The sequence below is a fragment of the Allobosea sp. P1_B10 genome (genome assembly GCF_056406735.1).
Map to the genome: position 1 here is coordinate 1 of NZ_JBFTZP010000016.1, position 86,382 is coordinate 86,382.

Genomic DNA, 86,382 nt, shown 5'->3' on the forward strand with positions numbered 1-86,382 from the left:
CCAAGGAGGAGGGCGGTCGCCACACCCCGTTCTTCACCAACTACCGCCCGCAGTTCTACTTCCGCACGACGGACGTGACCGGCGTGGTGCACCTGCCCGAGGGTACCGAGATGGTCATGCCTGGCGACAACATCGCCATGGAAGTGCACCTGATCGTGCCGATCGCGATGGAAGAGAAGCTGCGCTTCGCCATCCGTGAAGGCGGCCGCACCGTCGGTGCCGGCGTCGTCGCAAGCATCATCGCGTAACGCGTTTTCGTGAGGGCGATGGCCCCTCCGGGCACATCGCCTTTTCACGTCACGGAGAACACAAGACCATGAACGGTCAGAATATCCGGATCCGCCTCAAGGCGTTCGACCACCGCATCCTCGACGCTTCGACGCGCGAGATCGTGTCGACCGCAAAGAGGACGGGCGCTCAGGTTCGCGGCCCCATCCCGCTGCCTACACTCATCGAGAAGTTCACGGTCAACCGCTCGCCGCACATCGACAAGAAGTCGCGCGAGCAGTTCGAAATGCGGACCCACAAGCGGGTTCTCGACATCGTCGACCCGACCCCGCAGACGGTCGACGCCCTGATGAAGCTTGATCTCGCCGCCGGCGTCGACGTCGAAATCAAGCTCTGAGTTGACCATCGTCTCGGGAAGGGGCAAAGACGCCCCTTCGACAGACAATGTTCGAATCTTAAATTTAGCCGGGTCCTCTGCCTCCTGCATTTCGGCAGGATGAGTACGACCCCAATGGAAGGTATGCACCGATGCGTTCCGGTGTGATTGCACAGAAAGTCGGGATGACCCGCATCTTCACGGATGCCGGCGAACATATCCCGGTCACCGTGCTGAAGCTCGATAACTGTCAGGTTGTCGCGCATCGCACGATCGAGAAAAACGGCTACGTCGCCGTGCAGCTCGGGTCGGGCTTGGCCAAGGTCAAGAACGTCTCGAAGGCTGAGCGCGGCCACTTCGCCGTCGCCAAGGTCGAGCCCAAGCGTAAGATCGTCGAGTTCCGCGTCAGCGACGACGCGTTGATCCCGGTCGGCGCCGAACTGACGGCCGACCACTTCGTCGTCGGCCAGTACGTCGATGTCAGCGGCAACACGCTCGGCAAGGGTTTTGCCGGCGGTATGAAGCGCTGGAACTTCGGCGGCCTGCGCGCCACGCACGGCGTGTCGGTCTCGCATCGTTCGATCGGTTCGACCGGTGGCCGTCAGGACCCGGGCAAGACCTTCAAGAACAAGAAGATGCCTGGTCACCTCGGCACCGAGCGCGTCACCACGCAGAACCTGCGTGTCGTCCAGACGGACGCCGAGCGCGGCCTGATCCTGGTCGAAGGCGCCGTCCCCGGCCATGCCGGCGGCTGGATCCACATCCGCGACGCCGTCAAGCGCGCTCTGCCCAAGGATGCGCCGCTTCCGGGCAAGTTCAAGGTGGCTGGCGACAGCACGCAGGCTCCCGCAACCGAGACTGCCGAGGAGAACGCGTGATGAAACTCGATATCACCACTCTCGAAGGCGGTAACGCCGGTTCCGTCGAGCTGTCGGATGCGATCTTCGGCCTCGAGCCGCGCGCCGACATCCTGGCCCGCATGGTGCGCTACCAGCTCGCCAAGCGTCGCGCCGGAACGCACAAGTCCAAGGGCCGGTCGGAAGTCGACCGCACCCGCAAGAAGATCTACAAGCAGAAGGGCACCGGCGGCGCCCGTCACGGCGCAGCGTCTGCTCCGCAGTTCCGCGGCGGCGGCAAGGCCTTCGGTCCGATCGTGCGCGACCATGCGCATGACCTGCCCAAGAAGGTCCGCGCTTTGGCTCTGCGCCATGCGCTCTCGGCGAAGGCCAAGGGTTCGGAAATCATCATCATCGATGATGCCAAGCTCTCCGAGCCGAAGACCAAGCTGCTGCTCGGCCATTTCAGCAAGCTGGACCTGTCCAGCGCGCTGGTGATCGGCGGCGCCGAGATCGATACGAACTTCGGCCTGGCCGCGCGTTCGATCCCGAACGTCGACGTCCTGCCGGTCCAGGGCATCAACGTCTATGACATCCTGCGTCGCACCAAGCTTGTGCTGACGCGCTCGGCTGTCGATGCGCTGGAGGCGCGCTTCAAATGAGCCAGGTTGAAAAGAACTTGGATCCCCGGCACTACGACGTCATTCGTAGCCCGGTGATCACCGAGAAGGCGACGATGCTCTCCGAGCACAACAAGGTCGTCTTCGAGGTTGCCAAGACTGCGACGAAGCCGCAGATCAAGGCAGCGATCGAGAAGCTGTTCGACGTCAAGGTGAAGAGCGTGAACACGCTCGTCACCGAAGGCAAAATGAAGGTCTTCCGTGGTCGTCTCGGACAGCGTTCGGACGTCAAGAAGGCAATCGTGACTCTCGAAGATGGTCATTCCATCGACGTGACCACGGGTCTGTGAAGGGAGGATCTGCATCATGGCTTTGAAGAGTTTCAAGCCGACCACGCCGAGCCTTCGCCAGCTCGTGATCGTCGACCGCAGCGAGCTCTATAAGGGCAAGCCGCTCAAGGCGCTGACCGAGGGACTTTCGTCCTCGGGCGGCCGCAACAACACCGGCCGCATCACCGTCCGCTTCCGCGGCGGTGGACACAAGCGCACGCTGCGCCTGATCGACTTCAAGCGTCGCGGCAAGGATGGCATCCCGGCCGTCGTGGAGCGGATCGAGTACGATCCCAACCGCACCGCCTTCATCGCCCTGATCAAGTATCAGGACGGCGAGCAGTCCTACATCCTGGCTCCGCAGCGTCTTGCTGTCGGTGACAGCGTGATCTCGGGTCCGTCGGTCGACGTGAAGCCCGGCAACGCCGCCCCCATGGGCTCGCTGCCGATCGGCACGATCGTCCACAATCTGGAGCTGAAGATCGGCAAGGGCGGGCAGCTCGCTCGTTCCGCCGGCAACTACGCCCAGATCGTCGGTCGCGACCAGGGCTACGTCATCATCCGTCTGAACTCGGGCGAACAGCGCCTGATCAGCGGCCTCTGCTATGCGACTGTGGGCGCGGTCTCGAACCCCGACCACATGAACCGGAATGACGGCAAGGCAGGGCGCTCGCGCTGGCTCGGTCGTCGTCCGCATAACCGCGGCGTCTCGATGAACCCTGTCGACCATCCCCACGGCGGCGGCGAAGGCCGTACCTCTGGCGGTCGTCACCCGGTCACCCCCTGGGGCAAGCCGACGAAGGGTAAGAAGACCCGCTCGAACAAGCGGACCGATACGTTCATCGTGTCGAGCCGTCACGCCCGCAAGAAGAAGAACTGAGGTCCGTCATGGCGCGTTCGCTTTGGAAAGGTCCGTTTGTCGACGGATACCTTCTGAAAAAGGCCGAGGTTGCCCGTTCGGCGGCCCGGCAAGAAGTCATCAAGATCTGGAGCCGTCGCTCCACGATCCTTCCGCAGTTCGTCGGTCTGACGTTCGGCGTCTACAACGGCCACAAGCATGTGCCGGTGAATGTGTCCGAGGAAATGGTGGGCCACAAGTTCGGCGAGTTCTCGCCGACGCGCACCTTCCACGGCCACGCCGCCGACAAGAAGGCGAAGAGGAAGTAAGCCATGGGAAAGCCATCCGCCCCCCGTGCGCTGCCTGACAATGAAGCCGTCGCGGTTGCCCGCAACCTTCGTGTCAGCCCGCAAAAGCTGAACCTCCTCGCCCAGATGATCCGTGGCAAGAAGGTCTCCACCGCACTGGCCGACCTCGAGTTCTCGCGCAAGCGGATCTCGCTGGACGTCCGCAAGTGCCTGCAGAGCGCCATCGCAAACGCCGAGAACAATCATGATCTCGACGTCGACGACCTGGTCGTTGCGCAGGCCTTCGTCGGCAAGGCCCTGGTCATGAAGCGTTTCCACGCTCGTGCCCGTGGCCGTGGCGCCCGCATCCTGAAGCCCTTCGCGAACATCACGATCATCGTGCGCGAAGTCGCTGCGGCCAAGGCCTGAGGAGAGAACGATGGGTCAGAAAATCAATCCGATCGGGCTTCGCCTCGGCATCAACCGCACCTGGGATTCGCGCTGGTTCGCGCAGAAGGGTGAGTACGGCAAGCTTCTTCATGAGGACATGGCCATCCGCGCCGCCCTCATGAAGCTGCTGAAGCAGGCTGCTGTCTCGAAGATCATCATCGAGCGCCCCCACAAGAAGTGCCGCGTCACCATCCACTCGGCTCGTCCGGGCGTGGTGATCGGCAAGAAGGGCGCCGACATCGAGAAGCTGCGCAAGTCGGTGATGAAGCTCACCAAGGCCGATGTGACGATCAACATCGTCGAGGTGCGCAAGCCTGAGATCGACGCCACGCTGGTCGCCGACTCGATCGCCCAGCAGCTCGAGCGCCGCGTTGCGTTCCGTCGCGCCATGAAGCGGGCCGTTCAGTCGGCCATGCGTCTCGGTGCCGAAGGCATCCGCATCAACTGCTCGGGCCGTCTCGGCGGTGCTGAAATCGCGCGTCTGGAGTGGTATCGCGAAGGTCGCGTTCCGCTGCACACGCTGCGCGCAGACGTCGATTACGGCGTCGGCACCGCTTTCACGACCTATGGGACGTGCGGCATCAAGGTCTGGATCTTCAAGGGCGAGATCCTCGAACACGACCCGATGGCCCAGGACAAGCGCATGTCGGACGAAGGTGGCCGCTCCGGCGGTCGCGAACGTCGCGACCATGCCGCGTAAGGCTGATCGAGAAGAGCCATGTTGCAACCAAAGAAGACGAAGTTCCGCAAGCAGTTCAAGGGGCGCATTTCGGGCGTCGCCAAGGGCGGTACGGAGCTGAATTTCGGCCAGTTCGGCCTCAAGGCCCTGATGCCGGAGCGCGTTACGGCGCGTCAGATCGAAGCGGCTCGCCGCGCGATCACTCGTGCGATGAAGCGCGCCGGCCGCGTCTGGATCCGTATTTTCCCAGACGTTCCGGTGTCGAAGAAGCCGACCGAAGTCCGCATGGGCAAGGGCAAGGGCGCGCCTGAATTCTGGGCAGCCAAGGTCAAGCCGGGTCGGATCATGTTCGAGATCGACGGCGTGCCCGAGGATACCGCGCGCGAGGCCATGCGCCTCGGCGCAGCCAAGCTGCCGATCAAGACCCGCTTCATCCAGCGCATCGCTGAGTAAGGGAGGACGACATGAAGACTTCAAAACGCCTGTCCGACCTGAACGCCATGAGCGTGGATCTGCTCCAGGACGAACTCCTGAAGCTCAAGAAGGAGCAGTTCAACCTGCGTTTCCAGCGCGCCACCGGCCAGCTCGAGAACACTGCTCGAGTGACCGAGGTCCGCAAGGATATCGCCCGCATCAAGACGCTGCAGCGGTCGAAGACCGTCGCCGCGACCGCCTGAGGAGTTTCAACCATGCCGAAGCGCGTGCTGCAGGGCGTCGTCGTCAGCGACAAGCAAAATAAAACTGTTGTGGTTAAGGTCGAGCGGCGGTATACGCACCCGCTCCTCAAGAAGACGGTTCGCCGCACCAAGAACTACCACGCCCACGACGAGGCGCAGGTGTCCAAGGTCGGCGATCAGGTCTGGATCGAGGAGTCGAAGCCGATTTCCAAGCTGAAAAGCTGGGTTGTGCTCGAMAACGCTCCAAAAGCGTAAGACACACGTGCTCCCGACGTTCGGCTCCGGCCGAACGAATCGGGGCAGGTGTGAAGTGAATTTGGTAAGGCATGTCACCCGCAGAAGTGCGCGTCACTTTTGCGGATCATGCTTTGTTTGAGGCCAGGGGGCGATCGACCCCCGTCAGCCGTAGTCCGATCGGCGCTAATGCCGATCCGGAAACCGCGCTGATACGCATATGGAAGGATCAAGGCCATGATCCAGGTGCAGACGAATCTCGAGGTCGCGGATAATTCCGGCGCCCGTCGCGTGATGTGCATCAAGGTTCTCGGCGGGTCGAAGCGGCGCTATGCCCGCATTGGCGACATCATTGTCGTTTCGATCAAGGAAGCAATTCCCCGTGGCCGCGTGAAGAAGGGCGACGTCATGAAGGCGGTCGTCGTTCGCACCGCCAAGGACGTCAAGCGCGCCGATGGTTCGGTGATCCGTTTCGACCGCAATGCGGCCGTGCTGATCAACAACCAGAAGGAGCCTGTCGGCACCCGTATCTTCGGACCGGTTCCGCGCGAACTCCGCGCCAAGAACCACATGAAGATCATCTCGCTTGCGCCAGAGGTGCTTTGATGGCTGCGAAAATCAAGAAGGGCGACAAGGTCGTCGTGCTGGCTGGCCGCGATAAGGGCAAGTCCGGCGAAGTGCTCCAGGTCATCCCGAAGGATGCCCGCGCCATCGTGCGTGGCGTCATGATGGTCAAGAAGCACACCAAGGCTTCGGCACAGTCCGAGGGCGGCATCATCTCCAAGGAGGCCACCATCGACCTGTCGAACCTGGCAGTTGCCGATCCGAAGGACGGCAAGCCGACCCGCGTTGGCTTCAAGGTTCTGGATGACGGCCGCAAGGTCCGTTTCGCCAAGCGTTCGGGGGATCTGATCGATGGCTGATAATCAGCAGCAGGCGGCCCTTACGCCGCGCATGAAGAAGCATTACGAGGACGTCGTCCGTCCCGCGATGATCGCCGAGTTCGGCTACAAGAACGTCATGGAAGTGCCGACGATCGAGAAGATCGTCATCAACATGGGCGTTGGCGAAGCTACGGCGGACCGCAAGAAGGTCGACAACGCCGCTGGCGACCTCGCACTGATTGCCGGCCAGAAGCCGGTCATCACCAAGTCCCGCCTCGCGATCGCCGGCTTCAAGCTGCGCGAAAACATGGCGGTGGGCTGCAAGGTCACGCTGCGCAAGACGAAGATGTTCGAGTTCGTTGATCGGCTCGTCACCATTGCTCTGCCGCGTGTTCGCGACTTCCGCGGCCTCAATCCGAAGTCGTTTGACGGGCGTGGCAATTTTGCGCTCGGCATCAAGGAGCACATCGTGTTCCCTGAGATCAACTACGACAAGGTCGACGCCGTGTGGGGTATGGACGTGATCGTCTGCACGACTGCAAAGTCGGACGACGAGGCACGCGCCTTGCTGAAGCACTTCAACTTCCCGTTCCGGCAGTGAGCTTAACCGCTCATACGCGGAAACCAGGAGATATCGATGGCTAAGAAAAGCTCCGTCGAGAACAACAACCACCGCAAGGCCCTTGTGAAGAAATTCGCCGGCAAGCGTGCACGTCTTCTCGCGATCGCCAATGACAACACCCAGTCCATGGACGAGCGTTTCCTCGCTCGCCTGAAGCTGGCCGAACTGCCGCGCAACTCGGCTCCTAACCGGGTGCGCAACCGCTGCGAAGTGACGGGTCGTCCCCGCGCTGTTTATCGCAAGCTGAAGATGTCGCGCATTGCTCTGCGCGAGCTCGGCAACAAGGGGCTGGTTCCCGGCCTCGTCAAGTCGAGCTGGTAAGGAGTAAGCAACATGGCGATCATTGATCCGCTTGGAGATATGCTGACCCGCATCCGCAATGCGCAGATGCGGCGTAAGTCGCGCGTTTCGACGCCCGGTTCGAAGCTGAGGGCTCGCGTCCTCGACGTGCTTCAGTCCGAGGGTTACATCCGCGGCTACACCCAGACCGAGTTCGGCAACGGCCGGACCGAGTTCGACATCGAGCTGAAGTACCATGAGGGACAGCCGGTCATCCGGTCGATCTCGCGTGTGTCGAAGCCCGGCCGCCGCGTCTATTCTTCGGTGGAAACGATGCCCCGCGTGGCCGACGGCCTTGGCGTGACCATCATTTCTACGCCGAGGGGTGTGATGCCCGATCATCTTGCCCGCGAGCAGAACGTGGGCGGCGAAGTGCTTTGCAAGGTCTTCTGACCTTCCGCGCCGCTCATTTTCAGGAGAAATCCAATGTCTCGTATCGGTAAAAAGCCTGTTCCGGTTCCCGCTGGCGTCACCGCCAACGTCGCCGGCCAGGTGGTTAAGATCAAGGGTGCCAAGGGCGAGTTGTCCTTCGTGGTTCCCGACGACGTCTCAGTTTCGATGGAAGAGGGTTCCATCGCCGTGCAGCCGCGCTCGCAGAGCAAGGTGGCCCGGTCGCTCTGGGGCACGTCGCGCGCTCGCATCGCCAACCTGGTGATCGGCACGACTGCGGGCTTCGAGAAGAAGCTCGAGATCAACGGCGTCGGCTACAAGGCCGCCGTCAACGGCAAGGTGCTCAAGCTGTCGCTCGGCTTCAGCCATGACATCGACTATGCGATCCCGGAAGGGGTCGCGATCGTCACGCCGAAGCCGACGGAAATCGTGATCACCGGCATCGACAAGCAGGTTGTGGGTCAAACCGCAGCCGAGATCCGCGGCTACCGCGGTCCCGAGCCCTACAAGGGCAAGGGTGTCAAGTACGCCGGCGAATTCATCTTCCGCAAGGAAGGGAAGAAGAAGTAATCGCCATGAGCAGCAAGCAGACAAAAAACACTGCGCGCCGTCGGTTCCGCGTCCGCCGCGCCATCAAGGCGGTCGCCAATGGCCGCGCTCGCCTGTCGGTGCATCGCACCGGCAAGCAGATCTACGCCCAGGTCATCGACGACGTGAAGGGGGTCACCCTCGCTTCGGCTTCGTCGCTGGACAAGGACATCCGTGGCGACATCAAGTCGGGCGCGAATGTCGAGGCGGCGACTGCGATCGGCAAGCTCGTCGCCGAGCGCGCCATCAAGGCAGGCGTGAAGGACGTGGTCTTCGATCGCGGTTCCTACATGTATCATGGCCGCGTCAAGGCGCTGGCCGAGGCGGCCCGCGAGGGCGGCCTCAACTTCTAAGGCCTATCCAGGCGTCGCATGGCGGACCCGAGTGGTCCGCCATGCGACGCATTTAACGTCGTCCCATTCGGGACGCTCGAGCGAGCGGCGGCGCCTTTGAGCGACCGGCTGCGCAAGTAAGAGGGACTACAATGGCGAGAGAGCCTCGTGATCGCGATCGGGAAGAGCGCGATTCAGAATTCGTGGACCGGCTGGTCCACATCAACCGCGTCGCCAAGGTGGTGAAGGGTGGGCGTCGCTTCGGCTTCGCTGCGCTCGTCGTCGTCGGCGACCAGAAGGGCCGCGTCGGCTTCGGCCACGGCAAGGCCCGTGAAGTGCCGGAAGCGATCCGCAAGGCGACTGAAGCCGCCAAGCGCGGTCTCGTCCGCATTCCGCTGCGCGAAGGCCGTACGCTTCATCATGACGTCCAGGGCCGTCACGGCGCTGGCAAGGTCGTGCTGCGCGCGGCTCCGGCTGGTACCGGCATCATCGCCGGCGGCCCGATGCGCGCGGTCTTCGAGGCAGTCGGCATGCAGGACGTCGTGTCCAAGTCGCTCGGTTCCTCGAACCCCTACAACCTCGTTCGCGCGACGTTTGACGCGTTGAAGAACGAGGACAGCCCGCGCGGCGTCGCTGCGCGCCGGTCCCTGAAGGTTTCGGCCCTGCAGACGCGTCGCCGCGATGCAGGCACCGATGCCGTGGCCGAAGCGTGAGGGTGGCATCATGGCAAAAGCTGAAACCACCGTCGTCGTCGAGCAGATCGGAAGCCCGATCCGCCGCGAGGCATCGCAGCGCCAGACCCTGATCGGTCTCGGCCTCAACAAGATCCGCCGGCAGTCGACCCTGGTCGATACGCCTGCCGTACGGGGCATGATCGATAAGGTCAGGCACCTCGTGCGCGTCGTCGACGCGAAGTGAGGAGAATCGTCCGATGAAACTCACTGAAATTCGTGACAACGAAGGCGCCCACAAGTCGCGCATCCGTGTCGGCCGCGGTATCGGTTCCGGCAAGGGCAAGACCGGTGGTCGTGGCGTCAAGGGTCAGAAGGCCCGCTCTGGCGTCGCGGTCAAGGGCTTCGAAGGCGGCCAGATGCCGCTGTATCGTCGCCTGCCCAAGCGCGGCTTCCACAACCTCTTCGCCAAGGATCTGAACGAGGTAAACCTCGGTCGCATCCAGCAGGCGGTTGAGGCCGGCAAGCTCGATGCCAAGGGCACCGTGACCATCGAGGCGCTCGTCGCCGCCGGTGTGATCACCCGCCAGGCCAAGGACGGCGTCAAGATTCTGGGCGTCGGCGAACTGACCTCGAAGCTTGCCTTCGAGGTGTACGGTGCTTCGAAGTCGGCCGTCGAGGCCATCGAAAAGGCCGGCGGTTCGATCAAGATTCTTGCGACCGCTTCACAGGCGTGAATCTAGCGCTTACATGAGCGCTTGCGAACGGCGGCCGGGCCAGAAGCCCAGGCCGCCGTTCGACTGTTTGACTGAGCCCGATGCCGGATGGCGCGACGCGCATTCCGGAGGATTGCGGGCTTCAATGAGCGACTTTCGACCCAGGGACCGGACGCATGGCATCGGCGGCTGAACAGCTTGCGGCAAACCTCAATTTTGGCGCCTTCGCCAAGGCCGACGAGCTCAAGAAGCGGATCTGGTTTACGCTAGGCGCGCTGATCATCTATCGGCTTGGCACCTATATCCCACTGCCGGGCATGAACCCCGACGCAGTCGCGGATCTGTTCAAGCAGACGCAGTCGGGCGTGCTGGGCCTTTTCAACATGTTCTCGGGCGGCGCTGTCGGCCGTCTTGCGATCTTCGCGCTGGCGATCATGCCGTACATCTCGGCCTCGATCATCGTCCAGCTGCTCTCCAGCGTGGTCCCGACCTTCGAGGCGCTGAAGAAGGAAGGCGAGCAGGGCCGCAAGATCCTGAACCAGTACACCCGCTACCTGACGCTCGTCCTGGCCATCTTCCAGGCCTACGGCATCGGCGTCGGTCTGCAGGGTTCCGGCAATCTCGTCATGGATCCGGGTCCGTTCTTCTTGCTCTCGACCACGATCACGCTCGTCGGCGGCACCATGTTCCTGCTTTGGCTCGGTGAACAGATCACCAGCCGCGGCATCGGTAACGGCACCTCGATGATCATCTTCTCGGGCATCATCGCCGAATTCCCGTCGCAGCTCGCGCAGACCCTCGAACTCGGCCGTCAGGGCGCGATCTCGACCGGCCTGCTGCTGCTGATCCTGGTCATGGCGATCTGCGTCATCGCCTTCTGCGTGTTCATGGAGCGCGCCCAGCGCCGGTTGCTGATCAACTATCCCAAGCGCCAGGTCGGCAACCGCATGTATGAGGGTCAGACCTCTTTCCTGCCGCTCAAGCTGAATACCGCCGGCGTTATCCCGCCGATCTTTGCCTCGTCGCTGCTGCTGCTGCCGACCACCATCGCCAGCTTCTCGCAGGCCTCGGGCGGCACGGGCTTCCTGTCGACGATGGCCACCTATCTGGCCCATGGCCGGCCGCTGTTCATGTTCCTCTATGCGGCGCTGATCATCTTCTTCTGCTTCTTCTACACCGCGATCGTCTTCAACCCGGTCGAGACGGCAGACAACCTCAAGAAGCATGGCGGCTTCATGCCGGGCATCCGCCCCGGCGAGCGCACCGCCGAGCACATCGACCGGATCCTGACCCGCATCACGGTGCTGGGTGCGGGCTACCTGACGATCGTCTGCCTTATCCCTGAGTTCATGATCACCTATGCTCAGATTCCGATTATCCTGCTCGGCGGCACCTCGCTGCTGATCGTGGTGACGACGACGATGGATACCGTGGCGCAAGTCCATGGCCATCTGCTGGCCCATCAGTACGAAGGGCTGGTCAAGAAATCGAAGTTGAGGGGGTCGAAGCGCTGATGCGACTGATATTCTTGGGGCCGCCCGGGGCGGGGAAGGGCACTCAGGCCGCGCGCATCGTCGCGAAGCACGGCATCCCGCAGCTCTCGACCGGTGACATGCTGCGCGCCGCGGTTGCCGCCGGCACCCCGGTGGGCGTCAAGGCGAAGGCCGTGATGGATGCGGGGGGATTGGTCTCCGACGAGATCGTCATCGGCATCGTTGCCGACCGCATCGAGGAGCCGGACGCGAAGAAGGGCTTCATCCTGGACGGTTTCCCGCGGACGCTGGCGCAGGCCGAGGCGCTCGACGCGATGCTCGCCTCCAAGAAGATGAACCTGGATGCCGTGCTCGAGCTCAAGGTCGACCAGGGCAAGCTCGTCGACCGGATCGTCAGGCGCGCTGAGGAGGCCAAAGCCGCCGGCCAGCCCGTTCGCAAGGACGACGACCCGGAGGTCTTCAAGGTACGCCTGGAGGCCTACAATCGCGATACCGCGGTGGTCGCGCCCTATTACGAGAAGCGGGGCCAGCTGACCCCGATCGACGGCATGCAGCCGATCGACGCTGTCAGCACTGCCATCGAGAAGGCGCTCTCGGGCGCCTGATCGCGGCGGCTTGTTCCGCCGGTTTTCGAACTGAACTTTATCGAGGCCCCGCATCTCAACCAGATGCGGGGCCTCGTGCGTTTTTGGGCGGTCGCATAAGCGGTTTCTTCCCCACAGGCCGCGTTGACATGGCAGGCCCCAGGCGATGTCCTCTCCTTAATCCGCCACAAGGCGGCAATGGCGGTGCGCGGAGCGAAGCACGAGCTTTCCCCGCAGCGCGGCTACGCAAGGGAGAGACGCGCATGAGGGTACTGTCATCGATGCTGATGGCCATGTCGCTGGCGGTGCTGCCGTCGGCGGTGGCGCGCGCGCAGGACGCGGTCAAGATCGGCGTCCTGAACGACCAGTCGGGCAACTACGCCGAATTCGGCGGGCTGGGCTCGGTTGAAGCCGCGCGCATGGCGATCGAGGATTTCGGCGGCACGGTTCTGGGCAAGCCGATCGAGCTCGTCGCCGCCGACCACCAGAACAAGCCCGATATAGCAGCCGGCCTGGCGCGGCGCTGGTATGATGCCGACGGGGTCACTGCCATCGCGGACCTGACGAATTCGGCGGTCGCGCTCGCCGTGGCCGGCATCGCAAACGAGCGCAAGAAGGTTGCGCTGTTCAACGGTCCCGCGACGACGCGCCTGTTCAACGAGGATTGCTCGGCGACGGGCTTCATGTGGACCTTCGACACCGCGACCTCGGCCAAGGGAACGGCACTCTCCGTCCTGCGGGAAGGCGGCGACAGCTGGTACATCATCGCGGCCGATTATGCCTTCGGCCACCAGCTCTCGGCCGACATCCAGACGATCGTCGGCCAGAACGGCGGCAAGACGCTGGGCTCCGTTCGGCATCCGCTGGGCTCTGCGGATTTCGCGTCCTATCTACTGCAGGCGCAGGCCTCCAAAGCCAAGATCGTCGCCTTCGCCAATGCCGGCACCGACACGATCAACTCGGTCAAGCAGGCCGGCGAGTTCGGGATCGTCGATGGCGGGCAGAAGCTCGCCGCGATGGTCATTGTGCTCAGCGACGTGAAGGGGCTCGGACTCGACAAGGCCAAGGGCCTGATTACCACCACCGCCTATTACCACGACCGGGACAAGGCGAGCCGCGACTGGGCCGACCGCTATCTGGCGCGGACGAAGTCGATGCCGGGGATGATCCACGCCAGCGTCTACTCCTCGGTGCTGCATTATCTGCGCGCCGTGAAGGCCGCAGGCAGCGCAGCGGGCCCTGCGGTCGCCGCCAAGATGAGGGAGACTGCGGTCGATGACTTCTTCGCGCCGGGTGCCAAGATCCGCGCCGACGGCCGCCTGATGAACGACATGTACCTTGCCGAGGTGAAGTCGCCCGCCGAATCGAAGAATGCGTGGGACTTCTTCAAGATCGTCCGCAGCATTCCCGCTGCCGAGATCATCGCTCCCTTGTCCGAGAGCAAATGCAGCCTGGTCAGCAAGTGACAGGCGGCTAGAGCTGCTATAACTGCGCAGGCGGCCGCTTTCCGGTCCGCCTGCGCAAACCGCGGTTGACTCGTGGCGCTCAAGCGATTAACGAGCCCCATCCGGTTCCATGTGGCGATGCCGACGCCTTCGCGAGAAGGCATGGCGTCGTATTCCCGCTTGGACCCGTTCAACGCCTCGCAGAGGCCGGCCTCCACCGGCGCGAGGTTATTTTCACCCGCCGCCGCGCCATCGGGCGCCTCGGCTAACATGGAGAAGAGACCATGGCTCGTATCGCGGGCGTTAACATTCCGACCGGCAAGCGCGTCGTCATCGGCCTTCAGTACATCCACGGCATTGGCTTGGCCAAGGCCAAGGAGATTTGCGCCAAGGTCGGTATCGCCGATGAGCGCCGCGTCAACCAGCTCTCGGACGCCGAGGTGCTCCAGATCCGCGAAGCCATCGATCGCGACTATCTCGTCGAGGGCGACCTGCGTCGCGAAGTCTCGATGAACATCAAGCGCCTGATGGATCTGGGCTGCTATCGCGGCCTGCGTCATCGTCGCTCGCTTCCTGTCCGCGGCCAGCGCACGCATACCAATGCGCGTACCCGCAAGGGCAAGGCGAAGCCGATCGCCGGCAAGAAGAAGTAATTCGGCGGGCCCTTGCGGCCCGCTTTCTCTCGCCGTCCTGTCCGCCCAGCGGGCAGGCGGCATCCCCAGCGCCTGGCATAACGGGCGCGCCTGAAGGATCACCTTACTATGGCAAAAGAAGCCCAACGCGTCCGTCGTCGCGAACGCAAGAACATCGTCTCCGGCGTCGCCCATGTGAACGCCTCGTTCAACAACACCATGATCACCATCACCGACGCCCAGGGCAACACGATCTCGTGGTCCTCCGCCGGCACGATGGGCTTCAAGGGTTCGCGTAAGTCGACTCCCTATGCCGCGCAGGTTGCCGCCGAAGACGCCGCCCGCAAGGCTGCCGAGCACGGCATGCGCACGCTGGAAGTCGAAGTGACCGGTCCCGGTTCGGGTCGTGAGTCCGCCCTGCGCGCACTGCAGGCCGCCGGCTTCACTGTGACCTCGATCCGCGACGTGACGCCGATCCCGCACAACGGCTGCCGCCCGCGCAAGCGCCGTCGCGTCTGACGTCTGATCTCAAGACATGACGCCGCCAGCCGGCATCATGTCTTAGCTCCCGATTCTCGGGCTTCCGCACCGGCGGGAGCCTGTCCGGGGCGGCCCGCCGCCGCCATTGAATTCAAGCACCAGGAGTGCGGTCGTGATCAGCAAGAACTGGCAGGATCTGTCAAAGCCGAACAAGCTCGAGATCAAGGTCGGAGACGACCCGAAGCGTCTGGCCACCGTCATTGCGCGTCCGCTCGAGCGCGGTTTCGGCATGACGCTCGGCAATGCGCTGCGTCGCGTGCTGCTGTCGTCGCTCCAGGGCGCGGCTGTCACCGCCGTCCAGATCGACGGCGTGCTGCATGAATTCTCCTCGATCCCGGGCGTCCGCGAGGACGTCACCGACATCGTGCTCAACATCAAGGCGATCGCCGTCAAGATGCAGGGCGAGGGTCCCAAGCGCATGACCCTTCGCAAGTCGGGTCCGGGCACCGTCACCGCCGGCGACATCAACACCATCGGCGACGTGTCGATCCTGAACCCCGACCTCGTGCTCTGCACGCTGGACGACGGTGCCGAGATCCGCATGGAGTTCACGGTCAACACCGGCAAGGGCTACGTTCCTTCCGAGCAGAACCGTCCGGAAGATGCGCCGATCGGCCTGATCCCGGTCGACAGCCTGTATTCGCCGGTCAAGAAGGTCTCCTATCGCGTCGAGAACACCCGTGAGGGCCAGAACCTCGATCGCGACCAGTTGACCCTCAACATCGAGACCAACGGCTCGGTGACCCCTGAGGACGCTCTGGCGCTGGCCGCCCGCATCCTTCAGGACCAGCTGGCCGTCTTCATCACCTTCGAAGAGCCGCGCAAGGAAGAGACCGTCTCGACCGCGCCGCAGCTGCCCTTCAACCCGGCACTGCTCAAGAAGGTCGACGAGCTCGAGCTTTCGGTACGTTCGGCGAACTGCCTGAAGAACGACAACATCGTCTATATCGGCGACCTCATCCAGAAGTCGGAGGGCGAGATGCTGCGCACCCCGAACTTCGGCCGCAAGTCGCTGAACGAGATCAAGGAAGTGCTCGCCACCATGGGCCTCCACCTCGGCATGGACGTGACCGGCTGGCCGCCGGAGAACATCGAAGAGCTGGCAAAGCGCTTCGAAGAACATTATTGATCGCGCCGGCGCGGACCCGTTCCGCGCCAGCCTATCCCGCCCGGCGCATGAGCGCCGGAGCATAAAGGACGGCCGTACCGTGGCACGGCGGCCGTAAGCAACTTAAGGAGCCACTCCCATGCGTCACGGTTTTCGCGGTCGTCGTTTCAACCGCTCGGTCGAGCATCGTAAGGCGATGTTCGCCAACATGTCCCAGGCCCTGATCAAGCACGAGCAGATCACCACCACGCTTCCGAAGGCCAAGGACCTGCGTCCGGTCGTCGAGAAGCTGATCACGCTCGCCAAGCGCGGCGACCTGCATGCCCGCCGTCAGGCGATCGCGCAGATCAAGGACGTCGCCCTGGTCGGCAAGCTCTTCGCGGTCCTCGGCCCGCGCTACAAGGAGCGCAACGGCGGCTACCTCCGCATCATGAAGGCCGGCTTCCGCTTCGGCGACAACGCCCCGCTCGCCGTGATCGAGTTCGTCGATCGCGACGTCGACGCCAAGGGCAAGGATTCGGGCCCGGTGCAGTTCACAGCGGAAGACGAAGCGGCCTGAGGCTGTTTCGCCTGACAGCGATATTCTCAAGGGCGGCCCTCGGGTCGCCCTTTTGCGTTTCCGGGGTCATGCGGGGAAGGGGTGTGTCGGAGACGATGATCGATGACACGACGCGGAGATGTCTGGAAAAGGCCGTGTGATCGGCCTATCTCTCGACGCAGTTCGTAGCCGCAGAGGAGATTCCGCATGCCCGGCGCAAAACGCCGTATCGTCGCTTACGCCGTCCTGGCACTTGCGACCTTGCCATTCCCCTCGACAGCCTTCGCCCAGACAAAGCAGGTGCCGGAGACGCGTCAGCAGATGTCGCTGTCCTTCGCGCCAATCGTGCGCCAGAGCGCGGCGGCCGTCGTCAATGTTTATGGCGCCCGGGTCGAGCGCCGGCCGCAGAACCCCTTCATGGATGACCCGTTCTTCAAGCGCTTCTTCGGCGATGGCGGGTTCGGCGTGCCGCGTGAGCGCGTGCAGCGCTCGCTCGGCTCCGGAGTGGTCGTCGATGCCGGCGGGCTCGTGGTCACCAACAACCACGTTATCGAGGGCATGAGCGAGGTCAAGGTCGCTTTCGCCGACAAGCGCGAGGTCGAGGCGACGATCCTGCTGCGTGACCCGCGCACCGATCTCGCGGTGCTGAAGCTCAAGGGTGCCAAGGACCTGATGGCGATCGAGCTCGCGGATTCCGACAAGGTCGAGATCGGCGATATCGTGCTCGCGATCGGCAACCCGTTCGGCGTCGGCCAGACCGTCACCCAGGGCATCGTCTCGGCTCTGGCCAGGACGCAGATCGGCGTCGGCGATTCCCAATCCTTCATCCAGACCGATGCCGCGATCAATCCCGGCAATTCCGGCGGTGCGCTGGTCGACATGCAGGGCCGCGTCGTGGGCATCAACACCGCGATCTTCTCGCGCTCCGGCGGCAGCGTCGGCATCGGCTTTGCGATTCCCTCTGCCATGGTCCGCGTCGTCGTCGAAAGCGCCAAGGCCGGTGCGACGACGGTCCGTCGTCCCTGGTTCGGCGCCAAGCTGCAATCCCTGACCACGGAGGTTGCGGAAGGGCTCGGGCTCGACCGGCCGGCAGGCTCCGTTGTCGCCAGCACGGTCGACAAGGGACCGGCAGCCGAGGCAGGGCTGAAGCGCTCCGACGTGATCCTCGCGGTCGATGGCGTCAACGTCGATGACCCCGAGGCGTTCGGCTATCGCTTCGCGACGCGTCCGCTTGGCGGCGTGACCTCGATCACCGTGCTGCGCGGGGGCCGCAAGGTCGTGCTGCCGGTCAAGTTGATCCCGGCGCCGGAAACCCGGCCGCGCGAGGCTGTGGCGCTGGCTGGACGCTCGCCCCTGACGGGATTGACCGTGATGAACCTCTCGCCGGCCGTTGCCGAGGAACTGGCGATCGACACCGCCAATGAGGGCGTCGTCGTCAGCGAGGTCGAGCCCGACAGCATGGCCGCCCGCGTGGGCTTCCAGAAGGGCGACCTCGTGCAAGCGTTGAATGGCGAGCGCATGGAACGCTCACGCGATATCGAGACCGCCGTGAAGGAGCGCAAGCGCGCCTGGGAGGTCACGATCTCGCGGGGCGGGCAGGTCATCACCTCGGTATTCCCGGGGTGAGCGATCTGTTCGCTGGATCGGGCCTGGACAAATCGGGCCCGCGTCCGCTTGCCGACCGGCTGCGGCCCAAGACCCTGGGCGAGGTTGCCGGCCAGGAGCATCTGACGGGGCCCGAGGGTGCATTGACGCGGCTCGTCGCCTCGGGCTCGCTCGGCAGCCTGATCTTCTGGGGTCCGCCCGGGACGGGCAAGACCACCGTCGCTCGCCTGCTGGCAGGGCAGGTCGATCTTGGCTTCGAGCAGATCAGCGCGATCTTCTCCGGTATCGCCGATCTCAAGAAGGTCTTCGAGTCGGCGCGCGGGCGGCGGCTTGGCGGCAAGGGCACGCTGCTCTTCGTCGACGAGATCCATCGGTTCAACCGCGCCCAGCTCGACGCCTTCCTGCCCGTGATGGAGGACGGCACGATCACGCTCGTCGGCGCGACGACCGAGAACCCGTCCTTCGCGCTCAACGCGGCGCTCTTGTCGCGCGCCCGTGTGCTGACCTTCAAGTCGCTCGACGAGGGCTCGCTGCTGTTCCTGCTTGGGCGAGCCGAGTTGCTGGAAAACCGCCAGTTGCCGCTGACGCCTGAGGCGAGGGAGGCGCTGGCGCGCTTTGCCGATGGCGACGGTCGCGCCGTGCTGACGCTTGCGGAAGAGCTCTGGCGTGCCGCCAAGCCCGACGAGGTTTTCGACGAGGCAGGCCTTGCCGAAGTGATCCAGCGCCGCGCGCCGATCTACGACAAGGCGCAGGATGGCCACTATAATCTGATCTCTGCCCTGCACAAGACGATCCGTGGCTCTGACCCGGACGCGGCGCTGTATTATTTCGCCCGCATGCTGGATGCCGGGGAGGATCCGCGCTTCCTGGCGCGGAGGCTCGTCAGGATGGCCGTGGAGGATATTGGGCTCGCCGATCCGCAGGCGCTCGTTCATGCCCGGGCGGCCGCCGAGACCTTCGAGCAACTGGGCTCGCCCGAAGGCGAGCTCGCGCTCGCCAACACCGTGATCTATCTCGCTACCGCGCCCAAATCGAATGCGGCCTACATGGCCTACAAGAGCGCGCGCCGGGTTGCCGCCGAGCGAGGCTCGCTGATGCCGCCCAAGACCATCCTCAATGCGCCGACCAAGCTGATGAAGCAGGAAGGCTACGGCGCCGACTATGCCTATGATCACGATGCGCCCGACGCCTTCTCGGGGCAGAATTACTGGCCCGATGCGCTCGGACGCCAGCTCTTCTACGATCCTCCGGAGCGCGGCTTCGAACGCGAGATCAGGAAGAGGCTGGAATACTGGGAGAAGCTCAGGCAGGAGCGGGGCGGCTAGCGCCGACACGGCCTTGCCTTTGGCCGGCATCTGTTGCCAATCGGTGCACCGGCCATTCATAGCCTGACGACCAACGGATACCCGACATGCAACTGCTCGCACGCCTTGTCCTCATCGTTCCATCGCTGGTCGCGGGCTGGTTCGTGTCCAAGGACGATGCCGCCTACTGGGTTATCGCCTTTGCGGTAGCCCTGGTATTCGTCGTGCTGACGATCGCATTCGAGCTCTACGTCGTTCCCTGGCTGCGCGGCCGTCGCCAGCCGTGATCCGGTCCACGACGCGCCTCGCTCGGCTGCGCAGTCGATTCAGGGTCTTCTGGCAAGCTACTGTTAAATATACGGTTTCCCTACGAATTGCCTGTCGGCTGAGCGGTCTATGGCAGCACTGTCCGGCAGACGGGCTGCCGGGTGCCTTGATATCCGTGATCCCGCTGGGACGTATTCACAAGGCGGCGCCACAGCCTGCGCCCGCGACGCTGCGTAATAGCCATGGCCGCGCTCGCGGGCAGTGGATTTCGTTTGTGCGCAGCAACAACGCACTCTATTCCACTGGGATGATCTCCTCCGCACTCGTCTTTCTCGGCGCTGGCATCGGCGGCGTGCTGCGGCACGGCGTCAATCTTGCTACGCCGAAATGGCTGGGTATGGGATTTCCCGTCGGTACGCTGGTGATCAACATCGTCGGCTCCGGGTTGATGGGGCTGGTCGCCGGCTGGTTCGCCTTCAAGGCGGGCGAAGGCGTGCCACAGGATCTCAGGCTCTTCCTGACGACGGGCGTGCTGGGTGGGTTCACGACGTTTTCGGCCTTTTCGCTCGATGCGGTCCTGCTCTGGCAGCGGGGCGAAGCCGTGTTGGCGTTGGCTTATGTTTTTGGTTCGGTCGCAGTGTCGATCGCCGCGCTGATCGGCGGGCTCGCGATCATCAGGGGACTGGCATGAGGACTGGTAGCAGGGGGCCAGGCGGCCCCAAGAGTAGCGCACCGAGGGGCGGCAACGGCTCCAAGCGCGGCGGACGTCCGCCGGCGTCGGGCGCGCCACGCGGCAAGCGCCCCGAGGGTGCGCGAGGACCTGCGCGCGCTGCCGGCCGCTCCAGGCCGGCGCGCGAGGAGGAGGTCGTTCGCACCGAGCCGACGCGCAATCCGGCGCCGCATCATCCGGTCCCGAAGGCTGCGGGGCCGCGCAGACCCGTCCCGCGCAAGCCTCCCGTGACAGACGCGCCGACGCGTGCCGAGATCAAGGCCGAGACGGCGCAGGTTCTGGCGACCGGCGTGCAGCAACTCGTTGTGACGGCCGACGAGAACGAGATGCGGATCGACCGCTTCCTCGAGAACCGCTTTCCGCAGCTGTCCTTCAGTCATATCCAGCGCATTGTCCGGAAGGGCGAACTGCGCGTGAATGGCAAGCGTGCCGACAGCAAGGACCGGCTCGAAGAGGGCCAGACCGTGCGCATCCCGCCGCTCAAGCTGGACCCGCAGGAGCAGCGGCCGCGCTCGGCGAAGGCCGATGGCGACACGCTCGAATTCCTGCGCTCGATCACGCTCTACGAGGATGACGACGTTATCGTCCTCAACAAGCCGGCCGGCCTCGCCGTGCAGGGCGGTTCGGGCACCACGCGCCATGTCGACCAGATGCTCGATTCGATGATGAGCAAGGACGGCCAGAAGCCCAGGCTCGTCCACCGGCTCGACAAGGACACCGCAGGCTGCCTGGTCATCGCCAAGTCGCGCTTTGCGGCCGCAACGCTGGCCAAGACCTTTCGCTCGCGCTCGGCCCGCAAGGTTTACTGGGCGCTGGTGGCGGGCGTGCCGCGCGTGCGCCAGGGCCGGATCTCGACCTATCTCGCCCGCGAGGAGGCCTATGACGGCGACCAGCGGATGGCTGTCGCCAAGCACGGCGACGACGGCGCGATGCATGCGGTGACCTATTACGCCGTGGTTGAGACCGCGGCGCAGAAGCTCGCCTGGCTTTCGCTGAAGCCGGTCACGGGCCGCACCCACCAGTTGCGCGCGCACGCCGCCCATATCGGGCACCCGATTGTCGGTGACCCAAAATACTTCAACATCGCCAATTGGGAGCTGCCCGGCGGCATCCAGAACAAGCTGCACCTGCTGGCGCGCCGCATCGTGCTGCCGCATCCGCGCGGCAAGGGCACTATCGACGTCAGCGCGCCGCTGCCGCCACATATGCGCCAGTCCTGGAACCTGGTGGGCTTCGAGGATGAGCGCTACGACCCGATCGTGGACGCGCCTGACGAATAGGGAGTGACCCTGCGTAAGAGAACAGTTGCGGAACAGAATTGACTGTGTTCTAATTTTGTTCCCAACACTCCGACGCAGGTGCTCCGATGACGCGTTTTGCCGTTCTGCTCGCTGGCCTGTCTTTATCACTGTGCCTTGGCGCTTCCGCCATGGCACAGACGCCCAATGTCTTGCCGGCCGCCGCCGCTGCGTCGAACGCTGATGAACCCGTGCCGCGCGCCGTGCGTGCGAAGGCGCGTCAGGACTGCCTAGCCGACAATGTCGCGCTTTCCGGCACCGATCTGCGCGCGGCGATGCGGGAGTGCATCCAGGGCAAGTTTCCAGGCGTGCAGCTCTATGCGCGCGACGGGCTGACGCGCGATGGAAAGCCCACCGCCGTCGCGGCGCGCAGCGCCTGCAAAGATGAAAGCGATGGCAAGTCCTTGAGCGGATCGGCCAGGACGACGGCGCTGGTCGCGTGCTTCAACGTCAAGCGGCCCGATCTTGCAGCGCGCGGGGAATGCCGCAAGGAGGCGCGCGACAAGGGGCTCGAAGGGGCGGAGCTCCGCAAGGCGATAGAGACCTGCACCCGCGAGGCAAAGTCCTGATAAGTCCGCTCCGGCGCGCTTCCGGCGTTTGCCGTGCATGTCCGGTGTGTGGTGGCTGGTCGCCGCGATCTGGGTTACAGCGCCGTCATGAATCTAGTGATCTTCGACCTCGACGGCACTCTGATCGACTCCGAGGCGATCATTCTCGGCGCCCAGTATGAAGCGTTTCGTCGCTGCGGGCTCGTGCATCCCGGGCGCGATGCGGGGCTCGGCATTGTCGGGCTGACGCTGGGCATCGCTCTGATGCAACTGGCCGGTCTGGATACGCCCGATGAGGTGCTGACGCAGACCTACAAAGACGTGTTCGGGGCGATGCGGCGGCAGGCCGAGACCGATCCTGCGCTCGACGAGCCGCTGTACCCCGGCGTCGCCGATATGTTGGCTGAACTGTCCCGCCGACCCGACATGAAGCTCGGGATTGCGACGGGCAAGTCGCGTCGCGGCGTCGAATACCTTGTCGACCGCCATGGCTGGGGGAAGCTGTTCGCCACGGTCCAGACTGCCGACGACGCGCCTTCGAAGCCGCATCCAGGCATGATCCTGCGCGCCATGAGCGAGGCGGGCGTGCGGCCAGAACGTGCGGTGATGGTCGGGGATTCGTCCTTCGACGTGGAGATGGCGGTGGCTGCCGGCGTCGTTCCCGTCGCCGTATCCTGGGGGTTCCAGCCGGTCTCGCGCCTGGTCGCGCTGGGCGCTCAGCACGTCCTGGGTTCTGCCGCCGAGCTTCCGGCGGTCATCGACAAGATCGTTGCCGCGCGGTCGGTGTGACCGCGCATTAGCTCGTCTCGTCGTCACTGCGAGCGCAGCAAAGCACTCCAGCACGATGTAGAGCGCTGGCGCTCGCTGGAGTGCCTTGTCGCGCCTAATAACGAAGAAGCCCACAGCGCTGGGGGCGGCCTCTCCCCGGGAGGCGGTTACGTCTCTGGCGACCGGCGCAGCAGCCGGAAGCCGATCGCAGTAACATCCTCGCAACCACGTCGCGTCAGACCCGGTTTACCTGAATAACCGTTCAGATTTGCGAATTAACCACCTGATGGCAGGTCGGGTCCCATGGTGTTCCTGCAACAGGGACATGCCGGCACATAACAAAGCCGGCCAGGGGTTAAGCCATGATTGGTCATGAACTTCGTGAATTCGTAGATCGCGTGATGGATTGCCAGGTGATCAGCGATGAAGACGTCAAGATGCTTCAGCGCGAGATCTTGGTCGACGAGCTGATGACGCGCGAGATCGTCGATGTTCTGGTCGCGCTCGATCGGGCCCTGCCTGAGAGCTGCGCCGCCTTCGCTGATTATCTCGTCGCACTGACCGTCGATCATGCGGTCTGGGAGTGCCGTCCGACCGGCATTGTCGATCGCGACAAGGCGCATTGGCTGCTGTCGACCCTGAGCGCCGGCGAGGGCCCGACCACGACCGCCAAGCGCATCGCATTCGAGATCGTGCGCGAGGCTGAACGCTGCGACGAAACCCTGCTGGGCTTTGCCCTCCAGCGCGGTTCGCAGAAGCAGCACAGCTTTCGCCAGGAGCGCATGCTGCTCGCGAGCTGAGGCGAGGGGCGAAAGCCGCTTGCAAGAGGGCGAAGTTTTGCCTCAATGGATGCCGGCTGCGGCGTCCACCAGAACCCCGGCTACGACATTGGTCTGAAATTGCCGGGAGACGCGACGCATGTTCACGAAGATCCTGATCGCGAACCGTGGCGAGATCGCCTGCCGCGTCATCAAGACGGCCCGCCGCATGGGTATCGCGACGGTCGCGGTGTATTCGGACGCCGATCGTGACGCGCTCCATGTGGAGATGGCCGACGAGGCCGTGCATATCGGCCCTGCCGCCGCCGCGCAGTCCTATCTGCTGATCGACAAAATCGTCGAGGCCTGCAAGGCGACCGGCGCGCAGGCCGTGCATCCCGGTTACGGATTCCTGTCCGAGCGCGAGGCTTTTGCGCAGGCGCTCAAAGACAACGGCATCGTCTTCATCGGTCCCAATCCGGGCGCCATCGCCGCGATGGGCGACAAGATCGAATCGAAGAAGGCGGCGGCGGCCGCCAATGTCTCGACCGTGCCTGGGCATCTGGGCATCATCGAAAGTCCAGAGCATGCCGTCGAGATTGCCGACGGCATCGGCTATCCCGTGATGATCAAGGCCTCGGCCGGCGGCGGCGGCAAGGGCATGCGCATCGCACATTCCTCGGCCGAGGTGGCTGAAGGCTTTGCCCGCGCCAAGTCGGAAGCGGCGTCCTCCTTCGGTGATGACCGCGTCTTCGTAGAAAAATTCATCGTCGACCCCCGCCACATCGAAATCCAGGTGCTTGGCGACAAGCACGGCAACGTTATCTATCTTGGCGAGCGCGAATGCTCGATCCAGCGCCGCAACCAAAAGGTCGTGGAGGAGGCGCCGTCGCCCCTGCTCGACGAGGCGACGCGCCGGAAGATGGGCGAGCAGGCGGTCGCGCTGGCCAAGGCCGTGAACTACGATTCGGCCGGTACCGTCGAATTCGTCGCCGGCCAGGACAAGTCGTTCTACTTCCTGGAGATGAATACGCGCCTCCAGGTCGAGCATCCCGTCACCGAGATGATCACCGGCGTCGATCTCGTCGAGGAGATGATCCGGGTCGCCTATGGCGAGAAGCTGCGTCTCACCCAAGCCGACGTGAAGCTGAACGGGTGGGCGGTCGAATCCCGCGTCTATGCCGAGGACCCGACGCGTAACTTCCTGCCGTCGACCGGCAGGCTCGTGACCTATCGCCCTCCGGCGGAGGGACCCGACGGCGAGGCCACGGTTCGCAACGACACCGGCGTGTTCGAAGGCGGCGAGATCTCGATCTATTACGACCCGATGATCGCCAAGCTCGTCACGCATGCACCGACGCGCGCCGCGGCGATCGAGGCGCAGGGCCGGGCCCTGGACGCCTTCGCGATCGACGGCATCCGCCACAACATTCCGTTCGTCTCGGCACTGATGCACCATCCACGCTGGATCGCAGGCGACCTGTCGACCGGCTTCATCGCCGAGGAGTTCCCGGAAGGTTTTGCGCTGCCGCAGCCCAACGGTGAGATCGCGCTGCGCATGGCGGCGATCGCAATCGCCTGCGACCACCGCATGAACCAGCGCAAGCGTCACGTCTCGGCGCAGATGCAGGGCTGGCGCAAGGTCGCCTTTGACCGCACGCGCATCGTCGCGCTCGGCGGCGAGCGCTTCGAGGGTGAGGTCACGGAGCAGGGCGGGGCGGTGATCATCGCCTTCGGCGCGCGGAGCATCATGGTGGCAAGCGAATGGATGCCGGGCGAGCCGGTCTGGCGCGGTACGCTGGACGGGGTCACAGTCGCGGCGCAAGTGCGGTCGATCCTTAATGGCGTCTCGCTCGGCCATGCCGGCGCCTATGCGAACGCTCACGTCTACACGGTGCGCGAGGCCGAACTCGCGGCGCTGATGCCGGAGAAGGTCGCGGCCGATACCGGAAAATTTCTGCTCTGCCCGATGCCGGGGCTGGTGAAGGCGATCTCCGTCACTGTTGGCCAGGAGGTCAAGGCCGGCGAGGCGCTCTGCATGGTCGAGGCCATGAAGATGGAAAACGTACTTCGCGCCGAGAAGGACGCTACCGTCGCCAAGATCCTGGCGAAGGAAGGCGATTCGCTCGCCGTCGATGCGGTGATCATGGAATTCAAATGATCGCGACGCCGGCTGGTGGTCTTGCCATCGCCGGCGTGCGGTTCGAAACTTGCTCCTGCGACGACAAGTGATGGGACTTTCATGCTGACGATCTGGGGGCGGATAAGCTCCGTCAATGTGCAGAAGGCGGTCTGGGCTGCCGGCGAGGTCGGCCAAGTTTTCGAGCGGATCGACCTGGGCGGCGCGTTCGGCGGCAATCGCGAGCCGGGCTATCTCGCCAAGAACCCGAACGGCCAGGTTCCCGTGCTCGAGGATGGCGAGACCTGCATCTGGGAATCCAACAGCATCGTGCGCTATCTCGCGGCGCGCTATGGCGCCGGCTGGATCTGGGAAGAGGATCCCGCGCTGCGCGCCGAGGCGGACCGCTGGATGGACTGGATGATCTCGGAGTTGCAGCCGGCGATGACGCCTGCCTTCTGGGGGTTGGTCCGGACGGCCCCCGAGCAACGCGACACCGCTGTGATCGAAGCTTCGATCGCCAGGGCCGAGGCGAAGATGGATATTCTCGAGTCGCATCTGGCGCACCGCAGTTTTCTTGCGGGCGAGCGCTTCGGCATGGCCGACATCACCGTGGGGCCCGGCGCCCATCGTTGGCTGCACATGCCCGTCACACGCGCGCGGCGGCCCAATCTCGAGCGCTGGTACGCCACGATTTCCGCGCGGCCGGCCGCTGGGCCGGCCCTGCCTCTGCCGATCGCGTGACGCGATGACACGTCGCCTTGCTCCGGCCGCGATGGCGATCATGATGAGGGCGATGAGCATGATCCGCCGCGCCTTTGCCGTCTCTGCCATCACTGTCGCGCTGGGCGGGCCGCTTGCCGCGCAGACCCTGCCGGCGCCGGCGCCGAGCCCGACGATCACTGCCGATCGTGCGCAAATGGACGAATGCCTGCGCCAGAGCGGTGCGGCCCTGACCTCCTGCATCGGCGCGGTTGCGGTGGCCTGCGTACGCGCCGCCGGCGTCAATCGCAGCGATGCCGAGCAGGGCTGTGCGAGGCGGGAGGAGGCCGTCTGGCGCGAGCGGCTGAACCAGGCCCTGCAGGTCACGGGGCGACCGCTCGACGCCGGGCAACGTAGCCGGCTGGCCTCGCTGCACCTGGCTTGGGAAGGCTATATCGCCCAGAAATGCGCGTTCTATCGGTCGACGCAGCCGTCGGCCGTCCAGATGGGGCGACAGGCCGGCTGCGAGTTGCGCGAGGTTGCCCAGCGCGCGCTCGAACTGCAACGCGCCATGCCGAGGCCGACACAGCGCCGCCCGCAGTCGCCGCCGCAGATCATACGATGACGAAGGCGCCGAGCGGCGTTAGCATCCTGTCAGCTTTGGCAGGTTATGCCGGTCTTCTGTCTGGAGCCCGGCGATGTTCTTTGTTCTGTCGAAACTCGTCTGGTTCGTCGTCTCGCCGGTCAATCTGGCGATCCTGCTCGCGCTGCTTGCCGCAGTCTTGTCCTTCACCCGGTTTGCGCGTGCAGCGCGCTGGCTTGGTGTCATAGCCCTTGGCGCTCTCGCCCTGATGGCGTTCAGTCCGCTGCCTCGCCTTGTGATGTGGCCGCTGGAAAACCGCTTTCCGCAGCAGGACGCCGCGCAGCAGCCGGTCGACGGCATCATCGTGCTGGGCGGTGCCATCGGCGTTGCACGGGGCGACGTGGTCATGACCACGGCGGCCGCACGCATGACCAAGGCTGTCGAACTGGCGCGGTTGCACCCACAGGCGAAGCTGGTTTTCACGGGCGGCGCTGCGAACCTGATCTCGCCGGTGACGAAGACGGAGGCCGATGGCGCGAGGTTGCTGTTCGAAGGGCTCGGCCTGCCGCAGCAGCGCATCATCCTGGAAGACAAGTCACGCAACACCCGCGAGAACGCGACTTTCACGCGTGATCTCGTCGCGCCCAAGCCGGGCGAGCGCTGGCTCCTGGTGACGTCGGCCTGGCACATGCCGCGCGCAATGGGTGTCTTCCGCAAGGCCGGCTTTGCCGTCGAGGCGTTTCCGGTCGACTTCCTGACCGAGCGCGAGCTCTCGAAATTCATCCGGGTTTCGGGACGCGCGCCGCGCGGGCTTTCGATTGCCGATGACGGCTTCAAGGAATGGGCCGGCCTCGCCGCCTATTGGCTCGCAGGCTATACCGACGCGCTGTTTCCGGGGCCTTGAGGGCGATCATGGCCTGAAGGCCGCTTCGTGAGGGCTCCGTAACGCTGCACCGTGATTCTCTCAGCATCTGCGGCCAAGCCATTCGCAACAAAGGACTTCTCGGAATGACTGCTGGTCACGCTCCAGGGGCGTCATTGTCAGCACCCTGTTCTTCGTCGGGCAGGGCTAGCCGGTAGACGCCGCGGAAATCGTCGGGGTCGACCGGGTGGCCCTTTCGCAGGATGACCAGCCGGCCTTCCTTCATCATGCGTACCGCAACGCGGCGCAGCGGCTGCATCAGCGGACCCCAGCCATCGGGATGGTCGCCCCCGACAACGCGCGCCGCATCCGCGGGCGAGATGGTCTTGCCGGGCCCGCGCGCGGTCACCAGCGCCAGGATTGCGGATTCGAGTGCCTCAGTCTGATCTGTCATCGCGACGAAAGAGGCCCGCCAGCGGGATTCGTCAAGGCGTTCCTGGATGGCTGAAGACGCGCGACGCGTCGGAGGCGAACTGACGGCGATACATCGCGACCAGGACTGCTGCCGTGAAGATCATGAAGGTCGCGGGGCCCAGGAACCAACCCATATAGGCAAGGGCGAAGAAGAAGGCGCGCTGGCCGCGGTTGAAATGCCGGCCTGCGGCGATGTTCATCTCGGTCATCTCGTGAACGGCCCGCGAGGCGTCCTGCGCATCCTGACCGCGGGCGGGAGGCATCGCGCCGATGAGAATGACGCAGTAGTTGAACAGCCGATAGCTCCAGGCAAACTTGAAGAAGGCGTAGCCGAAGATCACCGCGAGCCCGATGACCTTCATCTCCCAGGCCGAGCGCGCCGTCACTGTGCCGAAGGGCAGGTCGGCGAAGATCGCGACGACGCGATCGGTCGATTGCAGGAGCGACAGGGAGCCGCCGATCGCGATCAGCGAGGTGGAGGCGAAGAAGGCGGTGCCATTCTGCAGCCCGGTCATCACCTGGGTGTCGACGATGCGGTTGTCGCGGTTCATCGCCTCGCGGACCCAGCGGGCCCGTCGCAGATTCATCCGCATGTTCAGGCTTTTGCCGGCGTGGGGACCCATCTCGACCGCAAAATGGTACCCGATCCAGGAACCGGTGAAGAATATGAAGCCGACGATGTCGAACGTAGCGAATCCGATCATGCCGGAACTCCTTTGCACGCGACTCTGCTTTGCCGCGATGAATGCGGCAAGCGCTGGATTGACGCGGTGCAGGCGCGCCGCCACGGTGCCGACTCGCTAAGGAGCCGCGCGCCATGCCGCAGACGATCACCAAGGGCTACAAGGCGCTGGTCGCCGAGGCCGAGGCCAAGGTCACCACGCTTTCCGTCGCGGAGGCGAGCGCGCTGCAAGGCCGCGACGATGTGGTCTTCGTCGACCTGCGCGACCCCCGCGAACTCGAGCGGGACGGGCGCATGGCCGGCGCCTTCCACTGCCCTCGCGGCATGCTAGAGTTCTGGATCGACCCCGAGAGCCCCTATGCCAAGCCAATTTTCCAGGACGACAAGCAATTCGTCTTCTTCTGTGGCGGTGGCTGGCGCTCGGCGCTGGCTGCCGAAGTAGCGCAGGAGATGGGGCTGAAGCCCGTCGCTCACATTGCCGGCGGCTTTGCTGCCTGGAAGAAGGCCGGCGCGCCCTTCGAGGCGGCGGCGCCGCGCGAAGGCGGCAAAAGCGGCCACAAGGGCTGAGTTGGCATATTGTCCCACATACTGATCGTCGCGCTCGTCATAGCGTTCCTGTTCCGCAAGCCGCTGGGGCGCCTGCTCGCGAGGCAATTTCCTGATCGCGCAAGGCGCCATCAGATCGTCGGAACCGTCATCCTCGCCTTCGCGCTGGTAATCGGGGTGCGGTTGCTCGCGCTCTTCTGGTGAGCGCTGCAGCGATACTTGTGTGACGTCGCTGCCGCACTCCGCGAACTTCGCATCGACATGCTCTTGCCAGAGACATTCCGATGCGGCAGTTTGGGTGCCCTGATCCAGGAATCAGGGCCGGCTCCAACTCGAGAAAGGGAGGGCTGAATGGAATTCATGATCATCGCCACTCCCCCGCGAATGTCCCGCCGCTAGGTCGGGTTCGCGCGCGGCCCGCCTGAAGGTGCGGCCGGAGCCCCTTTCCATCGCGTTATGTTCTTCGCGGATGACAGGCCGATAGGCCGTCTTCGCCGTTCTGGAGTCGACTCCGTCACGGGTCGGAAGATTCTATGTCCGAACAGTCAAAGACCGGTCGGCCCGAGCCGTTCCGGGCCGTTCTCGGCTTCACTTTCCGTCACTGGGCCCGCCAGCCCCGCGCCGTCGGCATCGTCGCGGGCTCGATGATGGCGGCCACTGTCGCCGACCTGTTCATGCCGCTCTATGCCGGGCGGCTCGTCGATGCCGTCGCGGGGCAGGGGGCTGCCGCGCTGGAGGCGGCGCTATGGGCGCTGGCCGCGATGCTCGCCCTTGGCGTCTGCGCCGTGCTGTTCCGCCATCTCGGCTTCATCGGCATCACCGGGATGACGCTGCGCACGATGAGCGACACGGCGCAGGAGGCGTTTTCACGCCTGCAGCGGTTCTCGACCGACTGGCACGCCAACAACTTCGCCGGTTCCACCGTGCGCAAGATCACGCGTGGCATGTGGGCGCTAGACCTGCTGACCGACACGATCCTGATCGCGCTCCTGCCCTCGCTGGTGGTGTTGCTTGGTACGACGGTCTTGCTTGCCTGGCACTGGCCGGTGATGGGGTTGGTCGTGATGACCGGAGCGCTGGCCTATGTCGGCATCACGGTGGTGCTGTCACTGAACTATGTCGCCCCCGCGGCTCGGCTCGCCAATAGCTGGGACACCCGCGTCGGCGGTGTGCTGGCCGATGCGATTTCGTGCAACCCGGTCGTGAAGGCCTATGGCGGCGAATTGCGAGAGGATGCCCGCATCGCTGGCGTGATGGCGAAATGGGCGCTGCGAACGCGTCGGACCTGGGTGCGCGGGACGATCTCGGGCACAGCGCAGCAGATCGTGCTGCTGTTCATGCGCGGTTCGGTGGTCGGGCTGGCGATCTGGCTGTGGGCCAGCGGGCAGGCCAGCCCCGGCGATATCGCCTTCGTGCTGACGTCCTATGCCGTCGTGCATGGCTATCTGCGCGATGTCGGCCAGCATGTGCACAACCTCCAGCGGTCCGTGAACGACATGGAGGAACTGGTCGCGATGCATGACCAGCCCTATGGCGTGCCGGACCGAAAGGGCGCGAGCGCCATGCGCGTCGCGGGCGGGGAAATCGCTTTCGAGGACGTGACCTTCCATTATGGCGGCCATGTCGAACCGCTCTATCGGCAGTTCTCGCTGACGATCGCGGCCGGCGAGAAGGTCGGTCTCGTGGGGCGGTCGGGTTCGGGCAAGACGACCTTCGTCAAGCTGGTGCAGCGGCTCTATGACGTCACCAGCGGGCGGATCGCGATCGATGGGCGCGATATCGCCACCGCGACGCAGGCTTCGCTGCGCGCGCAGATCGCGATCGTGCAGCAGGAGCCGGTGCTGTTCCACCGGTCGCTGGCGGAGAACATCGCCTATGGCCGCCCCGGCGCGTCCATGGCCGAAATCGAGCAGGCGGCGCGGCTGGCCAATGCGCATGAGTTCATCATGCGTCTGCCCAAGGGATACGCCACGCTGGTCGGAGAGCGCGGCGTAAAGCTTTCAGGCGGCGAACGGCAGCGGGTGGCGCTGGCCCGTGCCTTCCTGGCGGATGCGCCGATCCTGATCCTGGACGAGGCGACTTCCAGCCTGGATTCGGAATCAGAGGCGCTGATCCAGCAGGCGATCGAGCGGCTGATGCAAGGCCGCACCACGATCGTGATTGCGCACCGGCTTTCGACGGTGCGCGCAATGGACCGGATCCTGGTCTTCGATCGCGGCCGGGTGGTCGAGGAGGGGCCGCATGAGGCGCTGCTGCAGCGGGAGAACGGCGCCTATCGCGGGCTGTTCGAGAAGCAGGTCAACGAACTCGCAAAGGGGCTGGCGGCATGACGCGCCGCCGGCCTCTCACTTCGGCGCGAGTGCTCTCGGCCTCACGCCCGCCACCGGACCGGGCGGCAGATCGGCCTTGAGGTTTTGATTCAACGCTTTCGCATCGAGAGTCGGCTTGCTCAGAAAGCGATTCATCGCGGCGATGTAAGCGTCTGGCAACGCCCTGTGTTTTGCTGCCGCGATGACGTCCTCAAGATAGCCGGGCTTCGGCCGACCGACCGTGCCTGAGCGGCCAACATAGACCAGTGCCCGCTTGGCGCCGCCGGGCACGATCACCGGCTGGTTGATCTTGGCGTAGAGCCCGCTGGCGATTTCCTCGAACTTGTCGAGCGCCCGGACATCGCCCAGCGCGCAATCCCAGAGCACGCCATGCACCTCCTCACGCGGATCGCGGATCACCGAGGCATAGCCATCCGTGGTGACGATGAAGCGGTGGCGCGGCAGGCGCGCGAGGCCCAGCGGCTTCGAGTTCGGGCAGCGCTGCGCCATCGCAGCGACGTCCATGTTGGCGCCATAGGCGAAATAGAGTGGCATTGGGGCCTCACGTCATTCTCGGGCGGAGCGAGGCGGAGACCCGAGAATCTCTCGGGAGGTCCGGCGCATTGTTACAGGAGCCATCTCGTCGCGAGATGCTCGGGTCAAGCCCGGGCATGACGGCCCGCAGCCTTCACTTCGTCTTCTGGAACAGCTCCCGCCCGATCAGCATGCGGCGGATCTCGCTTGTGCCCGCCCCGATCTCGTAGAGCTTTGCATCGCGTAGCAGGCGCCCCGTGGGATAGTCGTTGATGTAGCCGTTGCCGCCGAGCAGCTGGATGGCGTCGAGCGCGATCTGCGTCGCCTTCTCGGCCGAGATCAGGATCGCGCCCGCTGCGTCCTCGCGGGTCGTCTCGCCGCGGTCGCAGGCCTTCGCGACGGCATAAACATAGGCCTTGCAGGCGTTCATCATCACATACATGTCGGCGAGCTTGCCCTGCACGAGCTGAAACTCGCCGATCGACTGGCCGAACTGCTTGCGCTCATGGACATAGGGCATGACGACGTCCAGCGCCGCCTGCATGATCCCTAGCGGCCCGGCAGAGAGCACGACGCGCTCATAGTCCAGCCCCGACATCAGCACGTTGACGCCGCGCCCGACCTGGCCGAGCACGTTCTCCTCGGGAACCTCGCAATCCTGGAAGACGAGCTCGCAGGTGTCGGAGCCGCGCATGCCGAGCTTGTCGAGCTTCTGATGCGTCGAAAAGCCCTTCGTGCCCTTTTCGATCAGGAAGGCGGTGATGCCCCTCGAGCCGGCAGCCGGGTTGGTCTTGGCGTAGACGACCAGCGTCTCGGCGATGGGGCCGTTCGTGATCCACATCTTGTTGCCGGTGAGGACGTAGCGGTCGCCCTTCTTCTCGGCGCGGGTCTTCATCGAGACGACGTCGGAACCGGCGCCAGGCTCCGACATGGCCAGCGCCCCGACATGCTCGCCCGAGAGCAGTTTCGGCAGGTATCTGGCCTTCTGGGCCGCGTTGCCGTTGCGGTTGATCTGGTTGATGCAAAGGTTGGAATGGGCGCCGTAGCTCAGGCCGACCGAGGCCGAGGCGCGCGAAACCTCCTCGATCGCCACGACATGCTCGAGATAGCCGAGCCCAGAACCGCCATCGGCCTCCGGCACAGTGATGCCGTGCAGGCCGAGCGCGCCCATCTGCGGCCAGAGATCGCGCGGGAACTGGTTCGTCCGGTCGATCTCCTCGGCGCGCGGGGCGATCTTTTCCTGCGCGAAGGCCTGGACGGTGTCGCGGATCGCGTCGGCGGTTTCGCCAAGGTCGAAGTTGAACGGGCGCGGCGCGTTGGCGAGCATGGGTCTGCCTCCCGGCTGATGGGCCTGCACTGCGGGCAGGCGTTTCCAGCTTTATAGCGCGCTTTGGGGCGCTGTCAGGCGCGTCGCTTGCCGATCCCGGATGTGTGTGAATGCCTCGGCTGGCCTGTCGGAGCTCGGGGAGATCGGGGCCGGCTCAGCCGTCGTCGCCGCGCGCCGCGAGCGAGCCCGTTACATTTGGATCGCGATTGGCCGTCGCGCGCCCCGGGATGCGGGCCGGTGGCAGCATCCTGAGTGCTGCAGCGCCCGCCGCCTTGGGCGCAGTCGTGCCCGCCGAGGTGGCTGGGCCTTTGCGGCTGGCGACCTTCGGCTCGCCGCCATGCCATTTCCGCGTTCCGATGTCGAAACGCCCCTCGCGCCACGCCGCGAATTCGCGCTCCGAGCCGAAAAAGGCGTTACGATCGACGTCGCCGGTGATCCCGGGCACGCGGCCCGTGGTCGTGAACTGCCAGAATTCCCACTTCTCGCGGTTATAGCGATGCTTCAGCGGCGCTGCCGTCGAGCGCAACCAGTAGGGGTGGTGGTTGAGTTCCCCTTCCAACACGTCCTCGTGGAAATTGATGTCGGTGTAGATGACCGGCTTCTTGCCGGTGTGCTGGTGCAGAGCAGCTAGCAACTCCTGGATCTTCGCCATCGCCTGATCCTTGGAGATCTTGCGGGTGCATTGCGAGCCGTTCTGCCATTCGACGTCGAGAACCGGCGGCAGCGCATCAGCCTCGCGCGGGATATGGCGCTTGATCCAGCGGGCCTGGTCCCTGGCCGAACGGCACCACCAGACAAAATGATAGGCGCCGCGCGGCACGCCGGCTTTCTTGGCCTCGGCCCAGTTGCGCTTGAAATTGGGATCGAGATGGTCGCCACCTTCGGTCGCCTTGATGAAGGCGAAGCGGGTGCCGGCATCCTTGACCTTGGCCCAGTCGATCTCGCCCTGCCAACGCGAGACGTCGATGCCCTGGATCACGCTGCGCCGGGCTTCACGCACGCCGGCGTGCGGATCGGCATCGCCCTTCTTTGGATAGAGTGCCAGCGCCGGCGAAAGAAACGCGGCATATCCAGCCGCTATCGCAAGCGCGCACATCATGCTGCGCCTGAAATGAGTTGCTGCTGTCGGCATTTGCGTCTCCATCACGAGATCCAGATGGAAGCCGCGTGGTTAAGGCCCGGTTAGATTTGGCGGGCTTTCGATCGGCTTGCTTCAGCGTTGGTTAACCGCGGGGCGTCGGCAGGTGCCAGGCGCGGTAACCAGTCGGACAGGCGCGCGCCGGCTGGCCGGGGCACGCGACGGGGGTTCGCACTGGAGGGTCGGAAGGCCTCGTGACCTTGGCTGCCGGTCAGCGCCTGGCGGGCTGGAACGGGCTCAGATGCAGCGAGGAGGGCACGGGATTGAGCGCGCCGGGAATAATCGCCACGGGCGCGTCGGGATCGACCGGCTCTGGCGGCGGGGCGGGGGGCTGGTTGACGATGCTCGGGCTCGGCTGTGCCGGAGACTGGCGGCGCTTGGTCCAGCCGCGCGTCCCGATATCGAACTCGCCGTTGATCCAGCCGATGAACTGCTCTTCGCTGCCGAAGAAGGCGTTGCGATCGACATCGCCCCTGATTCCGGGAACGCGGCCGGTGGTGGTGAACTGCCAGAATGCCCAGGGGCGGCTGTGATAGCGCGTCTCGGGTAGGGCGGCCGTCGAGCGGATCCAGTACGGGTAGTCGTTGAACTGGCCTTCCAGCACGTCCTTGTGGAAGGTGATGTCGGTGTAGATGACTGGCTTCTTGCCCGTGAGCTGCTCGAGCTCGGTCAGCATGAGCTGAATCTTCTCGAGCGCGAGCGCGCGGTCGATCTTCTTCGGGCAGGTCTTCGAGTGTCCGTTCCACTCGACGTCGAGGACCGGTGGCAAGGCTTCCGGGTCGTTGGGGATGTGCTGCTTGAACCATACCGCCTGCTCATGGGCAGGCCTGCACCAATAGACGAAATGATAGGCGCCGCGGCGGACGCCGGCGCGGCGCGCTGCGTCCCAGTTGCGCTGAAACGAGGGGTCGACGTGGTCGCCGCCTTCGGTGGCCTTCATGTAGGCGAAGCGCGTGCCTGCCGACTTCACCGAAGCCCAGTCGATCTCGCCCTGCCAGCGCGAGATGTCGATGCCCTGGATCGCGTAATTCTTCGCGGCCGCGACGCCCGGGTGAGGGCGGTTGTCGCCCTTGAGGGGATAGTTGCCCTCCATGGCGACGCAGCCGCCGAGCAGCGCGAAGGCGACTGCGGCGAGCAGGGCTGAGGAGCGGGGCCGGAAATTACGCAAGGCTTTCATCTCGCGCAGAATTGGGGAGAAAACTTGACGTCCGGTTTACGTTACCAAATTGGATCGCGATGTCGCGCGCTTTTGGTCTTCAGCCGAGCCCGAGCCACAGCGTCGCGATGCCGAGGAAGGAAAAGAAACCGACGACGTCGGTCACGGTCGTGACGAAGGTTCCAGAGGCGATAGCCGGGTCGATGCCGCATTTGTCGAGCGCGAGCGGAATCAGGACGCCGGCAGCCGCTGCCGAGATCAGCGTGACCACCATTGCGATTCCGATGACGACGCCCAGCCCCGTGCTCCCAAACCAGAGCGCTGCGACCACGCCGGTGATCACGGCGAAGCCGACGCCGTTCAACAGGCCGACGATCATCTCGCGATTGAAGAAGCGGCGCAGGTTCCAGGCGCCGAGCTCGCGCGTGGCGATCGCGCGCACGGCGACCGTCATGGTTTGGGTCGAGGCGTTGCCGCCTTGGCTGGCCACAATCGGCGCCAGGATAGCGAGCGCCACGAGCTTCTGCATCTGCTCCTCGAACAGGCTCATCACCGCGGCCGCGAGGAAGGACGTTACCAGGTTGACGAACAGCCAGCGGAACCGGCTTTTCGCGATCTCGGGCACGGGGTCGGACAATTCTTCGTCGGCGTTGACGCCGCCGAGTTGCTTGACGTCGTCGTCGACCGCGTCCTCGATGACATCGACGATGTCGTCGATGGTCAGGACGCCGACAAGCCGGCCGGCATTGTCGATGACCGGGCTCGCGATCAGATTATAGCGCTGGAAGAGCCGGGCGACGTCCTCGATATCGTCCGTGGCGTGAACGGCGCGGCTGTCTTCGTCCACCAGGGTCGCGATCGCAACGGGGCGCTGCGTGCGCAGCAGCCGGTCGAGCGGCACCGAGCCGACGAAATGATGCGCTGGGTCCGCGACCAGCACCTCGAAGAAGCGTTCGGGCAGGTTCTCTGTCTGGCGCAGGTGATCGATGGTCTGGCCGACGGTCCAGAAGGCCGGCACGGCGAGGATCTCGCTCTGCATGCGCCGGCCGGCGCTGTTCTCGGGATAATCCAGGCCCTGCTGCAGGACGATGCGCTCTGCCGGGGAGAGATGGTCGAGGATCTCCTGCTTGTCGGCCTCCTCCATGTCCTCGAGGATGTAGACGGCATCGTCGGTGTCGAGATCGCGCACGCCCTCTGCGACGGCCTTTGGCGACAGCTCCTCGAGAATCTCCTCGCGAATCGAATCGTCGACCTCGGTCAGCGCGGCGAAGTCGAAGTCGGCGCCAAGCAGCGAGATCAGGCGCGGGCGCTCCTCGGGGTCCAGCGCCTCGAGCAGCGCGCCGAGATCGGCCTCGTGCATGTCGGCAACGACACCGCGCAGCGTCGTCAGGTCCGACAGCAGCAGCGCCTGCGAAACCTGTTCGACGAAATCCGAATCGATCTCGCCATTCGCATCGCGAAGTCTGAGTTCGGCCGCCTCTGTGGCCGATTCCGGGGGAGCTGTTTCGGTTTCCGCCATCGGTCCGGCTCCGCGACTCTGAGGGAAAGGGGGTGAGGCCCTTGTGTCAGCCCGATGCCGACCTTGCAATGCAGCATGAGCGCAGGGCACGGGTTTCGCCGCCTGCGGCCGAAACACAAACGGCGGCCCGTATGGGCCGCCGTTTGCAGGGTTGTGCACCCAAAACTGGTGCGGTCAAGAGGACTCGAACCTCCACGGGTCTCCCCGCTACCACCTCAAGGTAGTGCGTCTACCAATTCCGCCATGACCGCAGCGGCTCCGTCCGTGCCGCGCTGTGCGGTTCCGTCCGGAGCGACGCCGATCTAACAAAACGATCCCGCCGCCACAAGGGCCTTTCTCGAAGAATGCGACATGGCTGTGAATTCATATGCGCGGCTCAGGCCGCCGCGGCGACGCTCTGCAGCGAATAGACGGTCGGGCGGACCAGCATCTGGGTGATCTCGACGGAAATCTTTGAGCCGCTCACGACCACGTTTCCCTTCGCGAAAGGGTGGTTATTGGCCAGAATTTGGACTTCTTCAGTCTCGGTGGCGTTCAGCTCGATCACGGCGCCACGGCCCATGCGCAGCAATTTGTAGATCGGCATCTGGGTCTGGCCCAAAACGACAGTGAGTTCGACGGAAACGAGATCGAGATCGGCCTTCAAGTCGTGCCTCCGAAGCCTTACTTGGAACTGGAACAACGAAACGTGCCTGGCGGCCGATTCCGGGCACAAGAGACGCCCGCCGCTTGCGGTGAATCAACGATGGCTAAACAGGGTTAATGCGTAGTGAAGATGCGCGAGGCGTTATCGGTTTCGTTTCTGCCCGAGCCCGGCTCTGCGCCGGTGGAATGGGTCGTGGCCGAGGGTTTGACCGACTATGAGGCCGCTGTTTCCGAGATGGAGGCGCGCGCAGGGCTGATCGCCGACGGGCTGGCGCCGGAACGCGTCTGGCTGGTCGAGCATCCGCCGCTCTATACCGCCGGCACATCGGCTAAGGACGAGGACCTGATTCTCCCCGAGCGATTCCCCGTGCATCGCAGCGGCCGGGGCGGGCAGTTCACCTATCACGGTCCCGGGCAGCGCGTGGCCTATGTCATGCTCGACCTGAAGCGGCGCGATCCGGACGTCCGGCGCTTCGTCGCGGCGCTTGAAGCTTGGCTGATCGGTGGGCTCGACGCGATGAATGTGCGTGGCGAGCGGCGCGAGGACCGGGTCGGCGTCTGGGTGCGGCGACCTGAGCGGGCCGGGCGCGGCGATAGCGGCGCCGAAGACAAGATCGCGGCGATCGGCATCCGGGTCCGCCGCTGGGTATCGTTCCACGGGATATCGCTGAATGTCGAGCCGGACCTGACGCATTTCGATGGGATCGTGCCCTGCGGCGTCAGCGAGTTCGGCGTGACCTCGCTCGTCGATCTCGGCCTGCCGGTGACGATGCTCGAGGTCGACCAGGTCCTGCGCGGTGAGTTCGAGCGCATTTTCGGGCCCACCGTCTTGGCATGAGCGCCGGTTGGCAGCTTCGGTTTAGCCGTCCATAACGCTCCGACAGGCGACAAGGTCTTGGGGGAGCGCGACGTGCCGGTCATCGAGAGCAAGGTCGATCTAAACTCCGCAGAGATGCGCGCAAATGCGCAGGCCTGGAACGCGCTGCGCAGCGAACTCGGAGAACGCCGCGGCACAGCAGCGCTCGGCGGGAATGCCAAGTCGCGCGAACGCCATGCATCGCGTGGCAAGCTGCTGCCGCGGGAGCGCGTGCTGCGCCTGCTCGACCCCGGCTCGCCCTTCCTCGAGATCGGCGCGCTCGCCGCCTTCGAGATGTACGACAAGGAAATTCACGGGGCGGGCATGATCGCCGGCATCGGTCGCGTCGCCGGGCGCGAGGTGATGGTCGTCTGCAACGACGCCACCATCAAGGGCGGCACCTACTACCCGATGACCGTGAAGAAGCATCTGCGGGCGCAAGAGATCGCGGCCGAGAACCGGCTGCCCTGCATCTATCTCGTCGATTCCGGCGGCGCCAATCTGCCCCACCAGACCGAGGTCTTTCCCGATCGCGAGCACTTCGGCCGGATCTTCTACAACCAGGCCAATCTTTCCGCCGCGGGCATCCCGCAGATTGCGGTGGTGATGGGCTCCTGCACCGCTGGCGGCGCCTATGTCCCCGCGATGTCGGACGAGACGATTATCGTCAAGAATCAGGGCACTATTTTTCTGGGCGGCCCGCCGCTGGTGAAGGCGGCGACGGGCGAGGTCGTCTCGGCTGAGGATCTCGGCGGCGCCGATGTCCATGCCCGCCTCTCGGGCGTCGCCGACCACTACGCCGGCGATGACACCCATGCGCTGGCGATCGCGCGCCGGATCGCCGCCAACCTCAACAGCGTCAAGCGGCCCGATATCGACATCGCCCAATCCGTCGAACCGCTCTATCCGCCCGAGGAACTCGAGGCCGTCGTCCCCACTGACCTCAAGAAGCAATACGATATCCGCGAGGTCATCGCCCGGTTGGTCGACGGCTCGGAGTTCGACGAGTTCAAGAAGCTCTACGGCACCACTCTGATCACCGGCTTTGCCCGTATCCACGGCATTCCCGTCGGCATCATCGCCAATAACGGCATCCTGTTTTCCGAGAGCGCGCTGAAGGGCGCGCATTTCATCGAGCTCTGCTGCCAACGCCGGATCCCGCTGCTGTTCCTGCAGAACATCACGGGCTTCATGGTGGGGCGCGATTTCGAGACGCGCGGCATCGCCAAGGACGGTGCCAAGCTGGTGACGGCGGTGGCCTCGGCCAAGGTGCCGAAGATCACGGTGTTGGTCGGCGGCTCGTTCGGGGCCGGCAATTACGGCATGTGCGGGCGTGCCTACGGCCCGCGCTTCCTGTTCACCTGGCCGAATTCGCGGATCTCGGTGATGGGCGGCGAGCAGGCGGCGAGCGTGCTGGCGACTGTCCGCCGCGACAATATCGAGGCCGACGGCAAGAGCTGGAGCGCCGAGGAGGAGGAGGGCTTCAAGGCGCCGATCCGCTCGAAATACGAGGAGGAGGGCTCCCCTTACCACGCCACGGCACGGCTCTGGGACGACGGCATTATCCTGCCATCCGAAACCCGCCGCGTGCTGGCGTTGGCCTTCTCGGCCTGCCTCAACGCCGAGATCCCGGAAACTAGGTTCGGCGTCTTCAGGATGTGAAGGGCGCGCCGGGCGGCCAAAGAATGTCTCGACGGTTGTCGAATTTCGGCCGCGCCGTTCGACGTGATTGCGAAGGGCCGCGAATCCCGCCGGCCGCGCGTCAAAGGAGGCGTCATGACCCGATATCTGGTCTCCGTTCACCACCCCGTCGACTATGACGCGTCTCGTGTGGAGGATGCGGCAATGTCGGACGACATCGCCGCGCTCAATCGGGAGATGATCGCGGCCGGCGTCCGGCTCTTCGTGGGCGGCCTGCAACCGCCGGGCAGCGCGAAATCACTGCGGGCCCAGCCCAGTGGTGAGGTCCTCGTCACCGACGGTCCGTATCTCGAGACCAAGGAACTCGTGGGCGGATTCTGGGTGCTGGAAGCAGCGACTATGGACGAGGCGTTGGCATGGGGACGCAAGGCCGCTGTGGCCTGTCGCGTTCCCATCGAGGTCCGACCGTTTCACTAGCGGAATGACGCCGGGCGTAGACCTCGGGGAGTTAGACCAGCGGGTGCCAAATGGTCACCCACCGAAAATGCCTTCGCCAAATCCGAACGCATCGCTGCCGACGCCCGCGAGCGTGACTGCAGCCGTGCCGGTGCTGTCAGGCGTGATATAGCCATAGCCGACGATCTGGCCCAGCACGGCGCCCCGTGCCTCCAGCGCTGCAGATGCCGGGTCGATGCCTGCGCCGAGATATAGCCCGTTGAAGTACTGGATCTGCTGGGCGAGTGCCGTGCGGGCTTCCGCACTTGGGGCCACGCCGAACACGGCGGTATAGCCCTTGTCGAGGAAGGAATCCTCGCTCAGCGAGCCGTATTGCGAAGCGAACAGGTCGCGCGTCGTCGGGTCCGACGCATAGGCCTTGCCGAAGGCCTCGAAGGGCCCCAGCGTCGGGTTCATCACCCCGGCCGCTGCATAGGCGCGATACTGCAACTCCGCGAACTCGCCGAGATCCGCCAGGCGACCGTCGGCCGGAGCCTGTCCCGTAAAGATGAGTGTGGTGTCGATGGCGGCGCGGGCAGCTATCGAGGAAACAAGCGTAGGATCGGCCTCCCAGCGCAACTGTCCGTTGTCGATATAGACGGCAAGGCCGTCGAAGGTGATGAGTTCGACGTATTTGGTGCTGAAGAGCAGGGTCGAACCGCTGCGGACGTCGAACCATTCGTCGCCTGCCGCTGCGACTGAAATCGCGATCTTGGGGTAGACCGTCGACTCGACTCGGTCAAAACCCTCGCCGCCATAGATCTTGTCGTATCCGGAGCCGTAGACATAAACGTCGTTGCCGGAGCCAAGATCGGCGTAATCGTTGCCGCCGCCATCGACGATCCGCTCGTCGACGCTGGACATGTAGAACTGGTCGTTCCTGATATCGACAGGCACCGTGCCGACCGGCACGAAGACGTCGACCACTGTCGCGACCTTCTCGTAACGCTCGTTGAAGATGTTGACGCTGTCGATCATCTTCAAGGATTGATTATAGGAGAAGTATCCGACGACCGTGTATGTGTGGCCGTCTATGACGGTGGCATATTCCTCGTAATAGACCGTCGGATTATCGGTGAAGCGCCAGTCCGTGACGAACATGGTTCCGCGCCCTGCGGCACTGCCCTGGTTGAAGCCGAGGCTCTTGAAATGCCGGTCGCCGTCCTGCGTGATCGAGACGATCATCAGCTGTCCTTCGAATCATGCGCGTGGATGACCGCTCTTAGACCCGATCGCGAGAGCGGCACCTAGGCACCCCAGGTGATGGCTGCAATGCGCTCCCGGTGTCCACGCTGCCTTCTTTGAACCCCGCCTTCGCGGTAGCGTTACGTGACCGGTCGCGCGGGAGACGCAACATGGATCGCTTCACGGGAGGCTGCCTTTGCGGGGATGTCCGCATCACGGCGTCGGGAAAGCCCTACCGGGTCGGCCTCTGTCACTGCCTCGACTGCCGCAAGCACCATGGCGCGCTGTTCTATGCCGCCGCGATGTTTCCGCAGGAGGCGGTGACGATCACCGGAGAAACGCGCGATTACGCCGGCCGGCACTTTTGCCCGCGCTGTGGCTCGTCCGTCTTCGCATGCAGCGGCGACGAGATCGAGGTGCATCTCGGCGCCTTGGATGAGCCCGACCAATTGCTACCGAGCTACGAGGTCTGGACGCTGCGTCGTGAGGCCTGGCTGCCCCCGTTCCCGTTGACGCATCGCTATGAGCGCAACCGCAATTCCGAGAGCCGCTCCGAAGATTAGGCGCGCTCCAAGGTTCGCCGGCAGGCGACAAAGCGGGGTTCGGCCGCGATGCGGCCGGAACTCATGCCTCCGGCAGCAGGAGGGGCGTCTCGCGCTTCTCAGGGACGTCCGAGATGCTGGAGCGAGAGCCTCAGGGGAGCGTCGGAGAGGCGGATCAGTCCGAGATAGGGGTGGTCCATGTCCACGATCAGCACCAGCGCCCCGGTGACGGAGAGCGCTGACACGAACAGCGTCGCCACGATTGTCGTGTTGCTCGGCGCCAGGATGCCGAAAGAGGCGAACAGGATCGCCAGCCACGACACGAGGAAGACGATGAAGATAGTCGGGAAGCCTTCGGCCTCGGTTTCCGGTCGCAGCCAGTTCATCTCGGAAATCTGACCGCTCAGGTGTAGCGCCCGCGCCTGAAGCCAGCGTTGATCGTCATGCTGCGGCGACAGCTCGCGCAATGCCTTCTGGACGGGTTCGATATCCGAGACCTTGTTCATCGCGTTGTGGCCTTCGCCCTGAAGTTCGTGCAGCCTGTGCTCGAGAAGCGCTCGAAGCGCGGGGCGCAGGCTTGCCGTCTCGGGGCCATATTGCGCCAGCACCCGGTCGAGCAGCACGACGCGCGCCGATGACGTCCTCAGTTCGGTGCTCGCATCGTCGAAGGAGCGCTTGGCGGAGGCGACCATAAGGCCTAGCGCCAGAGCCGAAAGGGTGCCGATTATTGCGGTCGCGAGCTTGATCGCGTCCCGGGATTCCGTCGTGAGGTGGTGGTCAGGCAAGCGCGACCGCAGGAACATGCCGAACATCGCAGCGCCGAAAACGACGATGAAGGCAGTGGCACCTATCGAGACGAAGGGACTCATGCGGTATCCGATCCTGGGCAGTAACGTTACGGCAATATGAAAATGCAATACGGGCTCGATATCGTCATGCACCTTGTCCCGCCGGCAGCAACCCAGCCCGCGCGGCGTCAGCTCAGGCTGAGTCTGCCGCGTCACTCGCGCGGCCGGATGCGGAGGTGGTCAACGCCACTCAGCCCAGCATGAAGGCCTCATGGACGGCGCTCTGGACGCCGCCGCCCATGACCGGGCCGCCGCCGGCAACATGGATGGCGTCACCGACCAGCGCCGCGCCAAGTCCGTGACGCGGCGTCGGCATCGGGGCGTATTGCTCCCAGGCATCGGTCGAGGGGTCGTAGGCCTCCATCTGGCCGAAGACGCGGTTGGTGCCTTCTCCGCCCATGACGAACACCTTGCCGCGATAGAGCACCGCGCCATGCCCCGAGCGAGCGGTCGGCAACGGGTTGCGCGCAGTCCAGCGATCCTCGGCGGGATTGTAGCTGTGGTGCAGGTTCGAGTTCGTGTGGAACGAGTCGACGCGCCCGCCGATAACATGGATCAGGCTGCCGATGGGCAGCGTCCCGGTGTGATCGCGGGCAGTGGGCAGCGGGCTGCGCTCGCTCCAGCGCTCCGCCTTGGGGTCGTAGACCAGATGCCAGTCAACCGAGCGCTTGCTCTCCGTGGTTTCGCCGATGGCGCCTCCGATGACATGCAGCACGCCCCCCAGTGCAACCACCGCGGTCGAGCCAACGGGGCGGGGCAGGGGCGGCAGCTCGCTCCAGCGGTCGGCCTGGGGATCCCAGGCGAAGCAGCGTGGATGCGGTTTGCGATTCTGCTCCAGGAAGCCGCCGATGGCGTAGAGCTTTCCATCGAGGAAGGCGACACCGACATGGTTGGCGCCGAGCGGCAGCGGCGCGGCGTCGATCCAGCGGTCGCTCGCGGCCTCGTAGACATGGTGATAGGGCCGGTCGACGCGTTGCTCGGCATAGCCGCCGACAATGTGCATGCGGCCGGCATGCGCCGTGGCCCAGGCCATCTCGGAACGCGGCATCGGCAGCGGCGCCTTGGCGGCCCAGCGACCGGGATTGGCGGCCTTGGGCACGGGCGAGTCGAAGACGTTCTGCGTGGTGGCGAGCGCGGGCTTTTCGATGCGACCGGGCTGGTTCAATCGCTCATACTGCGGGCCGTGATGCTCGTGCCCGGGCTGCTGGGCCAGGGCCGTGCCGCCGGCGAGCGCGGCCGCTCCGGCTGCGAGAAGGCTGCGGCGGCTGGGCTGCGTCATTGTCGTCTCCCCCGTACTGCGGAGAGATTAGGGCGGCGCGCGACGTTGGCAAGCGTCTGGTGACGCTGCGTCGCCGCGCTCAACGCGGTGGCATCGCGGCGTAATAGGCGGCGATGGCCGCGATCTCGGCTGTCGTCATGTCGCGTGCCAGGAAGCGCATCTCCTTGTGGGGGCGCTTGCCGGATCGGAAAGCCAGCATCTGGTTGTAGAGATAGCGCTCGTTCTGGCCGGCCAGATGAGGCACCTCGGTATCGCGCGCGATGCCATCGGCGCCGTGGCAATAGGCGCATTGCTCGATCGGCGAGCTGCGCGGCTCGGCAAAGGCCGGCTGCGCCGCGCCGATCATCGCCAGCGCCAGAAGCCGGCGCCCCTCCCTATGCCACCCTGCCAAGCCCGGATCCCCCCTTTGCCACAGCAGGGCAAGGTTCTGACTCAGAAGGGTTAAGGAATGGGGGCGCGACACCCCGGGCGATTGACGATTCAGCCGGCGCGGGGCCATGAGACCGGCAGCGAGCGAAGGAGTGCCCGCGCCATGAAAGCTGTCGTCTACGAGGCCTTCGGCCAGGCCCCCGAACTGCGCATCCTGCCGGACCCCACCCCGGAGAAGCACAGCGTCGTCATCAAGGTCGAGGCCACCGGCCTGTGCCGCAGCGACTGGCATGGCTGGGTCGGACACGATCCCGACATCCGCCTGCCGCATGTGCCCGGCCATGAGCTTGCCGGCGTCATCGCCGCTGTCGGCCGCAATGTCGTGCGGTTTCGCGAGGGCGACCGCGTCACCGTGCCCTTCGTCTCAGGTTGCGGCTGCTGCCCGCAATGCCATTCCGGCAACCAGCAGGTCTGCGACTCCCAGTTCCAGCCCGGCTTCACGCATTGGGGCTCGTTTGCGGAATATGTCCGCATCGACCGTGCCGACCTCAACCTCGTGCGCCTGCCCGAGGAGATCGACTTTGCCACCGCAGCCAGCCTCGGCTGCCGCTTCGTGACCTCGTTCCGCGCCGTCGTCGACCAGGGGAAAGTCTCGGCCGGGCAATGGGTTGCGGTGCATGGCTGCGGCGGCGTCGGGCTGTCGGCGATCATGATCGCCAATGCGCTGGGCGCCAATGTCGTGGCGGTCGACATCGCCGAGGGCAAGCTCGCGCTTGCCCGCCAGCTCGGCGCGACGGTTACCGTCAACGCCAAAACCCAGCCCGATGTCGTCGACGCCGTGCGCGATGCGACGGGGGGCGGCGCGCATGTCTCGCTCGACGCGCTGGGCTCGCCCCAGACCTGCTTCAACTCGGTCGCCAATTTGCGCAAGCGCGGAAAGCACATCCAGGTCGGGCTGCTGCTGGCCGAGCAGGCCACGCCTGCGATCCCGATGGCGCAGGTCATCGCGCATGAGCTCGAGATCCTGGGCAGCCACGGCATGCAGGCGCATCGCTATGGCGCGATGCTCGACATGATCAAGGCCGGCAAGCTGACCCCGCAGCAGTTGGTGGGCCGCCGCATCGACCTCGCGGAGTCCATCCCCGCGCTGATGGCGATGGACCGTTTCGAGGGCACCGGCGTCACGATTATCGACCGGTTCTGAGGGGGGCTGCCGTCCCCCCCCCTCGGCCCTCATCCTGAGGAGGCCCGCAGGGCCGTCTCGAAGGATGGTGGGTGAGACTCCCGAGCCCGCTGGAGCATCCTTCGAGACGCCGCTTCGCGGCTTCTCAGGATGAGGGCTCGGGTTATGTCGTTGCGCCCCGCCTCACGCCTCGGGCGCTGCGTCCTCCCTGGCCACGCGGGCCTGCGCCTCGGCGATGGCCGCATCCGGGTCGAGCCCGGCGCGGCGGTTCTCCAGCGCGGAACGCATCTCGCGGCGGTCGGTGTCGGGGATCGCGTTCATGAAGCGCTGGAGGCAGCTCGTATCCGCGCGCTGGCAGCTCCGGGCGCGCACGCAGGCGCGGTTCTCGCAGTCCTCCCAGACGCCGAGAATGTCGCCGAAGCGCTTCAGGATCAGCGGGCGCGCCCGCTGGCAGCTTTCGAAATCGGTGATCGGCGGGATGGTGGAGAGGGGTATCTTGCGTTTTGTCATGACGGGGCTCCGGTTGGGACAGGCGCGCGCAATCATCCGCCCGCGCGGATGCGCGGCGGGACGAGCGGGGCTGGCGGAGCGCCGCGAGGCGCGAGTGTCGTCCGCAACCGTTGAGCCAGGCTGCGGCGCGACGGGGTTGAGCCACCCGCCGCACGCCCCGTGGCGCTCCGCCTTCGGCGATTTCTGATCCTGGGCCGCGCTTATCGGGCGGGGCTGTCCGGAACCTCAGGGTTTCGACGCCAGTATCCCTTGCGGGGTCGCGTCGTCGCCATGTCTGTCCCTCGCCTGCCGGGCCCTCCAGCGAGCTCCTCGCACAGGGACCGTAGTGTCCCCAGGGCGGTGCCCCAAAACCTCCCGGGAGCGGGGCGTAACCCCCGCCCGCAGGCGCCGACCCTCACCCAACCTCCAGCATACCTCCGGACGGCCGCCCCGTTTGGGTGATGGGCGAGGAGATTATGGGCCGAGCGGCGAGGGCGGGGATAAGTTAGATGCGCTGACGCAAGCCGGCTCAAGACTTCAGAGCGGGCTTTCGCATCGCCAAGCTAGTACAAACGCCCTTTGAGAACTGGAGAATTTGAGGCTTCCCCTGCTACGGCAGAGCCATATGGCAAATTAGCTCGCACGAATTTCGATAGCTTAGCCGGCAGCCGGGACCAAATCGACGAACTTCGCCGTCTCACTTTTGGGCCGCAAATGCTCATCGAGCGGCTTTACTGCGAGTTTGAGCGGCATCTGCCCCGCCATGCCGCTGAATATACATGTGCCGGTGGGTAGCGTAGGGATTGATTCCTCAGTGAGTTTGTCGATGTACGACACTGCACTTGCAATTGACTGGAGGTCTTTCTGATTAATGAGGCGATGAATAAAGTAGTTGTGGGCCTGAGACGTGATAGTGTGCGAGATATCATTGGGTCTTTGGCTTGAAATCGTAACGAAAACTCCGAATTTGCGGCCCTCTTTGATAATTTCCTCGAACGTTTCTAGTCGGTAATCCTTCCAGCTCTCGGACTCTCGAAAAGATTCTCGCGAAAGAATATTATGGGCTTCGTCGATTACGATATTTAGTGATCGGTTGCCGCCGATCCGTTTATGATCCTCGTAAATTTTCTTGGCGACGAGCAGCGGAACTGTCTTCTTCATCTCTAGGTTTATCTCGCTCAGGGCGAACACGAGCACATTCGACGTGAAAAGCTCAGCCCCCGGCGTTGGATCAAAAATCTTCCGAATGTCGCTTTGCTTGCTTTTTAGCTTATTGATAGCTGGGGCAATATGCTCGTTCTGAGCTCGATTTGCCAGGACATCAGAGATCAACTGGACGTAGCAGAGCGTTATAAGATTTTTGATGTCGTCGTCTGATATTTCGAGTAAATCTACGGTCTTAAAAGCAACAGTTTCTGTTATTCGATCCGGGGTCGATCTTAGATAGACATGCTGACCTCGCAAGCGATATTCTGACTGCGTGTTATGCCACTCTAGATCCTCAGCGATCTCGATGACTTCTCCATCCGCCGTGGCCTCTGGTAAAACCTGCCTAAAATAGTCGAGTAGTAGATCAGCGCGGACCTTATCCGACATCTGCAAAACCTGAGCAACCTGCCGCCGCACGATGGCGCGTAGGTACTGGGTTGGAACAGCAGCTTCGTTTACCTGCTGCTGGAGCTTGAGAGCACGTTTTAAAAATGGCTTTTGGGTTTTCTCCGTTGCGTCGGCTAGAATGCTCACGATCTCTATGTCGTTAAATCCGCCGGCTCCGAGCGGGATTTTGTCTCCGTTGTCATTTCTGGTCGTCAGATTGAACACCCGCTTGTGCTGCGTGAGACAATTTTCTCGGGTGTACTCGTTGTTGAAATCAAACAGGATGACGCGGCAGTTAGCTTGGAACGCGGCAGTGTTGCGAGCACGCATCTTTGCGATGAACTCTTGATATATCATCGCGAGCGTATTTGATTTTCCGCTACCAGTGTTTCCAAAGATGGCAATGTGGCTGTTCATCAGCCCGTCGACGGGGAGGGATATGTCGTATCCTTCGTACTCGGAGCGCGCTAATTCCAGTGCCACTCCCCCATTTTTGAGGAGGTTATGGACTTGGTGGACCTTTTCTTTGGTCAGAAGGAACGCCTCATTGCCGACGAGTGGAAGCTCCTTCGTGCCTCCAAAAAACTCACCCTTTCGGTCGAGGAAGCCAACGAGTGAAACGGACAGGAACCGGCGGCCGTTCATGTACGCTAGTTGGCTAGGCCGCTTGTCATCTGTCTGAGCGTTCTCGCCTTCGACCTTCCCGATAAGACTAAGGAAGCCTTTCCGAATATCGACATAACTGCCGACGCCGATGTTTCGAATCACATCACCGTCGAAAAACAGCTCTGATAGGTTTTTGTCGCGGTCGACGGAGATGAAAACCTTCCGACCTGTTACGGCCGAGACTTCACCTACCCGAAGTACAGCCTCCTTCTGAAGGCGATCAGGCCGATTAGCCATTCTTAATCTCCGGCAGTACCGCTGAAAGGATGTTGTTCAACCGTAGGAAATTGACGTTTGTCCCAGCTGGCGGTCCGATGACGCTGACGTTCCGATGCCTGGCAAATTTAGCTTCATAAGAAGAAATCTCGTTGTGGCTGTAGGCGAAAATGATTAGCTGTGATGTTGGGTTTCTGAGAGTTCGTTTAGTAATGTCGAGTATATGTTCGTCGCTAAATGAAAACCCGAATGCGATCAGAACGGCGTTCTCCTGCTCCATAGACTTCGAAAAAAGCCGTAGGAGATCGTAGTAAACTCGCTCCATAAGTGTCTCGCGGAATTTTCTGAAGTTAGGCATAATCAGAAAATGTTTGTTGAGGTACTCAGAAACTTTCAGGGGATTAGCCGTTTCGGCCGCGGTGAGAGCCGGAACAGCTCCTGCGTTGCAGACGAGATTTGAACCGCTCTTTGTCCAGTTTAGCGATCCGTGAGGTTTGATGAGGTTGAGGGTTGGAATTTCAACCCGTCGAGCATAGAGGGAGCTCATCCTATAGGTTCTGTCGAAATATTTCTCTGGTGCGAATGCAAAATTCTCGGATTTCCCAGAAGATCGGTCAAATCCATCATTTATAATAATACTAGGGGATTTGCTCGCAGCAAATTCGATAAACATATCGTAGTTTGTCGAAAATATTGTAGCCTGCCTAGGCAGAATCTCGTTCTTTCTAAAAAATAAAACTTGATCTATAATCGATATGAAAGTGCTGTAATTATTGAATGTTTCATCGAGTTCCGGTGAATATACCGGGTCGTCTTGTAGGCTAGCGTAAGTTTTTCCAATTTCTTTAATGAAATTGACCATCTCTTGATCTGCTTCATGAGATTTGTTATCTTTGATAAGCTCGTCTAATTTCTGCTCGATGTTACCGGCCGTCTTGATCGCAGGAAGCGAGGCTCCGGAGCCAATAAGGAAATTCAGATTTCCGGATTGAATGTAAGGAGCGAGGATCTTTGCTGTTTCCTCATCATCATTACTGATTATAATGGATTGCGCCATAAAAACCGTCTCTCTAATCAGCAGAATCTGCGAAAAGAGAGATGTTAGCTGCGCCGCAGCCAAGGCGATAGGCCTTAGCTGTCTGTCAATTGTTGCGGTTGTGAGAGCCCCATATTAGCGTCCACCCCGCAGCTTGCAAATGTCGCTTTCCGAGCGGGTATTCGTAGTTGCCACACGCCGCTCACTCCGCCGCCTCCCTCTGCACCGCCTTCCCCTTCTTGATCGGCCGGCGCGCCAGCACCTCTTTCAGGAACCGCGCGGTGTGGCCCTTGCCGATGCGCACGACGTCCTCGGGCGTGCCTTCGGCCACCACGATGCCGCCGCCGTCGCCGCCTTCGGGGCCCATGTCGATGATCCAGTCGGCGGTCTTGATGACCTCGAGATTGTGCTCGATCACCACCACCGAATTGCCCTGGTCGACCAGCTCGTGCAGCACCTCCATCAGCTTGGCGACATCGTGGAAATGCAGGCCGGTGGTCGGCTCGTCCAGGATGTAGAGCGTGCGGCCGGTGGCGCGCTTTGAGAGCTCCTTCGACAGTTTGACGCGCTGGGCCTCGCCGCCCGAGAGGGTGGTGGCGGGCTGGCCGACCTTGACGTAGTCGAGCCCGACGCGATGCAGCGTCTCCATCTTGTCGCGGATCGAGGGCACCGCCTTGAACAGCAGTTTTGCCTCCTCGACCGACATGTCGAGGACATCCGCGATCGACTTTTCGCGGTACTTCACCTCCAGCGTCTCGCGGTCGTAGCGCTTGCCCTTGCAGACGTCGCAGGTGACGTAGACATCGGGCAAGAAGTGCATCTCGATCTTGATGACGCCGTCGCCCTGGCAGGCTTCGCAGCGGCCGCCCTTGACGTTGAAGGAGAAGCGCCCGGCCTGGTAGCCGCGCGCCTTGGCCTCGGGCAGGCCCGAAAACCATTCGCGGATCGGCGTGAAGGCGCCGGTATAGGTCGCGGGGTTGGAGCGCGGGGTCCGGCCGATCGGCGACTGGTCGATGTCGATGACCTTGTCGAGCTGCTCGATGCCCTCGATGCGGTCATGCCGGGCAGGGTGCTCGATGGCGCCGTTGAGCTTGCGCGCCACCGCCTTGTAGAGCGTGTCGATGACCAGCGTCGACTTGCCGCCGCCGGAGACGCCGGTGATGCAGGTGAACAGCCCCAGCGGGATCTCGACGCTGACATCCTTGAGGTTGTTGCCGCGCGCGCCGACGATTTTAAGGCTGCGGCCCTTCTGCGCCTTGCGGCGCTTGGCGGGGACGGCGACCGACATCTCGCCGGTGAGGTATTTGCCGGTGAGCGAGTTCGGGTTGTCCAGGATCTGCTGCGGCGTGCCTTTTGCGACGATCTCACCGCCATGGATGCCGGCGCCGGGGCCGACATCGACGACGTAATCGGCCGTCAGGATCGCATCCTCGTCATGCTCGACGACGATGACGGTGTTGCCGAGGTCGCGCAGGCGGCGAAGCGTGCCCAGCAGCCGCTCATTGTCGCGCTGGTGCAGGCCGATCGAGGGCTCGTCGAGCACATAGAGCACGCCGGTGAGGCCCGAGCCGATCTGGCTCGCCAGCCGGATGCGCTGGCTCTCGCCGCCCGACAGCGTGCCCGAGGCGCGGGCGAGCGTCAGGTATTCGAGGCCGACATCGAGCAGGAAGGTCAGCCGGTCGCGGATCTCCTTGAGGATGCGCGGGGCGATCTCGTTTTGCTTCTGGGTCAGTTTCGAGGGGAGTTCGCTGACCCAGATCAGCGCATCCTTGACCGACAGCCGCGAGATCTCGCCGATATGGCGCATGGCGATCTTCACCGCCAGGGATTCAGGCTTGAGGCGATAGCCGTCGCAGGCCTTGCAGGGCGTCTCGGACATGAAGCGCCCGATCTCCTCGCGGGCCCAGTCGCTCTCGGTCTCCTTCCAGCGCCGCTCCATATTGGTGATCACGCCCTCGAAGGGTTTTTTCACCTCATAGGCGCGCAGGCCGTCATTATAGGCCATGCGCACGGGCTCCGTGCCGGTGCCGAACAGGATCGCGTTTTTTGCGCTGTCTGGCAGCTCCGACCAGGGCTTCGTCATCGAGAAGCCAAAGTGCTTGGCGAGCGCCTCGAGCGTCTGGCCGTAATAGGGCGAGGTCGACTTGGCCCAGGGCGCGATGGCGCCCTTCTTCAGCGTCACGGAATCGTCGGGCACGATCATATCGGGGTCGATATGCATCTCGTGGCCGAGGCCGTCGCAGGCCGGGCAGGCGCCGAAGGGGTTGTTGAACGAGAACAGGCGCGGCTCGATCTCGGCGATGGTGAAGCCGGAGACCGGGCAGGCGAATTTCGAGGAGAAGGTGACACGGCGCGCCTCGCCGTTCTCCTCCTTCTCGTCGGCATATTCGAAGACGGCGATGCCGTCGGCCAGCTCCAGCGCCTGCTCCAGCGAATCCGCCAGGCGGGCGCCGAGATCGGGCCGGATCACGATGCGGTCGACCACCACGTCGATGTCGTGCTTGAACTTCTTGTCCAGGGTCGGCGCGTCGGGGATCTCGTAGAACTCGCCATTGACCTTTACGCGTTGAAAGCCGCGCTTGAGCCAGTCGGCCATCTCCTTGCGGAACTCGCCCTTGCGGCCGCGCACCACGGGCGCGAGCAGATAGCCGCGCGTCTTCTCTGGCAGTTCGGTCAAGCGGTCGACCATCTGCGAGACGGTCTGGCTCTCGATCGGCAGGCCGGTGGCCGGCGAATAGGGGATGCCGGTACGCGCCCAGAGCAGGCGCATGTAATCGTGGATCTCGGTGACGGTGCCGACCGTCGAGCGCGGGTTCTTGGAGGTCGTCTTCTGCTCGATCGAGATCGCCGGCGAGAGCCCGTCGATCTGGTCGACATCGGGCTTCTGCATCATCTCCAGGAACTGGCGGGCATAGGCCGAGAGGCTCTCGACATAGCGGCGCTGGCCTTCCGCATAGATCGTATCGAAGGCGAGCGAGGACTTCCCGGAACCCGACAGCCCGGTGAAGACCACGAGCTTGTCGCGCGGAATCGCGAGATCGACATTCTTGAGGTTGTGCTCGCGGGCGCCCCGCACGGAAATCACACGGGAATCCGTCTTGCGGCTGGCGTCGAACATGCCCTCCAGCGTAGCGGCCTGGTCGGCGAGCGAGTCTTTGCTGGCCGTTGAAATCTTGCGAGCCATCGGGGCATCCGGTTTTGGGGTCAGGCGTAGAGATAGGGCAAATGCCCGGCCATGCCAGTGTTGCGGTGGTGCTAAGATCTGGCGGCTGGCATGTCTATCACGCAGCGCGGGAGAGTTGGTTCCCCTGTCCTGACAGCTGATGGCAGGAGCGGGCGGTAGTCTCGCGCGAGGATGGGGCTGAGTTGACTGCTCCTCGTCCCCGGTCATCCCGGGTCTCCCTGCGGTCGCCCGGGATGACCGGCGGGTGAGCTATCAAAAGGTGATCGGCCCGGAGGGAGCCTGCGATGAACGAGACGCTGCCCTATCGATCGATGGCCTACAACAATGCCTGGGCGAACCAGCGCCTGCTGACGTCCTGCGCCGGGCTTTCGCAGGACGAGTTCGAGGCCAGGCGCACAGGCTTCTTTCCGAGCCTCAGAAAGACCCTGAACCATATCCTGGTGATCGACTGGTTCTATGTCGACGCGATGGAGGGCGGAAGGCTCGGACCCGATGCCTGGATCGACGATGAGCCATGCCTGACGGTCGCCAGCCTGCACGAGGCGCAAGCGGCGGTCGACCGGAGGCTCATCGCGGTAGCCGAAGGCCTGAGTGGGGCGGGGCTGAGCGGGATCGTCGCGGTGAACCGGCATACGCGCATCCAGCATGAGCGGATGGACCGGCTGCTGCTGCATCTCTTCCAGCACCAGACGCATCACCGCGGACAGGCCCACGCGATGCTGAGCGCAACATCGGTCGCGCCGCCGCAACTCGATGAGTTCTTTTCGGAAGGCGAGGCGCCGCTGCGGGCAGGGGAGTTCGCTACGCTCGGATTCAGCGAGGCTGCGATCTGGGAGCCCGGCCGATAGTCGGGCGACTGCCGCACCGGGAGTTCGCATATGCCGTCATCCGCGATTGGCGCGGCGTCGCCGCTTGTCCGGCATCAGGGCGAGTGTCGGCGAGGGGGGGCGCGGTGACGAGTGGGCCGCGAACAGAATTTTGCCGTGGTCGGGCGCTCTTGATCATCGCCGCGCCAGAACGCGGCGGCCGGAAATTGCGGGAACTCGAATGCGTCATTCAAAAGCGGGCATCGCCATGGCGGCAACGCTCACGCTGGCTATCTCAGGCAGCGCGAGCGCCCAGCAGGCTGCGCCGGAAGGCGACTGGCCCGCCATCAAATGCACGCGCTACAAGAAATCCTATGCCGAGGCGCTGGCAAAATTCGGCCCGCGAGGGCTTGGAAAGGCCTTCCTTGAGAGCCACGACGCTTTCCTCGCCTCGGGATGCACCGCGAAGACCGATGTCTGCCCGCGTTCGACGGAAGAGCTCAATCTCGCCAATGTCCTGGTCATCCTGAGCATGAACCAGGGCATGGCCAGCACCTTCGTACCGTTCAACTGCCGCAAGCCGCCCGCATGAGCGTGACTGAACGCCTTGCGGCAGACTCAGCTCCGATTGTCGCGAATTCGGTTGACAACATGTCGAACAAAAAGAGAACATGAATTGATGTGGCGCGGCCGGGCGAATAGGGTCCGGCTCCGGCTGGACGCCGATCTCGCAGTGCGCAGGAAATGGAGCCTCACATGGCTGGTAGCGTGAATAAAGTCATTCTGGTCGGCAATCTCGGGCGCGACCCCGAGGTGCGGCGTCTCGGCAGCGGCGAGCCGGTGGTCAACCTGCGCATCGCGACCTCTGAAACCTGGCGCGACAAGCAGTCGGGCGAGAAGAAGGAGCGCACCGAGTGGCACTCCGTCGTGATCTTCAACGAGAACCTTGCCAAGGTCGCCGAGCAATACCTGAAGAAGGGCTCGAAGATCTATATCGAGGGCCAGCTCCAGACCCGTAAGTGGCAGGATCAGTCGGGCGTCGAGAAGTACACGACCGAGATCGTGCTGCAGCGCTTCCGCGGCGAGCTGACCATCCTGGACAGCCGCGGGCAGGGCGGTTCGGACGAGTACGGCGAAGGCGGCGGCGCTATGGAGGATCGCTCCGGTGGCGGTGGCGGCTCCTTCGGCCGGCAGAGCCCAATGGGAAGCGGCGGATCGCGCCAGCCGGCGATGTCGGGCGGCGGCGGTGGCGGTGGTGGCGGGCGACCGTCCTCCTCGTCGAGCCATCTCGACGACGATATCCCGTTCTAGTCTGCCGATGGGGCGCAGGGCGTAACATGCCTGTGCTGACGGCATCGATATTCGAGAAAAGGCCGCCGAGTGCGGCCTTTTTTTGTAGTTTGCGATAGGTTGAAGAGCGGTCGAGAATACCGTCCCGGGCCGCCCTGCCTGCGAATTTGGATTGAGGCGCGGTCGTCGGGCTCGAACGCGTCGTCGCCGAGCAGCTTGCGCTCCGGACGCTGCGCTGTGCTGGCTTGCACGCGTCGATATCTCAGGCCCATTTCGCGACCAGCACTGCTATAGGTCGCGCGATAGCCGGGAATGCCCCGGCAGAGCAGGAGCAGACTGTGACCGAGCGATTTGAACGGCATCGCCAGCCTTGGACACATGAGGAACTCCAGAAGCTGAGGTTGCTCGCCAAGAAGGGGATGGCGCTGAAGGCCATTGCGAAAGCGATGACCCGCAGCGAGGAATCGATCAAGGACCGAGCAAAACTTGATGGCATCGGGATCGCAAAGCTCCGTTAGTCGGAGGTGCGGCAGGGCGCCTGCGACGCAGAGCTTGCGCCGTCGTTGCGAATGCGAGCCGGGCTGGAGATTGTCGGTCGCATCGCGGCTCGCGCATCAAAGCCAAGAACAAGCCAGCGTGTCTGCGCCCGAATACGGTTCCGGCGGCGGCGTGATGCGGTGTTGCATCGATTGACAACCTTCACGCGCAGGATGACAACATGTTGCATTGGGCCGGGAGCTTGAGTGTGCTTCGGTCTGACTGAGGGGTTGTCGGCGTCGGACGTGACGCATTTCCCTTGATGAGCCGAAGGTCGGCCATGATGAGCACGAAGCCGCATACGGGGTCGTCAGTTGCGCTTGTCGGCGCGCGCGCCCGTTGGCTGGCGTGCCCGCGCCCGGTTTCGGCTTGCGCCGCAGAGTGGTTTCACGGTCGAAGATGCATATGACTACCTAGCGCTGCGACGCAATCCCCGCGCCGCGGCGTTGCCTGGCTCCTGTTCATCGCCGCCCTCGGCAAGGATGGAAAGGGATGGGTATCGCGGTCGTCCTGGCTCTGGTCGTTGTCGGCTCGGTGGTGTTCCACTTCATGAGCCCGTGGTGGTGGACGCCTATCGCGTCCAACTGGGGCTATATCGACGACACGCTGATCGTCACCTTCTGGATCACCGGCGTCGTCTTCGCGGCCGTCGTGCTGTTCATGGCCTATTGCGTCCTGCGGTTTCGCCACCGCGAGGGCATTCGCGCGGCCTACGAGCCCGAGAACAAGCGTCTCGAATTATGGCTCGCGATCGGCACCGGCATTGGAGTCGCTGCCATGCTCGCGCCGGGCCTCGTCGTCTGGAAACAGTTCGTGACGGTGCCGGCCGACGCTACCTCCGTCGAGATCGTCGGGCAGCAATGGCAATGGAGCTACCGCCTGCCGGGTGCGGATGGCCGGCTGGGCGCGACCGACGTCTCGCATGTCACGCCGGAAAACCCGCTCGGCCTCGCCGCCAATGATCCCCATGGCCAGGATGACGTGATCATCCAGGGCGACGCGCTGCACCTGCCGCTCGGCAAGCCGGTCAAGCTGCTGCTGCGCTCGATCGACGTCCTGCATAATTTCTATGTGCCGGAATTCCGCGCCAAGATGGACATGATCCCGGGCTCGGTCACCTATTACTGGCTGACCCCGACGCGTACCGGAACGTTCGAGGCGCTCTGCGCCGAACTCTGCAGCACCGGCCACGCCTTCATGCGAGGCGGCGTCGTGGTCGAGGCCCAGACGGCCTACCAGGACTGGCTGCAGCAACAGAAAACCTTCGCCCAATTGCAAGCGCCGTCCAGGGCGCAGGCGAAGAACTAGGGAAGTGCGCGGAACGGAAAGGTGTCCCGATGGCTGACGTGACACATGGCGTTGCAGGCCCGGTGCCCACCGGGGAGGCCGAAGATCTCTCGCTTTACCATCCCCGGAGCTGGATCACGAAATACGTCTTCTCCCAGGACGCAAAGGTCATCGCGATTCAATATGCAGGGACGGCGCTGGCGATCGGGCTGGTGGCGCTCGTGCTGTCCTGGCTGATGCGGATGCAGCTCGCCTTCCCCGGCCTGCTCTCCTTCATCGACGCGAACTTCTACTACCAGCTCATCACCATGCACGGCATGATCATGGTGATCTACCTGCTGACAGCGCTCTTCCTGGGCGGCTTCGGCAACTACCTGATCCCGCTGATGATCGGCGCACGGGACATGATGTTCCCTTATGTGAACATGCTGAGCTTCTGGATCTATTTCCTCGCGGTCATGGTTCTCGTTTGCGGCTTCTTCGTCACGGGCGGCCCGACAGGGGCGGGCTGGACGCTGTACCCGCCTCAGGCGATCCTCGCCAACACGCCCGGCCAGCAATGGGGCATCATCATCATGCTGGTGTCGCTGATCCTGTTCATCATCGGCTTCACCATGGGCGGGCTGAACTATGTCGTGACCGTGCTGCAGGGCCGGACCCGCGGCATGACGCTGATGCGGATGCCGCTGACGATCTGGGGCATTTTCACAGCGACCGTGATGGCGCTGCTGGCGTTCCCCGCGCTCTTCGTCGGGGCCGTCATGATGCTGCTCGACCGGCTCATCGGCACGAGCTTCTTCATGCCCTCGATCATCGCGATGGGCGAGCAGCTCGCCTACAAGGGCGGCAGCCCGATCCTGTTCCAGCACCTGTTCTGGTTCTTCGGTCACCCTGAGGTCTACATCGTCGCGCTGCCGGCCTTCGGCATCGTCTCCGACCTGATCAGCACGCACGCGCGCAAGAACATCTTCGGCTATCGCATGATGGTCTGGGCGCTGGTCGCGATCGGCGCGTTGAGCTTCGTGGTCTGGGCCCACCACATGTATGTCAGCGGCATGCACCCCTCCTTCGGGTTCTTCTTCGCGACGACGACGCTGATCATCGCCATCCCCACCGCGATCAAGGTCTACAACTGGGTGCTGACGCTCTGGCGCGGCGACATCCACCTCAACGTGCCGATGCTGTTTGCGCTCGGGTTCATCGTGACCTTCGTGAATGGCGGGCTCACAGGGCTGTTCCTCGGCAACGTCGTCGTCGATGTGCCGCTCTCGGACACCATGTTCGTGGTTGCGCATTTCCACATGGTGATGGGTGTCGCGCCGATTCTCGTCGTCTTCGGCGCGATCTACCATTGGTATCCGAAGATGACCGGGCGCATGCTCGACTCGACGCTCGGCAAGCTGCATTTCTGGGTGACGTTCCTCGGCGCCTACCTGATCTTCTTCCCGATGCATTATATCGGGCTGATGGGCGTGCCGCGGCGCTATCCGGAATTGAGCGGTATGGCCTTCGTGCCGCCTTCGACGGTGACGCTCAACATCTTCATCACCGTGGTCGCCCTCGTCGTCGGCGCGGCTCAACTCGTGTTCCTGTCCAACCTGCTCTGGAGCCTGAGACGTGGCGAGCCCTCCGGCGGCAACCCCTGGCGCGCGACCACGCTGGAATGGCAGACCCCGCAGACACCGCCCGCCCATGGCAATTGGGGCAAGGACCTGCCGGTGGTCTATCGCTGGGCCTATGACTACAGCGTGCCGGGCGAAGCGCAGGATTTCCTGCCGCAGAACCAGCCGTCGAAGCCGCGAGCGGCATGAGGGAGCCCGGCCATGGTCGTGATCGTGCTCTTCATGGTCGTTCTGGCAGCGTTTGCGGGCTGGTGGCTGATGCAGCAGGGCCTGACGGCCAAGCCCTGGCTCGAGGTCGGCATAGCGGCCGAGGCTGACGGCTCGGGAGCAGAGCCCCGGCCGAGGGCCAAGATGGGGCTAGGCGCATTCCTCGTCGTCGCCGGCTCACTGTTTGCCCTGCTGATCAGCGCCTATTCGATGCGCATGGGCATGGCAGATTGGCGACCGCTGCCGATGCCCCTCGTGCTCTGGTTCAGCACGGGCCTGTTGATCCTGAGCAGCATCGCGCTTCAGGCCACGGTCGGCGCCGCCCGCCGCGCCGAACTCGACGGCATACGCTCGGGCCTGCTGGCTGCCGGCGTGTCGGCGCTCGCCTTTCTCGCCGGCCAGCTGCTGGCATGGCGCGAGCTTGCCGATGCCGGCTATTTCACTGCGGCGAACCCGGCGAGCGCGTTCTTCTATCTGGTGACCGCGATCCACGGCCTGCACATGCTGGGCGGGCTCGTCGCGCTCTGTCGCACGGCTGCAAGGGCGTTCGACATTCCCATGGCAAGCCCCGCGCCCGTCGTGGGCGAGTTGCGGCTGAGTGTCGAGCTCTGCGCCACCTATTGGCACTTCCTGCTGCTGGTCTGGCTGATCCTGTTCAGCATGCTGATGCGCTGGACCGACGATCTCATTGAAATCTGTCGGGGGTTACTGAGCTAACGAGGGTTTTCGCGATGAACGAGGTCTTGCCGTCGACTCTCCGGACCGATGCCGCCCCGCCCGGCGGCTGGTCCGGCATCGTGACCGACTGGTCGTCCGACCGGCGGGCCTTCAAGAACGTGTCCTGGGGCAAGGCCATGATGTGGGTCTTCCTGCTCAGCGACACCTTCGTCTTCAGCTGCTTCCTGATCGCCTACATGACAGCCAGGATGTCGACGACCGTGCCCTGGCCCAACCCCAGCGAGGTCTTTGCGCTGGAGATCGCCGGCCATCACCTCCCGCTGATCCTGATCGCGATCATGACCTTCGTCCTGATCAGCAGCAGCGGAACGATGGCGATGGCCGTCAATTTCGGCTACCGGCGCAACCGCCGGGCAACCGCCGCCCTGATGCTCGCGACCGCTGTACTCGGTGCGACCTTCGTCGGCATGCAGGCCTTCGAATGGACCAAGCTGATCTCGGAAGGGGTCCGTCCCTGGGGAAATCCCTGGGGCGCCGACCAGTTCGGCGCAAGCTTCTTCATGATCACCGGCTTCCACGGCACGCATGTCTCGATCGGCGTGATCTTCCTGATCATCGTGGCCCGCAAGGTCTGGCGCGGCGATTTCGAGGATGGCCGGCGCGGCTTTTTCACGAGCCGGCGCGGCAATTACGAGATCGTCGAGATCACCGGGCTGTACTGGCACTTCGTCGACCTCGTCTGGGTCTTCATCTTCGCGCTGTTCTATCTCTGGTGAGGAGCGTTCCATGTCGCACGAGACGAGTCATGCCGACGCGCTGCCGGCGACCAAGGGCGAGGGCCAGCACCATCCGATACGGTTGTACCTCGTGGTCTGGGCCTGGCTGTTCATCCTCAGCGCCTGTTCGTACATGGTCGACTACTTCCAGCTCGCCGGCCTGCTGCGCTGGTCGCTGATCCTGCTGTTCATGGCGCTGAAGGCCGGGCTGATCATCGCCATATTCATGCACATGGCCTGGGAGCGGCTGGCGCTCAGCTACGCGATCCTGCTGCCACCGCTGGTGCTGCTGGTCTTCGTCGGGATCATGATCGTGGAGTCGAACTATACGCTCTTCAGCAGGGTCGCGTTCTTCATGGCCGGTTGACTCCGAGAGGACGTCGTTTGTCGCTCGCGCCAGGCGTCGGTCGGTGGAAGCCACCGCGCACCGCGCGAGCGGCGCAGGAGCAAAGGGAGGCGCCGATGAGAACCTACTGCCTGTTCCAGGCCGCCAACTCCCCTGATCTGCGCGGCTTCACAGACGAGCCCGACGGCACGAACCTGCCGCCCGAGCTGGGTCCCTGGACGCTGGTGCAGGAGATCAATCCCGACGAGAGGTGGACGCCTGCGATCAGCAGGGCCGTCGTGGCAGCCGGCATCATAGAGAACGGTCATTATCTCTGGGGCCCCATCGAACGGCCGGCGGTGGCGCATCTGATGATCGAAAGTGATCGCGTCGAAGGGACGGCTGTCTACGACAGCAAGCACGAGCAGATCGGCACCATCAAGCGGCTGATGATCGAGAAGGTGAGCGGCCGGGTTCTCTTCGTCGACGTCACCTTCGGAGGCTTCCTTGGCATTGGCAGCCAGCATGTGACGATTCCGTGGGAGAAGCTCGCCTACGACAAGGAACTCGAAGGCTATCGAACCGACATCACCGAAGGCCAGGTCCGTGGGGCGGCTGCGCAGTACGGAGACGGCGGCACACCCCCGGACCAGAAGCGCCTCCAGTCCATGCGAGAGTACTGGGACAACCTCGCAGAGTGATCGATGGCGCCCGGCTGAGCCCGCCAGCGACGCGCCGGCTCAATCGCGGCGGAGGCGGGGTGGGGCGCGGGCCTCGATGGCTAGCTGCGCGGCCAATAGCGGCATGAGACGCCGTGGCCCGGCGCCACCTCGTGCCACTCTGCCGTGTCGGTGCTCGCATGGTCCTCGCCGCGGACGCAGCCGCCGCCGTCGCCGTCCAGAAAGCCCAGATCGGGAGGCGGGCGGCGCAGGCGTTCGCGTTGCAGCACGGGGTCGGGTACCGGCACGGCATCAAGCAGCAGGCGCGTGTAGGGATGGGCGGGGCCGTCATAGACCTGCGCAACGGCGCCCATCTCGAGGATTCGTCCGCGAAACATCACCGCGACGCGATGGGCGATCTCGCGCACGATCGCCAGGTCATGGGCGATGAACAGATAGGTCAGTCCGAGCTTCTGCTGCAGCGATTGCAGCAGCTCGACGATCTGCGCCTGGGTGCGGACGTCCAGCGCAGAGACCGGCTCGTCGCAGACCACGAAATCGGGATTGACCGCGAGCGCGCGGGCGATGACGACGCGCTGGCGCTGGCCGCCGGAAAACTCATGCGGATAGCGCTGCATCATCGCGGGCTCGAGGCTGACGAGTTCCAGCAGTTCGGCGACGCGCTCCTTGCGCCGGTTGGCGGGAACAGAGCGATGGACGATCAGCGGCTCGCTCAGGATCTGGCCGATAGTCATGCGCGGATGCAGGCTCGAATACGGGTTCTGCAGCACGAACTGCATGTGCCGCCGCATCTGCCGCAGCCGTGCCGAGGGCATGGTGGTCAGTTCCTCGCCAAGCAGCGCGACCGAGCCAGAATGCGCCTTCTGCAATTGCAGGATGGCCCGCCCGGTCGTGGTCTTGCCCGAGCCCGACTGGCCGACGAGGCCCAGCGTCTGGCCGCGCGCGATGTCGAAGGAGACGCGGTCGACCGCCTTCAGGGCCTTGCCGTCGCCGCGGCCGGGAAAGCGGACATTGAGGTCACGCACCGACAGCAGCGGCTCAAGCCCGGTGGGCGCTCTGAAATCCTGGATTGTCATCGCATCGACCCGGCGCTGTGCAGGCGCGGCGCTGCGTCGAGCAGGGCCCGCGTATAGCTGTGCTGCGGAGCGGCAAACACGCGCTCGATCGGCCCGGCTTCGACGATTTCGCCGCGGTACATCACATTGACCCTGTCGACCATGCCGGCGACCACGCCGAAATCATGCGTGATCAGCATCAGCGCCATGCCGCGCTCCTCCTTCAGCCGCAGCAGCAGCCGCAGGATCTGCGCCTGCACCGTGACGTCCAGCGCGGTGGTCGGCTCGTCGGCGATCAGCAGGTCGGGCTCGCAGGAAATCGCCATCGCGATCATCACGCGCTGGCGCATGCCGCCCGAGAACTGGTGGGGGAAATCGTCCAGCCGCCGCGCCGGATCAGGAATGCCGACCTGCGACAACAGCTCGATGCAGCGCTCGCGGGCGGCCTTGCCGGACAGCCCCGTGTGGTGGCGCAGCATGTCGCACATCTGGGCCGCTATGCTCATCACCGGGTTGAGCGAGGTCATCGGGTCCTGGAAGACCATGGCGATGCGGCGCCCGCGCAGGCTGCGCATCTCGGCCTCGGTCTTGGCGAGCAGGTCCTCACCCTTGAAGTGGATCGCGCCGCCGAGCCTCACCGAGGTGCCCTCCGGCGTGAGCCGCATCAGCGCCTTGGCGGTGACGCTCTTGCCGCAGCCGGATTCGCCGACGAAGCCGACGGAGTCGTTGGCGCCGATGTCGAAGGAGATGCCGCGTACGGCCTGGATCTCGCCGCGTCGCGTGGACATGCTGGCGGTGAGGTCGCGGACGCTCAGGAGCGGGTCGGTCGGGCTCATCGTGCGCCCCCGACATCGAGCACATCGCGCAGGCCATTGGCCAGGACGATGAAGGTGAGCGTGGCGAAAACGATTGCGACCGCGGGGCCGATCACCGTCAGCGGCGCGAGTTCCATGAACTGCCGGGCCTCCGACAGCATGCCGCCCCAGTTGGGATCGGGTGGCGGCGGACCCAGGCCCAGGAAGGAGAGGGCGGTGACCGTGAAGATCGTCTGCGACAGGGTCAGGCTGGTCGCGACCAGGACGGGCGAGATCACGATCGGCAGGATATGGCGCAGCACCAGCCGCATCTCGCTCATGCCGATGCTGCGCGCCGCCTCGACATGGTCCCATTGCTTGACGCTGAGCACCGGCGCGCGCACGACGCGCGCCATGGCGGGCGTATAGACGATCGCGATGGTGAGGATCAGGTTGGGCACGCTCGGGCCCAGCGCCGCGACGACCGCGATCGCCAGCAGCAGCACGGGGAACGCGAAGACAACGTCGAGAACGCGCATGATCACGTCGTCGACGACACCGCCGAGATAGCCCGAGACCAGGCCGAGCACGAGCCCGGCCACAAGCGCGATCATGACGGCCGTGATCGTGATCAGCAGCGTCGTCCGGCCGCCGACGATCAGCCTGCTCAGCACGTCGCGGCCGATCGAATCGGTGCCGAGCCAGTGCTTCGCGCTGGCTGCAGCCAGCGAATCCGGCGAGGTCAGCGAAGGATCGAAGGGCGCGATGAAGCGCGAGAAGATCGTCACGATCAGCATCGTGGCCAGCATGGCGAGGCCGATTCCGAGCAGCACGCCGCCCTTCGTGATCCGCAGTCGGCTGGCGGCCGGCGGCTGGGCGGCTTCCTGCGACAGCGCGTTCACAGCGTCACCCGCGCATCGACGCGCGCATAGGCGATGTCGATCATCGTATTGACGATCACCACGATGGCCGAGGCTGTCAGGACTACGGCCTGGATCACCGGATAGTCGCGGCTGTTGATGGAATCGAAGAGATACTGGCCCATGCCGGGGATCGCGAAAATGGTCTCGACCAGGATGCTGCCGCCGAGCAGCGCTGCGATCTTGAGGCCTGTCGCCGTAATCACCGGCGTGAGGGCGTTGCGAACGAGATAACTGCGCAGGATCGTGCCGGGCGGCAGTCCCTTGGCGCGGGCGACCATGACGAAATCCTGACTGGCGACCTCGAGCACGGCGGCCCGGGTGTTCTCGGCGATGGTGACCGACACCGCCAGCGCCAGCGAGAGCGCCGGCAGCAGGAGGCTGCCGATATTGGCGAGCGGGTCCTCGAGGAAGGGCGTGTAGCCGAAGATCGAAATCTGCGGGAAGTACAGGCCAAACAGCAGCACGATCAGCGTCGCCACGACATAGTTCGGCACGGCCAGGATGATGCCGTTGTAGAGCCGCAGCAGCCAGTCGACCATGCCGCGCATCCGCGCGGCGGCAAGTCCGGTCGCAACCCCCATCACCATGGAGATGATCGCGGCCAACAGCGTCAGCTGGAACGTCACGGCGAGCCGGTCGAGCAGTTCGCCGCGTACCGGCTGGCGCGTCACGAAGGATGTGCCGAGGTCGCCCTGCAGCGCATGGCCGAGCCAGACGAGATATTGCGCGAGCAGCGGCCGGTCGAGCCCCAGTTCCTGGCGGATCCGGGCCAGCACCTCGGGCGCGACGCTCTGGGTTCCCGCCGCGGCGATGGCGAAATCGCCGGGCAGGGCCCGCATCATCATGAAGGCGATGAAGGAAACGGCCAGCAGGATCGCCAGCATCCAGGCGAGCCGTCCAAGGACAAAGCGTCTCATAGGCCGATGCTCGATCCCCGCACTGTCGCGCGCACCACTATTTCTTCAGCCAGGAGGTGCGCACGAAGGAGCGGATGTTGGCGGCAATCGGGACATAGTCCTTGACGTAGTTCCACCAGATCTCCCAGCGCAGCGGATATTGATAGACCTGGATCACATAGGCGTTGTCGGCGACATGGCGCTGGAGCGCCATGTTCATCGCGGCCCGCTTGGTCAGATCGAGTTCGGCGCGCGCCTCCAGGATCATCGCGTCGAGGGCAGGGTCGTTGGTCCCCATCGCCTTGCCGGTATTGCTGGCCGATGTGATGTACTGGAGCGTCGCGTCGGCATCGGGCGTCCAGGACAGCGCGACCGAGAGCAGGGTCGGCCATGTGCCCGACGTCCACATGCTCAGCAGCGGAGCCGTTTCCATCGGTGTCAGCTTCACCGTGATCCCCGCCGCTGCCCATTGCTGCTGCAGGATCTGCGCGCAGGCGATATCGAGCGGGTTGGCCGCAACAAGCATGTAGTCGCCGAGGTCGATGCCGCCGGGATACCCGGCCTCCGCCAGCAGCGCCTTCGCAGCCGCCGGATCATGCTTGTAGTACGGCATCTCGGCGACGCCGTCATAGCCGCCGACCTGGCTTTCCGGGAGCATGGCCCCGACCTTGCCGGAGCCGCCCAGGATGGTGTCGACGCAGGCCTTGCGATCCGTCGCCAGGCTGAGCGCGCGGCGCACCCTGACATCGTTCAGCGGCTTGGCCTTCATGTTCAGCCAGATCGGGAAGGTGCGCGAGGTCTGGCCCGGCGCCGAGACCAGGTTGGGCGAGGTCCGCGCGATCGTGGCGGCGACCTTCGGATCCTTCAGCCAGGTCATGTCGATCGCGCGCGAACGCAGCGCCGAGGTCAGCGTGGCCTGGTCCTTGTAGAACTTGAACACCACGCGGGCGAGCCGCGGCAGGTCCTTCTCGTAATAGCCCTTATGGGCCGTCAGCGAGAATTGCAGGTTGGGCTGGTAGGATTCGAAGGCGAAGGGGCCGGTGCCGATAGGCTGGGTGTTGAGGTTCTCGACACCGACGGGGACGATCGCGCCATTGGGGCTGGTCGCGAGGTTGCTCAGGAACGCCGCATCGGTGGCTTTCAGCTGGAACTTGACCGTGAAGGGGTCGATCACGCTGACTGAATCGACGCTGGAATAGAAGGCGCGCAACCGGCTGCCCGATGCCGGGTTCAGGATGCGGTCGAAGGTGTGCTTGACGTCGGCGGCGGTAAAATCCTGGCCGTTGTGGAATTTTACGCCCTGACGGAGTTTGAAGACGTAGGTCTTGGGATCGGGCTGGTCATAGCTCAGCGCCAGATCAGGCTCGATCGTCATCTGCGCGGTCCAGCGCAGCAGGCCGGTATAGAGCAGGCTGGTGAAATCATAAGACGAGAACGCCGTGAGCGTGACCGGGTCGAGGCCGATCGGGTCAGCGTCGGCGCCGATCGTCTGTGTCCCGCCCTGAACGGGCGTTTCTGCCGCCGCAGCGCCGCCGACCAGCCCCGGCGCGAGCGCCATGACGCCGCTGGTCAGGGCGAGCCTCAGCAGGCTGCGCCGCGAGAGTTCGTCCGCCAGTGCGGGCTCGATCTCGATCATCGGGAGTGACGGTGTCTTCACGAGCGATCCCCCAGAATACGATGTGCTTGGCTGTGCAGTCCGCGCGAGGCCGCCTTGCCGTGACACGGTCCGGGCGCACGCCGCATGAGCGCCGAGCGAACACGCTTGCCTTGGCTCCCCTCGAGCGCAAGCAGGCATGTCCCCCTCAGCAACCGAGGCTATGAGCGGCCGGATTTTGCGTCAAGAATTCCAGGTTTCGCAGGAAGGAACATGCGGTCCGCGTACGGCGCGCAGCCACCCGTCAATCGCGCAGGTCCGCGGCGCGGCATTGGCATGACGCGCCGCGGATCGCTACCTGTCGCTGGCGATGGAAACGCATGCGGGACGGGATGAGGTCACCCGGCCGCCGCCGCCTTCTCCAGTGTCGCGATGTCGATCTTCCTCATCTGCATCATCGCCTGCATGACCCGCCCGGCCTTGGCGGGGTCCGGATCCATGTTGAGCTCCAGCAGACGGTCCGGCGTGACCTGCCAGGACAGGCCGTATTTGTCCTTGAGCCAGCCGCAGTCATTGTACTGGCCGCCGTCTCCCAGCTTCTCCCAGTAATAGTCGACCTCCTCCTGCGATCCGCAGTGGATCAGCAGCGAGATCGCCTCGGTGAACTTGAAATGCGGTCCACCATTCATCGCGATGATCTGCGTACCGTCGAGTTCGAAGGAGGCGCAGAGCACGCTGCCCTTCGGGCCGGGTCCCGCATCGCCACAGCGCATCACCGGCCCGGGCTTCGCGCCCTTGAAAATCGAGAGATAGAAGGCGACCGCCTCCTCAGCCTGGTTGTCGAACCACAGGAAGGGCGAGATCTTCTGAACCGGCATGGCTGTACTCCTGGTCTGGCACGGCCCGAATGCGGGCCTGCTTCGCATGCGCCACAATACATAACCATACGGTTATGTATTGTGGCCTGGCTGTCAAGCCAGGGTGCTGCCTGCCGTGCCATGCGGCCCGGGCAGCCCGCCCGCGCGCCGGGCGTCCTTGTTCCGGCCACGCTTCTTGGCGAAGTTCGCGGCCATCATGAGCACAACAGATCCCGCCGTCTCCGCCCTGTCCGTCTGGCTTGCGCTGGAAAGCCCCACCAACCACGCCGCCGGAGTCAACGGCATGATGGACCTCGTCGCGCGCGAGGTCGAAGGCCTGCCGATCGCGGTCGAACGCATTCCCGGCCGCGACGGGCTCGGCGATGCGCTGATCCTGCGCGCCGGGCTGAACAATGGCGAGTCGGGCGTCGCCGTGATGTCGCATCTCGACACCGTGCATCCGGTCGGCACCAGCGCTGGCGGCCTGCCGGTGCGCGTCGATGGCGACAGGCTCTACGGGCCCGGCGTCTACGACATGAAAGGCGGCGCCTGGCTTGCGCTCCAGGCCTTCAAGGATGTCGCGGTCGCGGGCTCGGCGAAGCGTCCGATCACCTTCCTGTTCACGCCCGACGAGGAAATCGGCTCGCCGACGACGCGTGGCGTGATCGAGGATATCGGCCGGCAATGCGCCGCCGTGCTGGTGACCGAGCCGGCGCGCGATGGCGGCAAGATCGTGACCGCGCGAAAGGGCGTCGGGCGCTTCGAGGTCAAGATCGAGGGCAGGCCAGCCCATTCGGGCTCGCGCCATGCCGATGGTCGCAGCGCGATACGCGAGGCGGCGCACCAGATCCTGGCGATCGAGGCCATGACCGATTACGGCCGGGGCATCACCACCTCGGTGGCGCTGGTCGGGGGCGGTACGGCCGCCAACGTCATCCCGCAGCATGCCTGGTTCAGCGTGGATTGCCGCGTCACCAGCCTCGCCGACGGCGCGCTGATGGAAGGCCGCATCCTCGGCCTGACGCCGCGCGATCCCGATGTGAAGGTCTCGGTGACGGGCGGCATGAACCGGCCGCCCTATGAGAAGACCGCCGAGGTTGCCGGGCTGTTCGAGACCGCGCGCAAGGTCGCGCTTGGTATAGGCTTCGAGCTGCAGGACTGCCCGATGACAGGGGGCGGTTCCGACGGCAATTTCACCGCCGCGCTGGGCATTCCGACGCTGGACGGGCTCGGCATCGACGGCGACGGCGCCCACACGCTGAGCGAATACGCGCTGATCTCGTCGATCGCGCCTCGCCGCGCGCTGATCAAGGGTTTGCTCGAGACGGTTTGAGTTTCGTCATCCCGGGCGCCCGCAGGGCGTCCGGGATCCATCGGAGGGCTCCGGAGCCTCTTGATGGATCCCGGATCTGCGCTGCTTCGCAGCTTGTCCAGGATGACGTCGTGGGTCCGTGCAAACTCATTGGGCACCATCCCCAAAACAAAAATGCCCGGCTGATTGCCGGGCATTTTTTATTCTGTCGGTGGGACGGCGATCACGCGCCGTCATTCTCTTCGGGGGCGGGCGCTTCGCCGGCTTCGGCTTCAGCATCGCCTTCGCCGTCGTCGCTGATGCACTCGACCGAGACCACCTTCTCGCTGGCATCGGTGTTGAACACCGTGACGCCCTGGGTGGAGCGGCCCGCGATGCGGATGCGGTTCCCGGGGCCGGCATCGACCGGCACGCGGATGAGCTGGCCGCCATCGGTGACGAGCATGAGCTGGTCGGTGTCCAGTGCCGGGAAGGAGGCGATCAGCTTGCCGTTGCGGTCGTTGACGACCATGGCGACGATGCCCTTGCCGCCGCGCCCGGTGACCCGGTACTCGAAGGACGAGGTGCGCTTGCCGTAGCCCTTTTCCGAGATCGTCAGGATGAACTGCTCGGCGAGCTGCATCTCGATGCGCTTGTCGCCGAGAACGACCTCGCCGGTGCTCTCGTCGCCATCGGTCGCGGTCGAGGCGGTCTCGGCCTCGTCGGCTTCGCCGCTGAGTGCGCGTCGGGCGGCGGCTGCATCCTTGAGGTAGGTGGCGCGCTCGTCGGGCGTGGCGTCGAGATGGTGCAGGATCGCCATCGAGATGACGATGTCGTCCTTGCCCAGCGAGATGCCGCGCACGCCGGTGGAATCGCGGCCCTTGAAGACGCGCACTTCAGGCACGGGGAAGCGGATGCACTGGCCCAGAGCCGTGGTCAGCAGCACGTCGTTGCCCTCGGTGCAGATCTGCACGTCGACGATGGCGTCGCCCTCGTCGAGCTTCATCGCGATCTTGCCGGCGCGGTTGACGTTGACGAAGTCCGACAGCTTGTTGCGTCGCACGCCGCCGGAGGCGGTGGCGAACATCACGTCGAGGTTCTCCCAGCTCGCCTCGTCCTCAGGCAGCGGCATGATCGTGGTGATGCGCTCGCCGGCATCCAGCGGGAGCATGTTGACCAGTGCCTTGCCGCGCGCATTCGGAGCAGCCAGCGGCAGGCGCCAGACCTTCTCCTTGTAGACCTGTCCCAGCGAGGAGAAGAACAGCACGGGGGTGTGCGTGTTGGCGACGAACAGCCGCGCGACGAAATCCTCGTCGCGGGTCGACATCCCGGAGCGTCCCTTGCCGCCGCGCTTCTGGGCGCGATAGGTCGAGAGCGGCACGCGCTTGATGTAGCCGGCATGGGACACGGTCACGACCATGTCCTCGCGGGCGATCAGGTCCTCGTCGTCGAGGTCGGAACCCCAATCCTGGATCACCGTGCGGCGCGGCGTGGCGAAGGCGGCCTTCACCTCGGAGAGCTCGGTCTTGATGATCGTCTGGATGCGCTCGCGCGAACGCAGAATGTCGAGATAGTCCGCGATCTCCTTGGCGAGCTTGGCCAATTCGTCGCCGATCTCGTCGCGACCCAGCGCTGTGAGGCGGGCGAGGCGCAGCTCGAGGATGGCGCGGGCCTGCGCGTCCGACAGCCGATAGGTGCCGTCGGCGTTCATCGGGTGGCGCGGATCGTCGACCAGCGCGATCAGCGGCGCGATGTCCTCGGCCGGCCAGTCGCGCGCCATCAGCGAGGCGTGGGCGGCGGCCGGGGTCGGCGCCGTGCGGATGAGGCGGATGACCTCGTCGATATTGGCGACCGCCGTGGCGAGACCGCACAGCACATGGGCGCGCTCGCGGGCCTTGTTGAGCAGGAAGCGCGTGCGCCGGGAGACGACCTCCTCGCGGAACTCGACGAAGGCCGAGATGAAGTCCTTGAGGTTGAGGACCTCGGGGCGGCCGCCGGTCAGCGCGACCATGTTTGCGCCAAACGAGGTCTGCAGCTGCGTGAAGCGGTAGAGCTGGTTCAGCACGACGTCGGCCAGCGCATCGCGCTTGATCTCGATGACGACGCGAACGCCCTCGCGGCTGGATTCGTCGCGCAGATCCGAGATGCCCTCGATGCGCTTCTCGCGCACCATGTCGGCGATCTTCTCGACCATCGAGGCCTTGTTCACCTGGTAGGGAACCTCGGTGACGATGATCGCCTCGCGCTCCTTGCGCAGCTCCTCGATATGCGTCTTCGAGCGCATCACGATCGAGCCGCGGCCGGTGTGATAGGCCGCGTGGATGCCGCTGCGACCCATGATCGAGGCGCCGGTCGGGAAGTCGGGGCCGGGGACGATCTCGATCAGCTCGTCGATCGTGATCTCGGGCTTGTCGATCAGCGCGATGCAGGCATCGATGACCTCGCCGAGGTTATGCGGCGGGATGTTCGTGGCCATGCCGACCGCGATGCCGCCGGCGCCGTTGACGAGCAGGTTCGGGAAGCGCGCCGGCAGGACGGTCGGCTCGTTTTCCTTGCCGTCATAGTTCGGCTGGAAGTTCACGGTGTCGAGGTCGAGGTCCTCGAGCAGGCTCATCGAGACCTTGTCGAGGCGGGCCTCGGTATAACGATCGGCCGCCGCGGAATCACCGTCCATCGAGCCGAAGTTGCCCTGGCCGTCGATCAGCGGCAGGCGCAGCGAGAAGTCCTGCGCCATGCGCACCAACGCGTCATAGACCGCGAGATTGCCGTGCGGATGGTATTTACCCATCGTGTCGCCGACGATACGGGCGCATTTGGTGTAGGGCCGGTCGGGCGTGTTCTTGTTCTCGTGCATGGAGAACAGGATGCGCCGGTGCACTGGCTTCAGGCCGTCGCGGACGTCGGGAAGCGCGCGGCTCACGATCACGCTCATGGCGTAATCGAGATAGCTCTTCTTCATCTCGTCGGTGATGGCGATCGGCTTGATGTCGCCGCCGTAATGCGGCTCGTCAGCGCGCTTGATGTCGTCGTCTTCGCTCAAGGGATTGGGTCCCGATTCCTGCTCTATTCCAACCCTCTGGCTACCCGATTCCGACGTTTTAAGCCAGCGAAAGCCCACTCTGTCCCATCAAAAAATAACTTATTGATTTCAACTGGTTACAGTCGATTTTCCGGTCGGTCGCCACGCTCTGCCGCATTCCCGCCTTGGTTGGCGGGTGACGAAGCCCGCGCGACATGGTCAAGTCGCTGAATGTTCATCGAATTTCTCAGCGCCGCGCTCGTCACCCTGCTCGTCACGCTCGACCCTCCGGGGCTGGCGCCCATCTTCCTGTCGCTGACGCGCGGCATGTCTCCCGGCGAACGAAAGCAGGTCGCGATCCGCGCCTGCATCATCGCGTTCTGCATCATGGCGTTCTTCGGGGTCGCGGGCGATGTCGTGCTCAAGGCGCTCGGCGTGTCGCTGCCGGCCTTCCGGATCGCGGGCGGATTGCTGCTGTTCTGGATCTCGTTCGAAATGGTCTTCGAGCGCCGCAACGAGCGCAAGCAGGCAACTGCCGAGACGGCCATCACGCAGGATCACATCCGCAACGTCGCGGCCTTTCCGCTTGCGATACCGCTGATGGCGGGGCCCGGCGCGCTGACGGCGATGATGCTGCTCGCAGGGCGGGCAGGGGGCGATGTCCTGATGCTGGTCTCGCTCGCGGTCATCTGCGGCCTGGTCGTCCTGGCATGCCTGATCGTCTTCCTCCTTGCGGTCCCGATCGCGCGGTTGCTCGGCGTCACCGGAAATGTCGTGCTGACGCGCTTGCTGGGCGTGATCCTGGCGGCGCTGGCCGTGCAGTTCGTGATCGACGGGATCACGGCCGTGGTGCGCGCGGGGTAGAGCGCTCCCGAGCTGCCCCTAGTGGCCAGCCGCGCACTTGCCGGCGGTGGAACTCGCGCAACAGGCTCACCGATGACACGCTCCGAAAAGCAAAAGATGCTGGCTGGCGAGCTCTACGACGCCAGCGACGCGGAATTGCAGGCCGATCTCGCAGCGGCGCAAGGCTGGATGGCCCGCTTCAACGGCGCGCTCGCGCAGCCTGTCGCGGACCGTCGCGCACTTTTGGCCGAACGGCTTGGGGCGGTCGGCGCCGGGGTCGATATCCGGCCGCCTTTCCATTGCGACTACGGATTTAACATCCGGCTCGGAGAGAACGTCTTCTTCAACTTCAACTGCGTCGTGCTCGACGTGGTGGCGGTCTCGATCGGAGACCGCACGCAGATCGGGCCGGGTGTCCAGATCCTGACGGCGGACCATCCCCGCGATGCCGCTGTCCGAAGGTCCGGCCTGGAATTCGGCCGGCCCGTCACCATCGGCAGCGATGTCTGGATCGGGGGCGCGGCCTTGATCCTGCCGGGCGTGACGATCGGCGATGGGGCGATCATCGGCGCGGGAAGCGTCGTCACCCGCGACGTCCCCGCAGGCGCGCGGGCCTTCGGGAACCCGGCCCGGGTCCAGCCGGGCTGAAGCTCCCGCGAGCCCGGGCCGGACCTGCGACGCGCTACTTCTCCAGGAAGGTCCGGATTGCGCCCTCGGCCTGCTTCATCGAGATCACGCCGTCGAGATGTCCGCGCGAGCCCTCGATGAAGACCTGGGTGAGGTTGCCTCCGGCACCTTTGAGGGCATCGGCGGTGGTCTTGATGGTGTCGCCGGTGAAGACGAGGTCCCTGGGCTGCGTGATCAGCAGGACCGGCGCCTTGATCTTGGCCATGCCGTCGGCCAGCGAGGTGCCCCCGGCGGCGAAGAGCTGGTTGGCCTTGACCAGATAGAGGAAGTGGTTGGCGTCGGAGACCTTTGCGCGGGCCTCGCCGGAGTTGTCCAGGATGCTCTGGACCTGGAACTTGCTCGAGAGCGATTTGGCCGGGGGCTCGCCGTCCTTGGCAGGCCGGCGCCCGAAGGTGGCGTTGGCCCAGTCGCCATGGTTGGCCTGCAGCGTCACCACCGCCAGCGACTTGGCGAGGCCGGCATTGGGCGGGGTCTTCCCGTAATAGTCGCCCTTGTTCCAGTTGGGGTCGACGAGGATTGGCGCGGCCCAGACGTCGAGCCAGGCGATCAGCATGGCGTCGGCCTCCCCGGCGCCGATCACGGGCATGGCCTTGGCGACCATCCCGGGATGGCTCGCTGCCCACTCATAGGTTTGCAGCGCGCCCATCGAGGGGCCCGTGACCAGCGCGAGCTTCGTGATGCCGAGGCTCTCGACCAGCGCCTTCTGGACGTTGACGAAGTCGCCGATGGTCACGACCGGAAAGTCGAGCGCATAGGGCTTGCCGGTGTCGGGATCGATGGAGGCAGGGCCGGTCGTCGTGGTGTTGGGGTCGCCGGTGTTCAGGTTGACCAAAGTGTCGGAGGACAGGACGAAATACTTGTTGGTGTCGATCGCCTTGCCCGGCCCGACGATGGCGTCCCAATAGCCGGGGGCGGCGTCCTTGGCGTCATATTTGCCGGCGGCGTGCGAATTGCCGGAGAAGAAGTGGCAGATCAGGATCGCATTGGACTTGTCGGCGTTGAGCGTGCCGTAGCTCTCCCAACCGACCTTGACGTTCTTCAGGGTCCGGCCGCTCTGCGTCGTGTAGCTCGGGAGCTCGAAGATCTTCTTGGCGACGATCAACTCCTGTGCCCCGGCGGTTCCTGCAGCGGTCATGCTCGTCATCATCAATCCCAGGACGCCCAATGCGCCCATGATCTGGTGCTTCATCGCCCGTTCCTCGTCCCTGAGCGACCGTCAAGCGGCCTTGAGGTGCATGAGAGCGGAATTTCACGGGCAATGAAAGCGGCAAGCGAAGCGCCGCGCCAGCGCTGGCCCGCTGCGCTGGGCTCAGCGGGTCAGCAGCGTCGGCAGCGGCGAAGCCTCGCCGCTTCGCAGGGCGGCGGCGTCGAGCTCGAAGGCGGGGTTGTCCAGCGGGCCCTGCAGCGTGAAGGGCACCTGGAGGGCGCCTCCGGTCGATGACAGCACCGCCGTCATGTCGACGCTGCGCGCGGGCAGGGACATGATGCCGGTCAGCCCGAGCCGATAGGTCTGCCCGCTCATCTGGGTCTCGGTTGCCGCCGCGATGCCATTGGCGATGCTGAGATTGAGGGTCGCGGTGTCGAATGGGGTCTTGCCCTGGCGCCAGTCGCGCAGCAGCAGCTTCGGGTTGCGCTCGAGCCGCCGCATCAGGTCGGCAAAGGCGAAGCCGCCCAGTTCGCCCTGGCGCAGCGTCGCGGTCGCCTTGCCGCTGAGCGAGCCGATGATCTGCTCCGGCGATTGGCCAAGGCCGTCCAGCGTCACCTGCAGCCCGCCGCTGCCGCTGATCCGGGCGAGTTCCGGCAGGTCGCTGGCGGCTCGCGCGAAGTTGACCTTGTCGAGCCCGGCCTGGAGCTTGACGTCGATGCCGCCGGGCGCGGCCTGAGCGAGCAAGCGGCCTCTGGCGCTGCCGCCATAGGCGGTGCTGCGCAGCAGCCCGGTCTCGAAGCGGCCCTTCTTGACGAGGAGATAGGTCGCGACATCGGTCAGCCTCGCGCCGCGCAGCCTTGCGGCATCGACCGAAATCCTGAGGTCGACGTCATGGGCGGTCCAGGCCTCGAAATCGAGCGGCGCGGCCCGCTCGGACGCGGTGTCGGCGTGCCACAGCTCCATGCGCTCGAGCAGGCGGCCAAGGTCGAGTTCAGTGCCGGCCAGCGTGCCCGAGAGCGAAAGCCGCGCTCCGGCCTCCCCGAGCTTGATCGCGCCCTCCAGCCTGTCGCCGTCGACCTTCACGACGGTGTTGCTGAGAGAGGCCTCGCGCGGCTTGATCTGGGCTTCCGCCGTCAAGGCGAGGCTGCCGATCGCGGCCGAGAGCCTCGGGCGCTCGCCGAACCAGTCGAGCAGCTCCGAGAGAGACGGCGTCGAAAGCGCGAGCTTGCCGTTGACGATGGGCTCGTCGAGGACGCTGCGGACGCCGTCGAACTGCAAGTCCAGCAGCGTCGAGGAGGCCGTCAGGGACAGCTTGCCGTTGGCCTTGGCCATCGGCCAGAGCAGGCTGATCTCGCTGGCGACGCCGCGCCAGCTCAGCGAACCCGACAGGGCGAGCGGCTCGTCGGCCTCGCGGCCTTCGACGACGAGGTTGACGTCCCGCAGGATGGTCTGGATCGCGCCCTGCGCGCGCATGAAGATCGAGCCGCCGGTCATCACGATCCGGCTCTGGACCTGGAGCTTTTCGAGATAGCCTAGGGGCGCGGAGAGCCAGTTGCCGATGCCGTCGCCGGTACCCGCGACCGCGACGTCGATCTGCGGCACGATGAGGTCGATGCGGTCGAAACTCAGCCTCCCGGCGAGCAGCGGCAGCAGGCGCACACGGGCCCGGATGCGCAGGGCGGTTCCGGAAAGCAGTCCGTCACGCTGCGCGAAGGACGGATTCGACAGGCTGATGCGCGGCAGCGGCAGCAGGGCAATCTCGGCGCGCTCGCGCGTCGTCACCACGAGGCCGGTGCGCTGCTCTATCGCGCTGACGACATGCTGCTCCAACCGCCCGACTGCGATGCTCCAGGATTGCAGTCCGAGCAGCACGAGAGCGATGACGATGCAGTAGGCGATGATAGAGGCGCGTCGTGTCATGGGCCTTTATGCGGGCGCGAGACCGGTCTGTCGCCGGCTTGTACCGCCGGCGCTGGTTTATGACGATGCCGGGAGCTTGTCGAGGTGGCTCCAGGCGGCAGGCAAACGGCTCAGCCCGGCTTTCCAGCCGCCCGCGCCAGGATGATCGCGGGGTAGAGGCCCGCCAGCACGATCAGCAGGGCGGCGAGCGCGCCATCCTCGAAGCTGCCGCGAGAGGCATGGCCGTAGACCACCGTCGCCAGCGTATCGAGATTCAGCGGCCGCAGCAGCAGGGTCGCCGGCAGCTCCTTGAGGCAATCGACAAAGACCAGCAGCGCAGCCGCAGCCATGGCGGGCCGCACCAGCGGCCAGTGGATCCGGCGCAGCAATTCGGGCTCGCCCGCCCCGAGCATCCGGGCGGCGTCGTCGATTCGCGGCGATACACGCGCCAGCCCGCTATCCATTCCGGAGATCGCGATGGCGAGGAAGCGCACGACATAGGCGATGACGAGCGCAGCACCGGAGCCGATCAGGACCAGCCCGGGATTGACGCCAAACCAGGCCGTCATCGCGTTGGCGAAGCTGTTGTCGAGTGCGGCCAGCGGCACGAGCAGGCCGAGAGCCAGCACGGTGCCGGGCACGGCGTAGCCGAGCGAGGCGACCCGCGCGAGCGGTGCCAGCCAGCGCTCGCGGCCCAGGCGGACGGCCGCGACGACGCAGAATCCGAGCGCGACCACGAGCCCCGCCGCCAGCCCGGCCATGAGCACGGCGTTGGCGAGATTACGCAGCAGCGCCGCATCGAACTGCGCCAGCAGTCCACGCGACAGAACCTCGACGACAAGGAATCCGATCGGCAGCACGGCGCCAAACAGCACGGGCAGGGCGCAGACAGAGCCCGCGACCAGGGCGGGCCTTCCCCGCAGGACCACGCGCCCGACCGGGCGTGGCTGGCGCACCGACAGGGCAAAGCGGCGCTGGCCGCGCAGTCTCGCTTCGACGAGGATCAGCCCCACCACGACCAGCAGCATGACGCAGGCGATCTGCGCCGCGCCGGGCAGCGAGCCACGGTTCAGCCAGGTCGTGTAGATCGAGAGGGTCAGAGAGTTGACGCCGAGATATTCCGTCGCGCCGATGTCGTTGAGCGTTTCCAGCAGGACAAGCGTCAAGCCGGCGGCCAGAGCCGGGCGCGCCATGGGCAGGCCGATTCGCCAGAACTGGCGCCGACGCGAGGCGCCGAGCGTGCGGGCGGCTTCGACGATGGCCGCGCCCTGGAGCCCGAACAGGGCTCGCATGCCGAGATAGACGTAAGGGTAGAGCACAAGCGCCATGATCACGATGGCGCCGGGGAGATTGCGCGGATCGGGAAACCAGTAATCGCGCAGCGAGCGCCAGCCGGTCAGGGCACGCAAAGCACCCTGAAACGGTCCCTGGAAGCCGAGCAACTCCACATAGATGTAGGCTGTGATGTAGGTCGGGATCGCCAGCGGCAGCACCAGCAGCCATTCGAACACGCGCCGGCCGGGAAACTCGTACTGGGTGACCAACCAGGCGGTGGCGACGCCGATCACGGCGCTGAGAGCGCCGACGCCCAGCAGCAGCAGGGCCGTGCTGACCAGCGCCTGCGGGATCACATTGGCGGCGAGATGCGGCCAGATCTGCGCGGCCTGCGGCGACAGGGCCGTCAGCGCCAAGGCGAGGATCGGCGTGCCGACGAGGGCTGCGCCCAGCAATGCGAGCCAGGCGAAACGAGTCGACGGCCGCCATGTGAATGGCGACCGTCGGGCAGGGGATCGGGCCAGGCTCAGGCTCAATTGTCGAAGCCGACCTTGTCCGTCAGATCGGCCGCGGCCTTGCGGTTCTTGGCGACGTCGCCGAGCAGGGTGGTGTCGGGCGTGATAGCGCCAAGCAGCTTGACCGCTTCGCTTTCCTTGACGTCCTGGTTGACCGGGAACTCGAAGTTGCCGTCGGCATAGAGCGCCTGGGCCTTCGCGCCGAGCATGTATTCAATCAGCTTGACCGCCTCGGCCTTGTTGGGAGCGTTCTTGGCGATCGCGGCTGCCGACACGTTCACATGGGTGCCGCCATTGGCGAAGGTGGTCTTGAGCGGCTTGATCGCGTCGTACCAGCCCTTCTGCTCATTGGTCGCCTTGCTCATCAGGCCGATATAGTAGGTGTTGATGATGGCGATGTCGCACTGCCCCGACAGGATGTCGCGAGCCACCTCGCGGTCGCCGCCGCCGGGCTTGCGGGCGGTATTTGCCTTCAGGGCCTTGAGATAGGTTTCGGTCTTCTCGGCACCGTGACGGGCGAGATAAGCCGCGAAGAAGGCGTTGTTGTACGGGTGGCGGCCGGCGCGAATGCAGAACTTGCCCTTCCACTCGGGGTTGGCGAGATCCTCATAGGTGATCGCGTCCTGCTTCACCCGGTCCTTTGAGACGACGACGATGCGGGCGCGCTTCGTCAGGGTCACCCAGCTGTCATCGGCGCCCCTGAGCTGCTTCGGCACGATCTTGTCGACGACGTCGGACTTGATCGGCTGTGTGATGCCGGCCTGGGCCGCTGCATCGATCTCGCCGACATCGACGAGCAGCATCACATCGGCCGGGCTGTTGGTGCCCTCCGCCTTGATGCGCTCCTGCAGGCCGTCCTTGAGAAACACGGCATTGACCTTGACGCCGGTGTCCTTGGTGAAGGCCTCGAGCACAGGGTTGAGCAGAGCCGGCTCGCGGGTTGTGTAGAGATTCACGCTCTGCGCCAGAGCCGGGCCGGCGAACAGGCCAGCAGCCATGACGATGGAGGAGAGACGTATCGACCGGGCCATGGTTCGCTCCTTGGGATCAAGTCCCTTCAAACGGGGACGATTTCGGAGCGATAGGTCGCCGGTACACTTAGGTCAACGCAAAAGGGTACGGGCCCACGTCGATTTGATCTACCGAACTACATTTCAGTTTGTAGTTATTCTAAATATAAACTGATTATACTCGACCTGCCTCCAATTGGTTTGCCAGGGATGTGCGGCCGGACGTGCAATCAAAACAAGCGCTTGAGGGCAAGTTCTGCGACAGTGATTCCGCTCCGCTGCGGGCGCGGAATGCAGCGCCTGTGCCCGCCCTGCATGGTTCCTTGCGAAAAATTCCAGTCTAGAGCCTCCGAGCTTCCAGCCCGCGCCAGTAAACGCGCGGGCGTAAAAATCCCGGCTCAGAGCGTCCCCTTGCCGGTATTGATCTCGATGATGCGGACAGGCCCCCGCACGAGCGGATCGAGTGTTCCGCGCAGGGCGATCGCGTCGCTTGCGACTGTGTCGTCCTGGAGGCTGGCTTCGCGCAGGCGCATCTGCCGGCGCAGGCTGCGTGCCTGTGCTTCCATCCGCGAGACGCCGACGCGCTCGTCGATCTGATTGCGTTGGGACTTGGTCAGCTCCGCTGCGCTGCGGAAGTCGCGGAAGTCGCGGGTGCTGTAGGGCCAGCCGGAACCGCCCGCGAAGGTACGCACCTTGCCGTCGAGGACGACGCTGTCGCCAGGCCGCAGCGTGAAGTCGCGCAGCAGCGAAACCCGACGCTCGCCGGCCTGGACGATGGCAGGGCGGCAGGCGGGATCGGAGGCCTTCTCATGGGTGTAGGCCATCGGGAGGGCTGCGTAGCGCTTGCCGTCGGCCGAGCGGGCATCGTCGATCGTATTCGCACCGGCCGCGACGCGGAACACCTTGACGGGTACGCCGGGGTTCATCGCCTGGCACAGGACTTCGTGGCCCTTCATGTCGGCGTTGGCCTGGAGATAGCCGATCGGGGCATGAAAGCCGTCGCAGAGCCGCACGCAGATCGTACGGGCGACGTTGGCTGAGCCCGAGACCGTGTCGAGCCGGGCGGCTGCCTGCCGAGGCTTTGCAGGCTTCTGGCCGGTCGCGGCTGCGCGGCGCTGGCGGAAGGGGTTCAGGTCGATCGGCGGATGCGCGATGCGACCGTTGGGCTGCAACTGCAGGACGGGAAGCTGCCAGCTCCCGCGCGACGGCGCATAGGCCGTGGCGGTGCTGGAGGCATAGGTGGCCTGCTGTGGCGCGCGGGCGGCACGGCGGTTGGCCGCCTCCTGCTGGTGGAAGGCGCGCACGCCGCCATCATCCTCGGCCTGGACCATCGATACCCCGAAGATCGCCCCGCCTGCGCCGAGAGATAATCCGAATGCCGCCATGGCAGCCAGCCTCGCCGGGCGGCGCTGCGACGCGAATGTCCGCAAAGCGCCTTTGGCGACGGGTCTATCATCGCGGGAATGATCCCGCGCCGTATGTTCACGGACACGCAACATTGCGTCGACTCCACTCCACGCTTGTTTACCGGTCCGCCGCAGAGTGGGTGTAGTTTACTTTCTGTTAAGGTTCAACGCCGTGGCCCGGCGAGATCGCGTGATGCTTAACGCGGATCGACCGCGATCTCCGAGATCCGGCAGTAACCCGGTACCGCAGGGCAGCCATTTCGGGGCCGCATCCCTGCACCGGGGTGCCGGACGCCTGACCCGTCGGTCAGAGCACCGCGATGACGACGCCGGCCCACATGCAGAACAGGATCAGCACGCCCAGCGCGAACACCGACGCGCGCAGCCTCAGGTTGTTGGGGCCGACATGGATCAGCGTGTGGATCACACGCGTCGCGACGAACCCCCAGGCGAGGGCGGCCATCGCGTAGGTCGACGCCGAGACCTCCATCGCCAGCATGATGATGGCGAAGAAGATCACGGGGGTTTCGAACTGGTTCGAGAAGTTCGCCGCCGCGAGCCGCGCGCCGTCGGGATAGCGCTCGGTCGAGATCGCCACCTCCGACGGCCGCACCGACTTGCTGGAGAAGGCCTTCATCCGCCGGGTGAACATGATGCACAGCACCACGAACATCCAGAGGATCATAGCGAGCGCCGGGTAGACCAGTTTGAGCGTCACGGCGCCTTATCCTTCAAGCGAGAACGGTCGCGTTCGAGGTCACGACTCAGGAGCGGGTCGGGTAGTTCGGGCTTTCGCGCACGATGGTGACATCGTGGACGTGGCTCTCGCGAAGGCCCGCGCTGGTGATGCGGATGAAGCGGGCCTTGGCCTGGTAGTCTGCGAGGTCCTTGCCGCCGACATAGCCCATGGCGGCACGAAGGCCACCGGCGAGCTGGTGCAGGACGTTCGAGACCGGACCCTTGTAGGCGACCTGGCCCTCGATGCCTTCCGGCACGAGCTTCAGCGCGTCCTTGATGTCCTGCTGGAAGTAGCGATCGGCCGAACCGCGGGCCATCGCGCCAACCGAGCCCATGCCGCGATAGGATTTGTAGGAACGGCCCTGGTACAGGAAGGTCTCGCCGGGCGTCTCGTCGGTGCCGGCCAGGAGGGAGCCGACCATCGCGCAAGAAGCGCCTGCCGCCAAGGCCTTGGCGAGATCGCCTGAGTATTTGATTCCGCCGTCGGCAATGACCGGGATGCCGTGCTTCTGGGCGGCCGAGGCCGCGTCCATGATCGCCGTCAGCTGGGGCACGCCGACGCCGGCGACGATGCGGGTGGTGCAGATCGAGCCCGGGCCGATGCCGACCTTGATCGCGTCGGCGCCGGCATCGATCAGGGCCTGCGCCCCGCCGGCCGTGGCGACGTTGCCGGCGATGACCTGCACGGCATTGGAGAGCTTCTTCACCCGCGTGACGGCTTCCAGCACCTTGGCCGAATGGCCGTGCGCGGTGTCGACGACGATGATGTCGACGCCCGCGTCGATCAGCAGTTCGGAGCGCTCGAAGCCGAGGTCGCCGGTGGTGGTGGCGGCGGCGACCAGCAGGCGGCCATGAGAATCCTTGGCCGCGTTGGGATGGGCGACCTGCTTCTCCATGTCCTTGACGGTGATCAGGCCGATGCAGCGATAGTGATCGTCGACGACGAGCAGCTTCTCGATGCGGAACTGGTGCAGCAGGCGGCGCGCTTCGTCCTGGTCGACGCCTTCACGGACCGTGATCAGACGGTCCTTGGTCATCAGCTCGGAGACGGGCTGCTGCGGGTTGGCGGCGAAGCGGACGTCGCGGTTGGTCAGGATGCCGACGAGCTTGCCCTTGTGGCCCTGCGGGCCGCGCTCGACGACCGGGATGCCGGAGATGCCGTTCTGCTTCATCAGGCCGAGCGCGTCGGCAAGGGTCTCGTCGGGGAAGATCGTGATTGGGTTGGCGATCATGCCCGATTCGAACTTCTTGACGAGGCGGACCTGGGCGGCCTGCTGGTCGGCCTCGAGATTGCGGTGGATCACGCCCATGCCGCCGGCCTGCGCCATCGCGATGGCCATGCGGGCTTCTGTCACCGTGTCCATCGCCGAGGCGATGATCGGGAGGTTCAGCGAGATCGTCTTTGTGAGGGCGGTCGCGATATTGACGTCGGACGGCATGACCGAGGACGGGCCGGGCTCGAGCAGCACGTCGTCGAAGGTCAAACCGTCACGAATGATGCTGTCTGTGGGGAATGCCATCGTCAACTCCGGGGCCGCCAAGTGCGGCCTGTTCTCAGGATCGGGCGGGTGGGTCCCGCGATCGGGTTGACGAGGCCCGTTATCATGCGTGTGACGCCGCCGCTAGAGCGAGGCGATAAAAATCAGCCGATTTGCACGCAGGGCAGCAATGTTTTGTTGCACTGCACGCATTTCGTCAGGGGCAAGGACCGGGCACGGGGCTCTGCCATGACGCTGATGCAACCCATACATCCGATTGGCCGTTCCAGCCATCTGGACGCTCGCCATGCGTAACCGTCTTCACTATGTCTCGCCGCGCCACCCTCGCCGAAAGCTCGTTCCCCTTGCAGCGCGCGAAACTCCTGCCCCTGATCGTCGCGTGCGCGCTGTTCATGGAGAACACCGACTCGACGGTGATCGCGACCTCGCTGCCGGTGATCGCGCAGTCGCTGGGTGAGGATCCGATCGCGCTGAAGCTGGCGCTGACCTCCTATCTCGTTAGCCTCGCGGTATTCATCCCGATCTCAGGCTGGATGGCAGACCGCTTCGGCGCCCGCACGATCTTCCGGACCGCGCTCGGCATCTTCATGCTGGGCTCGGTGCTGTGCGCGCTGTCGAACTCGCTGGGCGCCTTCGTCGGTGCCCGCTTCGTGCAGGGCATGGGTGGCGCCATGATGGTGCCTGTGGGCCGCCTGGTGATCCTGCGCAGCGTGCAGAAATCCGAACTCGTCAGCGCGCTGGCCTACCTGACGGTGCCGGCGCTCATCGGGCCCGTCGCCGGGCCGATGGTCGGCGGGTTCATCACGACCTATTTCGACTGGCGCTGGATCTTCTTCATCAACATCCCGATCGGGCTAGTCGGCATCGTGCTGTCGAGCCTGTTCTTCGAGGATGTCCGCGAGGAGGATGTCGCCCCCCTCGATATCCGAGGTTTCCTGCTGTCGTCGTTCGGCTTCGCGGCCCTGATGCTGGGGCTTGCGACGGGTGGCCGGCATCTCGTTCCGCAGGCCGTGTCGTATCTCGCCATCGGTAGCGGCGTCGTGGCGCTCGTCGCCTACTGGTTTCATGCCCGCAAAGTCGCCTATCCCGTTCTCAACCTGAAGCTGCTGGCGATCCCGACCTACCGAATCGGTGTCATCGGCGGCTCGATCTTCCGGACCGGCATCGGCGCGATACCGTTCCTGCTGCCGCTGATGCTGCAACTCGGGTTCGGGCTCAATCCCCTGCAGTCGGGCATGATCACCTTCGCGTCCGCCGCCGGCGCTCTGATCATGAAGGCTCTGGCCAAGCGCATCCTGGCGCAGTTCGGCTTCCGCCGGGTGATGACCGTGAACGCGCTGATCGGCTCTGCCTTCCTGGCGGCCTCGGGCCTGTTCACGCCGACGACGCCGCACTGGCTGATGTTGCTGGTGCTGCTGGTCGGCGGCTGTTTCCGCTCGCTGCAGTTCACCGGGATCAATGCCCTGAGCTATGCCGACGTCACCAACAAGGACATGTCGAGCGCCACCAGCCTGTCGAGCGTGGCGCAGCAATTGTCGTTGAGCATGGGCGTGACGATCGGCGCCTTCGCGCTGGAGGCGGCCAATATGCTGAACGGCGGCAAGGCCCTGGGCGCAGCCGACTTCTGGCCGGCCTTTGCGCTGGTCGGGATGATTTCGGCCACGTCCGTGCTGTGGATGGCCCAACTGGCATCGGATGCCGGCGCCGAGGTGTCGGGGCACGCTCCGGTCAGCGCGCGCAAGGCGACCGCCGAAGCGATCGCCGACCAGAAGGCTGTCGACTAGAGCATGCTTCTTTTACACGGAAGCATATCCTGCATTTGTGATGTAGTTTGCGCATTCGGTCGGTGAGACGAGGYGGAGTAGGTCTCCGAGCTTTCGCCATGTCGCTTCAACGGTTCTGGCCTCAGCATCGCGCATCCAGTGCTTGAGYTTGGCGAAGAGTTGCTCGATCGGGTTGAGGTCGGGGCTGTAGGGCGGCAGGAAGAGCATGTGTGCACCGGCCTGGCGGATGGCGCGGCGAGCGGCCTGSCCCTTGTGGCTGCCGAGATTGTCGAGGACGACGATGTCGCCCTTGGCGAGCGTGGGGGCGAGCACCTGCTCGGCATAGAGCGTGAAGAGTTCGCCGTTGATCGGGCCGTCGATGACGAGCGGCGCATCGACGCGATCGATCCTGAGCGCCCCGATGAAGGTCAGCGTCTTCCAGTGGCCGTGCGGCGTGTGAGCCTGAAGGCGCTGTCCTTTCGGTCCCCAGCCGCGCAGCGGCGCCATGTTGGTCTTGATCCAGGTCTCGTCGATGAAGACGAGGCGACGCGGATCGATCCTGGCCTGATGCGCCTTCCAGCGTTCCCGCTTGCGGGCGATATCAGGCCGGGTCTGCTCGGCCGGCAGGACCGTTTTTTTTGAAGCTCAGCCCCTGCGCGTGCAGGAACAGCCACACCATGCGCCGGTCGCTCTTGATCCCGAGAGCCATGAGTTCGGCCGTCAGCCCGCGCGTCGTGTAGCGGCCGGACTGGCAACGCTCGCGCAGCCAGTCCGCCACCTCGCCCGACAGGCGYGGCTTCTTGTGCCCGCCGATCTTGCCGTGGTCGAGCGACCCCGTCTGCGCCTTCAGCTTGCGCCACTTCGAGACGCAGGACGGGCTGATCTTCAGCGCCACGCCGATCGAGCGGATGCTCTCACCGGCATCGAACCGCGCCAGAGCCCGCTCGCGGAGATCTTCAGAGTAAGGTCGCGTCATCTCTGCCGGCCGCCTTCTCCCGGCAGACATCTTGAACCACGATCAAGCTGATTTGCGAATCCCGATTCCGATAAAACTCAGCGCGCTCTAGC

At 64.7% G+C, this 86,382-nt stretch carries 94 protein-coding genes and 1 tRNA gene; 63 read left to right on the top strand and 32 right to left on the bottom strand.

What is annotated here, in order from left to right; all coding sequences use genetic code 11:
- The 41 genes from AC1D2L_RS22765 to AC1D2L_RS22965 all read left to right on the top strand — a co-directional run.
- Nucleotides 1–248: EF-Tu C-terminal domain-related protein (locus AC1D2L_RS22765; RefSeq protein WP_476848186.1), on the top strand; the 248-nt coding region annotated here is incomplete at its 5' end.
- A gap of 68 nt (nucleotides 249–316) precedes the next feature.
- Complete coding sequence (rpsJ, locus tag AC1D2L_RS22770) at nucleotides 317–625, top strand: 30S ribosomal protein S10 (RefSeq protein ID WP_043237115.1); 309 nt, start codon at nucleotides 317–319, stop codon at nucleotides 623–625.
- Between the two features lie 131 nt (nucleotides 626–756).
- Nucleotides 757–1,482 carry a 50S ribosomal protein L3 gene (rplC, locus tag AC1D2L_RS22775; RefSeq protein WP_476848187.1) on the top strand — a complete coding sequence of 242 codons (726 nt, stop codon included), beginning with the start codon at nucleotides 757–759 and terminating at the stop codon, nucleotides 1,480–1,482.
- On the top strand, nucleotides 1,482–2,102 hold the full coding sequence (rplD, locus tag AC1D2L_RS22780; RefSeq protein WP_476848188.1) for a 50S ribosomal protein L4: 621 nt from the start codon (nucleotides 1,482–1,484) through the stop codon (nucleotides 2,100–2,102). Before rplC ends, rplD begins: the two co-directional genes overlap by 1 nt.
- Nucleotides 2,099–2,410 carry a 50S ribosomal protein L23 gene (locus tag AC1D2L_RS22785; RefSeq protein ID WP_476848189.1) on the top strand — a complete coding sequence of 104 codons (312 nt, stop codon included), beginning with the start codon at nucleotides 2,099–2,101 and terminating at the stop codon, nucleotides 2,408–2,410. Before rplD ends, AC1D2L_RS22785 begins: the two co-directional genes overlap by 4 nt.
- Before the next feature lie 16 nt (nucleotides 2,411–2,426).
- Nucleotides 2,427–3,269, top strand: a complete 843-nt coding sequence (rplB, locus tag AC1D2L_RS22790) for a 50S ribosomal protein L2 (protein ID WP_476848190.1) — start codon at nucleotides 2,427–2,429, stop codon at nucleotides 3,267–3,269.
- A gap of 8 nt (nucleotides 3,270–3,277) precedes the next feature.
- The gene (rpsS, locus tag AC1D2L_RS22795; RefSeq protein WP_476848191.1) at nucleotides 3,278–3,556 is read left to right on the top strand and encodes a 30S ribosomal protein S19; all 279 of its coding nucleotides are present in this window, start codon (nucleotides 3,278–3,280) and stop codon (nucleotides 3,554–3,556) included.
- A 3-nt stretch (nucleotides 3,557–3,559) separates the two neighbouring features.
- On the top strand, nucleotides 3,560–3,943 hold the full coding sequence (gene rplV, locus AC1D2L_RS22800) for a 50S ribosomal protein L22 (RefSeq protein ID WP_476848192.1): 384 nt from the start codon (nucleotides 3,560–3,562) through the stop codon (nucleotides 3,941–3,943).
- Between the two features lie 10 nt (nucleotides 3,944–3,953).
- On the top strand, nucleotides 3,954–4,664 hold the full coding sequence (rpsC, locus tag AC1D2L_RS22805) for a 30S ribosomal protein S3 (RefSeq protein ID WP_476848193.1): 711 nt from the start codon (nucleotides 3,954–3,956) through the stop codon (nucleotides 4,662–4,664).
- Between the two features lie 18 nt (nucleotides 4,665–4,682).
- Nucleotides 4,683–5,096 carry a 50S ribosomal protein L16 gene (rplP, locus tag AC1D2L_RS22810; RefSeq protein WP_476848194.1) on the top strand — a complete coding sequence of 138 codons (414 nt, stop codon included), beginning with the start codon at nucleotides 4,683–4,685 and terminating at the stop codon, nucleotides 5,094–5,096.
- An 11-nt stretch (nucleotides 5,097–5,107) separates the two neighbouring features.
- Nucleotides 5,108–5,320: a 50S ribosomal protein L29 gene (rpmC, locus tag AC1D2L_RS22815; protein ID WP_476848195.1), complete on the top strand. Its 213-nt coding sequence runs from the start codon at nucleotides 5,108–5,110 to the stop codon at nucleotides 5,318–5,320.
- A gap of 12 nt (nucleotides 5,321–5,332) precedes the next feature.
- The gene (gene rpsQ / locus AC1D2L_RS22820; RefSeq protein ID WP_476848196.1) at nucleotides 5,333–5,575 is read left to right on the top strand and encodes a 30S ribosomal protein S17; all 243 of its coding nucleotides are present in this window, start codon (nucleotides 5,333–5,335) and stop codon (nucleotides 5,573–5,575) included.
- A 216-nt stretch (nucleotides 5,576–5,791) separates the two neighbouring features.
- Complete coding sequence (rplN, locus tag AC1D2L_RS22825) at nucleotides 5,792–6,160, top strand: 50S ribosomal protein L14 (RefSeq protein ID WP_054144259.1); 369 nt, start codon at nucleotides 5,792–5,794, stop codon at nucleotides 6,158–6,160.
- Nucleotides 6,160–6,477, top strand: a complete 318-nt coding sequence (gene rplX / locus AC1D2L_RS22830) for a 50S ribosomal protein L24 (RefSeq protein ID WP_476848197.1) — start codon at nucleotides 6,160–6,162, stop codon at nucleotides 6,475–6,477. The genes rplN and rplX overlap by 1 nt, the downstream gene beginning before the upstream one ends.
- Complete coding sequence (rplE, locus tag AC1D2L_RS22835) at nucleotides 6,470–7,039, top strand: 50S ribosomal protein L5 (protein WP_476848198.1); 570 nt, start codon at nucleotides 6,470–6,472, stop codon at nucleotides 7,037–7,039. Before rplX ends, rplE begins: the two co-directional genes overlap by 8 nt.
- Before the next feature lie 36 nt (nucleotides 7,040–7,075).
- Entirely contained in the window at nucleotides 7,076–7,381 is a 306-nt protein-coding gene (gene rpsN, locus AC1D2L_RS22840; protein ID WP_476848199.1) for a 30S ribosomal protein S14, read from the top strand.
- A 12-nt stretch (nucleotides 7,382–7,393) separates the two neighbouring features.
- On the top strand, nucleotides 7,394–7,792 hold the full coding sequence (rpsH, locus tag AC1D2L_RS22845; RefSeq protein WP_476848200.1) for a 30S ribosomal protein S8: 399 nt from the start codon (nucleotides 7,394–7,396) through the stop codon (nucleotides 7,790–7,792).
- A gap of 33 nt (nucleotides 7,793–7,825) precedes the next feature.
- Entirely contained in the window at nucleotides 7,826–8,359 is a 534-nt protein-coding gene (rplF, locus tag AC1D2L_RS22850; RefSeq protein WP_476848201.1) for a 50S ribosomal protein L6, read from the top strand.
- 5 nt (nucleotides 8,360–8,364) lie between these two features.
- Nucleotides 8,365–8,730, top strand: a complete 366-nt coding sequence (rplR, locus tag AC1D2L_RS22855; protein ID WP_476848202.1) for a 50S ribosomal protein L18 — start codon at nucleotides 8,365–8,367, stop codon at nucleotides 8,728–8,730.
- Nucleotides 8,731–8,861: 131 nt separating this feature from the next.
- On the top strand, nucleotides 8,862–9,422 hold the full coding sequence (gene rpsE / locus AC1D2L_RS22860; protein ID WP_476848203.1) for a 30S ribosomal protein S5: 561 nt from the start codon (nucleotides 8,862–8,864) through the stop codon (nucleotides 9,420–9,422).
- 10 nt (nucleotides 9,423–9,432) lie between these two features.
- Nucleotides 9,433–9,627 carry a 50S ribosomal protein L30 gene (gene rpmD, locus AC1D2L_RS22865; RefSeq protein ID WP_476848204.1) on the top strand — a complete coding sequence of 65 codons (195 nt, stop codon included), beginning with the start codon at nucleotides 9,433–9,435 and terminating at the stop codon, nucleotides 9,625–9,627.
- Nucleotides 9,628–9,640: 13 nt separating this feature from the next.
- A complete protein-coding gene (gene rplO / locus AC1D2L_RS22870; RefSeq protein WP_476848205.1) occupies nucleotides 9,641–10,117 on the top strand; it encodes a 50S ribosomal protein L15 in 477 nt (158 codons plus the stop codon).
- Between the two features lie 155 nt (nucleotides 10,118–10,272).
- Entirely contained in the window at nucleotides 10,273–11,610 is a 1,338-nt protein-coding gene (gene secY, locus AC1D2L_RS22875) for a preprotein translocase subunit SecY (protein WP_476848206.1), read from the top strand.
- Nucleotides 11,610–12,194, top strand: coding sequence for an adenylate kinase (locus tag AC1D2L_RS22880; RefSeq protein ID WP_476848207.1), 585 nt, complete (start codon nucleotides 11,610–11,612; stop codon nucleotides 12,192–12,194). The genes secY and AC1D2L_RS22880 overlap by 1 nt, the downstream gene beginning before the upstream one ends.
- A 242-nt stretch (nucleotides 12,195–12,436) precedes the next feature.
- The gene (locus tag AC1D2L_RS22885; RefSeq protein ID WP_476848208.1) at nucleotides 12,437–13,639 is read left to right on the top strand and encodes an ABC transporter substrate-binding protein; all 1,203 of its coding nucleotides are present in this window, start codon (nucleotides 12,437–12,439) and stop codon (nucleotides 13,637–13,639) included.
- A gap of 263 nt (nucleotides 13,640–13,902) precedes the next feature.
- Nucleotides 13,903–14,271, top strand: a complete 369-nt coding sequence (gene rpsM, locus AC1D2L_RS22890; RefSeq protein WP_476848209.1) for a 30S ribosomal protein S13 — start codon at nucleotides 13,903–13,905, stop codon at nucleotides 14,269–14,271.
- 108 nt (nucleotides 14,272–14,379) lie between these two features.
- The gene (gene rpsK, locus AC1D2L_RS22895; RefSeq protein WP_043237079.1) at nucleotides 14,380–14,769 is read left to right on the top strand and encodes a 30S ribosomal protein S11; all 390 of its coding nucleotides are present in this window, start codon (nucleotides 14,380–14,382) and stop codon (nucleotides 14,767–14,769) included.
- 133 nt (nucleotides 14,770–14,902) lie between these two features.
- The gene (locus AC1D2L_RS22900) at nucleotides 14,903–15,919 is read left to right on the top strand and encodes a DNA-directed RNA polymerase subunit alpha (protein ID WP_476848210.1); all 1,017 of its coding nucleotides are present in this window, start codon (nucleotides 14,903–14,905) and stop codon (nucleotides 15,917–15,919) included.
- Nucleotides 15,920–16,037: 118 nt separating this feature from the next.
- Nucleotides 16,038–16,457: a 50S ribosomal protein L17 gene (rplQ, locus tag AC1D2L_RS22905; protein ID WP_476848211.1), complete on the top strand. Its 420-nt coding sequence runs from the start codon at nucleotides 16,038–16,040 to the stop codon at nucleotides 16,455–16,457.
- Between the two features lie 186 nt (nucleotides 16,458–16,643).
- Nucleotides 16,644–18,062 carry a Do family serine endopeptidase gene (locus AC1D2L_RS22910; RefSeq protein WP_476848212.1) on the top strand — a complete coding sequence of 473 codons (1,419 nt, stop codon included), beginning with the start codon at nucleotides 16,644–16,646 and terminating at the stop codon, nucleotides 18,060–18,062.
- Complete coding sequence (locus AC1D2L_RS22915) at nucleotides 18,059–19,366, top strand: replication-associated recombination protein A (RefSeq protein WP_476848213.1); 1,308 nt, start codon at nucleotides 18,059–18,061, stop codon at nucleotides 19,364–19,366. The genes AC1D2L_RS22910 and AC1D2L_RS22915 overlap by 4 nt, the downstream gene beginning before the upstream one ends.
- Nucleotides 19,367–19,452: 86 nt before the next feature.
- Nucleotides 19,453–19,632, top strand: a complete 180-nt coding sequence (locus AC1D2L_RS22920) for a hypothetical protein (protein ID WP_476848214.1) — start codon at nucleotides 19,453–19,455, stop codon at nucleotides 19,630–19,632.
- Nucleotides 19,633–19,919: 287 nt separating this feature from the next.
- Nucleotides 19,920–20,303, top strand: coding sequence for a fluoride efflux transporter CrcB (gene crcB / locus AC1D2L_RS22925; protein WP_476848272.1), 384 nt, complete (start codon nucleotides 19,920–19,922; stop codon nucleotides 20,301–20,303).
- Complete coding sequence (locus AC1D2L_RS22930; protein WP_476848215.1) at nucleotides 20,300–21,622, top strand: RluA family pseudouridine synthase; 1,323 nt, start codon at nucleotides 20,300–20,302, stop codon at nucleotides 21,620–21,622. Before crcB ends, AC1D2L_RS22930 begins: the two co-directional genes overlap by 4 nt.
- Before the next feature lie 170 nt (nucleotides 21,623–21,792).
- Nucleotides 21,793–22,209, top strand: a complete 417-nt coding sequence (locus tag AC1D2L_RS22935) for a hypothetical protein (RefSeq protein ID WP_476848216.1) — start codon at nucleotides 21,793–21,795, stop codon at nucleotides 22,207–22,209.
- 87 nt (nucleotides 22,210–22,296) lie between these two features.
- Nucleotides 22,297–22,977: an HAD-IA family hydrolase gene (locus AC1D2L_RS22940; protein ID WP_476848273.1), complete on the top strand. Its 681-nt coding sequence runs from the start codon at nucleotides 22,297–22,299 to the stop codon at nucleotides 22,975–22,977.
- A gap of 392 nt (nucleotides 22,978–23,369) precedes the next feature.
- Entirely contained in the window at nucleotides 23,370–23,756 is a 387-nt protein-coding gene (locus tag AC1D2L_RS22945; RefSeq protein ID WP_476848217.1) for a hypothetical protein, read from the top strand.
- A gap of 118 nt (nucleotides 23,757–23,874) precedes the next feature.
- Nucleotides 23,875–25,875, top strand: a complete 2,001-nt coding sequence (locus AC1D2L_RS22950) for an acetyl-CoA carboxylase biotin carboxylase subunit (RefSeq protein WP_476848218.1) — start codon at nucleotides 23,875–23,877, stop codon at nucleotides 25,873–25,875.
- Nucleotides 25,876–25,956: 81 nt separating this feature from the next.
- Nucleotides 25,957–26,577 carry a glutathione S-transferase family protein gene (locus AC1D2L_RS22955; RefSeq protein WP_476848219.1) on the top strand — a complete coding sequence of 207 codons (621 nt, stop codon included), beginning with the start codon at nucleotides 25,957–25,959 and terminating at the stop codon, nucleotides 26,575–26,577.
- Between the two features lie 4 nt (nucleotides 26,578–26,581).
- Nucleotides 26,582–27,160, top strand: a complete 579-nt coding sequence (locus tag AC1D2L_RS22960) for a lysozyme inhibitor LprI family protein (RefSeq protein WP_476848220.1) — start codon at nucleotides 26,582–26,584, stop codon at nucleotides 27,158–27,160.
- A 73-nt stretch (nucleotides 27,161–27,233) separates the two neighbouring features.
- A complete protein-coding gene (locus AC1D2L_RS22965) occupies nucleotides 27,234–28,022 on the top strand; it encodes a YdcF family protein (RefSeq protein ID WP_476848221.1) in 789 nt (262 codons plus the stop codon).
- Nucleotides 28,023–28,137: 115 nt separating this feature from the next.
- On the opposite strand, the gene AC1D2L_RS22970 is transcribed toward AC1D2L_RS22965, so the two are convergent.
- Nucleotides 28,138–28,434, bottom strand: a complete 297-nt coding sequence (locus AC1D2L_RS22970) for a DUF3253 domain-containing protein (protein ID WP_476848222.1) — start codon at nucleotides 28,432–28,434, stop codon at nucleotides 28,138–28,140.
- Between the two features lie 31 nt (nucleotides 28,435–28,465).
- Nucleotides 28,466–29,158, bottom strand: coding sequence for a DUF599 domain-containing protein (locus AC1D2L_RS22975; RefSeq protein WP_476848223.1), 693 nt, complete (start codon nucleotides 29,156–29,158; stop codon nucleotides 28,466–28,468).
- Between the two features lie 113 nt (nucleotides 29,159–29,271).
- Between AC1D2L_RS22975 and AC1D2L_RS22980 the strand changes: the two genes are divergently transcribed.
- The 3 genes from AC1D2L_RS22980 (at nucleotide 29,272) to AC1D2L_RS22990 (ending at nucleotide 32,012) form a co-directional block, all read left to right on the top strand.
- The gene (locus AC1D2L_RS22980; RefSeq protein ID WP_476848224.1) at nucleotides 29,272–29,703 is read left to right on the top strand and encodes a rhodanese-like domain-containing protein; all 432 of its coding nucleotides are present in this window, start codon (nucleotides 29,272–29,274) and stop codon (nucleotides 29,701–29,703) included.
- Between the two features lie 9 nt (nucleotides 29,704–29,712).
- Nucleotides 29,713–29,886, top strand: coding sequence for a hypothetical protein (locus AC1D2L_RS22985; RefSeq protein WP_476848225.1), 174 nt, complete (start codon nucleotides 29,713–29,715; stop codon nucleotides 29,884–29,886).
- 329 nt (nucleotides 29,887–30,215) lie between these two features.
- On the top strand, nucleotides 30,216–32,012 hold the full coding sequence (locus tag AC1D2L_RS22990) for an ABC transporter ATP-binding protein (RefSeq protein ID WP_476848226.1): 1,797 nt from the start codon (nucleotides 30,216–30,218) through the stop codon (nucleotides 32,010–32,012).
- A 15-nt stretch (nucleotides 32,013–32,027) separates the two neighbouring features.
- On the opposite strand, the gene AC1D2L_RS22995 is transcribed toward AC1D2L_RS22990, so the two are convergent.
- The 7 genes from AC1D2L_RS22995 to AC1D2L_RS23025 form a co-directional block, all read right to left on the bottom strand.
- Nucleotides 32,028–32,546 carry a gamma-glutamylcyclotransferase family protein gene (locus AC1D2L_RS22995; RefSeq protein ID WP_476848227.1) on the bottom strand — a complete coding sequence of 173 codons (519 nt, stop codon included), beginning with the start codon at nucleotides 32,544–32,546 and terminating at the stop codon, nucleotides 32,028–32,030.
- 133 nt (nucleotides 32,547–32,679) lie between these two features.
- Nucleotides 32,680–33,852 (bottom strand): isovaleryl-CoA dehydrogenase, encoded by a 1,173-nt coding sequence (locus tag AC1D2L_RS23000; protein WP_476848228.1) that lies wholly within the window; start codon nucleotides 33,850–33,852, stop codon nucleotides 32,680–32,682.
- 154 nt (nucleotides 33,853–34,006) lie between these two features.
- Nucleotides 34,007–34,984 (bottom strand): glycoside hydrolase family 25 protein, encoded by a 978-nt coding sequence (locus AC1D2L_RS23005; RefSeq protein ID WP_476848229.1) that lies wholly within the window; start codon nucleotides 34,982–34,984, stop codon nucleotides 34,007–34,009.
- Nucleotides 34,985–35,201: 217 nt separating this feature from the next.
- Nucleotides 35,202–36,167, bottom strand: coding sequence for a glycoside hydrolase family 25 protein (locus AC1D2L_RS23010; protein ID WP_476848230.1), 966 nt, complete (start codon nucleotides 36,165–36,167; stop codon nucleotides 35,202–35,204).
- Between the two features lie 79 nt (nucleotides 36,168–36,246).
- Entirely contained in the window at nucleotides 36,247–37,665 is a 1,419-nt protein-coding gene (gene mgtE / locus AC1D2L_RS23015) for a magnesium transporter (protein WP_476848231.1), read from the bottom strand.
- 166 nt (nucleotides 37,666–37,831) lie between these two features.
- Nucleotides 37,832–37,916 (bottom strand) — tRNA-Leu (locus AC1D2L_RS23020).
- A gap of 125 nt (nucleotides 37,917–38,041) precedes the next feature.
- Nucleotides 38,042–38,311 carry a FliM/FliN family flagellar motor switch protein gene (locus AC1D2L_RS23025; protein WP_476848232.1) on the bottom strand — a complete coding sequence of 90 codons (270 nt, stop codon included), beginning with the start codon at nucleotides 38,309–38,311 and terminating at the stop codon, nucleotides 38,042–38,044.
- Between the two features lie 129 nt (nucleotides 38,312–38,440).
- Here AC1D2L_RS23025 and lipB point away from each other — a divergent pair, with 129 nt between their 5' ends.
- The 3 genes from lipB to AC1D2L_RS23040 all read left to right on the top strand — a co-directional run bounded on the left by lipB (nucleotide 38,441) and on the right by AC1D2L_RS23040 (nucleotide 41,284).
- The gene (gene lipB / locus AC1D2L_RS23030) at nucleotides 38,441–39,148 is read left to right on the top strand and encodes a lipoyl(octanoyl) transferase LipB (RefSeq protein WP_476848233.1); all 708 of its coding nucleotides are present in this window, start codon (nucleotides 38,441–38,443) and stop codon (nucleotides 39,146–39,148) included.
- 114 nt (nucleotides 39,149–39,262) lie between these two features.
- On the top strand, nucleotides 39,263–40,828 hold the full coding sequence (locus AC1D2L_RS23035; RefSeq protein WP_476848274.1) for a carboxyl transferase domain-containing protein: 1,566 nt from the start codon (nucleotides 39,263–39,265) through the stop codon (nucleotides 40,826–40,828).
- A gap of 114 nt (nucleotides 40,829–40,942) precedes the next feature.
- Nucleotides 40,943–41,284 (top strand): YciI family protein, encoded by a 342-nt coding sequence (locus AC1D2L_RS23040; protein ID WP_476848234.1) that lies wholly within the window; start codon nucleotides 40,943–40,945, stop codon nucleotides 41,282–41,284.
- A gap of 54 nt (nucleotides 41,285–41,338) precedes the next feature.
- Here the strand turns inward: AC1D2L_RS23040 and AC1D2L_RS23045 are convergent, their stop codons facing one another.
- On the bottom strand, nucleotides 41,339–42,487 hold the full coding sequence (locus AC1D2L_RS23045) for a hypothetical protein (RefSeq protein WP_476848235.1): 1,149 nt from the start codon (nucleotides 42,485–42,487) through the stop codon (nucleotides 41,339–41,341).
- Between the two features lie 170 nt (nucleotides 42,488–42,657).
- Here AC1D2L_RS23045 and AC1D2L_RS23050 point away from each other — a divergent pair, with 170 nt between their 5' ends.
- The gene (locus AC1D2L_RS23050; protein ID WP_476848236.1) at nucleotides 42,658–43,050 is read left to right on the top strand and encodes a GFA family protein; all 393 of its coding nucleotides are present in this window, start codon (nucleotides 42,658–42,660) and stop codon (nucleotides 43,048–43,050) included.
- Nucleotides 43,051–43,148: 98 nt separating this feature from the next.
- On the opposite strand, the gene AC1D2L_RS23055 is transcribed toward AC1D2L_RS23050, so the two are convergent.
- The 3 genes from AC1D2L_RS23055 to AC1D2L_RS23065 all read right to left on the bottom strand — a co-directional run bounded on the left by AC1D2L_RS23055 (nucleotide 43,149) and on the right by AC1D2L_RS23065 (nucleotide 45,547).
- Nucleotides 43,149–43,898 (bottom strand): bestrophin-like domain, encoded by a 750-nt coding sequence (locus tag AC1D2L_RS23055; RefSeq protein WP_476848237.1) that lies wholly within the window; start codon nucleotides 43,896–43,898, stop codon nucleotides 43,149–43,151.
- A 169-nt stretch (nucleotides 43,899–44,067) separates the two neighbouring features.
- A complete protein-coding gene (locus AC1D2L_RS23060) occupies nucleotides 44,068–45,156 on the bottom strand; it encodes a Kelch repeat-containing protein (protein ID WP_476848238.1) in 1,089 nt (362 codons plus the stop codon).
- 79 nt (nucleotides 45,157–45,235) lie between these two features.
- Nucleotides 45,236–45,547, bottom strand: a complete 312-nt coding sequence (locus tag AC1D2L_RS23065) for a c-type cytochrome (RefSeq protein ID WP_476848239.1) — start codon at nucleotides 45,545–45,547, stop codon at nucleotides 45,236–45,238.
- 141 nt (nucleotides 45,548–45,688) lie between these two features.
- Between AC1D2L_RS23065 and AC1D2L_RS23070 the strand changes: the two genes are divergently transcribed.
- Nucleotides 45,689–46,729 carry a zinc-dependent alcohol dehydrogenase family protein gene (locus tag AC1D2L_RS23070; RefSeq protein ID WP_476848240.1) on the top strand — a complete coding sequence of 347 codons (1,041 nt, stop codon included), beginning with the start codon at nucleotides 45,689–45,691 and terminating at the stop codon, nucleotides 46,727–46,729.
- Between the two features lie 162 nt (nucleotides 46,730–46,891).
- Here the strand turns inward: AC1D2L_RS23070 and AC1D2L_RS23075 are convergent, their stop codons facing one another.
- The 4 genes from AC1D2L_RS23075 to uvrA all read right to left on the bottom strand — a co-directional run bounded on the left by AC1D2L_RS23075 (nucleotide 46,892) and on the right by uvrA (nucleotide 53,829).
- A complete protein-coding gene (locus tag AC1D2L_RS23075; RefSeq protein WP_476848241.1) occupies nucleotides 46,892–47,218 on the bottom strand; it encodes a hypothetical protein in 327 nt (108 codons plus the stop codon).
- Nucleotides 47,219–47,854: 636 nt separating this feature from the next.
- Nucleotides 47,855–49,696 (bottom strand): ATP-binding protein, encoded by a 1,842-nt coding sequence (locus AC1D2L_RS23080; RefSeq protein ID WP_476848242.1) that lies wholly within the window; start codon nucleotides 49,694–49,696, stop codon nucleotides 47,855–47,857.
- Nucleotides 49,689–50,795 (bottom strand): SIR2 family protein, encoded by a 1,107-nt coding sequence (locus AC1D2L_RS23085; RefSeq protein ID WP_476848243.1) that lies wholly within the window; start codon nucleotides 50,793–50,795, stop codon nucleotides 49,689–49,691. Before AC1D2L_RS23085 ends, AC1D2L_RS23080 begins: the two co-directional genes overlap by 8 nt.
- Before the next feature lie 118 nt (nucleotides 50,796–50,913).
- Nucleotides 50,914–53,829: an excinuclease ABC subunit UvrA gene (uvrA, locus tag AC1D2L_RS23090; RefSeq protein ID WP_476848275.1), complete on the bottom strand. Its 2,916-nt coding sequence runs from the start codon at nucleotides 53,827–53,829 to the stop codon at nucleotides 50,914–50,916.
- 350 nt (nucleotides 53,830–54,179) lie between these two features.
- Between uvrA and AC1D2L_RS23095 the strand changes: the two genes are divergently transcribed.
- From AC1D2L_RS23095 to AC1D2L_RS23140, 10 genes are all read left to right on the top strand, one after another.
- Nucleotides 54,180–54,743 (top strand): DinB family protein, encoded by a 564-nt coding sequence (locus tag AC1D2L_RS23095; RefSeq protein ID WP_476848244.1) that lies wholly within the window; start codon nucleotides 54,180–54,182, stop codon nucleotides 54,741–54,743.
- A gap of 199 nt (nucleotides 54,744–54,942) precedes the next feature.
- On the top strand, nucleotides 54,943–55,293 hold the full coding sequence (locus AC1D2L_RS23100; RefSeq protein WP_476848245.1) for a hypothetical protein: 351 nt from the start codon (nucleotides 54,943–54,945) through the stop codon (nucleotides 55,291–55,293).
- A 164-nt stretch (nucleotides 55,294–55,457) separates the two neighbouring features.
- A complete protein-coding gene (gene ssb / locus AC1D2L_RS23105; RefSeq protein WP_476848246.1) occupies nucleotides 55,458–56,012 on the top strand; it encodes a single-stranded DNA-binding protein in 555 nt (184 codons plus the stop codon).
- Nucleotides 56,013–56,329: 317 nt separating this feature from the next.
- A complete protein-coding gene (locus AC1D2L_RS23110) occupies nucleotides 56,330–56,509 on the top strand; it encodes a Myb-like DNA-binding domain-containing protein (protein WP_476848247.1) in 180 nt (59 codons plus the stop codon).
- A gap of 511 nt (nucleotides 56,510–57,020) precedes the next feature.
- Nucleotides 57,021–57,836, top strand: coding sequence for a cytochrome c oxidase subunit II (locus AC1D2L_RS23115; protein WP_476848248.1), 816 nt, complete (start codon nucleotides 57,021–57,023; stop codon nucleotides 57,834–57,836).
- 29 nt (nucleotides 57,837–57,865) lie between these two features.
- Entirely contained in the window at nucleotides 57,866–59,626 is a 1,761-nt protein-coding gene (locus AC1D2L_RS23120) for a cytochrome c oxidase subunit I (RefSeq protein ID WP_476848249.1), read from the top strand.
- Nucleotides 59,627–59,638: 12 nt separating this feature from the next.
- Entirely contained in the window at nucleotides 59,639–60,361 is a 723-nt protein-coding gene (locus AC1D2L_RS23125) for a cytochrome c oxidase subunit 3 (RefSeq protein WP_476848250.1), read from the top strand.
- Between the two features lie 14 nt (nucleotides 60,362–60,375).
- On the top strand, nucleotides 60,376–61,098 hold the full coding sequence (locus AC1D2L_RS23130; protein WP_476848251.1) for a heme-copper oxidase subunit III family protein: 723 nt from the start codon (nucleotides 60,376–60,378) through the stop codon (nucleotides 61,096–61,098).
- Between the two features lie 10 nt (nucleotides 61,099–61,108).
- Complete coding sequence (locus tag AC1D2L_RS23135; RefSeq protein ID WP_476848252.1) at nucleotides 61,109–61,465, top strand: cytochrome C oxidase subunit IV family protein; 357 nt, start codon at nucleotides 61,109–61,111, stop codon at nucleotides 61,463–61,465.
- 95 nt (nucleotides 61,466–61,560) lie between these two features.
- Nucleotides 61,561–62,124, top strand: coding sequence for a PRC-barrel domain-containing protein (locus tag AC1D2L_RS23140; RefSeq protein ID WP_476848253.1), 564 nt, complete (start codon nucleotides 61,561–61,563; stop codon nucleotides 62,122–62,124).
- 80 nt (nucleotides 62,125–62,204) lie between these two features.
- On the opposite strand, the gene AC1D2L_RS23145 is transcribed toward AC1D2L_RS23140, so the two are convergent.
- The 6 genes from AC1D2L_RS23145 to AC1D2L_RS23170 form a co-directional block, all read right to left on the bottom strand.
- Nucleotides 62,205–63,179 carry an ATP-binding cassette domain-containing protein gene (locus AC1D2L_RS23145; protein ID WP_476848254.1) on the bottom strand — a complete coding sequence of 325 codons (975 nt, stop codon included), beginning with the start codon at nucleotides 63,177–63,179 and terminating at the stop codon, nucleotides 62,205–62,207.
- Complete coding sequence (locus AC1D2L_RS23150; RefSeq protein WP_476848255.1) at nucleotides 63,176–63,994, bottom strand: ABC transporter ATP-binding protein; 819 nt, start codon at nucleotides 63,992–63,994, stop codon at nucleotides 63,176–63,178. The genes AC1D2L_RS23145 and AC1D2L_RS23150 overlap by 4 nt, the downstream gene beginning before the upstream one ends.
- Nucleotides 63,991–64,854: an ABC transporter permease gene (locus AC1D2L_RS23155; protein WP_476848256.1), complete on the bottom strand. Its 864-nt coding sequence runs from the start codon at nucleotides 64,852–64,854 to the stop codon at nucleotides 63,991–63,993. Before AC1D2L_RS23155 ends, AC1D2L_RS23150 begins: the two co-directional genes overlap by 4 nt.
- Nucleotides 64,851–65,792 carry an ABC transporter permease gene (locus AC1D2L_RS23160; protein ID WP_476848257.1) on the bottom strand — a complete coding sequence of 314 codons (942 nt, stop codon included), beginning with the start codon at nucleotides 65,790–65,792 and terminating at the stop codon, nucleotides 64,851–64,853. The genes AC1D2L_RS23155 and AC1D2L_RS23160 overlap by 4 nt, the downstream gene beginning before the upstream one ends.
- Nucleotides 65,793–65,829: 37 nt before the next feature.
- Entirely contained in the window at nucleotides 65,830–67,428 is a 1,599-nt protein-coding gene (locus AC1D2L_RS23165; protein WP_476848258.1) for an ABC transporter substrate-binding protein, read from the bottom strand.
- A 335-nt stretch (nucleotides 67,429–67,763) separates the two neighbouring features.
- Nucleotides 67,764–68,243, bottom strand: a complete 480-nt coding sequence (locus AC1D2L_RS23170; protein WP_476848259.1) for a VOC family protein — start codon at nucleotides 68,241–68,243, stop codon at nucleotides 67,764–67,766.
- A gap of 196 nt (nucleotides 68,244–68,439) precedes the next feature.
- Between AC1D2L_RS23170 and AC1D2L_RS23175 the strand changes: the two genes are divergently transcribed.
- Nucleotides 68,440–69,555 (top strand): M20 family metallopeptidase, encoded by a 1,116-nt coding sequence (locus tag AC1D2L_RS23175; protein ID WP_476848260.1) that lies wholly within the window; start codon nucleotides 68,440–68,442, stop codon nucleotides 69,553–69,555.
- Nucleotides 69,556–69,757: 202 nt separating this feature from the next.
- Here AC1D2L_RS23175 and gyrA read toward each other — a convergent pair whose 3' ends face one another.
- Nucleotides 69,758–72,472: a DNA gyrase subunit A gene (gene gyrA / locus AC1D2L_RS23180; protein ID WP_476848276.1), complete on the bottom strand. Its 2,715-nt coding sequence runs from the start codon at nucleotides 72,470–72,472 to the stop codon at nucleotides 69,758–69,760.
- A gap of 291 nt (nucleotides 72,473–72,763) precedes the next feature.
- Here gyrA and AC1D2L_RS23185 point away from each other — a divergent pair, with 291 nt between their 5' ends.
- The gene (locus tag AC1D2L_RS23185) at nucleotides 72,764–73,396 is read left to right on the top strand and encodes a MarC family protein (RefSeq protein ID WP_476848261.1); all 633 of its coding nucleotides are present in this window, start codon (nucleotides 72,764–72,766) and stop codon (nucleotides 73,394–73,396) included.
- Between the two features lie 72 nt (nucleotides 73,397–73,468).
- Nucleotides 73,469–74,023 carry a sugar O-acetyltransferase gene (locus AC1D2L_RS23190; protein WP_476848262.1) on the top strand — a complete coding sequence of 185 codons (555 nt, stop codon included), beginning with the start codon at nucleotides 73,469–73,471 and terminating at the stop codon, nucleotides 74,021–74,023.
- Between the two features lie 34 nt (nucleotides 74,024–74,057).
- On the opposite strand, the gene AC1D2L_RS23195 is transcribed toward AC1D2L_RS23190, so the two are convergent.
- The 7 genes from AC1D2L_RS23195 to guaB all read right to left on the bottom strand — a co-directional run bounded on the left by AC1D2L_RS23195 (nucleotide 74,058) and on the right by guaB (nucleotide 83,572).
- A complete protein-coding gene (locus AC1D2L_RS23195) occupies nucleotides 74,058–75,251 on the bottom strand; it encodes an E22 family MetX-like putative esterase (RefSeq protein WP_476848263.1) in 1,194 nt (397 codons plus the stop codon).
- A gap of 120 nt (nucleotides 75,252–75,371) precedes the next feature.
- Entirely contained in the window at nucleotides 75,372–77,129 is a 1,758-nt protein-coding gene (locus AC1D2L_RS23200; RefSeq protein ID WP_476848264.1) for an AsmA family protein, read from the bottom strand.
- Between the two features lie 110 nt (nucleotides 77,130–77,239).
- Nucleotides 77,240–78,838 (bottom strand): ABC transporter permease, encoded by a 1,599-nt coding sequence (locus AC1D2L_RS23205; RefSeq protein ID WP_476848265.1) that lies wholly within the window; start codon nucleotides 78,836–78,838, stop codon nucleotides 77,240–77,242.
- Between the two features lie 77 nt (nucleotides 78,839–78,915).
- Nucleotides 78,916–79,929, bottom strand: coding sequence for an extracellular solute-binding protein (locus AC1D2L_RS23210; RefSeq protein ID WP_476848266.1), 1,014 nt, complete (start codon nucleotides 79,927–79,929; stop codon nucleotides 78,916–78,918).
- 377 nt (nucleotides 79,930–80,306) lie between these two features.
- Complete coding sequence (locus AC1D2L_RS23215; RefSeq protein WP_476848267.1) at nucleotides 80,307–81,293, bottom strand: DUF2865 domain-containing protein; 987 nt, start codon at nucleotides 81,291–81,293, stop codon at nucleotides 80,307–80,309.
- Between the two features lie 328 nt (nucleotides 81,294–81,621).
- Nucleotides 81,622–82,032: an MAPEG family protein gene (locus tag AC1D2L_RS23220; protein ID WP_476848268.1), complete on the bottom strand. Its 411-nt coding sequence runs from the start codon at nucleotides 82,030–82,032 to the stop codon at nucleotides 81,622–81,624.
- Between the two features lie 46 nt (nucleotides 82,033–82,078).
- On the bottom strand, nucleotides 82,079–83,572 hold the full coding sequence (gene guaB / locus AC1D2L_RS23225) for an IMP dehydrogenase (RefSeq protein ID WP_476848269.1): 1,494 nt from the start codon (nucleotides 83,570–83,572) through the stop codon (nucleotides 82,079–82,081).
- A 284-nt stretch (nucleotides 83,573–83,856) separates the two neighbouring features.
- Here guaB and AC1D2L_RS23230 point away from each other — a divergent pair, with 284 nt between their 5' ends.
- Nucleotides 83,857–85,335, top strand: coding sequence for an MFS transporter (locus AC1D2L_RS23230; RefSeq protein ID WP_476848270.1), 1,479 nt, complete (start codon nucleotides 83,857–83,859; stop codon nucleotides 85,333–85,335).
- A 12-nt stretch (nucleotides 85,336–85,347) separates the two neighbouring features.
- Here AC1D2L_RS23230 and AC1D2L_RS23235 read toward each other — a convergent pair.
- Nucleotides 85,348–86,290, bottom strand: a protein-coding gene (locus AC1D2L_RS23235; RefSeq protein ID WP_476848271.1) for an IS630 family transposase whose coding sequence is annotated in 2 segments (ribosomal slippage) — nucleotides 85,348–85,953 and nucleotides 85,955–86,290 — 942 coding nt in all. Because the reading frame shifts where the segments join, the coding sequence is not laid out codon by codon here.
- Between the last annotated feature and the right edge of the window lie 92 nt (nucleotides 86,291–86,382).

Excerpts from the sequence above, each read along its gene's own strand:
- AC1D2L_RS23230 (WP_476848270.1), top strand. The coding sequence starts at position 83,857 with ATGTCTCGCCGCGCCACCCTCGCCGAAAGCTCGTTCCCCTTGCAGCGC.
- rplP (WP_476848194.1), top strand. The coding sequence starts at position 4,683 with ATGTTGCAACCAAAGAAGACGAAGTTCCGCAAGCAGTTCAAGGGGCGC.
- AC1D2L_RS22960 (WP_476848220.1), top strand. The coding sequence starts at position 26,582 with ATGACACGTCGCCTTGCTCCGGCCGCGATGGCGATCATGATGAGGGCG.
- rpsH (WP_476848200.1), top strand. The coding sequence starts at position 7,394 with ATGGCGATCATTGATCCGCTTGGAGATATGCTGACCCGCATCCGCAAT.
- AC1D2L_RS23130 (WP_476848251.1), top strand. The coding sequence starts at position 60,376 with ATGAACGAGGTCTTGCCGTCGACTCTCCGGACCGATGCCGCCCCGCCC.
- AC1D2L_RS23185 (WP_476848261.1), top strand. The coding sequence starts at position 72,764 with ATGTTCATCGAATTTCTCAGCGCCGCGCTCGTCACCCTGCTCGTCACG.
- AC1D2L_RS23125 (WP_476848250.1), top strand. The coding sequence starts at position 59,639 with ATGGTCGTGATCGTGCTCTTCATGGTCGTTCTGGCAGCGTTTGCGGGC.
- AC1D2L_RS23200 (WP_476848264.1), bottom strand. The coding sequence starts at position 77,129 with ATGACACGACGCGCCTCTATCATCGCCTACTGCATCGTCATCGCTCTC.
- rpmC (WP_476848195.1), top strand. The coding sequence starts at position 5,108 with ATGAAGACTTCAAAACGCCTGTCCGACCTGAACGCCATGAGCGTGGAT.
- AC1D2L_RS23145 (WP_476848254.1), bottom strand. The coding sequence starts at position 63,179 with ATGACAATCCAGGATTTCAGAGCGCCCACCGGGCTTGAGCCGCTGCTG.
- AC1D2L_RS22995 (WP_476848227.1), bottom strand. The coding sequence starts at position 32,546 with ATGCCACTCTATTTCGCCTATGGCGCCAACATGGACGTCGCTGCGATG.
- AC1D2L_RS23000 (WP_476848228.1), bottom strand. The coding sequence starts at position 33,852 with ATGCTCGCCAACGCGCCGCGCCCGTTCAACTTCGACCTTGGCGAAACC.
- rplB (WP_476848190.1), top strand. The coding sequence starts at position 2,427 with ATGGCTTTGAAGAGTTTCAAGCCGACCACGCCGAGCCTTCGCCAGCTC.
- AC1D2L_RS23170 (WP_476848259.1), bottom strand. The coding sequence starts at position 68,243 with ATGCCGGTTCAGAAGATCTCGCCCTTCCTGTGGTTCGACAACCAGGCT.
- rplE (WP_476848198.1), top strand. The coding sequence starts at position 6,470 with ATGGCTGATAATCAGCAGCAGGCGGCCCTTACGCCGCGCATGAAGAAG.
- AC1D2L_RS23010 (WP_476848230.1), bottom strand. The coding sequence starts at position 36,167 with ATGAAAGCCTTGCGTAATTTCCGGCCCCGCTCCTCAGCCCTGCTCGCC.
- AC1D2L_RS23160 (WP_476848257.1), bottom strand. The coding sequence starts at position 65,792 with ATGAGACGCTTTGTCCTTGGACGGCTCGCCTGGATGCTGGCGATCCTG.
- AC1D2L_RS22930 (WP_476848215.1), top strand. The coding sequence starts at position 20,300 with ATGAGGACTGGTAGCAGGGGGCCAGGCGGCCCCAAGAGTAGCGCACCG.
- AC1D2L_RS23035 (WP_476848274.1), top strand. The coding sequence starts at position 39,263 with ATGCGCGCAAATGCGCAGGCCTGGAACGCGCTGCGCAGCGAACTCGGA.
- AC1D2L_RS23075 (WP_476848241.1), bottom strand. The coding sequence starts at position 47,218 with ATGACAAAACGCAAGATACCCCTCTCCACCATCCCGCCGATCACCGAT.
- rpsN (WP_476848199.1), top strand. The coding sequence starts at position 7,076 with ATGGCTAAGAAAAGCTCCGTCGAGAACAACAACCACCGCAAGGCCCTT.
- AC1D2L_RS23120 (WP_476848249.1), top strand. The coding sequence starts at position 57,866 with ATGGCTGACGTGACACATGGCGTTGCAGGCCCGGTGCCCACCGGGGAG.
- AC1D2L_RS22980 (WP_476848224.1), top strand. The coding sequence starts at position 29,272 with ATGCCGCAGACGATCACCAAGGGCTACAAGGCGCTGGTCGCCGAGGCC.
- AC1D2L_RS23210 (WP_476848266.1), bottom strand. The coding sequence starts at position 79,929 with ATGGCCCGGTCGATACGTCTCTCCTCCATCGTCATGGCTGCTGGCCTG.
- rplX (WP_476848197.1), top strand. The coding sequence starts at position 6,160 with ATGGCTGCGAAAATCAAGAAGGGCGACAAGGTCGTCGTGCTGGCTGGC.
- rplV (WP_476848192.1), top strand. The coding sequence starts at position 3,560 with ATGGGAAAGCCATCCGCCCCCCGTGCGCTGCCTGACAATGAAGCCGTC.
- AC1D2L_RS23055 (WP_476848237.1), bottom strand. The coding sequence starts at position 43,898 with ATGAGTCCCTTCGTCTCGATAGGTGCCACTGCCTTCATCGTCGTTTTC.
- mgtE (WP_476848231.1), bottom strand. The coding sequence starts at position 37,665 with ATGGCGGAAACCGAAACAGCTCCCCCGGAATCGGCCACAGAGGCGGCC.
- AC1D2L_RS22970 (WP_476848222.1), bottom strand. The coding sequence starts at position 28,434 with ATGACAGATCAGACTGAGGCACTCGAATCCGCAATCCTGGCGCTGGTG.
- rpmD (WP_476848204.1), top strand. The coding sequence starts at position 9,433 with ATGGCAAAAGCTGAAACCACCGTCGTCGTCGAGCAGATCGGAAGCCCG.
- AC1D2L_RS22920 (WP_476848214.1), top strand. The coding sequence starts at position 19,453 with ATGCAACTGCTCGCACGCCTTGTCCTCATCGTTCCATCGCTGGTCGCG.
- AC1D2L_RS23115 (WP_476848248.1), top strand. The coding sequence starts at position 57,021 with ATGGGTATCGCGGTCGTCCTGGCTCTGGTCGTTGTCGGCTCGGTGGTG.
- AC1D2L_RS22910 (WP_476848212.1), top strand. The coding sequence starts at position 16,644 with ATGCCCGGCGCAAAACGCCGTATCGTCGCTTACGCCGTCCTGGCACTT.
- rplN (WP_054144259.1), top strand. The coding sequence starts at position 5,792 with ATGATCCAGGTGCAGACGAATCTCGAGGTCGCGGATAATTCCGGCGCC.
- rplD (WP_476848188.1), top strand. The coding sequence starts at position 1,482 with ATGAAACTCGATATCACCACTCTCGAAGGCGGTAACGCCGGTTCCGTC.
- rpsE (WP_476848203.1), top strand. The coding sequence starts at position 8,862 with ATGGCGAGAGAGCCTCGTGATCGCGATCGGGAAGAGCGCGATTCAGAA.
- crcB (WP_476848272.1), top strand. The coding sequence starts at position 19,920 with ATGATCTCCTCCGCACTCGTCTTTCTCGGCGCTGGCATCGGCGGCGTG.
- AC1D2L_RS22940 (WP_476848273.1), top strand. The coding sequence starts at position 22,297 with ATGAATCTAGTGATCTTCGACCTCGACGGCACTCTGATCGACTCCGAG.
- ssb (WP_476848246.1), top strand. The coding sequence starts at position 55,458 with ATGGCTGGTAGCGTGAATAAAGTCATTCTGGTCGGCAATCTCGGGCGC.
- AC1D2L_RS23150 (WP_476848255.1), bottom strand. The coding sequence starts at position 63,994 with ATGAGCCCGACCGACCCGCTCCTGAGCGTCCGCGACCTCACCGCCAGC.
- AC1D2L_RS23080 (WP_476848242.1), bottom strand. The coding sequence starts at position 49,696 with ATGGCTAATCGGCCTGATCGCCTTCAGAAGGAGGCTGTACTTCGGGTA.
- AC1D2L_RS22885 (WP_476848208.1), top strand. The coding sequence starts at position 12,437 with ATGAGGGTACTGTCATCGATGCTGATGGCCATGTCGCTGGCGGTGCTG.
- AC1D2L_RS22950 (WP_476848218.1), top strand. The coding sequence starts at position 23,875 with ATGTTCACGAAGATCCTGATCGCGAACCGTGGCGAGATCGCCTGCCGC.
- secY (WP_476848206.1), top strand. The coding sequence starts at position 10,273 with ATGGCATCGGCGGCTGAACAGCTTGCGGCAAACCTCAATTTTGGCGCC.
- rplO (WP_476848205.1), top strand. The coding sequence starts at position 9,641 with ATGAAACTCACTGAAATTCGTGACAACGAAGGCGCCCACAAGTCGCGC.
- rpsS (WP_476848191.1), top strand. The coding sequence starts at position 3,278 with ATGGCGCGTTCGCTTTGGAAAGGTCCGTTTGTCGACGGATACCTTCTG.
- uvrA (WP_476848275.1), bottom strand. The coding sequence starts at position 53,829 with ATGTTCGACGCCAGCCGCAAGACGGATTCCCGTGTGATTTCCGTGCGG.
- lipB (WP_476848233.1), top strand. The coding sequence starts at position 38,441 with ATGCGCGAGGCGTTATCGGTTTCGTTTCTGCCCGAGCCCGGCTCTGCG.
- AC1D2L_RS23095 (WP_476848244.1), top strand. The coding sequence starts at position 54,180 with ATGAACGAGACGCTGCCCTATCGATCGATGGCCTACAACAATGCCTGG.
- rplC (WP_476848187.1), top strand. The coding sequence starts at position 757 with ATGCGTTCCGGTGTGATTGCACAGAAAGTCGGGATGACCCGCATCTTC.
- guaB (WP_476848269.1), bottom strand. The coding sequence starts at position 83,572 with ATGGCATTCCCCACAGACAGCATCATTCGTGACGGTTTGACCTTCGAC.
- AC1D2L_RS22975 (WP_476848223.1), bottom strand. The coding sequence starts at position 29,158 with ATGATCGGATTCGCTACGTTCGACATCGTCGGCTTCATATTCTTCACC.
- rpsM (WP_476848209.1), top strand. The coding sequence starts at position 13,903 with ATGGCTCGTATCGCGGGCGTTAACATTCCGACCGGCAAGCGCGTCGTC.
- AC1D2L_RS23045 (WP_476848235.1), bottom strand. The coding sequence starts at position 42,487 with ATGATCGTCTCGATCACGCAGGACGGCGACCGGCATTTCAAGAGCCTC.
- AC1D2L_RS23175 (WP_476848260.1), top strand. The coding sequence starts at position 68,440 with ATGAGCACAACAGATCCCGCCGTCTCCGCCCTGTCCGTCTGGCTTGCG.
- rpsJ (WP_043237115.1), top strand. The coding sequence starts at position 317 with ATGAACGGTCAGAATATCCGGATCCGCCTCAAGGCGTTCGACCACCGC.
- rpsC (WP_476848193.1), top strand. The coding sequence starts at position 3,954 with ATGGGTCAGAAAATCAATCCGATCGGGCTTCGCCTCGGCATCAACCGC.
- gyrA (WP_476848276.1), bottom strand. The coding sequence starts at position 72,472 with ATGAAGAAGAGCTATCTCGATTACGCCATGAGCGTGATCGTGAGCCGC.
- AC1D2L_RS22785 (WP_476848189.1), top strand. The coding sequence starts at position 2,099 with ATGAGCCAGGTTGAAAAGAACTTGGATCCCCGGCACTACGACGTCATT.
- AC1D2L_RS23005 (WP_476848229.1), bottom strand. The coding sequence starts at position 34,984 with ATGCCGACAGCAGCAACTCATTTCAGGCGCAGCATGATGTGCGCGCTT.
- rplQ (WP_476848211.1), top strand. The coding sequence starts at position 16,038 with ATGCGTCACGGTTTTCGCGGTCGTCGTTTCAACCGCTCGGTCGAGCAT.
- AC1D2L_RS23140 (WP_476848253.1), top strand. The coding sequence starts at position 61,561 with ATGAGAACCTACTGCCTGTTCCAGGCCGCCAACTCCCCTGATCTGCGC.
- AC1D2L_RS22965 (WP_476848221.1), top strand. The coding sequence starts at position 27,234 with ATGTTCTTTGTTCTGTCGAAACTCGTCTGGTTCGTCGTCTCGCCGGTC.
- AC1D2L_RS23100 (WP_476848245.1), top strand. The coding sequence starts at position 54,943 with ATGCGTCATTCAAAAGCGGGCATCGCCATGGCGGCAACGCTCACGCTG.
- AC1D2L_RS23135 (WP_476848252.1), top strand. The coding sequence starts at position 61,109 with ATGTCGCACGAGACGAGTCATGCCGACGCGCTGCCGGCGACCAAGGGC.
- rplF (WP_476848201.1), top strand. The coding sequence starts at position 7,826 with ATGTCTCGTATCGGTAAAAAGCCTGTTCCGGTTCCCGCTGGCGTCACC.
- rplR (WP_476848202.1), top strand. The coding sequence starts at position 8,365 with ATGAGCAGCAAGCAGACAAAAAACACTGCGCGCCGTCGGTTCCGCGTC.
- rpsK (WP_043237079.1), top strand. The coding sequence starts at position 14,380 with ATGGCAAAAGAAGCCCAACGCGTCCGTCGTCGCGAACGCAAGAACATC.
- AC1D2L_RS23040 (WP_476848234.1), top strand. The coding sequence starts at position 40,943 with ATGACCCGATATCTGGTCTCCGTTCACCACCCCGTCGACTATGACGCG.
- AC1D2L_RS23050 (WP_476848236.1), top strand. The coding sequence starts at position 42,658 with ATGGATCGCTTCACGGGAGGCTGCCTTTGCGGGGATGTCCGCATCACG.
- AC1D2L_RS23195 (WP_476848263.1), bottom strand. The coding sequence starts at position 75,251 with ATGAAGCACCAGATCATGGGCGCATTGGGCGTCCTGGGATTGATGATG.
- AC1D2L_RS23060 (WP_476848238.1), bottom strand. The coding sequence starts at position 45,156 with ATGACGCAGCCCAGCCGCCGCAGCCTTCTCGCAGCCGGAGCGGCCGCG.
- AC1D2L_RS23190 (WP_476848262.1), top strand. The coding sequence starts at position 73,469 with ATGACACGCTCCGAAAAGCAAAAGATGCTGGCTGGCGAGCTCTACGAC.
- AC1D2L_RS22880 (WP_476848207.1), top strand. The coding sequence starts at position 11,610 with ATGCGACTGATATTCTTGGGGCCGCCCGGGGCGGGGAAGGGCACTCAG.
- AC1D2L_RS22955 (WP_476848219.1), top strand. The coding sequence starts at position 25,957 with ATGCTGACGATCTGGGGGCGGATAAGCTCCGTCAATGTGCAGAAGGCG.
- AC1D2L_RS22990 (WP_476848226.1), top strand. The coding sequence starts at position 30,216 with ATGTCCGAACAGTCAAAGACCGGTCGGCCCGAGCCGTTCCGGGCCGTT.
- AC1D2L_RS23070 (WP_476848240.1), top strand. The coding sequence starts at position 45,689 with ATGAAAGCTGTCGTCTACGAGGCCTTCGGCCAGGCCCCCGAACTGCGC.
- AC1D2L_RS23215 (WP_476848267.1), bottom strand. The coding sequence starts at position 81,293 with ATGGCGGCATTCGGATTATCTCTCGGCGCAGGCGGGGCGATCTTCGGG.